This is a genomic window from Hydrogenophaga sp. (genome assembly GCF_026125785.1).
In the GTDB taxonomy this organism is placed as follows: Bacteria; Pseudomonadota; Gammaproteobacteria; order Burkholderiales; family Burkholderiaceae_C; genus Hydrogenophaga.
Genome location: NZ_JAHCKL010000014.1, coordinates 1 through 98635, shown reverse-complemented (window position 1 = coordinate 98635; position 98635 = coordinate 1). Strand labels below are relative to the sequence as shown.

General features: G+C 68.3%; 88 protein-coding genes and 1 pseudogene. 50 read left to right on the top strand and 39 right to left on the bottom strand.

The features are described 5' to 3' along the window. The 6 genes from KIT53_RS14010 to KIT53_RS13985 all read left to right on the top strand — a co-directional run. Positions 1–190: hypothetical protein (locus tag KIT53_RS14010; protein WP_297753446.1), on the top strand; the 190-nt coding region annotated here is incomplete at its 5' end. Between the two features lie 665 nt (positions 191–855). Next, positions 856–1692, top strand: coding sequence for an ABC transporter substrate-binding protein (locus tag KIT53_RS14005; RefSeq protein WP_297753444.1), 837 nt, complete (start codon positions 856–858; stop codon positions 1690–1692). A 9-nt stretch (positions 1693–1701) separates the two neighbouring features. Beyond that, positions 1702–2391 carry an ABC transporter permease gene (locus tag KIT53_RS14000; RefSeq protein ID WP_297753442.1) on the top strand — a complete coding sequence of 230 codons (690 nt, stop codon included), beginning with the start codon at positions 1702–1704 and terminating at the stop codon, positions 2389–2391. Between the two features lie 10 nt (positions 2392–2401). Further along, positions 2402–3115, top strand: a complete 714-nt coding sequence (locus KIT53_RS13995) for an ABC transporter permease subunit (RefSeq protein WP_297753440.1) — start codon at positions 2402–2404, stop codon at positions 3113–3115. A gap of 23 nt (positions 3116–3138) precedes the next feature. Beyond that, positions 3139–4284, top strand: a complete 1146-nt coding sequence (locus KIT53_RS13990) for a succinylglutamate desuccinylase/aspartoacylase family protein (protein ID WP_297753439.1) — start codon at positions 3139–3141, stop codon at positions 4282–4284. Between the two features lie 12 nt (positions 4285–4296). Continuing rightward, the gene (locus tag KIT53_RS13985; protein ID WP_297753438.1) at positions 4297–5106 is read left to right on the top strand and encodes an ATP-binding cassette domain-containing protein; all 810 of its coding nucleotides are present in this window, start codon (positions 4297–4299) and stop codon (positions 5104–5106) included. Here KIT53_RS13985 and KIT53_RS13980 read toward each other — a convergent pair. The 3 genes from KIT53_RS13980 to KIT53_RS13970 form a co-directional block, all read right to left on the bottom strand. Next, positions 5099–5959, bottom strand: coding sequence for a sugar phosphate isomerase/epimerase family protein (locus KIT53_RS13980; RefSeq protein WP_297753437.1), 861 nt, complete (start codon positions 5957–5959; stop codon positions 5099–5101). The genes KIT53_RS13985 and KIT53_RS13980 overlap by 8 nt on opposite strands. Continuing rightward, a complete protein-coding gene (locus tag KIT53_RS13975; RefSeq protein WP_297753436.1) occupies positions 5956–8472 on the bottom strand; it encodes a penicillin acylase family protein in 2517 nt (838 codons plus the stop codon). The genes KIT53_RS13980 and KIT53_RS13975 overlap by 4 nt, the downstream gene beginning before the upstream one ends. Before the next feature lie 63 nt (positions 8473–8535). After that, positions 8536–9486, bottom strand: coding sequence for an adenylate/guanylate cyclase domain-containing protein (locus KIT53_RS13970; protein WP_297753435.1), 951 nt, complete (start codon positions 9484–9486; stop codon positions 8536–8538). A 322-nt stretch (positions 9487–9808) separates the two neighbouring features. Between KIT53_RS13970 and KIT53_RS13965 the strand changes: the two genes are divergently transcribed. Then, positions 9809–10141 carry a hypothetical protein gene (locus KIT53_RS13965; protein WP_297753434.1) on the top strand — a complete coding sequence of 111 codons (333 nt, stop codon included), beginning with the start codon at positions 9809–9811 and terminating at the stop codon, positions 10139–10141. 24 nt (positions 10142–10165) lie between these two features. Here the strand turns inward: KIT53_RS13965 and KIT53_RS13960 are convergent, their stop codons facing one another. Both KIT53_RS13960 and tadA read right to left on the bottom strand, forming a co-directional pair. Further along, positions 10166–11101 carry an LD-carboxypeptidase gene (locus KIT53_RS13960; RefSeq protein WP_297753433.1) on the bottom strand — a complete coding sequence of 312 codons (936 nt, stop codon included), beginning with the start codon at positions 11099–11101 and terminating at the stop codon, positions 10166–10168. Positions 11102–11134: 33 nt separating this feature from the next. Further along, positions 11135–12523, bottom strand: coding sequence for a tRNA adenosine(34) deaminase TadA (tadA, locus tag KIT53_RS13955; RefSeq protein ID WP_297753432.1), 1389 nt, complete (start codon positions 12521–12523; stop codon positions 11135–11137). A 65-nt stretch (positions 12524–12588) separates the two neighbouring features. Between tadA and opgC (KIT53_RS13950) the strand changes: the two genes are divergently transcribed. Both opgC (KIT53_RS13950) and opgC (KIT53_RS13945) read left to right on the top strand, forming a co-directional pair. Continuing rightward, a complete protein-coding gene (opgC, locus tag KIT53_RS13950) occupies positions 12589–13725 on the top strand; it encodes an OpgC domain-containing protein (RefSeq protein ID WP_297753431.1) in 1137 nt (378 codons plus the stop codon). A 73-nt stretch (positions 13726–13798) separates the two neighbouring features. After that, positions 13799–14956, top strand: coding sequence for an OpgC domain-containing protein (opgC, locus tag KIT53_RS13945; RefSeq protein WP_297753430.1), 1158 nt, complete (start codon positions 13799–13801; stop codon positions 14954–14956). Here opgC (KIT53_RS13945) and KIT53_RS13940 read toward each other — a convergent pair. Both KIT53_RS13940 and KIT53_RS13935 read right to left on the bottom strand, forming a co-directional pair. Next, positions 14946–15683 carry an SGNH/GDSL hydrolase family protein gene (locus KIT53_RS13940; RefSeq protein WP_297753429.1) on the bottom strand — a complete coding sequence of 246 codons (738 nt, stop codon included), beginning with the start codon at positions 15681–15683 and terminating at the stop codon, positions 14946–14948. The two genes, opgC (KIT53_RS13945) and KIT53_RS13940, sit on opposite strands and share 11 nt — an antisense overlap. An 85-nt stretch (positions 15684–15768) precedes the next feature. After that, positions 15769–16395, bottom strand: coding sequence for an FMN-binding negative transcriptional regulator (locus tag KIT53_RS13935; RefSeq protein WP_297753428.1), 627 nt, complete (start codon positions 16393–16395; stop codon positions 15769–15771). A gap of 145 nt (positions 16396–16540) precedes the next feature. On the opposite strand from KIT53_RS13935, the gene KIT53_RS13930 reads away from it, so the two are divergent. The 5 genes from KIT53_RS13930 to KIT53_RS13910 all read left to right on the top strand — a co-directional run bounded on the left by KIT53_RS13930 (position 16541) and on the right by KIT53_RS13910 (position 24785). After that, a complete protein-coding gene (locus tag KIT53_RS13930) occupies positions 16541–19312 on the top strand; it encodes an HAD-IC family P-type ATPase (RefSeq protein ID WP_297753427.1) in 2772 nt (923 codons plus the stop codon). Between the two features lie 29 nt (positions 19313–19341). Then, positions 19342–20244, top strand: a complete 903-nt coding sequence (locus KIT53_RS13925; protein WP_297753426.1) for a universal stress protein — start codon at positions 19342–19344, stop codon at positions 20242–20244. Beyond that, a complete protein-coding gene (locus KIT53_RS13920; RefSeq protein WP_297753425.1) occupies positions 20241–21197 on the top strand; it encodes a bile acid:sodium symporter in 957 nt (318 codons plus the stop codon). The genes KIT53_RS13925 and KIT53_RS13920 overlap by 4 nt, the downstream gene beginning before the upstream one ends. Then, on the top strand, positions 21194–21619 hold the full coding sequence (locus KIT53_RS13915) for a SirB2 family protein (RefSeq protein ID WP_297753424.1): 426 nt from the start codon (positions 21194–21196) through the stop codon (positions 21617–21619). Before KIT53_RS13920 ends, KIT53_RS13915 begins: the two co-directional genes overlap by 4 nt. A gap of 157 nt (positions 21620–21776) precedes the next feature. Then, positions 21777–24785 (top strand): hypothetical protein, encoded by a 3009-nt coding sequence (locus tag KIT53_RS13910; RefSeq protein WP_297753423.1) that lies wholly within the window; start codon positions 21777–21779, stop codon positions 24783–24785. Between the two features lie 2 nt (positions 24786–24787). Here KIT53_RS13910 and KIT53_RS13905 read toward each other — a convergent pair whose 3' ends face one another. The 12 genes from KIT53_RS13905 to KIT53_RS13850 all read right to left on the bottom strand — a co-directional run bounded on the left by KIT53_RS13905 (position 24788) and on the right by KIT53_RS13850 (position 39827). Next, entirely contained in the window at positions 24788–26776 is a 1989-nt protein-coding gene (locus tag KIT53_RS13905) for an acyltransferase family protein (RefSeq protein ID WP_297753422.1), read from the bottom strand. 185 nt (positions 26777–26961) lie between these two features. Next, on the bottom strand, positions 26962–28398 hold the full coding sequence (locus tag KIT53_RS13900; protein WP_297753420.1) for a DHA2 family efflux MFS transporter permease subunit: 1437 nt from the start codon (positions 28396–28398) through the stop codon (positions 26962–26964). Then, on the bottom strand, positions 28395–29792 hold the full coding sequence (locus KIT53_RS13895; protein WP_297753418.1) for a phospholipase D-like domain-containing protein: 1398 nt from the start codon (positions 29790–29792) through the stop codon (positions 28395–28397). Before KIT53_RS13895 ends, KIT53_RS13900 begins: the two co-directional genes overlap by 4 nt. Beyond that, a complete protein-coding gene (locus KIT53_RS13890; RefSeq protein WP_297753462.1) occupies positions 29741–29926 on the bottom strand; it encodes a hypothetical protein in 186 nt (61 codons plus the stop codon). The genes KIT53_RS13895 and KIT53_RS13890 overlap by 52 nt, the downstream gene beginning before the upstream one ends. Positions 29927–30165: 239 nt before the next feature. Beyond that, a complete protein-coding gene (locus KIT53_RS13885; protein WP_297753416.1) occupies positions 30166–31119 on the bottom strand; it encodes an ABC transporter substrate-binding protein in 954 nt (317 codons plus the stop codon). A gap of 70 nt (positions 31120–31189) precedes the next feature. Further along, positions 31190–32227, bottom strand: a complete 1038-nt coding sequence (locus tag KIT53_RS13880) for an ABC transporter permease (RefSeq protein WP_297753414.1) — start codon at positions 32225–32227, stop codon at positions 31190–31192. Continuing rightward, positions 32208–33692 carry a sugar ABC transporter ATP-binding protein gene (locus KIT53_RS13875; protein WP_297753412.1) on the bottom strand — a complete coding sequence of 495 codons (1485 nt, stop codon included), beginning with the start codon at positions 33690–33692 and terminating at the stop codon, positions 32208–32210. Before KIT53_RS13875 ends, KIT53_RS13880 begins: the two co-directional genes overlap by 20 nt. 1 nt (position 33693) lies before the next feature. Further along, positions 33694–34866 carry a Gfo/Idh/MocA family oxidoreductase gene (locus tag KIT53_RS13870; RefSeq protein ID WP_297753410.1) on the bottom strand — a complete coding sequence of 391 codons (1173 nt, stop codon included), beginning with the start codon at positions 34864–34866 and terminating at the stop codon, positions 33694–33696. Then, entirely contained in the window at positions 34863–35933 is a 1071-nt protein-coding gene (locus KIT53_RS13865; RefSeq protein WP_297753408.1) for a sugar phosphate isomerase/epimerase, read from the bottom strand. The genes KIT53_RS13870 and KIT53_RS13865 overlap by 4 nt, the downstream gene beginning before the upstream one ends. A gap of 26 nt (positions 35934–35959) precedes the next feature. Further along, positions 35960–37312: a xylose isomerase gene (gene xylA, locus KIT53_RS13860; RefSeq protein WP_297753407.1), complete on the bottom strand. Its 1353-nt coding sequence runs from the start codon at positions 37310–37312 to the stop codon at positions 35960–35962. After that, the gene (xylB, locus tag KIT53_RS13855; RefSeq protein WP_297753405.1) at positions 37309–38781 is read right to left on the bottom strand and encodes a xylulokinase; all 1473 of its coding nucleotides are present in this window, start codon (positions 38779–38781) and stop codon (positions 37309–37311) included. The genes xylA and xylB overlap by 4 nt, the downstream gene beginning before the upstream one ends. Further along, on the bottom strand, positions 38778–39827 hold the full coding sequence (locus KIT53_RS13850; RefSeq protein ID WP_297753403.1) for a LacI family DNA-binding transcriptional regulator: 1050 nt from the start codon (positions 39825–39827) through the stop codon (positions 38778–38780). Before KIT53_RS13850 ends, xylB begins: the two co-directional genes overlap by 4 nt. Before the next feature lie 109 nt (positions 39828–39936). On the opposite strand from KIT53_RS13850, the gene KIT53_RS13845 reads away from it, so the two are divergent. Continuing rightward, positions 39937–40215 carry a hypothetical protein gene (locus tag KIT53_RS13845; protein ID WP_297753401.1) on the top strand — a complete coding sequence of 93 codons (279 nt, stop codon included), beginning with the start codon at positions 39937–39939 and terminating at the stop codon, positions 40213–40215. A gap of 13 nt (positions 40216–40228) precedes the next feature. Here the strand turns inward: KIT53_RS13845 and KIT53_RS13840 are convergent. Then, positions 40229–41370 (bottom strand): IS3 family transposase gene (locus KIT53_RS13840; protein WP_297753398.1). Its coding sequence is split into 2 segments (ribosomal slippage): positions 40229–41121 and positions 41121–41370, totalling 1143 coding nucleotides; the frame shifts between segments, so codons are not numbered across the junction. A 200-nt stretch (positions 41371–41570) separates the two neighbouring features. Here KIT53_RS13840 and KIT53_RS13835 point away from each other — a divergent pair. The 10 genes from KIT53_RS13835 to KIT53_RS13790 all read left to right on the top strand — a co-directional run bounded on the left by KIT53_RS13835 (position 41571) and on the right by KIT53_RS13790 (position 51197). Continuing rightward, entirely contained in the window at positions 41571–43322 is a 1752-nt protein-coding gene (locus tag KIT53_RS13835; protein WP_297753396.1) for a ShlB/FhaC/HecB family hemolysin secretion/activation protein, read from the top strand. A gap of 78 nt (positions 43323–43400) precedes the next feature. Continuing rightward, positions 43401–45068 (top strand): filamentous hemagglutinin N-terminal domain-containing protein, encoded by a 1668-nt coding sequence (locus KIT53_RS13830; protein ID WP_297753394.1) that lies wholly within the window; start codon positions 43401–43403, stop codon positions 45066–45068. Continuing rightward, positions 45059–45475 carry a hypothetical protein gene (locus KIT53_RS13825; RefSeq protein ID WP_297753392.1) on the top strand — a complete coding sequence of 139 codons (417 nt, stop codon included), beginning with the start codon at positions 45059–45061 and terminating at the stop codon, positions 45473–45475. Before KIT53_RS13830 ends, KIT53_RS13825 begins: the two co-directional genes overlap by 10 nt. Before the next feature lie 180 nt (positions 45476–45655). After that, entirely contained in the window at positions 45656–45790 is a 135-nt protein-coding gene (rpmH, locus tag KIT53_RS13820; protein WP_006299042.1) for a 50S ribosomal protein L34, read from the top strand. A 73-nt stretch (positions 45791–45863) separates the two neighbouring features. Beyond that, positions 45864–46289, top strand: coding sequence for a ribonuclease P protein component (locus tag KIT53_RS13815; RefSeq protein WP_297753460.1), 426 nt, complete (start codon positions 45864–45866; stop codon positions 46287–46289). Position 46290: 1 nt separating this feature from the next. Continuing rightward, positions 46291–46572, top strand: coding sequence for a membrane protein insertion efficiency factor YidD (yidD, locus tag KIT53_RS13810; protein ID WP_297753458.1), 282 nt, complete (start codon positions 46291–46293; stop codon positions 46570–46572). Then, complete coding sequence (gene yidC / locus KIT53_RS13805; RefSeq protein ID WP_297753390.1) at positions 46569–48284, top strand: membrane protein insertase YidC; 1716 nt, start codon at positions 46569–46571, stop codon at positions 48282–48284. Before yidD ends, yidC begins: the two co-directional genes overlap by 4 nt. Before the next feature lie 105 nt (positions 48285–48389). Continuing rightward, positions 48390–49799, top strand: coding sequence for a tRNA uridine-5-carboxymethylaminomethyl(34) synthesis GTPase MnmE (gene mnmE, locus KIT53_RS13800; protein ID WP_297753388.1), 1410 nt, complete (start codon positions 48390–48392; stop codon positions 49797–49799). Between the two features lie 107 nt (positions 49800–49906). Beyond that, positions 49907–50398, top strand: a complete 492-nt coding sequence (locus tag KIT53_RS13795) for a cyclic nucleotide-binding domain-containing protein (RefSeq protein ID WP_297753386.1) — start codon at positions 49907–49909, stop codon at positions 50396–50398. 94 nt (positions 50399–50492) lie between these two features. Further along, positions 50493–51197 carry a hypothetical protein gene (locus tag KIT53_RS13790; protein ID WP_297753384.1) on the top strand — a complete coding sequence of 235 codons (705 nt, stop codon included), beginning with the start codon at positions 50493–50495 and terminating at the stop codon, positions 51195–51197. 30 nt (positions 51198–51227) lie between these two features. On the opposite strand, the gene KIT53_RS13785 is transcribed toward KIT53_RS13790, so the two are convergent. Next, positions 51228–51773, bottom strand: coding sequence for an adenine phosphoribosyltransferase (locus tag KIT53_RS13785; RefSeq protein ID WP_297753456.1), 546 nt, complete (start codon positions 51771–51773; stop codon positions 51228–51230). A 217-nt stretch (positions 51774–51990) separates the two neighbouring features. Continuing rightward, positions 51991–53976 (bottom strand): cation:proton antiporter, encoded by a 1986-nt coding sequence (locus KIT53_RS13780; RefSeq protein ID WP_297753382.1) that lies wholly within the window; start codon positions 53974–53976, stop codon positions 51991–51993. Between the two features lie 53 nt (positions 53977–54029). Here KIT53_RS13780 and KIT53_RS13775 point away from each other — a divergent pair, with 53 nt between their 5' ends. From KIT53_RS13775 to KIT53_RS13760, 4 genes are all read left to right on the top strand, one after another. Continuing rightward, entirely contained in the window at positions 54030–55028 is a 999-nt protein-coding gene (locus KIT53_RS13775) for a KpsF/GutQ family sugar-phosphate isomerase (protein WP_297753380.1), read from the top strand. Further along, on the top strand, positions 55025–55570 hold the full coding sequence (locus KIT53_RS13770; protein ID WP_297753378.1) for an HAD hydrolase family protein: 546 nt from the start codon (positions 55025–55027) through the stop codon (positions 55568–55570). The genes KIT53_RS13775 and KIT53_RS13770 overlap by 4 nt, the downstream gene beginning before the upstream one ends. Continuing rightward, entirely contained in the window at positions 55567–56241 is a 675-nt protein-coding gene (lptC, locus tag KIT53_RS13765; RefSeq protein ID WP_297753376.1) for an LPS export ABC transporter periplasmic protein LptC, read from the top strand. The genes KIT53_RS13770 and lptC overlap by 4 nt, the downstream gene beginning before the upstream one ends. 183 nt (positions 56242–56424) lie before the next feature. Beyond that, positions 56425–57216 (top strand): SDR family oxidoreductase, encoded by a 792-nt coding sequence (locus KIT53_RS13760; RefSeq protein WP_297753374.1) that lies wholly within the window; start codon positions 56425–56427, stop codon positions 57214–57216. A gap of 69 nt (positions 57217–57285) precedes the next feature. On the opposite strand, the gene KIT53_RS13755 is transcribed toward KIT53_RS13760, so the two are convergent. Further along, positions 57286–57684: an RNA-binding protein gene (locus KIT53_RS13755; RefSeq protein ID WP_297753372.1), complete on the bottom strand. Its 399-nt coding sequence runs from the start codon at positions 57682–57684 to the stop codon at positions 57286–57288. Positions 57685–58073: 389 nt separating this feature from the next. Between KIT53_RS13755 and KIT53_RS13750 the strand changes: the two genes are divergently transcribed. After that, positions 58074–59264 carry a homoserine O-acetyltransferase gene (locus KIT53_RS13750; protein ID WP_297753370.1) on the top strand — a complete coding sequence of 397 codons (1191 nt, stop codon included), beginning with the start codon at positions 58074–58076 and terminating at the stop codon, positions 59262–59264. Further along, positions 59261–59842 (top strand): methionine biosynthesis protein MetW, encoded by a 582-nt coding sequence (metW, locus tag KIT53_RS13745; protein ID WP_297753368.1) that lies wholly within the window; start codon positions 59261–59263, stop codon positions 59840–59842. Before KIT53_RS13750 ends, metW begins: the two co-directional genes overlap by 4 nt. Here the strand turns inward: metW and KIT53_RS13740 are convergent. Further along, the gene (locus tag KIT53_RS13740) at positions 59834–60529 is read right to left on the bottom strand and encodes a transglutaminase family protein (protein WP_297753366.1); all 696 of its coding nucleotides are present in this window, start codon (positions 60527–60529) and stop codon (positions 59834–59836) included. The genes metW and KIT53_RS13740 overlap by 9 nt on opposite strands. Positions 60530–60734: 205 nt before the next feature. On the opposite strand from KIT53_RS13740, the gene KIT53_RS13735 reads away from it, so the two are divergent. The 5 genes from KIT53_RS13735 to KIT53_RS13715 all read left to right on the top strand — a co-directional run bounded on the left by KIT53_RS13735 (position 60735) and on the right by KIT53_RS13715 (position 67695). Continuing rightward, positions 60735–61265 carry a chemotaxis protein CheW gene (locus KIT53_RS13735; protein WP_297753364.1) on the top strand — a complete coding sequence of 177 codons (531 nt, stop codon included), beginning with the start codon at positions 60735–60737 and terminating at the stop codon, positions 61263–61265. 34 nt (positions 61266–61299) lie between these two features. Beyond that, positions 61300–63426, top strand: a complete 2127-nt coding sequence (locus tag KIT53_RS13730; protein WP_297753362.1) for a methyl-accepting chemotaxis protein — start codon at positions 61300–61302, stop codon at positions 63424–63426. Positions 63427–63491: 65 nt separating this feature from the next. Beyond that, positions 63492–65072, top strand: coding sequence for a methyl-accepting chemotaxis protein (locus KIT53_RS13725; protein ID WP_297753360.1), 1581 nt, complete (start codon positions 63492–63494; stop codon positions 65070–65072). Positions 65073–65191: 119 nt separating this feature from the next. After that, entirely contained in the window at positions 65192–66691 is a 1500-nt protein-coding gene (locus KIT53_RS13720) for a M20 family metallopeptidase (protein WP_297753358.1), read from the top strand. A 149-nt stretch (positions 66692–66840) separates the two neighbouring features. Next, a complete protein-coding gene (locus KIT53_RS13715) occupies positions 66841–67695 on the top strand; it encodes an alpha/beta hydrolase (protein WP_297753356.1) in 855 nt (284 codons plus the stop codon). A gap of 6 nt (positions 67696–67701) precedes the next feature. Here KIT53_RS13715 and KIT53_RS13710 read toward each other — a convergent pair whose 3' ends face one another. Together KIT53_RS13710 and KIT53_RS13705 are read right to left on the bottom strand one after the other, a co-directional pair. Continuing rightward, on the bottom strand, positions 67702–68196 hold the full coding sequence (locus tag KIT53_RS13710) for a YidB family protein (protein WP_297753354.1): 495 nt from the start codon (positions 68194–68196) through the stop codon (positions 67702–67704). A 31-nt stretch (positions 68197–68227) separates the two neighbouring features. Then, positions 68228–69403, bottom strand: coding sequence for an MFS transporter (locus tag KIT53_RS13705; protein ID WP_297753352.1), 1176 nt, complete (start codon positions 69401–69403; stop codon positions 68228–68230). 90 nt (positions 69404–69493) lie between these two features. Between KIT53_RS13705 and KIT53_RS13700 the strand changes: the two genes are divergently transcribed. After that, positions 69494–70192, top strand: coding sequence for an amino acid racemase (locus KIT53_RS13700; RefSeq protein WP_297753350.1), 699 nt, complete (start codon positions 69494–69496; stop codon positions 70190–70192). Positions 70193–70234: 42 nt separating this feature from the next. Here the strand turns inward: KIT53_RS13700 and KIT53_RS13695 are convergent, their stop codons facing one another. Beyond that, a complete protein-coding gene (locus tag KIT53_RS13695) occupies positions 70235–70966 on the bottom strand; it encodes a 16S rRNA (uracil(1498)-N(3))-methyltransferase (protein WP_297753348.1) in 732 nt (243 codons plus the stop codon). A gap of 2 nt (positions 70967–70968) precedes the next feature. After that, on the bottom strand, positions 70969–72060 hold the full coding sequence (locus tag KIT53_RS13690) for a phosphotransferase (RefSeq protein WP_297753346.1): 1092 nt from the start codon (positions 72058–72060) through the stop codon (positions 70969–70971). Positions 72061–72204: 144 nt separating this feature from the next. Here KIT53_RS13690 and KIT53_RS13685 point away from each other — a divergent pair, with 144 nt between their 5' ends. Genes KIT53_RS13685 through rsmA form a run of 3 tightly spaced genes read left to right on the top strand, consistent with a single transcriptional unit; the run spans position 72205 to position 76880 of the window. Continuing rightward, positions 72205–74682 (top strand): LPS-assembly protein LptD, encoded by a 2478-nt coding sequence (locus KIT53_RS13685; RefSeq protein WP_297753344.1) that lies wholly within the window; start codon positions 72205–72207, stop codon positions 74680–74682. Next, positions 74675–76072, top strand: a complete 1398-nt coding sequence (locus tag KIT53_RS13680) for a peptidylprolyl isomerase (RefSeq protein ID WP_297753342.1) — start codon at positions 74675–74677, stop codon at positions 76070–76072. The genes KIT53_RS13685 and KIT53_RS13680 overlap by 8 nt, the downstream gene beginning before the upstream one ends. Positions 76073–76106: 34 nt before the next feature. Beyond that, a complete protein-coding gene (gene rsmA / locus KIT53_RS13675; protein ID WP_297753341.1) occupies positions 76107–76880 on the top strand; it encodes a 16S rRNA (adenine(1518)-N(6)/adenine(1519)-N(6))-dimethyltransferase RsmA in 774 nt (257 codons plus the stop codon). 266 nt (positions 76881–77146) lie between these two features. Here rsmA and KIT53_RS13670 read toward each other — a convergent pair. The 5 genes and pseudogenes from KIT53_RS13670 to bfr form a co-directional block, all read right to left on the bottom strand. Beyond that, positions 77147–77542: pseudogene (locus KIT53_RS13670) on the bottom strand (barstar family protein); the annotation flags it as partial. 56 nt (positions 77543–77598) lie between these two features. Beyond that, the gene (locus KIT53_RS13665; protein ID WP_297753454.1) at positions 77599–77937 is read right to left on the bottom strand and encodes a ribonuclease domain-containing protein; all 339 of its coding nucleotides are present in this window, start codon (positions 77935–77937) and stop codon (positions 77599–77601) included. Positions 77938–78252: 315 nt separating this feature from the next. Continuing rightward, complete coding sequence (locus tag KIT53_RS13660; protein WP_297753337.1) at positions 78253–80580, bottom strand: NADP-dependent malic enzyme; 2328 nt, start codon at positions 80578–80580, stop codon at positions 78253–78255. Positions 80581–80805: 225 nt separating this feature from the next. Beyond that, positions 80806–81030 carry a (2Fe-2S)-binding protein gene (locus KIT53_RS13655; RefSeq protein WP_297753452.1) on the bottom strand — a complete coding sequence of 75 codons (225 nt, stop codon included), beginning with the start codon at positions 81028–81030 and terminating at the stop codon, positions 80806–80808. A gap of 106 nt (positions 81031–81136) precedes the next feature. Further along, complete coding sequence (gene bfr, locus KIT53_RS13650; RefSeq protein WP_297753335.1) at positions 81137–81613, bottom strand: bacterioferritin; 477 nt, start codon at positions 81611–81613, stop codon at positions 81137–81139. A 255-nt stretch (positions 81614–81868) separates the two neighbouring features. Here bfr and KIT53_RS13645 point away from each other — a divergent pair, with 255 nt between their 5' ends. Genes KIT53_RS13645 through KIT53_RS13605 form a run of 9 tightly spaced genes read left to right on the top strand, consistent with a single transcriptional unit; the run spans position 81869 to position 89865 of the window. Then, positions 81869–84097: a TonB-dependent hemoglobin/transferrin/lactoferrin family receptor gene (locus tag KIT53_RS13645; protein WP_297753333.1), complete on the top strand. Its 2229-nt coding sequence runs from the start codon at positions 81869–81871 to the stop codon at positions 84095–84097. Positions 84098–84127: 30 nt separating this feature from the next. Beyond that, positions 84128–84457: a hypothetical protein gene (locus tag KIT53_RS13640; protein ID WP_297753331.1), complete on the top strand. Its 330-nt coding sequence runs from the start codon at positions 84128–84130 to the stop codon at positions 84455–84457. Positions 84458–84517: 60 nt separating this feature from the next. Further along, the gene (locus KIT53_RS13635; RefSeq protein WP_297753329.1) at positions 84518–85606 is read left to right on the top strand and encodes a ChuX/HutX family heme-like substrate-binding protein; all 1089 of its coding nucleotides are present in this window, start codon (positions 84518–84520) and stop codon (positions 85604–85606) included. Then, entirely contained in the window at positions 85603–86004 is a 402-nt protein-coding gene (locus KIT53_RS13630; RefSeq protein ID WP_297753327.1) for a VOC family protein, read from the top strand. The genes KIT53_RS13635 and KIT53_RS13630 overlap by 4 nt, the downstream gene beginning before the upstream one ends. A gap of 26 nt (positions 86005–86030) precedes the next feature. Further along, complete coding sequence (locus KIT53_RS13625; protein WP_297753325.1) at positions 86031–86948, top strand: ABC transporter substrate-binding protein; 918 nt, start codon at positions 86031–86033, stop codon at positions 86946–86948. Continuing rightward, positions 86945–87415, top strand: coding sequence for a hypothetical protein (locus KIT53_RS13620; RefSeq protein ID WP_297753323.1), 471 nt, complete (start codon positions 86945–86947; stop codon positions 87413–87415). Before KIT53_RS13625 ends, KIT53_RS13620 begins: the two co-directional genes overlap by 4 nt. Then, on the top strand, positions 87412–88485 hold the full coding sequence (locus KIT53_RS13615; RefSeq protein ID WP_297753321.1) for an iron ABC transporter permease: 1074 nt from the start codon (positions 87412–87414) through the stop codon (positions 88483–88485). The genes KIT53_RS13620 and KIT53_RS13615 overlap by 4 nt, the downstream gene beginning before the upstream one ends. After that, positions 88482–89417, top strand: coding sequence for a heme ABC transporter ATP-binding protein (locus KIT53_RS13610; protein WP_297753319.1), 936 nt, complete (start codon positions 88482–88484; stop codon positions 89415–89417). The genes KIT53_RS13615 and KIT53_RS13610 overlap by 4 nt, the downstream gene beginning before the upstream one ends. Before the next feature lies 1 nt (position 89418). Continuing rightward, the gene (locus KIT53_RS13605; RefSeq protein WP_297753317.1) at positions 89419–89865 is read left to right on the top strand and encodes a hypothetical protein; all 447 of its coding nucleotides are present in this window, start codon (positions 89419–89421) and stop codon (positions 89863–89865) included. Positions 89866–89876: 11 nt separating this feature from the next. On the opposite strand, the gene KIT53_RS13600 is transcribed toward KIT53_RS13605, so the two are convergent. The 6 genes from KIT53_RS13600 to KIT53_RS13575 form a co-directional block, all read right to left on the bottom strand. Beyond that, positions 89877–90971: a DUF1513 domain-containing protein gene (locus KIT53_RS13600; protein WP_297753314.1), complete on the bottom strand. Its 1095-nt coding sequence runs from the start codon at positions 90969–90971 to the stop codon at positions 89877–89879. Beyond that, positions 90972–92057 carry an imelysin family protein gene (locus tag KIT53_RS13595; RefSeq protein ID WP_297753312.1) on the bottom strand — a complete coding sequence of 362 codons (1086 nt, stop codon included), beginning with the start codon at positions 92055–92057 and terminating at the stop codon, positions 90972–90974. Next, on the bottom strand, positions 92054–93508 hold the full coding sequence (locus tag KIT53_RS13590) for a di-heme oxidoredictase family protein (RefSeq protein ID WP_297753450.1): 1455 nt from the start codon (positions 93506–93508) through the stop codon (positions 92054–92056). Before KIT53_RS13590 ends, KIT53_RS13595 begins: the two co-directional genes overlap by 4 nt. A 91-nt stretch (positions 93509–93599) precedes the next feature. Continuing rightward, positions 93600–94781: an imelysin family protein gene (locus tag KIT53_RS13585; protein WP_297753310.1), complete on the bottom strand. Its 1182-nt coding sequence runs from the start codon at positions 94779–94781 to the stop codon at positions 93600–93602. A 142-nt stretch (positions 94782–94923) separates the two neighbouring features. Continuing rightward, positions 94924–96321 carry an aminopeptidase P N-terminal domain-containing protein gene (locus KIT53_RS13580; RefSeq protein ID WP_297753309.1) on the bottom strand — a complete coding sequence of 466 codons (1398 nt, stop codon included), beginning with the start codon at positions 96319–96321 and terminating at the stop codon, positions 94924–94926. 23 nt (positions 96322–96344) lie between these two features. Beyond that, positions 96345–97043, bottom strand: coding sequence for a nucleotidyltransferase family protein (locus tag KIT53_RS13575; RefSeq protein ID WP_297753448.1), 699 nt, complete (start codon positions 97041–97043; stop codon positions 96345–96347). A gap of 212 nt (positions 97044–97255) precedes the next feature. Between KIT53_RS13575 and KIT53_RS13570 the strand changes: the two genes are divergently transcribed. Next, positions 97256–98635 (top strand): transketolase (locus KIT53_RS13570; protein ID WP_297753307.1); only part of this gene is annotated, 1380 nt, incomplete at its 3' end.

The following is a 98635-nucleotide window of genomic DNA, read 5'->3' as shown; positions in this document are numbered from 1 at the left end:
GGCGATTGCCTCCTGGGAACAGACGCGTAGTGTTCTTGAGTTCTTTGAACTGGCGACACGAGAAGCTGAGAGCCTGCCGGAGGAGCAGCGACTGCAGGTTCTCGGACGACTCCAGGAAGCTCGGGCACTCATAGGCCCGGTAAACGCGCTGGAACAGCTCGCACTGTGGAAGTCCCCTCGGGAACGGTAGACCTGCGGCTGCAGGGTATGACCCCTGCGGCTGAACAAACGCAGGGAGCGCAGGTGACCTCGGGCAGGTAGCAGCCCTCCGGCTTTTATCGCGTTACATCATCGGAAATGATAATTTTCATTTCGCAAGATAAAGCGTGATAAGGGGTGGGTGTCCGCAGCGTCCCACCAAGCGCGCGCCCGGCGGCGGGGTTGCGGCGCGACCTGCAGCTCTGTTTTCGCCGCTCCCTCGGCCAAGACACGCAGCCCCGGGGAACTCGAGGCCTGGCTCAGCCTTGTCGAACCCCTCCTGCAATCAAGCGCACATTCAGAGCTGCTGGCCGTGGCGCGTCGCCAGAAAGCACGTCCACGCCCTCCCGAAATTTTGTTCTTATAAATCAACAACTTACGGCATCGATTTGGCCGTTGCAAGAAATAGCTTGCAAAACTGGTCCTCATTGCACGCCTAGACCAGCAAGCCCGAAATCATGGATAGCTAAGTGCTTGATTTATCGGACGGTCCGTTGGCAGGTTCAGAAAGTGCTTTCAATGGCGGTGTCTCCCAGGGAACTCATTCAGGGCAAACACTGCTGTACCGCTTCAGGCAGCTCGTTACCCTGCACCTACAATTCGGTCGCCTCTTCATTTCCTTTGGGCAGCCGTGTGGCAAGCCCGCGAAAGTCATCCATGAAACACTTCCTTTTTTCCCTGAGTCTGGTTGGTGCCGCAGCCCTGGTTGGTTGCGGCAAGTCTGAAGCCCCCGCGCCGGCAGCGGCCCCTGCGCCCGCTGCCGCACCCGCGCCGGCGCCCGCCGAAATGCCCGAGCTGAAGGTCGCGATCGACCCGACCTACGAGCCGTTCACCTTCAAGACCGCCGATGGCAAGCCCACCGGTTTCGACGTGGACATCGCCGAGGCGCTGTGCAGCGAGATCAAGCGCAAGTGCGTGTACGTCGAACAGGTCTGGGACAGCATGATTCCCGGCCTGCAAGCCAAGAAGTACGACGCGATCATCAGCTCGATGTCGATCACCGAGGAACGCCAGCAGGTGGTGGACTTCACGGACAAGTACTACTTCACGCCCAGCCGCATCGTGGTGAAAACCGGCACCGCGTACACCGATCCGGCGTCCCTCAAGGGCAAGAAGATCGGCGTGCTCAAGGGCAGCACGCAGGAAAAGTACGCCATGGGTGAACTCAAGCCCGCTGGCGTGAGCATCGTTCCTTACGAGGCCCAGGACCAGGTGTATCTGGACATCAAGTCCGGCCGTCTGGACGGCACGGTGGCCGATCAGGTGGAGGTCAACGGCGGCTTCCTGAGCAAGCCCGAGGGTGCGGGCTATGGCTTCGTCGGCCCGGTGCTGAACGAGGCCAAGTACTTTGGCACCGGCGTGGGCGTGGCGCTGCGCAAGGACGAAACCGCACTGAAGGACCAGTTGAACGCCGCCATCAAGGCCATCCGCGGCAATGGCGTCTACGAGACGGTGGCCAAGAAGTACTTCGACTTCGACGTGTACGGCAACTAAGCCGTTCCCGTGCTCTCCGGCTACTACGCGTCGATCCTGCAGGGCGCCCTCCTCACGGTGGGCGTCTCGCTGGCCGCGCTGCTGGTGGCCGTGCTGCTGGGTCTGCTGGGCGCCAGCGCGAAGCTCTCTGGCAGGCCCCTCCTGGTGGGCCTGGCCACCGTCTACACCACGCTGGTGCGGGGCGTCCCTGAACTGGTGCTGATGCTGCTGATCTTCTATGGCGGCACGATCGGCCTGAACCACTTGCTGGCGGCGGCGGGCAGCCGGTCTTCGGTGGACATCAACCCCTTCCTGGCGGGGATGCTCACCATCGGGTTCATCTATGGCGCCTACATGACGGAGACTTTCCGGGGCGCCATTCTCTCCATTCCGAAGGGCCAGATGGAGGCCGCCTGGGCCTTTGGCATGGGCCCGCTGCGCACTTTCATGCGCATCACGGCGCCGCAGATGGTGCGCTACGCCCTCCCCGGCTTCACCAACAACTGGCTGGTGCTGATCAAAGCGACCGCGCTGATCAGCCTGATCGGCCTGCAGGAGATGACCTACCTGGCCAAGCAGGCCAGCGCGGCCACGCGCGAGCCGTTCACCTACTTCCTGTTCGCGGCGGTCCTGTTCCTGATCTACACCTCTGTCTCGCTGTGGGTGCTGCGCTGGCTGGACCGGCGTTTCACTGCGGGCGTCAAGCGGGCCCGCGCCTGAGGTGGCCACGATGCGCTGGGACGTCATCTTCCAGGCCAAGAACCTCGCCATGTACGGTGAGGGATTGGTCACCACCCTGTGGCTGCTGCTGTCTTCCCTGGGTGTGGGTGCGGTGCTGGCCCTGTTGTTCGCGCTCGCGCTCACCAGTTCCATCGCTCCGCTGCGCTGGCTTGTCGGGGCCTATACCTATGTGATCCGCGGCACGCCGCTGCTGATCCAGCTCTACCTCATCTACTACGGGCTGGCGCAACTGGAGTGGATCCAGGCGCGCTGGAACGACGTCTGGCCCTGGACGCATTTCAAGGAGCCATTCTTCTGTGCCCTGCTGGCATTCAGCCTGAACACGGCGGGCTACACGGCGGAGATGATCGCGGGCGCGATCCGCGAAACGGCCCCTGGCGAAATCGAGGCGGCCCAGGCCATGGGCATGAGCCGAAGCCAGACCTTGCGGCGCATCGTGCTGCCCAGTGCACTGCGCCGCACTTTGCCGGCCTACAGCAACGAGGTGGTCATGATGCTGCATGCCACCAGCCTGGCGGCCACGGTGCCGGCGATGCTGGATGTGACCGCAGCCGCCAGCCGCATCTATTCCGACTACTATCTGCCGTTCGAGGCCTATATCTTCGCGGCGGCCATCTACCTCACCATCACGTTCAGCCTGGTGGGCCTGTTCAAGCTGGCCGAGCGCCGCTTCCTGGCCCATCTGGCCCCCAGGGCCCATTGAACCGACCCGTTGACGAACACGGCATGCAACGCACCGAACACCCCCTGCTCAGCCCGAGCCTGGGCAGCCAGAAGACCCTGGTGAGCCTGCAGTTCGGCTCGCCGCAGGCACGGCCCAAGGTGTATGTCCAGGCCAGTCTGCATGCCGAGGAACTGCCCGGCATGCTGGTGGCCCATCACCTGCGCGAGCACCTGGAGGCGGCCGAGAAGGCCGGCCGCCTGCGCGGCCAGGTGGTGCTGGTGCCGGCCGCCAACCCGGTCGGGCTGGGGCAGCGTCTCAACCACAAGCCCACCGGCCGTTTCGAATTCGACACCGCTCAGAACTTCAACCGCCACTACCCGGACCTGGCCGAGGCGGTGCAGGCGCAGGCGCTGCGAGACCTGGGGCCCGATGCCCAGGCGAATGTGAGCCTGGTGCGCCAATGGGTCGGCGACTGGCTGCGCGCCTGGCAACCGGCCAGCGAACTGGAGAGCCAGCGCCGCCACCTGATGCTGCTTGCACACGATGCCGACGTGGTGCTGGACCTGCACTGCGACGCGGAATCGGTGATGCACCTGTACAGCGAGCAGGCCTGCTGGCCACCGCTGGAGCCGCTGGCCCGGCTGCTGGGTTGCCAGGCGGTGCTGCTGGCGCGTGAATCGGGCGGCGGACCGTTCGATGAACGGCTTTCCGGCCTCTGGTGGCGCCTGGCCGAGGCCTTGCGGCAGGCGGGGCGCGATGCGCCGCTGCCGCAGGGCTGCGCCAGCACCACCGTGGAGTTGCGGGGCGAGGCCGAGGTCTCGCATGCCTTGGCCCGGCAGGATGCCCAGGCGGTGCTGGATTTTCTGGCCCATGCCGGTGTGCTCGGCACCGCATCTGGCGCCCTGCCTGCGCTGCCTGCCCTGCCCTGCGAGCCCACGCCGCTGGCGGGGTCGCAGACGCTGCGCTCGCCCCTGCCCGGCCTGCTGGTCTTCCTGGTCGCACCGGGCGAGCGTGTCGCGGTGGGCGATGTGGTGGCCGAGGTGATCGACCCCACGGCCACCGGGGCTGCGCGCGTGCACACCGTGCGCGCGGAGGTTGGCGGCGTGCTGTACGCCCGCGTGCGCGAGCGGTATGTGCATGCGGGTGGCGAGGTCGGCAAGATCGCTGGTGCCACCCCCTTCCGTTCCGGCGATCTGCTGGGTGCCTGAGACAAGAAACCTATGACCGCCGACACCACAACACCGTCCCCGAACACCCCGGCCCCTCGTCCGCTGCTGGAAGTCATCGACATCCACAAGCGTTTTGGCAGCAACGAAGTGCTCAAGGGGGTGTCGCTGCAGGCGCGCGCGGGCGACGTCATCAGCCTCATCGGCAGTTCCGGATCGGGCAAGAGCACGCTGCTGCGCTGCATCAACCTGCTGGAGCATCCCAACGCGGGGCGCATCGTGCTCGGCGGCGAAGAGTTGCAGCTCAAGGCCGACCGCCACGGTGAGTTGCGCGCGGTCCAGGCGGCGCAGCTCCAGCGCCTGCGCACCAAGCTGGCCATGGTGTTCCAGCACTTCAATCTGTGGGCGCACATGACGGTGCTGCAGAACATCATCGAGGCACCGGTGCACGTGCTCGGCGTGCCCAGGGAGCAGGCGGTGGCCACCGCGCGCCGTTACCTGGAGCGCGTGGGCCTGCGGGGCGTCGAAGACCGCTACCCCTCGCACATGAGCGGTGGTCAGCAGCAACGCGTGGCGATTGCGCGTGCGTTGGCGGTGGAGCCGGACGTGATGCTGTTCGACGAACCCACCAGCGCGCTGGACCCCGAACTGGTCGGCGAAGTGCTGCGGGTGATGAAGCTGCTGGCCGAGGAAGGCCGCACCATGGTGGTGGTCACGCACGAGATGGGCTTCGCGCGCGAGGTGTCCTCGCACCTGGTGTTCCTGCACCAGGGCTGCATCGAGGAACAAGGCGTGCCGCGCGAGGTGCTGGCCAACCCGCGCAGCGAGCGGTTGGCCCAGTTCCTCAAGGGCAACCTCAAGTAGCGCTCAGCAGTTCGCGCATGGCCGCGATGCTGTGGGCGATCGCCACGTCGGGATCGCCGCTGGCGGGGTCGAGGTAGTCGATCTCCAGCGCCAGCAGGCCGTCGTAGCCATGGCGGCGCAATTCACCGAACGCGCCGCGCAGGTCGATCAGGCCGGTGCCCAGCGGCACGCTGGGCCAGAAACCGAAATCGCGCGGACTGCCGCCACCGCGGCGCGCGGTGATGTCCTTGACGTGGGTGGCTCGCGCGAAGGGGGCGAGCTTGCGGATCGCCTCGCTGGGGTCCTCCAGCATGCGCAGGTTGTTCGCCGTGTCCAGACACACGCCCAGCCAGGGCGAGTCGAAAGCCTGGACCAGGTCCACCAGTTCGTCGGCCAGAAAGTCGATGTGGTTCTCGATCGCCAGCACCACGCCCCGCCGCTGCGCGTGCGCCACCGCGTCGTCCAGCAGGGGCATCAGGCGCGCCTTGTGCTCGCCCCAGTCGGCGATGCGGGTGCGGCGGCCACCGCAGCAGATGCGCATGACGGGCGCGCCCACGTCGGCGGCGATGTCGGTATGCCGCTTCAGGTCGGCCACCTCTTGGGGGGCGTTGCCGGAATGCAGGCCCGAGGGATGACCCCAGGCCCAGACGCAAGCCAGGCTCAGCGCCTCCAGTTCGCGGCGCATGGCGTCTATAGCGGCGGACGAGGTATCGGACACGAAGCAGGACTCGATGGACACCCCCGCCACGCCCAGGCCATGTGCGCGCCGCAGGAAGTCCGAGATGCTCATGCGCTGGCCGGGATCGCTTTCCAGGCCAGGGTAGATTTCACCGAAGTAGCGGTGGTAGCTGTAGGAGTCGATGGCAGGTGTCATGGTTTGGCCGCGCGCTCGGCGGGCAGGAGCTCAAGGCTGGAGGACCAGGTGGCGGGGTTCATGTTCAAGGCGCGGTACTGCACGCCCACCCAGGCGTCGCTCATGTCGCGGTAGCGGCTGGAAAACACGTTGCCGCTTTGGCCGGTCTGGTAGATGAAGCGGGAGTTGTCCAGGTCGGACAGGTCGTAGATGGCGCGCAGGCTGGCGGCGTGGCGGTTGGCGTAGGGCGCGTCCAGCTTGTCGAGGTGGTACTGACCCACGTTCACGGTGAAAGGGTCGCCGCCCGTGGACGTGCGCACCTCGAAGAAGCGCGCCAACGGCTTGACGTTGCTGAACGGCCGGTGAATGGAGATGGCGGGGTGCGCGTCGCCCCAGCGCCAGGCGGCCACGTCGCCGCCATGCACTTTCTGCAGCCGCTCCAGCGCATCGTCCAGCGCCGCCGTGCTCGCCGCGACGCAGCCACCGCTGCCACACCAGCTCGCGTCGTTGCGCTCCAGGATGCCCTCCACCGCGTTGCGGAACAGGCGCTTGCCGTACAGGGACTCAAAGCGCTCCTTGCCCAGGCGCGCACCGATGACCTGGCGGGTGAACGAATCGATCCAGGCGGAATAGATCAGGGGCGCGGCCCGGTCGGCGCGCATCTCGCCGTCGAAATCGCGCAAGGCTGCCTGGGCCGCGCCGGCCAGCGGGTGGGTCGACGGCGTTTTCTGCAGGAAAGGCAGCAGGCGCAGCGTGGCGGCCGAACGCTGGTCGCCGTGCATGGCCTGGAACGAGCCGACGCTGTGCCGGGGCGTGGCGGCCAGCAGCGCCTCGATGCGCTCCTGCCGGTAGGGCGGCGCCCAGTCCTGGGTCAGGAAAAACGGGTAGTCGGCACCATGGATGCGCTGGTTGGCGGTAGCGATCCAGCCGCGCGCGCCGTCGTCCTGCGGTGTGTCGGCGTAGGGCAGCCAGCCGGTCCAGTCGTAGCGGGCGTCCCAACCGGGCGCCGGTGCCACGCCCCTGATGTCGTTGTCCGGACCGCGCAGCGGCACCTTGCCGGCGGCCTTGTAGAAGATGCGCCCGCTGCGGTCGGCCATCACCACGTTCTGCATCGGCGCGTCGAAGTCCCGCAGGGCCGTGAGCAGTTCGTCCACCGAACGCACGCGGTTGGCGGCCAGCGTCGCCACCACGTTGCGGTTGTCCGGCTCCAGTGCCGTCCAGCGCAGGGACAGCACGAAGCGCTGGGTGTTCATCACCTGCGCGTGCAAGGCCTGCGCGTCGCTGAGCACCGGTCCGTGGCGGGTGCTGCGCACGGTGTGGCTCACATCGGCCTGGCCCTTGACCCGGATGGTCTCGACACGGGTGCTGAAGTCGGCCCAGGCGGGTTCGCTGCCCGGCGCCGGCACGCGGTATTGCGCCGGATTGGCCGGGTTGATCTGCTCCAGGTAGAGGTCCTGCACGTCTGGCCCGGTGTTGGTGAATCCCCAGGCCACCTCGGTGGTGCGGCCCAGCACCACAAAGGGCGTGCCCGGCAGCGTGGCGCCCATCACGTCCATGCCGGCGATGCCATCGGCCTCGGGGGCCTGCAGGCGCGCGAAGTACCAGATGGCCGGCGCGCTCAGGCCCAGGTGTGGGTCATTGGCGAGCAAAGGCTTGCCCGAAACCGTGCGCGTGCCAGCCACCACCCAGTTGTTCGAACCCTTGCCCTCCACGTTGCCCAGTTCCCGGGCCCAGTCCTGCAGGTCGCGGCCGATACGGGCGTAGATGCCCTCGCCGGCCAGTTCGGGGGGCAGCGCGCTGGTGCTCGTCCTGGGTCCTTCGCGGTAGACGCCCAGGCCTCGGTAGAGCGCGGCCAGGTCGGCTTTCGAGGCCGGGGCTTCTCCCGGGTACGGCGGGAACAGCTCCCACAGAGCCGGGGTGTCCAGCACCTGGAGCGCTGCCAGGCGCGCAAACTCGTTGCCCCAGTTGCCGCCCAGATCCAGCGCCATCATGATGGACCAGCCCACGCTGTCCAGCGGGTCCCAGTAGGTGCCGGCGCGCGCCGCTTCGGCAGGGTCCGTGCCCAGCACCACGAACTCCGGCGTGAGCGTGCGGTCGCCCTGGGCAAAGAAGGCGTTGATCCCGGCGCTGTAGGCCTGCAGCGCCGCCTGCGCATCGGACGGCAGGCGTGCGTACTGCGCGCGCGCCGCCTCGCGTATGCCCAGGGTGCGCATGAGCCGGTCGGTCTCCAGCGTCGCCGGGCCCAGCACTTCGGACAGCGTGCCCCGCATCACGCGGCGGTTGAACTCCAGTTGCCAGCCGCGCTCCTGCGCATGCACGTAGCCCAGCGCCATCCAGGCGTCCTGCGGCTTGCGGGCGAGGATGTGCGTGACGTCGCTGGCATCGCGCTTGACCTGCACGGGGGCCGACAGGCCGGAGAGCACCAGGCTGCCCGAGGTCTGCGGGAGGCTGCGCTGGACATAGAACGCCAGCAGCGCGACCAGCAACACCAACACGAAGCCCAGCAGGGCGGCAAGTCGTTTGATCCAGCGCACGGGAGTCTCCTTGTCGAGCCAGCCCGCCGGCGGGCCCCTCGTCTGTTGTCTTGGTCGGCTGCGTCAGTCGGTGTGGTGGATCAGCCCGCGGCCCAGCGTCATGGTGCCGTCCACCAGACGGAAGCTCACCGTGGGCGCACTGAAGTCGGTGAACGGCGCGCCCATGGCGATCTCGCCGTCGCTGTGCAGCAGGCACTCCTGGCGGCGCAGTGAAATGGCGTTGTCGCCACCCGCGAAGCGCACCCAGGTGCCGTAGCTGCTCACGTCTTCGAGCACGTAGTTGCCCGAGCGGATGTCGATGTTGGCGTGCATGCGCGAGACGCGCGGGTCGCTCACCACGAAATCCGCCTCCGGCACACGCCCGATCTTCACCGGCAGGTCGGTGATGTTGAACGCGTGCGTCGCATCCAGCCACACCAGTTCGATGCCCCCGAACACGGATTCGGACGACTTGTGCAACGCGTGCAGATCCGCCGGCAGCGTGAGGAACTCCGAGAGCATCTCCGGCTGCCATTCGACGCGAAACACCTCGCACGGCTCTACCCTGCCCTTGATGCGCATCGGCCCCAGGCTGCGGCTGCGCACACCGCTGCGCGGGTCGAGTTTGCGGATCACGGTGTCGGTGGCCATGATCTGCTCGGGGCCAGCCAGGTCGCTCAGGCGCGACGCCACGTTCACCGCATCGCCGAAGCAGTCGCCATCGACCACGACCACCTGGCCGCGTGCCATGCCGATCTGCATCATGAGTTTGAGACGGTTGGGCCATTGGGCCACGCGCTTGGCGTGCTCCTGCTGGATCTGCACCATCGCGTCGACCGCGTTGCGGTTGTTCGCGAAAGACAGCAGCACGCCGTCGCCCAGCATCTTGACCACCGTACCCCCGTTCTCCACGCCCATGGTGCCTATCCACTGCGTGAGCTTGGTGACGGCCTTGGTGGCGCGGTCGTTACCGAGTGTTTCAAACACGGACACGCTGCCGGTCAGGTCGACAAAAGCAATAGTCAGTTCGGCCATGGGAACAGGGGGAAAGGAGTGAATTACATCACACTACCCCCCGTATTAGAGAGCGCTCTCGGTGCACCACCCCCATCTGTGGGGTACTCAGTCGCGGCCGCGCAACCCCATCAAAGCAGGCCGGAGGGCCTCGTGCCTGCGACGCCTTCTTCATCCTTTGCATCAAAAGGTACTACACACCTCGCGCCAGTTCTCAAAAACCACCAGCAAACATTTGATTTATCTGTTGTTTTTCTATTTGAATGCAAAATATGTCATTGCGAGCCCATGGATACGAAAGGTATCCTGCAACCAATTTCTACAAAGTCGTTGAGGCCACTTCATGCGCTGGTTCAAACCCGGTATCCGTAACAGCATCTCCGCTTTGCTGGGACCCGACGCGCGCCGCGACTCCACCGAAGCACTGGAGCCCGTGCGCGAAGCCATGCTCGCCGTCCTGGGCGAAGAAGGTGCCAAGGCCAGCCCGCAACTGACCCGCAAGCTCAAGTACCTGCACGATGCCCACGCACTGTGGTTCGCGCGCGCCGAAATCGTGGCCGTGCTCAGCCAATTGCATGGCGAAGCCCTGGCGGTGCACCGGGTGCAAAGCCTCTCGCCCATGTTCCAGGGCCACGTGCCGCGCAGCCTGATCGACGCCTGCCGCCTGCGCCGCTGAACCCCGGGGCCGCGATGCGGCCCTTCAGTGGTGATGGTCGTGGTGGTGCACGTGTCCCCAGTAGAGCAACGCGTCGCGGCCTTCCACCAGCAGTTCCACCTCTCGCCCGACCGGCAGCAGCACCTTGGTCGGTACATGGCCGAACGGCAGGCCTGTGAACACGGGTGTGCGCGTCTGCGTGCGCAGCCAGTCCACCACCGTCTGCAGCTTGAAACCGCGGTCGTAGCCCGGCACGAGCTTGTACCGGTTGAAGGCCCCGAGCAGCACCGCCCTCTGCCGTCCCAGGATGCCGGCGTTCAGCAGTTGCGTGAGCTGCCGCTCGATGCGGTAGGGGTGCTCATTGGCGTCTTCCAGAAACAGGATGCCGCCCTCGACGACCGGCAGGTGGGGCGTGCCCACCAGCGCGCAGATCACGTTGAGGTTGCCGCCCCAGAGCGTGCCGCTGCCGACGCGCCAGGGCTTGTCACGCTGCGGGTCGCTCGCCGGCAGGCGCCAGCCCGCGCCTTCGCCCTGCCCTTGCAGCAGGTCGTCAAAGCAGGCCTCCATGATGTCGTCCGGCGCCTCGGCGCCAAAGTCCTCGCCCAGGGCCGGTCCGGCCCAGGTGGTGCTGCCGGTCCGCGCCAGCAGCGCCATCTGCAGCGCGGTGAAGTCGCTCAGGCCGACGAAATGCGTGCCCCGCTCGATGGCCTTGGCCATGGCCTTGAACGGCAACTGCCCCAGGATGCGCGTGAGGCCGTAGCCGCCGCGCGAGATCAACGCCACGTCGGCGCCGCTGGCCGCGGCGCGGGCGATGGCCGCCAGGCGGGTTTCGTCGTCGCCGGCGAAACGCATGTGGTGCTGCAACGCCGCTTCGTCCACCTCCACGTCATGTCCCAGCGCCTTGAGCCGGGCCAGGCCACGGCGGAAGGCGGCCTTGTCGCGCACCGCGCTGGAGGGGGAATAGATGTAGATATGGCTCATGGTGGCGGCAACGGCAAGCGCAAAAGGCGCTGATTATCCGGCGGGATGGAAATGCCGCACGGCGGCCCGCGCGATGTCCGCGCCGTGCTCCTGCACGAAGTGGCCCGCCTGCGGCAGCAGCAGCGGCGGCGGGCAGCCACGGATGCCGGCATGCAGCGCGCGCATCACGGGCTCGCCCAGCACGGGATCCTGCTGGCCTATGGCCATGAGGCTGCGGCCGGCCCACTGCTCACGCCAGAAGTCGCGCGCGCGGCGCGAGACGGCGGCGCCTTCGTCGTCGGCCAGCTCCGGCACCATGGGGGGAAAGGCGCGCAGCGCGGCGCGGTGGCCCCGGTCGGGGAACGGTGCGTTGTAGGCGGCGCACTCCGCCTCGCTCATCTGCGGGTTGCCGCGTGCGAACAGGCGCGCAACGTCGAAATCAGGCCGGCTGGCGCACATCTCGCGCCAGGCCAGAAAACCGGGCGAGAGCGGCGCGTCCCCACAAGCCAGCGTGGTGTTCATCACCAGCAGGCCGGCGTAGCGCGCCGGCGCCTCCATGGGCAGCGTGAGCCCGAGCAGGCCGCCCCAGTCCTGCACCACCAGCACGACCCGGCGCAGGTCCAGCCGCTCCACGAGCTCCAGCAGCACCTGGCGGTGCCAGAGGAAGTGGTGCGCGCTGTCCTTCTTGGGTTTGTCGCTGCGCCCAAAACCGATCAGGTCTGGCGCGACCACGCGGTCGCCCGCGCCCAGGAACACCGGGATCATGTGGCGGTAGAGGTAGCTCCATGCCGGGTTGCCGTGCAGGCACAGCCAGGTCAGCGACGCGTCGGCGGGTCCCTCGTCGAGGTGGTGCAGGCGCAGGCCCTGCAGCGCCGGCAGGTCGCTCAGGTAGCGCGGCGCCCAGGGGTAGCCGGGCAGGTCCTTGAAGCGGTCGTCCGGCGTGCGCAGGGCGTCATCGCGCAGCGGATGCGGGTTGCCGCCGCGCCGCTCCTTGAAGAAGTCCCTGAGCATCTCGGAGCAAGCCTCGGCCAGCACACCACCCCGCACCTCGGTCTGGTGGTTCAGGCGCGGCTGCGCAAAGAGGTCGAGCACCGAACCCGCCGCACCGGTCTTGGGGTCCGTGGCGCCGAACACCACGCGGGCCAGGCGCGCGTGCAGCATCGCCCCACTGCACATGGCACAGGGTTCGAGGGTCACGTAAAGCGTGCAGCCGTCGAGCCGGTAATTGCCGAGCGTCCGTGCCGCCTCGCGCAGCGCCACCACCTCGGCATGCGCGGTGGGGTCGTGGCTGCCGATGGGGTGGTTGCGGCCAGTGGCGATGACCTGCCCGTCACGCACCACCACGGCCCCCACAGGCACCTCGCCCGCCTCGGCGGCGGCATGGGCCTGCGCCAGCGCCAACTGCATGAAGTCTTCGTCGGACGGCGGCTGGGCTGGGCACATGGGGTCGAGTGTAGGCCACGGTCTCTGGCATGATCCCGGGTTCTCCTGGTTTTCCCTGATTGCCCATGCCCACTCGCCGCTGGGAGCTCGACGCCCTGCGCGGCCTGATGCTCGTCCTGATGACGCTGACCCACATGCCCACGAGGTTCTCGTTGCCCATGGGCCAGCCACTGGGCTTCGTGTCGGCGGCCGAGGGCTTTGTCTTCCTGTCGGCCTTCATGGCGGGCCGCGTCTATGGCCGCCGGGGCCGGCGCGACGGCTGGCCCGCCATGCAAGAGGCCTTCTTGCACCGCGCCGCGCGCCTCTACCTCTGCCAGCTCGGCCTGCTGCTGCTGGCCTTCACGCTGATCGCCTGGCTGGGGCAGCGCAACCACCAGGGCGGCGCCACCGGCCTGCTGGAATTCTTTTTCATCGACCCTTCGACGGCGGTAATCGGCGCCGCGCTGCTGCTGCACAACCCGCCTCTGCTGGACATCCTGCCCCTGTACATCGTGTTCATGCTGCTCAGCCCCTGGCTGCTGCGCCGGGGCCTGAGCGTGGGTTGGCGCGGCGTGCTCGGCATCAGCGGGCTGCTCTGGCTGGCCGAGCAATGGGGGCTGGGGCAGGCCTCGCATGGCGCCCTCGCCGCCTGGCTGGCGCTGCCCATCCCCTACAGCGAAACGGGGGCGTTCCATCTGCTGGCCTGGCAAGCGCTGTGGGTGGTCGGCCTGTGGCTGGGCGCGCGCGATGCCCCCCTGCCGCGCGTGCCCCTGTGGGTGCTGCTGCCGGCGGTGCTGTACGCCAGCGGCATGCTGTTGTGGCGCCACATGGTGGGCCAGGACCCCATGCCTGGCGTACCGGCGGTGGCGCTGCTGTTCGACAAATGGTCCCTGGGACCGTTGCGCATGCTCAATGTGGCCAGCCTTGCGGTCTTGCTGGTGGCAGCCGGCCCCTGGATCTCCCGCGCCTTGCCGCGCCCCGTGCCGCTGGAGCTGCTGGGCCGCCACAGCCTGGCGGTGTTCTGCGCCCACCTCGTCATCACCCTGCTCACCCTCGCCTTCTTCGGCTCGACCGAGGTGATCCGCCCCTGGCGCAGCGACGGGGTGCTGTTGCTGGGGGCATTCGCTGGTCTTTTTGCGGTGGCCCTGCTCGCCGAACGGCGAGGCCCAGTTGCAAAAGAATGTAGACCCGGGCCCTGGGCCGGGGCCCGGCGGGAACTTTAGGCCTCGCCCGGCGCCCCACCAGGGCGGGCGTTTTCCTTGGCGCCCGCCTCCGACCTGGATGGATGAAGGACCGATGAGCACGAGCGACCGTCGGTGGGAACTGGATGCGCTGCGCGGCCTGATGCTCGTGCTGATGACACTGACCCACCTGCCCACGAACCTGGCCGGCCCCACCGGACAGCCGCTGGGCTTCGTCTCGGCGGCCGAGGGCTTCGTGCTGCTCTCGGCCTACATGGCCGGCAAGGTCTATGCGGGCAAGGCCCGCAGGCAGGGCGACGCGACCATGACCACCGCCTTCCTGCTGCGTGCGCTCAAGCTCTACGCCTGCCAGATCGCGCTGCTGCTGTTCGCCTTCACCGTGATCGCCGGCATCGGCCTGCTGCTGCGCGAAGGCGCCGTCACCAGCCTGCTCGGCTTCTACCTGGAAAAGCCCACGCTGGCGCTGGTGGGTGCGGCGCTGCTGCTCTACAACCCGGCTCTGCTGGACATCCTGCCCATCTACATCCTGTTCATGCTGGCGAGCCCGCTGGTGCTGCTGCATGGCAACGCCCACGGCTGGCGAGGCGTACTCGCCCTCAGCCTGGCGGTGTGGTTCGGCGCCCAGTTCGGCCTGGGCCCGGCGGCCTATCACCTGGCCACCGGCTGGTTCGACATGCCGCTGCGCTACCGCGACATGGGGGCCTTCGAGACCCTGGCGTGGCAATTCCTGTGGGTGCTGGGCCTGTGGCTGGGCTCCCTGCACAGCCAGCCCGGCGCGGCACCCACGCGCTTCCCGCGCTGGATGGTCGCTGCCGCCCTGGCGCTGGCCCTGGTGGCCTTCGTCTGGCGGCACGGGGTGGGCCAGACACCGGTGCCCGGCCTCTCACCCGTCAACCTCATGTTCGACAAGTGGCACCTGGGTCCGCTGCGGCTGCTCAATGTGATGGCCTTGCTGGTGCTGGCGATGCACTTCGCGCCCTGGCTGCGGCGCGAGCTGCCCCGCTGGGGCGTGCTGGAAACCCTGGGACGGGCGGCGCTGCCGGTGTTCTGCGCGCACCTGGTGGTGGCGCTGCTGGCGCTGGCGCTGTTCGGCTCTGCGCAGCCGCAGCGACCCTGGTCTGTGGACCTGCTGATCCTGTTCGTGGGCTTCTACGCACTCTGGCTGGTGGCCCGGGTCACCCTGGCCCGCGAACGCCGCCACCACGCCCGGCCACCACGGGCACCGGTCCGCGTGGCGGCAGTCAGCCCTTGAGGTGCTGCGCGATCAGCTGCCGCCAGAGGCTGTAGCCCTGCGCATTGAGATGCAGGCGGTCGTCGGAAAACAGCTCGGGGCGCGGCTGGCCCTGGGCATCGATCATCAGCGAGAAGACATCGATGAAGTCCAGGCGAGGCTCGGTCTGGCTGTAGATCTCGATGCGCTCGTTGGCCTCGCGCACCGCCGGTATCAGGTGGGCGCGCAAGGGGCTGGGCTTGATGGAGACGAAGGCGATGCGGCTCTCGGGCAACGCGTCCTTGACGGCCTGCACAAAGGCAACGAAGCGTTCGGCCACCTGCTGCGGCGAGGCACCCTCGGCGATGTCGTTCTCTCCGGCGTACACCACCACCAGCCTGGGCTGGTAGGGCAGCACCAGCCGGTCCACCAGCTTCACGCAATCCAGCAGCTGCGACCCGCCGAACCCGCGCTTGATGACCACCGGCTGGTCGGCAAAGCTGGTCTCCAGGTCGTTCCACAGGCGGATGGAGGAACTGCCCACGAACACCACGCCACCCGGCGCAGGCGCGCGCAAGCGATCGGCCGCCGCGAAGGCATCCAGGCTGGGCTGCCAGCGCGGGTCCACGGCACTGGCGGCGGCCGGCGCCAGTGCGGCCACCTGTGTGGGCGCCTGCGTCTGGGCCTGCCCGGGCAGGGCCATGCCCGCGAGGGACAGGCAGACCCCCAGGCGGGTCAGGCGGCGCGGAAGAAAGCGGTTCGATGGCATGGGGCAGCGCAGGGAAGGCGGGCGAGGAAGTGGATCGCGACGGGCCGGGAGAAGTTCTGGAGCGCAGTGTAAAGACACCACCCGCTCAGGAGGCCTCGCCAAGCCCCAGGCGGCGCATCCAGCCGGCCAGCGCGCGTTCGTCGGCGTTGCCGCCGTCGTAAGCCGCCAGCATGGCGGCATGGGCTTCGGGCCGGTGCTGGTTGAGCTTGATCTTGCACTGCAGCGCGGTCACGCGGAACTCGAAGGCGGCAATGCCTTGCATGAGGCGCTGCTGGAAGTCCTCGTCCAGCGCGCGCCACTGCGCAGCGTAGGCTGGGTCGTGGTCATGGATGAGGTGCTTGAGCAGGCGGTCCTTGTCGCCGAAACCGCTGACCTCGCGCGCCTGCACGGTCGCGTGCACCGCCAGGTAGTTCCAGGTCGGCACGCGGGCCAGGTCGGGGTAGACGCGCGGCGTCATGTAGGCCTGTGGCCCGAGGAAGGTCACCACCGCCTGGGGACGGGCCCGCAGGTAGGCGGCATGCGGGTTGGGCCGCGCCACGTGGCCCAGCAGCACCAGCCCGCCACCCTCTTCCTCCAGCAGGTGCAGCGGCAGGTGGGTGACGAAGGGCACGCCCTCGTCGTCGTTGGAGATCAGGCTGGCAAAGGGATGCGAGCGCATGAGCTCGCGGGCCATGCCCGGGTCCTTGGCGGCGAATGAGGGCGGCAGGTACATAGAGAGAGTGGCCGGCAGTTGGCGTCACAGGGCAGTGTAGATGAGCACAAGCCCTACTTGATCTGTATCAAACGCAGCCCGATTCTTCAGCGGAGAGCGGCCTGCCAACCTTGAACCCGCTCCGGCCCTGTGGTCCTATCGGAACATGGCGCCCACCGACCCTTTCCCCTCTTCCGCTTCCTCCACCACCACACCCGACCGCACCCCAGCCGAGGCCTGGCACACCCTCACCGCCGACGAAGCGCTGCAGCGCCTGGCCACGACACGCCAGGGACTGGCCAGCAGCGAGGCCGGCAGGCGGCTCGGTCTGTACGGCCCCAATGAGCTGCCCGCGCCGCCACGCAAGCCGGCACTGCTGCGCTTTCTGCAGCAGTTCCAGAACGCGCTGATCCTGTTCCTGATCGCCGCCGCCGCGCTCGCGGCCGGGCTGGGTCATTGGGTCGACGCGGCGGTGATCGTGGGCGTGGTCACGGTCAACGCCATCGTGGGTTTCGTGCAGGAGGGCAAGGCCGAGGAAGCCCTGGGCGCGCTGCGCGCCATGCTCGCCCCGAGTGCGCACGTCCTGCGCGACGGCCAGCGCGACACGGTGCCGGTGGCCGCGCTGGTGCCCGGCGACGTGGTGCTGCTGGAGGCCGGCGACCGCGTGCCGGCCGACCTGCGGCTGCTGCGCGCCCGTGGCCTGCTCGTGGACGAGGCCATCCTCACCGGCGAATCGGTCACCAGCGTCAAGACCGGCGAGGCCGTGGCCAGGGACTGCGCGCTGGGCGACCGCGAGGGCATGGCCTATTCGGGCACCCTGGTCGCGGCGGGCCAGGGCCTGGGCCTGGTGGTGGCCACCGGCGTGCACACCGAGATCGGGCGCATCGGCAGCCTGCTGGGCGGCGTGCAGTCGCTGACCACGCCACTGCTGCGCCAGGTGAACCAGTTCGGCCAGCGCTTCACGGCGTTCTCCGTGGCGGTCGCGGCCGCGCTGTTTGCCTTTGCCGTTGGCCTGCGCGGCATGGACTGGGTGGACGCGCTGATGGTGGTGGTGGCCATCGCGGTCTCGCTGGTGCCGGAAGGCCTGCCCGCGGTCATCACGATCACATTGGCCATCGGCGTGCAGCGCATGGCTACGCGCCACGCCATCGTGCGGCGCCTGCCAGCGGTGGAAACCCTGGGCGCGACCACGGTGATCTGCTCCGACAAGACCGGCACGCTGACCCGCAATGAAATGACCGCCTGCCGCGTGGTCGCCGATGGGGTGACCCTGCCCGTGGGCGGATCGGGCTATGCCCCGGTGGGCCGCTTCGAGTTGCCTCCAGGCCAGCACGCCCTGCCCGCCCACGCGCGCCGCCTGGTCGAGGCCGGCCTGCTGTGCAACGACGCCCGGCTCCTGCCAGGCGCGCCGGGCGACTGGCGCGTGGACGGCGACCCCATGGAGGGTGCGTTGGTCGCCCTCGCAATGAAAGCTGGCCTGGACCCGGCTGCGCTGCGCGCCGGCCACCCGCGCGCGGACGAGATTCCCTTCGACGCCGCCCACCGTTTCATGGCCACCCTGCATCCTCGCGCCGACGGTGGCGCCGAGCTGTTCGTCAAGGGCGCGCCGGAACGTGTGCTGGCCATGAGCCACCACCAGATCGACGCGCATGGCGCGTTGCACCCGCTCGATGCCGGGTACTGGCAGCAGGCGATCGCCGATGCCGCCTCGGCGGGCGAACGCGTGCTGGGCTTCGCGGTGCGGCGCCTGGACGCCGTGCCGACCCAACTCGATTTCGACACCGTCGACGAGCTGGTGTTTCTGGGCGTGGTGGGTTTCATCGATCCGCCGCGCGCCGAGGCGATGGCCGCCGTCGCCGACTGCCACGGCGCGGGCATCGCGGTGAAGATGATCACCGGCGACCACGCGGCCACGGCCGCGGCCATCGCACGCCAGCTCGGCCTGTCCGCGGCGCCACGGGTGGCCACCGGCCAGGACGTGGACGCCGCTTCCGACCAGGACCTGCGCGCGCTGGCGCTGCGCACCCATGTGTTCGCCCGCACCAACCCGGAACACAAGCTGCGCGTGGTTCGCGCCCTGCAGGCCGAAGGCCAGGTGGTGGCCATGACCGGAGACGGTGTCAACGACGCGCCTTCGCTCAAGCAGGCCGACGTCGGCGTCGCCATGGGCCACAAGGGCACGGACGCCGCCCGCGAAGCGGCGCAGATCGTGCTGACCGACGACAACTTCGCCTCCATCGTAGCGGCGGTGCACGAAGGGCGCACGGTCTACGACAACATCCGCAAGGTGATCGCCTGGACCCTGCCCACCAACGGCGGCGAGGTGCTGGCCATCGTGGCCGCGCTGGTCTTCGGCCTCACGCTGCCCATGACGCCGCCACAGATTCTGTGGGTCAACATGATCCTCACCATCACCCTGGGCCTGGTGCTCGCCTTCGAGCCGGCCGAACCCGGCGTGATGCGCCGGCGCCCGCGCCAGCCCGGCGCGCCCCTGCTCTCGCCGTTCATGCTCTGGCGGGTGGTGTTCGTCTCCCTGCTCTTCACGGCGGGCGCCTTCGGCATCCTGGCCTGGGCGCATCACCGCGGCCATGGCACCGAGCTGGCGCGCACCCTGGTGGTCAACACGCTGTGCGTGCTGGAGATCTTCTACCTCTTCAACGTGCGCTACCTGCACATGCGCTCCTTCACCTGGCGCGGCGCGCGCGGAACGCCGGCCGTGTTGTGGGCCGTGGCCGCCGTGGTGCTGGCCCAGTTGGCCTTCACCTACCTGCCCTGGATGCAGGCCCTCTTCGACACCCGCGACGTGCCGCTGGTCGATGGCGTCATCGTCATCGCGATCGGTGTAGTCTCCATGCTGGTGCTCGAAACCGAGAAGGCGCTGCTGCGGCGCTGGGACGTGTTCGCCGAACTGCGGCCCGCGACCCCGGCCAGTGCCTGACCACCGCCACCCGCTGAAAGGATCTCCGCATGACCGCTCCCGCCCCGCCAACGCCAGCCGCCCTCCTGTTCGCCACCGACCTCAGCAGCCGCTGCGACCGGGCGCTGGACCGCGCCCTGCTCTGCGCCCGCCAGTGGCAGGCCCGGCTGGTGGCAATGACGGTGGTCGAGCCCGGTCCGCACTACCCCACCTCCGCCGCCGCCGCACTGGGCGGCGTGGCCGCGCAGGAGCGTGACATGGCCTTGCGCCACGCCGAGCAGCGCCTGCACGCCGATCTCGCCATCGAAGGTGAACTGCCGCTGTCCATCCGCATCGGCCAGGGCCCCGTCGCCGCCGCCATCCTGGAAGCCTGCAAGAGCGAGGGCGCCGGCCTCATCGTGACCGGCGTGGCCCGCAACGAAGCGCTCAGCCGCGTGGTGCTCGGCTCCACCGTGGACGACCTGGCGCGCCACGCCCCCGTGCCGCTGCTGGTGGTGCGCAACCGGGCGCGCGAAAGCTACCGGCAGGTGCTGGTGGCCAGTGACTTCTCGCCCGCCTCGGCCCTGGCGCTGCGCACCGCCGCCGCCCTCTTTCCGGACGCCGCCCTGACCCTCTTCCACGCTTTCGACAAACCCTATCCCGCGCTCGCCGGCATGGATCCGGCCGTGGCCCAGGCCGACGGGCGGCGCCAGGCCGAAGAAGAAGCCCGGCGCTTCCTGCACACCAGCGAACTGCCCGAGGCGGCGCGCGCGCGCGTGCGTCTGCTGCTCTCCTACGGCGACGCCAGCGTGCTGCTGCACGCGCACAGCCTGGCGCACCCTGGCGACCTGGTCGTGCTCGGCACCCAGCGCCGCCGAGGGCTGCTGGGCCTGCTGCTGGGCAGCGTGGCCCAGCGCATCCTGGAGCAGACCGAGAACGACGTGCTGCTGATCCCTCCCACGGCCACCGCATGACACGGCTGGCCCTGGAGCGCCACCAGGTCTGGCTCTACCTGGCCGCCATCGCGCTCGGCCTGGCCGCCGGCACGGCGCTGCCGTCGGTGGCACCTGCCCTGGAACACCTGCTCTGGCCCACCCTGGCGCTGCTCCTGTTCGCCACCTTTCTGCAGGTGCCGCTGCGGCACCTGCGCGAGGCGCTGAGCGACCGGCGCTTCGCCGCCGCCGTGCTGCTGGGCAATTTCGTGGCCGTGCCCCTGCTGGCGTGGGGCCTGGCCAGCCTGCTGCTGCCTGCCGGCGAACCCGCGCTGCGCCTGGGCGTGCTGCTGGTGTTGCTGGTCCCGTGCACCGACTGGTTCATCACCTTCAGCCAGCTCGGCGGCGGCAACGTGCCGCGCGCCGTGGCGGTGACCCCGCTCAACCTGGTGCTGCAACTGCTGCTCCTGCCGCTGTACCTGGCGCTGATGACCGACACCGGCGGCCTCGGTGCGTGGGAACCGGCCGGCCTCGTGCCGGCCACGCTGATCGTGCTGGTGCCGCTGGCCGCCGCCGCCGTGGCCGAACGCGGGATCGCCACCCATCCCCGCGCACAGGCCGCGCGCGAGGCCATGGCCTGGTGGCCGGTCCCGCTGCTGGCGGTGGTGGTGTTTCTCATCGCCGCCGCGCAGGTGGGCGCGGTGCGCGCCGCGCTGGCCGAACTCGCCACGGTGCTGCCGGTGTTCGTGCTCTACCTCGCCGGTGCCGCGCTGCTCGCCCGTGGCCTGGCCGGTGCGCTGAAGCTCCCGCGCGACCAGGGCCGCACCCTGGCCTTCAGCCTGGGCACGCGCAACTCCTTCGTCGTGCTGCCGCTCGCGCTCGCACTGCCCGCGGGCTGGGAGGTGGCGGCCATGGTCGTTGTCGCCCAGTCCCTGGTCGAGCTGTTCGGCATGGTGGTCTACGTTTGGGCGGTGCCCAAGGTGCTTTTCCGATGACGGACCTGCTCGCCGAACTCTATCCCTGGGTCAAGACCACGCACGTCGCACTGGCCTTGACCAGCGGCGGCCTGTTCGCGGGCCGAGGCATCGGCGTGCTGCTCGGCGCACAGACCCCCATGGCCGCGCCCGTGCGCCACCTGAGCCAGGCCATCGACAGCGCCCTGCTGCTCGCCGCCCTGCTGTTGCTGGCCACCCTGCAGCTCAACCCGTTCGCCACACCGTGGCTGCAGGCCAAGCTCATGCTGCTGCTGGCCTACATCGTCAGCGGCAGCTTCGCCCTGCGCCGCGCCCGCACCCGGGGCGGCAAGGCCATCGCCTTGGTGTTGGCGCTGGCCTGCTTCGGCACCATGGTGGCGGTGGCCGTCACCCACCGGCCGCCGTGGCCGGTCGCGTGGCTCCCTGCATACCCGGCTGCGTGAAGCAGGGGCCCCGAGGGCGCCGGCCGTCGTCGGATGCCCTCCATACCCGCTCGGAGACGGCATCCGGATGGCTGGTGCCATGTGCCGGCCGCGCCCGGTGCAGCGATCAAGAATGGCCCACATCCCTGTTGTTCACGTGTCCACGTAGGGGGTTTCCATGGGCAGTACACACGCCGCCACCGCACAGCGCCGCCCGATGCCATTGCCGCAGGACCAGGCCGATGCCCTGCACGACGGGTTGATTTCAGCCCTGGGAATGACAGAACCGCAGGCGCGCACCGATCGCCTGGAAAGCTTGTTGCGCGCAGACCCCACGCTGGCTGCGCGCATTGCATGCACGAATGAGCCCGCCGCGCTCAGGCAGCTGGCCTGCCGCGCCGTGCCCTACCTGGAACCCGATAGCCAGGCACAAACGGCCCGCGCGCTCCTGACGGAGCAGGCGGTGGCCGCCCTGCTGGCGGATCCGGACCTGAACGGCATCGTCGATGGGCTGGTCGCCGCGGTCCACCTGCATCCGCCCGATCGCCTCTCCGTGAGCGAGAGGTTCCTCCAGCCCCCGCATCCGGCCCGGGTGGCCCAGGAGGGATCTCCGAGTCAGATCGACATCTGCCTGTCGGCAATGATGGAACTCCCGCCGCCATCGCGTGACCCCGCCGTGCGCGCCCTGCTCTCCGACGACGCGGTCGCGCGCATCATGGACAGCAACAATGAGGGGCGGCGTCAGCGGCTGAGCGATGCCATCGGTCGACTGCCTCCTGCGCATCAGGCGGAGATCTCGCCGTGGCACCAGGCGCTGGCGACGCTGCACCACTGTGTCCGCGAGGGAGGCGCGCCCGAGTGGCGTGGAGCGCTCGCCACCATAGAGAGGTTGGGCTGGCATATGGGGCGGTTCACCCACGGCATGGGCCTGCTGATGCAACCGCAGGCATTGCGGGCCCTGAGCGGACGCCTGCAGCCTGATGACCCCGGCGCGGGTGCGCTGGTCAACGACCTTGCCCGGGCTGCCGCACAGCTGGACCCTGCGCGTTCGGCCGCCTGCCTGGAGGCCTTGTTCGACTCGACCCCTTCGGTACAACTGGCCGCGCGAACACCTCAGGGCGCCCTGCAGGTCGCCCGCCTCGCGGCGGCGGGCATGTCCGATGTCCAAGGCGGCTGGATCCTGGCTCATCTGGAGCGCACCCAGGCCGTGGAGCGCATCTGCCGGAGCGCTTCGGGGGATGAGCTGTTTGAGCTCGCCGAGGCCTTGTTGCGGCCCGGCACGCCCATGCACCCCAATCGCCAGTCGCCCCTGGTCTCCGTGCTGCAGACCCTGGTAACGCAAGCCTCGGAAGACAGGTTGTTCACGCTGATGTGCCATGCCGCAGATGTGCAACCGGAAGAGGCCCGGGCCGCGATTCGGCAGTCTCTCGTGCATCCAGACGCGATGGCCACGGTCGCAGCGGGTTCCAACCCCGCGGCGGTAGGCGAGTATGCGCACCTGCTCTCGCGAACAGGCCTCCGTGACCAGTTGCCAAGTCTGTGCACGCCGCATGCCTTGGAGGGCTTGCGGAATTCGCCGGATCCCCGGGCCCTGGCACACGTGGTGGCTGCCCTGGCATGGCCACCACTCTCGTCGCAAGAAGGCCGGATCTTGAGCGAGCTGTTGACGGCCGACGCAGTAGGGCGCGCGGCGCGGAGCGGCGATGCCGGGATCATCTCGGCCGTGGCCTTTGCGGTGCCGCTCATGGAAGAACCCGGGCGCACGAATGCCGCGCAAGCGCTGGCGGCCGAGGCACAGACCTGCCTGCACACGGTGGTGGTGCAGGGCAATGCCTTTGCCGCCCGCCATCTGTGGGCCCTGGCGCCCTGCCTGCCTGAAGCGGAACAGCCCGGCCACCGTGCGCGCTGCCTGTGGCCACCGGCGCTGGGCCTGATGGCCCAGGCAGCCGATGCCGGGACGGTGCGCGAACTGGTCACGGCGGCGAGCACCTGGCCTGACCCGTCACAGAGGTCCGCCATGATGGCGAGCCTCGTGTCCGAGCGCACGTTGAGCCTCGCGGCCCGGGAAGGCGATGCCGGGACGATCTTCGGACTGATGGCCGCGGTGAGCGCCTGGCCCGACCGGATAGGCAAGGCCACCCTGATGGGGCACCTCCTGTCCGAGCGCACCTTGCAGGTCGCCGTGCAGTCCGGCTCCTTGGAGCACGGCCACCAGACGATGGAAGCGGTGCGCTGGCTGGAAGGTCCCAGACGCGCCGAGGCCATGCATCGGCTGCTGGATCCCGCCCATTCCACGCTCGCGGCGCGCACGGCCGAACAGGGCGACACTCGGCAGCTCGCCCAGCTGATGTCCTCGACCCAGATCCTGGACCCCGCACGGCGACGCGAGGTATGGCAGGTGGCGATGACGCCGCGGGCGGCCGCGGAAATGGGCGCCCACGGCACGGCGGCCGAACTCGATGCTTTTCTGGGAGCGCTGATGGAACAACCGCCAGCGCGCAGGAGCGAACTGGGCGAAAGGGCACTGACCGACCGTGCTGTGGATGCGGTGCTGGCAAACGCGCAAGGCCCCTACCGCATGCTGTCCTCGGCGGCACGGCTCGCGGCGGCGGCAACCGCACTACCCGCGCCCCGGGGATCCCAGGTGGTGGAGCGCGTGCTGACGCCCACCGTAGCGCGCGGGCTGAGCCAGCAGGAACATGGCGCGCTCATCGCCCAGGCCGCGGCCGCCGCGCTGCTCATTCCACCCGGGCGTAGGCAAGTGGTGCTGCAGCAACTGCTGCAAGACCCGGCGCCCGATGCGCTGATGCGCAGCGGAACCACCCGCGAGATCGTTCAGGTTCTGGGCATGGCCGGGCACCTGCCCGAAGCCGATCGCGCCGGCTGGGTGCGCCCCTTCCTGGCCGACGAAGAAACCCTGCTCCGGCTGGCGAGCAACCCGCAGGGGCGAGAGGCCCTGGCACAGGGACTGCATGTCCTCGGCGAGCAGGAGCGGGACGCCGTGCGCGAAACCTTCGCGCGCCACGGCCTGCGCCCACCGGTACCGGGTCTCTGGCCACGCCACGCGGCGGCGGGCGGCGGTGCCCACTGGACCCAGTACATGGGCCAGGGGGGTGGCCACGGCACCGGGCCGGGCGGCCCGCAGCCACAGGGCGGGCGGGGCCACGGACAAGGCGGATTGGGTTAGCCCTATTTTTCCAGGTGGGGCTCCAACAGCGCCCGGGCCTGGAACAGGCTGCCGGCCATGGACAGGTGGTTGTCGTCGGCGTACAGCAGCGCGCCCGTGGCGTCGAACACCTGGCATTGCTCGCCGGGGCAGAACACGGCCAGGCTGTCCAGCACCGTCACGTTGCGCAGCGCGTCCATCTGCTGGCGGTACCCGGCCTGCCGCTGCAGCACCTCTGCCCGCGCCGGGCGGCAGTCGCGCGTATGCCGGCGAAGGGGCCGTGGGATGCAGGCTTCCGCCATGCTGGAGAGTTCCGGGTTCTCCGTCACGTAGAAGAGTTGCCGGCCGTCGCGCTGCAGCGCATCAACGGTCTTCTGCGCGCCCTGGCCGAACGCAGCGGCCGTCACGGTGCCGCGCGGCAAGGTGTCGCCCGGTCCGGCGGCGAGGTCGATGCCATCGAGGTAGATCGGCCCACGCGTGAAGATGAAGACTTGGCGCACGTCCTCGCGCGCTGAGAGGGTCTGCAAGATCTGCGCGGTTTGTTCGGAGCAGGCCGCGCGCTCTGTCTCGTTGGCGCCCACGGGGGTGTCGAGAAACGGCGGGCAGCCGCTGTTGGCCAGCAGCACCGTGTTCAGGCCCTGTGCCCGCGCCTCCCGGGCCAGGCCCGGGAAGGCGACGTGGGCATGGCTGTCGCCAATGAGTGCGACCGTGCGCGCACTCCCGGCGTCGTCAAACCGGCAGTAGTGGAACAGCGGGTCCGCCAGGCCGCTGTAGCGCCGGCAGGCATCGTCCTTCTCGGGGGTGCGCACCAGTTCCTGCTTGTTGTCCACGAAGTGGCGCGCCGCGTCCCGCGACGGCCAGCCATCCTGGCGGTGCGTGAGGTACCCGCCCAGGCCCACCAGCAGCATCAGGCCCAGCAGGCCCGCGGCCTTGGCCCGCCCGTGTCCGCCATGCCGCAAGGGCTGTTCGACCAGGCGGTAGGTCAGCCAGGCCAGCAGCAAGGACAGCGCGACCGCCGCCAGGCGCACCGCCAGGCTCGGCGTGCCGCTTTCCACAATGCGCGCAAAGGACAGCAGTGGCCAGTGCCACAGGTAGAGCGGAAAGCTGATCAGGCCCACGAACACCAGCACCGGGTGGGCCAGCACCTTGCGGTTGACCCAGGCCGCCGGCCCGGCCGCGATGAGCAGCACCGCGCCCAGCACCGGCACGGCGGCCCAGGCGCCCGGGAAACTCAGCCCCTTGGCGATGCGCCCGAAGCCATAGCACAGCAGCAGCAGGCCCAGCACCGCCATCACGTTGGCGCGCGTGCGGCGCGCCGCGTACGGCACCGCCGGGCGGTACAGCGCGGCCCAGGCCAGCAGGCTGCCGCTGAGCAGCTCCCAGAACCGCGTCTGCGGCGAATAGAAGGTGGCCATGGCGTCCTGCCGCACGCCCTTCATGTTCAAGGCGAAGGAGGCCGCGAAGGCCAGCACGATCAGCACCAGCGGCAGGTGCGGCCGGCTCGCGCGCCAGCGCCAGAGCAGCCACAACGCCAGCGGCCAGACGATGTAGAACTGCTCCTCGATCGCCAGGCTCCAGAGGTGCAGCAGCGGTTTGGTGTCGGCGGTGTTGTCGAAGTAGCCGACCTCGTTCCAGAGCACGAAGTTGGAGACGAAGCCCGCACCCGCGGCGATGTGCCGGCCGAGTTGGGCGTACTCGTCGGCCAGCAGCGCGAACCAGCCCAGGGCCCAGCTCGCCACCAGCACCAGCAGCAGCGCCGGAAAGATGCGGCGTATGCGCCGGGCGTAGAACTCGGTGAAGCTGAAGCTGCCGCGGTCCAGGTTCTCGAACAGGATGGTCGAGATCAGGAAGCCCGAGATGACGAAAAAGATGTCGACGCCGATGAACCCGCCGCGCAGCCAGGTCGGGAAGGCATGGAACACCACCACCGACAGCACGGCCACGGCGCGCAGGCCGTCGATGTCGGGGCGGTATTTCGGGTGGGAGAGACCGGTGGCGGGGTGGACGGACATGCGGCGGGAGCGTGACGGCGGGCGGGCCTGCGGGCATCCGGCAAGGCCGGTCCGGGCCTCGTTCGCGCACCCCCGCGCGGGCGGTCTCGCATCATACGCAATACCCCCACCCGTTCACTCCCAGTGTGCCTACGGACGGTGGCAACCATGTTGCAGTTGCAACATCGGCACAGGGAACGGCCGGCTCACTTGCCGAAGGAGGCTTCCGACGCGCCGTCCTGGCCACGGCTGACGGCCAGGCCGTCGTCGGCCCGCAGTTCCCGGAAAACCAGGGCGGAGAGGACCGTCAGCGCACCCAGCGCCAGAAAGGCCTGGTGAATGCCATGGATCAGCTCCGCGGGATTGCTGTGGAAACGGTCCGGGATGAAGAGCGCGGCCACCAGCGAGGCGGTGGCGACGCCAAAACTCATCGACATCTGTTGCAAGGTGCTGGAAATGGTGCTGGCCATGCTGGTGTCGCTGCCGGACACGTCGGCGTAGACCAGGGTGTTCATGCTGCTGTACTGCAGCGAGGAGCAGAAGCCAAACAGGAAGCCTTGCAGCAGGATCTGCCACACCGGCGTGCCCGGGCCGATGGTGGCAAAGAGCATGATCAGGCCGCCCATGAGCACGGTGTTCCACAGCAGCACGCGCCGGTAGCCCAGGCGGGCCAGGATGTGCGGCACGAATACCTTCAGGCTGATGGCCGCGATCGGCTGGGCGACGATCAGCAGCGCTGCCTGCACCGGCGTGTAGCCCATGCCCACCTGGTACAGCAGCGGCAGCAGGAACGGCATGCCGCCAGCACCCAGCCGCGTGATGAAGCTGCCGCCGACCGCCACGCGAAAGGTCCGTATGCGCAGCAGCACCAGCCTCAGCAAGGGCCGGGGCGTGCTCACCGCGTGGCGGCCGTAGGCGGCCAGCAGCGCCATGGAGAGGCCCAGGAGCGCGAGCATTTCCCGGCCGCTGAGCGTGTGCTCGCCAAAGACCTCCAGCACGTACGACAGCAGGGCAATGCCGCTGCTGAACTGCACCAGGCCGATCCAGTCGAGCGGGTCGCTGCGCTCGGTCCGGTAGTCCGGCAGATGCCGCCACACCATGTACAGGCCGACCAGGCCAATGGGGATGTTGACGAAAAAGATCGCGCGCCAGTGCAGGTAGTGCACGATGAAGCCGCCCGCCACCGGCCCGAGCATGGGCCCGATCAACGAGGGAATGGCCACGAAGCTCATGGCGCGCACCAGTTCCCCCTTGGGAAAGGTGCGCACCATGGTCAGGCGCCCGACCGGCACCATCATGGCCCCGCCCATCCCCTGGAGGATGCGACAGGCCACCAGGGTGTGGATGTCGGTGGCGATGCCGCACAGGAAGGAGCCCAGGGTGAACAGCGCGATGGCGGTGGCGAACACCCGGCGGGTGCCAAACCGGTCCGCCAGCCAGCCGCTGACCGGCACGAAAACGGCCACGCTCAAGGTGTAGCTGCTCAGCACGGCCTTCATGCTCAGGGGCTGCACCTGCAGCGCCGCAGCGATGGCCGGCACCGCCGTGTTCAGGATGGTGGTGTCCAGCGACTCCATGAAGAACGCCACCGCCACCAGCCAGGGCAGCAGGCGCCGCACGCGCTCGGAGGCGGGCTCCGTCACAACTGGAACCCCAGCCAGAGCAGCATGCCTTCCGCGAGATCGCGCGCCAGGCCGGGCGGCTTCGCGGCCCATGGGCGGGCGCGCTGGCGTTCGTGTTCGAACCAGTCGCCGAAGCGCCGGACGTCGTCCTGCCCGTGGAAGGCGCACATGAGTTCGTAGTTGAGCAGCAGGCTGCGGCTGTCCAGGTTGGCGGAGCCGGCCAGGGCCAGCACCTCGTCGAACACCGCCAGCTTGGCGTGCATCATGTCCTGCGTCATCCAGATGCGGCCGCCGGCCTGCGCCAGCGCGCGCAGGCCGCGCCCGCGCGCCAGATCGGACAGCCGGTGGTTGGAGCGCGCCGGCACCAGAAGGTCGACCACCACGCCACGCCGGGCGGCCAGGCTCAGTGCCATGAGCAGCGAAGGGTCTGGCACGAAGTACGGCGTGGCCAGTGCGATGCGCCCGCGCGCCCGGTAGGCCGCCATGACCAGCAGCGCCAGCACGGTGTCATCGGCCTGGTCCGGGCCGGACGCCACGAGCTGGGCGCCGCCTTGCGGTACCACGCGGACCGCGGGCTCGCCCAGGCCCGCCGGCGCGGCCTGGCCGCTGGCAAACGCCCAGTCGCGCGCGAACAGGTTGGCCGCCTGCTGCACGAGACCGGTGCCAACGTCGAAGCTCAGGTCCCGCCATGCCGGTTTTCCCGCTGCGCCCGTGAAGTACTCGGCCGCCAGATTGCGCCCACCGCACCACAGGCGCGCGGCCGGCAGCCCGGCGTCGGCGATCAGCATCTTGCGGTGGTTGCGCAGGTTGGTCCTTCCCTTGAGTGGTGAATGCAGCGGCGGCACGAAGCGCTGCACCTGACCACCCGCCGCGGTCAGTGGCGCCAGGCTGACGGGTCGTTGCATCAGGCTGCCCAGGCCGTCGAGCAGCAGCCGCACGCGCACACCCTGCCGGGCCTTGGCGGCCAGACGCGCCACCACCTCCGGGCCGGGCGTGTCGTTGCCCAGGATGAAGGTGCAGATGTCGATGCGCTCCTGCGCGCCCTCGATCACCCGGAACAGGGCATCGCGGGCCGCCTGCCCATCCGCATGAAGGTGCAGGTCTTCGCAGGTCGTGGGCGCAGGCTGGCCGAGCGCGAGGATGGTGTCGACCGCCCAGCGATCGGGCCGGTCCGCCCCCGCCGGCAGCGCGGCGCGGGCTCCCGAGGGCCGGGCCAGCTTGCGGGAGCCGAACACCAGGTAGGCCGGCAGGGCCAGGTAGGGCAGCAGCACGATGAACAGCATCCAGGCGATCGCCGAGGCTGGTGGCCGGCGCTGGTGCATGGCGTGCGAGCTGACCACGTAGACCAGCACGGCCAGCAGGGTCACCAGGCCATGGAGCGTGAGCCAGTGGGTCGCGTTCGTGGGTGGCAGCATGGGCCGCAGTATCCGGCCAAAAGCGGCTGAAGGGGCGGGCCTGGCGCGGCCCCCGGGGGTCGCGGTGCCTCCCAATGCCCGCCCACCCACATATGGCGGCCAGCGACCCAGTTCCAGTAGCCACCGATCCACACCTGCCCCGGGATCGGGGCGACCCCGATCACCTCCACCGGTGGGGGCGGGGGCGCCGCGTAGACCACCTCGCCGACGAAGCGCGGCGCCGGCGGCGCCACCACGCAACCCGCGAGGCCGCCCAGCAGCGAAGGATCGGGTATTCGTCAGCCACGGCTGGTACATGCAATGAAGGCCGCCGCGCGCCACCAGGAAACGCCCATGCCCGCCAGCGTGCATGGGCACGCCGGCGGCACCTGCTTCAGTAAGGCGAATCGGGGAAGTAGAACTTCGCCGCGTTCTCCTTGGTCACCAGCACCGAGGGAATGATGGTCGTGGCCGGCATGGGCTTGCCGGAGACACGCGCATCCGCCGTGAGTTTCATGGCGTCGGCGATCATGCTGGGCGAATAGGTCACATTGGCGGTCACGAGCTTGTCACCGTCCATGACCTTCTTGATGTAGTCCTTGGCGCCGGCACCGCCCAGCACGAGCTTGACGTCGGTGCGCTTGGCCTGCTCGATGGCACGCTGCACGCCCACGGCCATGTCGTCGTCCGACGCCCACACGGCATCGATCTGCTTGAAGCGCGTGAGGTAATCCTGCATCACCTTGAACGCGTCATCACGGTTCCAGTTGCCGTGCTTGGCATCGAGCACCTTGATGCCCGGGTGGGCCTTCATGACCTCATTGAAGGCATCCACGCGCTGGTTGTCGATCACGGTGGGAATACCGCGCAGGATGACCACGTTGCCCTTGCCTCCCATGGCCTTGGCCATGTACTCGCCGGACACCTTGCCAAAACCGGGGTTGTCGCCCGCCACGTAGGCGTTCTGCGCGGAAGGGTCCGTCAGGCCGCGATCGACCACCGTCACGAAGACGCCCTTGCCCTTGACCTGGGCGACCGGGCGCGTGAGCGGTGCCGACTCGAAAGGCAGGATCACCAGGGTGTCGATCTTGTTGACCGCCTGCAGATCCTGGATCTGGTTGGCCTGCTCCGAGGGGGAACTGGCGGTCTTCACGATCACCTTCACACCGGGGTGCTGTTTCTCGATCTCGTCCTTGGTGCGGTTGGCCCAGTACACCACCCCGCCCGTCCAGCCGTGGGTGGCCGCCGGCACCGACACGCCGATGACGGGCTTGTTCTGCGCGAAGGCCGGTGAGGCAAGAAGGCTGCCAAGGGCGAGAGCGGTCAGGGTGAATAGTCTGCGTTGCATGCTTGTCTCCAGGTAGGTTTGCGGGTCACAGGTGTCCGCGAGCGCCCCTGGGGCTGCCCCGCGGTTCGTCTCATCGACGCCCTCTTTGCAGGAAGGCCACGATGATGATCACGAACCCCTGCACCGCCGCGTTCAGGTACACGCTGATGATGCTGGTGAGGTTCAGGATGTTGCTGATGACGGAGAGCAGAACGGCACCGACGACGGTGCCGAAAATGCGCCCTCCTCCACCCTTGAGCGCGGTGCCGCCGACGATCACGGCGGCGATCGCCTCGAGTTCCCAGAGCAGGCCCGTGGTGGGTGAAGCCGAGCCCAGGCGCGGCACGTACAGCAGCGTGGCCACCGCCACGCAACCGCCCAGCAGCACGTAGGTCTGGACCTTGACCCGGTCCACCGCCACGGCGGAATACCGCGCCACCTGCTCGTTGGACCCGATGGCTTGCACATAGCGGCCATAGCGCGTGCGGTTGAGCAGGAAGCCCCCCAGCAGCGCGATGGCGGCGAACACCCAGATCGGGATCGGAATGCCCAGCCAACTGCCGTAGTAGACCGGGCTGTAGACGTCCACCAGCGCGCCATCGAGCGTGATCGCGCCGCCGTTGGCGAAGTAGGTGAGGTACGCCCGGAAGATGCCCAGCGTGCCCAGGGTGACGATGAAGGGTTCGATACGCCCCTTGGTGATGAGCAGCCCGTGCGCCAGGCCGAACACCGCTCCGAGCACCAGCGCCACCACGGCGCCCAGCAGCACGGCCAGCAGCGGCGAGCCCACCATGGGCGCGAGCTGGTTCATCACCAGGATGGTGCTGCCCGCGATCAACGCGGCCATGGACCCCACCGAGAGGTCGATGCCGCCGGAGATGATCACGAAGCTCATGCCGACGGCGATGATGCCGATGAAGGCGGTGCGCGTGAGCACGTTCATGCCGTTGTCCCAGGTCGCGAAATCCGGGTTCAGCAAGGTGCCCGCCAGGCACAGCAGCACCAGGCCGGCCAGCGGCCCGAAAGCGGAGAGGCGGCTGCCCCAGCTGACGCGGCGGCGCGGGGGCGGGCTCGCCGGTTCCGGCGTGTCGGCGACGGACGGCAGGGGACTAGTGGGTGCCGGTTGCATGGGCGATGAGCTCCTCTTCATTCAGGTGTTCGCCAGCCAGCGTGGTCTGCACCCGCCCCGAGCGCATGACCATCACGCGCTGGCACAGGCCGATGAGCTCGACCAGCTCGGACGAAATGACGACCACGCCGTGGCCTTGCGCGGCCAGCCGTGCGATCAGGAAATAGATGTCGCGCTTGGCACCCACATCCACGCCACGCGTGGGTTCGTCCAGCACCACCACGCGCGGGCCCGGTTGCAGCACCTTGGCAATGGCCAGCTTCTGCTGGTTGCCGCCCGAGAGCGCGCCGGCGCGGGCGTCCAGGCTGCCCGTCCGGATGCGGAACGCCTCCACCGCCTCCTGCAGCGCGGTGCGCTGCGAGGCCTTGTCCAGCCAGGGCCTGGCATGGCGGTCCAGGTCCATGAGCGTGAGGTTGTCCTGCAGGGAGAGATGAACGTGCAGGCCCCGTCCCTTGCGGTCTTCGCTGAGGTAGGTCAAGCCGGCCCTGGATGCGGCGCGCGGATCGGCGAAGGCCACCGATCGTCCCTGCAGCAGGACCTCGCCACCGCCACGCGGGCGCAGGCCCAGAAGCCCTTCGAACAGCTCCGTGCGTCCCGCCCCCACCAGCCCGGCAAAGCCCAGGATCTCGCCTGGATGGACGTCGAAGCTCACGCCCTCTGCCCAGCCCGGCACGCTCAGGCCGCGCACCGACAGCAGCGGCGCAGCCGCCGTCAGCGGCACCTTGGGCGGGAACATGTCGGTGAGTTCCCGGCCCACCATCAGGTTGGCCATGTCCTGCCGTGTGTGGCTCGCCGTGGGGCCTCGGGTCACGAAGCGGCCGTCGCGCATGACCACAATCTCATCGGTGATCTGCTCCACCTCGTCCAGCTTGTGCGAGATGTAGATGACGGTCACGCCGCGCTCTCGCAACTGCCGGATCAGCGCGAAGAGACGGTGCGTCTCTCCGGGCGTGAGCGTCGCGGTCGGTTCGTCCATGACCAGCAGACGCGCCTCGCGCGAAAGCGCACGGGCAATCTCCACCATCTGCTTCTCGGCCACGATGAGGTCGCGCGTGCGGGTATCCGGATCGATGTCCAGCCCCACGGCGTCCAGCGCGGCGCGGGCGGCGCGGCGCATGCCGGCGTCGTCCAGGCGCCAGCCACTTCCCCATTCGCGGCCCAGAAAGATGTTCTGCACCACGCTGAGGTCGTCGGCCAGGTTGAACTCCTGGTGGATCAGCACCACGCCCGCGGCCTCGGCCTCGCGCGAGTCGGCGAAGCGGCACGGCTGGCCATTGATGGCGAAGCCTCCCTGCCCGGCCTGTTCGTAGCCGCACAGAATCTTCATGAGCGTGGACTTTCCCGCGCCGTTTTCGCCCAGCAGGCCGTAGACGCGACCCGGCGCGAGCTCGAAGCTCACGCCGTGCAGCACCTGCACCGGTCCGAAGTGCTTGCAGACGCCGTCGAAACGCACGCTCAGGCTCATGTCAGACATCCACCCAGGTGGCGCCAGCCGCGGACGAGCGAACCGCCGCCTCGATGAAGGCCACGCCGTGCACACCGTCGTCGATGGTGGGGAAAAGCACCTCCGCGGGGGCTGGCCGGCCATCGCGAGCGGCATGAATGGCCTGCGCGATCTCGGTGTAGACGGTGGCAAACCCTTCCAGGTAGCCCTCGGGATGGCCCGAGGGCAGGCGCGTGACGCGGGCCGCGTCGGCATGGGCCGACCCGGTGCCGCGCGATACCGTGCGCGGCGCCTCGCCCAGCGGCGTGAAGCGCAGCTGGTTGGGGTGTTCCTGCTCCCATTCCAAGCCGGCCCGTGTGCCGTAGATGCGCAGGCGCAGCGCGTTTTCGTTGCCGGGCGCCACCTGGCTGGCCCACAACATGCCACGCGCGCCACTGGCGTAGCGCAGCATCACCTGCACGTTGTCGTTCAGTGCGCGGCCAGGCACGAACCGGCTGAGTTCGGCGCACAGCTGGGCAGGCTGCTGGCCGGTGACGAAGCCGGCCAACTGGTAGGCGTGCGTGCCGATGTCGCCCACACAACCACCCGCGCCCGAGCGCTGGGGATCGGTGCGCCAGGCGGCCTGCTTCTGGCCGGTGGACTCCAGCGGCTCGGACAGCCAGTCCTGCACATACTCCACCTGCACCAGGCGGACGTCTCCCAGCGCGCCGTCCTGCACCAGGCGCCGTGCATGGCGAACCATGGGGTAGCCGGAGTAGTTGTAGGTCACGGCGAACAGGCGGCCGCGCGACTGCGCGAGCGCGCGCAAGCGCTGCGCATCGGCGAGCGTGGTGGTGACCGGTTTGTCACAGATCACATGGATGCCGGCCTCCAGAAAGGCCTGCGCGGCGGGCGCGTGCTGGTCGTTGGGGGTCACGATGGCCACCGCCTCGATGCCGTCCGGCCGCGCGGCTTCTTCGCGGGCCATGGTCAGGTAGTCGGCGTAACCCCGCGCCAGCCCCAGCGCGGCGGCCGATCGCAGCGCCTTCTCGGGCGTGGACGACAGCGCGCCGGCCACCAGTTCGTAGTGGTCGTCCAGGCGGGCGGCGATACGGTGCACGGCACCGATGAAGGCCCCTTCACCGCCACCCACCATGCCCAGGCGGATGCGTCGGCGCGCACCGGCCGCCGCCGGGCTGCTCGCTTCGATGGTCATCGCGCGCCCTCCTGCAGGCCCAGCATGCGGCGCAGTTGCGCGGGGTCGGTGTCGCCGCCGGCGAAATCGTCGAAGGCCTTTTCGGTCACCCGGATGATGTGGTCCCGGATAAAGGCCGCCCCTTCTGCCGCGCCTGCCTCGGGGTGCTTGAGGCAGCACTCCCACTCCAGCACCGCCCAGCTGTCGTAGTTGTACTGGGCCATCTTCGAGAAGATGGCGCCGAAGTCCACCTGCCCGTCACCCAGCGAACGGAAGCGCCCCGCGCGCTGCACCCAGGGCTGGTAGCCCGAGTACACCCCCTGGCGCCCGGTCGGGCGAAACTCGGCGTCCTTGATGTGCAGGGCCTTGATGCGTTCGTGGTAGATGTCGATGAACTCCAGGTAGTCGAGCTGCTGCAGCAGAAAGTGCGAGGGGTCGTAGTTGATGCAGCAGCGGGGGTGGTTGTTCACACGCTCCAGGAACATCTCGAAGGTGGTGCCGTCAAACAGGTCTTCCCCGGGGTGGAGCTCGAAGCAGACGTGGCAGTCCGCGTCTTCGAAGGCATCGAAGATCGGCAGCCAGCGCCGGGCGAGTTCGTCGAAGGCGGTCTCTATCAACCCTGCGGGGCGCTGGGGCCACGGGTACAGAAAGGGCCAGGCCAGCGCGCCAGGAAAACTCACATTGCTCTTGAGCCCCAGGCGTTGCGAGGCCCGGGCGGACAGCTTCATCTGCTCCACCGCCCAGGCCTGGCGGGCCTTGGGGTTCTTGCGCACGGACTCGGGCGCGAAGCCGTCGAAGGCCTCGTCGTAAGCCGGGTGCACGGCCACCAGTTGGCCTTGCAGGTGGGTGCCGAGTTCGGTGATGGCCACGCCGTGCTCGCGCGCCACGCCAGCGACCTCGTCGCAGTAGGTCTGGGAGGCGGCGGCCTTCTCCAGGTCGAAGATGCGCTGGTCCCACGATGGGATCTGCACACCCTTGAAGCCCAGGCTGCCGGCCCATTTCGTGATCGACGCCCAGGAATCGAACGGCGCGGTATCGCTCGCGAACTGCGCCAGGTAGATGCCCGGGCCCTTGATGTTGGTGGCCATGTCTCGCTCCTTGTGTCGTGGGATGTTCAGAAGTAGCTGTTCACGAGGTGCTCCAGCCGCTCCTGCCGGGCCGAACGTGGCTGGGGCTCCAGGCCGCGCTTCTCGACCTCGCGCGCCAGGTCTTCCAGGGAGCGCTCGCCCCGCAGAATGGCGCGCCCGTCGTCGCTCTCCCAGCCTGCGTACCGGTCCTGCACGTGGCGCTGCAGCGCGCCGTCGGCCAGCATCTGCTCGGCCACCAGCAAGGCGCGCGCGCACAGGTCCATGGCCGTCGCATGGGCCCAGACCAGGTCATCCGGATCGATGGACTGGCGACGCAGCTTGGCGTCGAAATTCAGCCCCCCCTGTCCTATGCCTCCGGCCTTGAGCACCTCGTACATCGCCATCGCCACCTGCGGCAGGTTGTTGGGGAACTGGTCGGTGTCCCAGCCCAGCATCTCGTCACCGCGGTTCATGTCCAGCGAGCCGAAGATGCCCAGTGCGCCAGCCAGCGCGATCTCGTGCTCAAAAGTGTGGCCGGCCAGCAGGGCGTGGTTCTGCTCCAGGTTGACCTTGACCTCCTTCTCCAGGCCATGGGCCCTGAGGAAACCGTAGACCGTGCCCACGTCGTAGTCGTACTGGTGCTTGGTCGGCTCAGCGGGCTTGGGCTCGATCAGGATCTGGCCCTTGAAGCCGATCTTGTGCTTGTGCTCCACCACCAGGTTCAGGAAGCGGCCGAGCTGCGCCAGTTCGCGCTGCAGATCGGTGTTGAGCAGCGTTTCGTAGCCTTCGCGTCCGCCCCACAGCACATAGTTGGCACCGCCCAGCTCGTGCGTCAGCTCCAGCACGTTCTTCACCTGCGCGGCGGCGTAGGTGAAGACCTCGGGGTCCGGGTTGGTGGCGGCGCCCGCCATGTAGCGCCGGTTGGAGAACAGGTTGGCCGTGCCCCAGAGCAGGCGCACGCCGGTGTCCTGCATCTTGCGGGCGAACACGTCGCCGATGCGGCGCAGGTTGGCGTTGGACTCGGCCAGCGTGGCACCCTCGGGCGCGACATCGCGGTCGTGGAAGGTGAAGAACGGCGCGTCCAGCACGCGGAACAGCTCGAAGGCCACGTCCGCCTTGGCATGGGCCTGTGCCATCGGGTCGCCAGCGGCATGCCACGGCCGCTGGAAGCTCGGCTCGCCAAAAGGATCGGTGCCGCCCCAGCCGAAGCTGTGCCAGTAGCACACGGCAAAGCGCAACTGCTCGGCCATGCTCTTGCCCAGCACCAGGCGGTTCTTGTCGTAGTAGCGGTAGGCCAGAGGCTCCTGCGCGCTGGGCACATGGCCCGGGCCGCGGTAAGCCAACGCCGACGGGAAGCTGAAGTAGGCGGAGCGTTGTCCGCTGGCAAGGTCGTGTCTCATGCGGGTTCCGGTGTGGGTGAAGGAGAAGGCAGGTGCCGCAGGCGGCCATACAGGCGCTGCCACTGGTCGAACGCTTGGTCGTGGTGCCGCGCACGCCGCGCATCGGGCACGTAGGTGTGTTGGCGCGGCGGCTTGCCAAAGAGACGCGTGCCGTCGGCCGCCACCCGCGCCAGCCGCGCCGCGCCCAATGCGCAGCCATGCTGCGAACCAACGACCTGGTGCAGCGGCACGCCCAGCACGTCCGCGAGGATCTGGCTCCAGGTTCCCGAGCGCGCTCCACCGCCAATGAGGTCGGCTTGGGCCATGGTGGTGCCGGCGGCGGCCAGCGCCTCGCGCATGTCCCGAAAAGCGTAGGCCACCCCTTCCAGAAGCGCCCGCGTCATGTCGGCACGCCGGGTGCCGGCCGAAAGATGCACGAAGCCACCACGCAGCGCGGCGTCGTTGTGCGGCGTGCGTTCGCCGGACAGGTAGGGAGCGAACCAGCAGGCACCGTCACCGGTGGCGCTGGCATCGACCTCGTCCAGCAAGGCCGGCTCGCTGCAGGTGGTGACGGTGGACCACCACGACAGACTGGCCGCCGCCGAGAGCATCACCCCCATCTGGTGCCAGGTCTGCGGCAGCGCATGGCAGAAGGCGTGCACGGCGCGCTCGGGCGCTGGCGCGAAACCCGCCGTGGTGGCCCAGAGCACGCCAGATGTGCCCAGCGACACGAAGGCATCGCCAGGGGCCACGGCCCCCACGCCGACCGCTCCGGCCGCGTTGTCGCCCGCGCCACCGGCCACCAGGGGCGGTCGCTCGAACCCCCAGCGAGAGACCCAGTCCGCCCGCACATGGCCCGTGGGCTCGGTCCCTTCCACCAGGCGTGGCATATGCCGCTCGTCGAGACCGCAGGCGGCCAGCAGCGGTGCGCTCCAGGCGCGCGCGGCCACGTCCAGCCACAAGGTCCCTGACGCGTCGGACATGTCTTCCGCGCACTCGCCGCAAAGTTGCCAACGCAGCCAGGCCTTGGGCAGAAGCACCTTGGCCACCTGGGCGAACACCTCGGGTTCGTGCTCGCGCACCCACAACAGCTTGGGCGCGGTGAAACCGGGCATTGCGGGATTGCCGGCGCGTTGCCGAAGACCCAGCCCAGGAGCCTCCAGGGCGGCGCATTGCGCCTCGCTGCGGCCATCGTTCCAGAGAATGCAAGGCCGCAGGACGCGGTGGTCGGCCCCCAGCAGCGTGGCGCCGTGCATCTGCCCAGACAACCCGATGGCCCGCACCGCCGCCAGCAGGCGGGGATGCTCGGCCTTGAGCAGGTCCAGGCATTCGCAGGTGGCCCGCCACCAGTCCATCGGGTTCTGCTCGGACCAGCCCGGGTGCGGCCGGCTGACCGTCAGCAGCGCGCTCGCCACCGCCAACTGGCGATCGTCTTCCAGCAGCAGCGCCTTCACGCCTGAGGTACCGAGGTCGATGCCCAGGGTGATCACGGCAGGTTGTCCTTGAGGTAGATGTCGATGCGGATGCGCTCCTGGTCCGCATGCACCGGCTCGCGGGTCACGCGCGCCAGCGCCTGGCGCAGAGCCGAACGGATCTCGTGCCCGGCATCCTGGTTGATCACCGCATCCATGGTGCCGTCCAGCAGGTCCAGACGCGCGGCGGGCGTGAGCTCATGCCCCACGAACACCACCTCGCCCGCCCTGCCGCTGGCCTTGAGCGCGGCCGAGATCCCCTCATTGCCCGCGCCGATGCTGTAAATGCCACGCAACCGGGGGTGCGCCGCCAGCAGTTCGCGCGTGAGCGACTCGTTGAGCGCCGATGCGTCCTTGCCCTGCAGGCCCGGCAGCACCGTGAGATGAGCGAACTCCGCCGACATCACCTGGTTGAAGCCCAGGCTGCGCTCGGCATGGTCGCGCAAGGACAGGCTGCCGGCGATGACACCCACCTCACCCGGCTCGCGCCCGACAAAGCGGCCCAGCAGGCTCGCCGCCGTGCGCCCGGCCGCCACGTTGTCAATGCCCACGTAGGCATGGCGACGCGAACGCGGCACGTCCGACACCAGGGTGATGACACCGCAGCCGTGCTCGACCAGGCCATCGATGGCGTTCTGCGCCAGCGGATGGTCCAGCCCCATGATCACCGCCGTCTCGCACTGCCCCTGCAGCGAACGCACCATGGCCGCCAGACGCTGAGGCTCGAAGACATCGACCTCCAGGTTGTGCACGCTCACGCGGTGGTCCTGCAGCCAGACCTGGCTGGCCACCAGTTCCGCCCGCAACTGGGCCACGAAGGGGTTGCTGCCCGACGGGAAGACAAAGCACATGCGGTGCGTGCGCGTGCGCGACAGGCGCGCCGCCGCCGGGTCGGGACGGTAGTTCAGGCGCGCCACCGCCTCACGGACACGGGCGATGGATTTGGCGTGCACCCCGGCGCGGTTGTTGAGCACACGGTCCGCCGTGGCCAGGCTGACCTGCGCCTCACGCGCCACATCACTCAGCGTGGCGCGCGCGGCCGCGCTTTCTGGTTTCGCTGTCATGCCTTCATTTTGAGGTACGAACCTCAAAATGAAGGCTAGGGTTTACGCTCGGTCAAGAAAAATTGAAACTTCGAGAGGCAATTTTCCCCAACACATCAACAGAAAAAAGATGTTCGATCATCATTTTCATGAAGACGCGGCTGCTCATGGCCATGGTGCTGACGAGGGGATGACCAGCCTTCGCCCTCTTGGATCTTCAATGAACGCACCTATCTGGCCCAGCGACCTGCCGACGCCGGCCACCGCTGGCGAAACCAGCCGGCCAAGCTTTTTGGCCTCCTCTGCCAGCACCGAGTCATACGCAAAATCAGACGAAGTTCGTCGTGTTTGCGTACTGACCCTGTACCCGATTCAGTACCGCTCGGAAGTGGAGATTTCCGGCTCCTGACCCTGTACCCGATTCAGTACCGCTCGGAAGTGGAGATTTCCGGCTCCTCTGAGATCGTCGTTGCAGGCAGCTGCCTGCAACGACGGGCGAATTCGGTGGGCGTGGTCCAGTCCAACGACGAGTGGGGGCGACTCTCGTTGTAGTACTGACGCCAAGCTTCGATTTTGCCTCGTGCGTCGTCCAACGACATGAACCAGGTGGCATTGAGGCACTCCTGGCGCAGGCGCCCGTTGAAACTTTCCACATTGGCGTTGTCGGTCGGCTTACCCGGACGGCTGAAGTCGAGCTCGACACCCCGCTCGTAAGCCCACTTGTCCATAACCTTGGAGATGAACTCGCTGCCGTTGTCTGACTTGATGGTTCGTGGCATACCGCGCTCGTATGTGATGGCCGTGAGCACGCGCACGACATCCTCACCTTTGAGGCTTTGCCCTACATCGATGGCCAGGCACTCGCGCGTGAACAGATCGACCACCGTCAGCATGCGCAGCTTGCGTCCATCGAACAGCGCGTCGGCGACGAAGTCCATGCTCCATATCTCATTGATGGCGTGCGCGAGCTGTTTGGGCTGCCTGCGCTGTGCGGCCTTGTTGCGCCTTGGACGCTTCAGTCGCAGCGACAAGCCTTCCTCGCGGTACAGGCGATACACCCGTTTGACATTGTCCATATGGCCCTCCCGACGCAGCATCACATGCACACGGCGGTAGCCGTAGTGCACGCGCGTGTCGGTGATCTCCTTGATGCGCGCCTTCAATACGCTCTCGTCCTTGCGTTGGGAGACGTACAGATAGGTCGAGGCCGACATGCGCACGATGCGCAATGCCTGGCGCTGGCTGCACCCGAAGCGTTGCATGAGATCGGGCACCAACTCGCGTCGCTGGGAGGGCCTCAGAGCTTTTTTGCGACCACCGCCTGCAGCATGGCCTTGTCCAGACTCAGATCGGCCACGATCTGCTTGAGCTTGCGGTTCTCCTCCTCAAGCTGGCGCAGCCGCCTCAGCTCAGAAGGCCCAACCCCTCCGTAGCGCTTCTTCCACACATAGAACGTCGCATCGCTGATGCCCATCTTGCGACAGACCTCCTCGACACGGGTACCCAGCTCAGCTTGTTTGAGGGCAAATGCGATTTGCTCCTCGGTGAACTTGCTCTTCTTCACGACATGCTCCTGCCCACATAGGGCGTTCATCATGCCGGGTCTCTCTGTAACCGAACGGTTCGAAATCCTGGGACAGGGTCATGTCTTTCGTTCCCGCCCGTTTGCCCTGGGTGGCCCAATTTCTTGGTTCCACGCCCAGCGTGGTTGATGCCGCGCCCTCCCCCTCCATTCCTCTGTTCAAGAGCACGGGTGTAACTCCAATGAACCTCAAAACTGCAGATCTGACGGCCAAGGCCGTTCCTTCACTGGTCCTCGCACTCGCTGCCTGCGGCGCCTGGGCACAGGCCACCGCGCCCACCGGCGGCGAACTCTACCGGCAACTCCAGGGCAACCAGCCCGCCGTCGTGCCCGACAAGGGCGCCTCACCGGTTCCGCAGGCTGGCGCCGTCGACGAAAGCACCCCACGCCTGAGCAGCAACGGCCAGCGCCTGCCGGTGCGCGCCATCCGCTTCGAGGGCAACACCTCGATCTCCACCGAAGAACTCGCCAGCGTGATCCCGCCGCTGCCGCCCGAAGGCATCACCGCCGACGAACTCAACACCCTCGCGGACAAGGTCTCGCGCCACTACCGCATCCAGGGCTACCCTCTGGCCCGCGCGCTGCTCGCCGCGCAGACCAGCTCCGACGGCAGCGTCACCCTCACCATCGTCGAAGGCCGCTTCGGCCGCGTCGAGCTCGACGAATCGGGCACCCGCCTGCGCCCCGGCGTCGCCCAGCGCGTGCTCGACGCCAACCTGTGCGCCGCGGGCGCCCCATGCGAAGGGCAACCCATCACCGACAAAGGCCTGCAGCGTGCCACCCTGCTGCTCTCCGACCTCCCCGGCGTGCAGGCCGACGCCGCCTTTCGCCGCGGCACCACCTTCGGCACCGCGGACCTGGGCGTCAAGCTCACGCCCGGCCAGCGCTACGTGCTGCGCCTCGGTGCCGACAACTATGGCAGCCAGGTCACCGGCGAATGGCGCGGCTCGACCTCGCTCACCGTCAACGAACCCTTTGGCATCGGCGACCAGTTCGACGCCAGCCTCATCGGTTCGGGCAGCAAGCTCTGGAACGGCAGCGCCGCCTACAGCGCACTCGTGACCGGCTCGGGCCTGCGGGCCGGCCTCAGCGCCTCCCACACCCAGTACACGCTGGGCGACGTCTTCGCCGCGCTCGACGCGCACGGCACCGCCGACGTCGCCAGCGCCCAGCTCACCTACCCCCTGGTGCGCTCCCTGAACGCCAACCTCAGCCTCGGCCTGGCCTACAACCACAAACAGCTGCGCGACTACATCGGCATCTACGGCAGCCGCGCCACCGGCCAGATCGAGGGCACCGTCGTCTCCTTCCAGGGCGACTGGATCGACGGCCTCCTGGGCGGCGGCTACGGCAAGTTCTCGCTGTCCTTCACCAACGGCCGCCTCTCCGGCCTGGACACCATCTCGCGCGCCGCCGACCAGAACCCGCTCAACGGCTTGAAAACCGCTGGCGACTTCAGCAAGTTCAACTACCTGCTGGAACGCCAGCAGAACCTCGCCGGCGCATTCACGCTCTACGGCTCGGTCTCCGGCCAGTCGGCCAGCAAGAACCTGGCCAGCGCCGAACGCTACTACCTCGGCGGCCCCACCGGCGTGCGCGCCTACCCCATCGGCGAAGGCAGCGGAGACACCGGCACCGTGGCCACCCTCGAACTGCGCCACACCAGCCCGGCCCGCTTCGCCGGCAACAACGCCGTGCTCAGCTACGGCCTGTTCTACGACCACGGCTGGGTCCGCCGCAACCAGCGGCCCCTGGCCAGCGCCACCACCCCCAACCAGGACGACTTCGGCGGCGCTGGCCTGCGCGTCGGCCTGGGCAAGCCCGGCGCCTACAGCGTGGACCTCGTCTGGGCCCAGCAGACCGGCAGCCACCGCTCCCTGGTCGAACCCGGCAAGCGGGACCGCTTCTGGCTGCAGGCCGCCTTCCAGTACTGAGCCCTGCCTTTTTTCCGCCTTGCACGCCCTGCACGCAGCACCGCATCGCACCGTCACGTCCAACCGGTAGAGAACGCCATGACCCAATCTCAACGCACCCCCTCCAAGAACACGCAGATCCCCCTGCTCCTGCTGGCGGAAAACGCCCTGCGCGGCGCCGCATCCCTCTCGCAGGGTGAGCGCCGCCGCCAGGCCGCGCAGATGCGCCGGCGTGCGCGCCAGTTCCGGCAGGCCACCCTGGGCGGTGCGGTCATGATGGCCTTCTGCGGTGGCATGGCCCCCGCGCTGGCGCAGAACCTGCCCAGCGGCGGCAGCGTCGTGGTCGGCGCCGGCACCATCTCCGGCGGCACCGGCGCAGACAACACCCTCACCATCCAGCAGCACAGCGCCCGCCTCGGCATCGACTGGCAGACCTTCTCCATCGGCGCGGGCCACACCGTGCAGTTCCTGCAGCCCGGCGCCAGCGCGGTGGCCCTCAACCGCGTGATCGGCAACGACCCCTCGGCCATCTTCGGCGCGCTCAAGGCCAACGGCCAGGTCTTCCTCGTCAACCCCAACGGCGTGCTCTTCGGCGCCACCGCCACGGTGGACGCCGCCGGCCTCGTGGTCTCCACCAAGGGCATCAGCAACGCCGACTTCAGCGCCGGCAACTACCGCTTCAGCGGCCCTTCCCGTCCTGGCGCCACCATCGTCAACCAGGGCAACATCACCTCCACCGAAGGCGGCTACATCGCCCTGGTGGGCGACCAGCTCGTCAACGACAGCACCGGCCGCCTCAGCGCGGCGCGCGGCAAGGTCGTGCTCGCCGCGGGCGACACCATCGTGCTCACGCTCGACTCCGGCAGCCTCGTCACCGTCGCGGTCGACGGCGCCGTGCTCGACGCCCTGGTCGAGAACAAAGGCCTCAGCAGCATCACCAACCTCACCCAGACCGGCAACGGCAGCATCACCGGCAACCTGGTCTCCGCCGCCAACCGCGGCTACACAGGGACCAACATCACCCAGGAAGCGGCCGGCACCATCGGCCTGAACATTTCCAACAACGGCCTGGGCTCCAGCTACGTGCTCACCAACCTGGTGCAGAACGGCAGCGGCAGCATCGCGCTCACCAGCACCGGCGATGGCATCGTCGTCACCAACCTGACGCAGGACAGCACCGGCACCATCACCCTCAACGGCACCAGCACCCGGGCCAACCGCAGCGCCGCAGCGGCCATCCGCATCACCAACGGCCTGCAGACCGGCAACGGCGTGCTCAACCTGATCGCCAACGGGCCGACCGGTGCGCGCGGCTTCTCCGCCACCAACCTGACCCAGAGCGGCAACGGCACCATCACCGGCACCGCCTCTACCGGCTTCGGCATCTCCGCCCACAGCGTGGGCACGCTCACCCAGAGCGGCAACGGCAGCATCGTGCTGACCGGCAGCAGCGGCAGCACGTCGGAGGTGGACAACGCCATCGGCATCACCAACCTGACCCAGAACGGCACCGGCAGCGCCGTGCTCAACGGCCGCAACACCGGCTCCGGCTTTGGCGTGGTCGTCACCAACCTGGCGCAGAACGGCAACGGCAGCGTGGTGCTCAATGGCTCCAGCGACAGCGCCAACTTCAGCGTCTACGGCATTTTTCTCACCAACGGTCTGCAGACCGGCGGCGGCGTGCTCAACCTGACCGCCAACGCCTCGCTGAACGCACGCGTCATCGGCATGGGCACCACCAGCCGTACGCCCAGTACATGGAGGTGATCCGCCACTGCGACCTGTTCCTCAACCCGTTTCCGTTCGGCAACACGAACGGCATCGTGGACACGGTGTCGGCGGGCCTGATCGGCATCTGCCGAACCGGCCGGGAGGTGCACGAGCACATCGACGAGGGCCTGTTCCGCCGCCTGGGCCTGCCCGAGTGGACGATCGCGAATTCGACGGAGGCTTATGTCAACGCCGCGGTCCGCCTGATCGACGATCCGGTCGAACGCCTGGCCCTGCGCAAGGCCCTGCTGGCCCGCAACGGCGTGTCCACGCTGTTCGAAGGGCGGCCGGAGGTGTTTGGCGAAAAGCTGCTTGAGCTGGTTCGGGAGGGGGTCACGCAAACCGGCGAAGCCGAGGGCACGCCGGAGCTCTGGCACGAAACCCAACCCTCCGAACTCACCTGATCTGGACGAGTTCGAGAAAAGTTAGCGCAAACACACAATTGTGCTGCCGATCTACGGGCGGGCCCTGGCCTGCCCGTGCCCGCTGGCCCGGCTGGCGGGCACCCGGCAGCGCCAAGTGCTTGCCGCAATTGGGTTTTCTTTGCGATAATTGCGGGTTTCCCCGATTTCTACAGACCCATCATGAAACGCACTTACCAGCCTTCCAAGATCCGCCGCGCCCGCACCCATGGCTTCCTCGTGCGCATGAAAACCCGTGGTGGCCGCGCCGTGATCAACGCCCGCCGCGCCAAAGGCCGCAAGCGCCTGGCAGTCTGAGGCTGCTGCGCATGCTGTGCCGGCGCCGTTTCGCCCGGCTGCTGCTTTCTGCGGTTGCGGCGGACGCCAGGTGATCCAGCGGCTGCGGTCCCGGCAACAGTTCCAGGCCGTCATGGCGGGACCTCCCGTGGCCAGAACCCCCCATTTCGCTTTGCACCGTGCGGCCCTGTCCTGTGAACAGGGGGGGCGCGCCCTGTTTCCCGTGGCCGATGCCTGGCTGGGGGTGTTGCTGCCCAAGCGCTGGGCGCGCCGCGCGGTCACGCGCAATGCGATCCGCCGCCAGATCTATGAAGTGGCGCGGCACCGCGCCGACAGCCTGCCGCAGGCGGCCCTGGTGGTCCGGCTGCGCAGCACGTTCAACCGGGAGCAGTTCGTGAGCGCCACGTCGGTGGTGCTCAAGCGCGCGGTGCGCGCGGAACTGGAACAACTGCTGGGCCGGGTGGCCGTGCGGCCGGTGGCCGCCTCCAACGAAGCGGAGACGGGCGATGCGGCTGTCTGATGTGCCCCGTGGCCTGCTGGTGGGTCTGGTCAAGGCCTACCGGCTGTTGCTCAGTCCCTGGCTGGGCAATGGCTGCCGTTTCGAGCCCACCTGTTCCGTCTATGCCATCGGCGCTCTGGAGCGCCATGGTGCCCTGCAGGGCAGCTATCTCACGCTCAGGCGCCTTGCGCGTTGCCATCCTTGGTGCGAGGGTGGCCATGATCCGGTACCCGACTCGGCGCCGCGCGCCGCGCCGTTCTCCGGCCTGCTCTCTCCTTCCTGCGAAAAGAAGAATCGCTCATGAATGACATTCGTCGGTCCATCCTGTGGGTGGTGTTTGGCATGTCCATGGTCCTGATCTGGGACAAATGGCAGATCCACAACGGCCACGCGCCCACCTTCTTCCCCGGCTCTGCGCCCGCCAGTACGGCACCGGCCCAGCCCGGTCCGGCCGCAGTTACCGCCGACACCAGCCTGCCAGCGGCGGCGTCCACTGCCGCACCTGGGGGCTCCGCTCCTGCGTCCGAAGCACCGGGCGGCGCGCCCAGCGCGGTGGCGCAACGCCACGAGTTCAGCACCGATGTCTTCAAGCTGGTGTTCAACAGCGAAGGCGGCTCGCTGATCGAGGCACAACTGCTCAAGCATGCCGAAGCGACGCAGCAGAGCAAGGACCAGACGGTGCGTCCGTTCACCCTGCTCAACCAGGATGGCAACCATGTTTACGTGGCGCAGACGGGCTTGATTGGTGGTGGCTTCCCGACGCACAAGACGCCCATGACCCTGGTGGGTGGCAGCCCCAGCGCGCTGGCCGAAGGGCAAAACGAGTTGCAGGTGCGCTTCGAGTCGGCCGAGGTTGGCGGCGTCAAGCTGGTCAAGACCTACACGCTGCGCCGTGGCCACTACGACATCGGCGTGCGCCACGAGGTGCAGAACCTGAGCGGCCAGGCGGTGAACCCGCAGCTTTACGTGCAGTTGGTGCGCGACGGCAGCAAGCTCAGCAGCGAGACGCCGTTCTACTCGACCTTCACAGGCCCGGCGGTCTACACCACCGAGAAGAAGTACCAGAAGGTCGAGTTCGCCAACATCGAGAAGAACAAGGCGGAGTACATCAAGAACACCACCGATGGCTACGTTGCCATGGTGCAGCATTACTTTGCTTCGGCCTGGCTGCTGGGCGATGGCGTGGCGCGTGAGAACTTCGTGCGCCAGGTGGACAAGAACCTGTTCGCGGTGGGTGCGATCACCCGCCTACCGACGATCGAGCCTGGCCAGACGCAAACGCTGGAGTCGCGTCTGTTCGCCGGCCCGCAGGAGGAAAAGGTCCTTGAGACCATCGCCCCGGGGCTGGAGCTGGTGAAGGACTATGGCTGGCTGACCATTCTGGCCAAGCCGCTGTACTGGCTGCTGGAGAAGATCCACGGTTATGTGGGCAACTGGGGCTGGGCCATCGTGCTGCTGGTGGTGCTCATCAAGGCCGCGTTCTACTGGCTCAACGCCAGTGCGTACCGCAGCATGGCCAAGATGAAGAAGATCAATCCTCGCATCATGGAAATGCGCGAGCGCCTCAAGGGCAATCCGCAGCAGATGCAGCAGGAGATGATGAAGATCTACCGGGAGGAGAAGGTCAATCCACTGGGTGGCTGCTTCCCCATCCTGATCCAGATCCCGGTGTTCATCGCGCTGTACTGGGTGCTGCTGTCCAGCGTGGAAATGCGCAACGCGCCCTGGGCCTTGTGGATCTCCGACCTGTCTTCGCCGGACCCCTACTTCATCCTGCCGCTGGTGATGGCCGTCACCACCCTGATCCAGACCGCGCTGAACCCACTGCCGCCGGACCCGCTGCAGGCCAAGCTGATGTGGCTGATGCCGCTGATGTTCTCGGTGATGTTCTTCTTCTTCCCCTCCGGCCTGGTGCTCTACTGGATCACCAACAACGTGCTCACGATTGCCCAGCAGGCGGTGATCAACAAGAGCATGGGGGTGCCGTTGAAATTCAACATACCCAAATTCAGGTGACCGCCCGGGGCCGGCTGGCCGGCCCCCCGGTGTCACCGGGAGGGGTGGTGCTTCTTCCTTGCTCGGGCCTGCATTGCAGGCCCTTCTCTTTTAAGCTCGCCGCCTATGCTCGCTGCTTCCCGTGATGCCATCGTTGCCATCGCCACGGCGCCCGGTCGGGGTGGCGTGGGCATCGTCCGCGTTTCCGGGCGGGGGCTGGAGCCATTCGCACGGGCTTTGCTTGGGCGCGCGCTGCGGCCGCGTGAGGCAACCTACCTGCCGTTTCCCGATGCGGCAGCCCAGCCCATAGACCACGGCCTGGCGCTCTGGTTTCCCGGACCGCATTCCTACACCGGCGAGGACGTGCTGGAGCTGCAGGGCCACGGTGGGCCGGTGGTGCTGCAACTGCTGCTGGCGCGCTGCCTGGAGGTGGGGCGTGACGTGCTGCCGCTGCTGCGCCTGGCGCGCGCGGGCGAGTTCACCGAACGCGCCTTCATCAACGACAAGCTCGACCTGGCGCAGGCCGAGGCGGTGGCCGACCTGATCGATGCCAGCACCGAGGCGGCGGCGCGCAGTGCTTCACGCTCGCTGGCCGGCGTCTTCTCCGGGCATGTGCACGGCCTGCGCGACGCGCTGGTGAACCTGCGCATGCTGGTCGAAGCCACGCTGGACTTTCCCGAAGAAGAGATCGACTTTCTGCAGAAGGCCGATGCGGCGGGCCAGCTCCAGCGCCTGCGCCAGACGCTGGCCCAGGTGCTGCAGCAGGCGCGCCAGGGCGCCCTGCTGCGCGACGGTCTTCAGGTGGTGATCGCGGGCCAGCCCAATGCCGGCAAGAGCTCGCTGCTCAATGCGCTGGCGGGGGCGGAGCTGGCCATCGTCACACCGGTGGCGGGCACCACGCGGGACGTGGTTCAGCAGACCATACAGATCGAAGGCGTGCCGCTGCACGTGATCGATACCGCGGGCCTGCGCGACAGCCCCGATGTGGACGAGGTCGAGAGGATCGGTATCGCCCGCGCCTGGGCGCGCATCCAGGCGGCGGACGCGGTGTTGTTCGTGCACGACCTGACCCGCAGCGCCGAGGCGACCTACCGGGCGGCCGATGCGGCCATCGCCAGCGAACTGGCCCGCACGTTGCCTGGCTCGGTGCCTTTGCTGCACGTGTGGAACAAGATGGACCAGGTTGACCAAGCCACCCTGGATGCGGCGCTCGGGCAGGCCGGTGGCCTGGCGCTGTCGGCGCGGCAGGGCACCGGGCTGGACGCTTTGCGCCAGCGCTTGCTGGCACTGGTTGGTTGGCAGCAGACCGGTGGCGATGGGCTGTTCATGGCGCGAGAACGCCATTTGCAAGCCTTGCGCCGCGTGGACGGCCACTTCGCGGCAGCCGACACCCTTCTGCGAGGGCGCGGCGAACATCTGGACCTGCTGGCCGAAGAACTCCGTCTGGCGCAGCACGCTCTGGGCGAGATCACCGGCGAGTTCACCGCCGATGACCTGTTGGGCGAGATCTTTTCGCGTTTTTGCATCGGCAAGTGAACCCGGCCCTGCCGTTCACGGCGCTCTGCGCACCGCCCGGAGCGCAACTGTAAGCAGGGGTAATGGGTGCCTTGCGCGCAAGGAGGCGACACGGTTAACGTGGCCGCATGAACGCCCAGCTTCCCGCCTCCGTGCGCTTCGACATTCAAGGCCTGGCCCACGCCATGCGCCTGAGCAGTGCGCTGGATGCCGTTCCCCTGACCCTCAACGACAGCCAGTGGCCCTTGCTGGCGAACTACCTGCAGCCCGTGGCCCTGCAGCAGGGTCAGGTGCTGATCGAGCAGGGTGTGAAAGATCGGACGGTCTACTTTGTCGAGAGCGGCACGCTCACCGTGCACTACGAAGACTCTCGCGAGCGCGTGCGCATCGCCATGGTGGGCGCGGGCTCGCTGTTGGGTGAGGGGGCGTTCTTCAGCCACCTGCCGCGCGGCGCCACGGTGCATGCGGGCAGCGACTGCCGCCTGTGGTGCCTCACGCCGCTGCGCTTTCGCGAACTCTCCGCGCGCCATCCCGAGATCGCGCTGGATCTCACCGTGGCCATGTCGGCGGTGCTGGCCCGCCGCATGTACAACCGGCCCAAGCGGGTCGCGGTGACCTGAGCCAACACATGGGCGATGCACGGTGGACCAACAGCGCCTCTTCACGCCCGCTTATCAACCTTTTCCGCACCCACCGTCGGCGCACACTCTGTACATGTCCTTGATGAGCTGGTGGCACGCCAGGAAACCCACCGCAACCGGCAAAGGCGCCTTCGTGCGGGCGCGCCACAAATTCAGCCAGACCACGTTGCCCCTGATCTCGCCCCGCCGGGGCCGGCGCATCCTGCGGCGTGAGCAGCTCTTCTCGGTGGTGCGCGAATCGCTTATCCGCGCGGGCGTGCTGTCCACCAGTTACCAGTTCAAGGTGCTCACCCTGGATGCCACCGGCGATACCTTCCTGGTGCTGGTCGACCTCGCGCTGCCGGCGCAGGCCATGCCCGACGAGTACCTGCTGGAGATCGAACGCTGGGTCCAGCAGAGCGCGAAGACGCGGCACGACATGGACATCCGCTCGGTCTACTGGCGGCGCAAGGCGGTGCATGACCAGGTGGGCATGGCGCTCAAGGCGGCCGTGACCGCGCAGACCCGTCGCGAGGCCGCCATCACGTCGCCTGCTCCGGTGGCGCCAGTCTCCCGGCCCATGCCGGTGCCCAGCCCTACGGCCATTCCCAGGCCGGACATCCGCGAATCGCGGGAACCCGCGCAGGCGGTCGCGCCGGATGAGGTAGAGGCCTTCCGCCGCGCGCTGCAGAACGTGCCGTCGGGCGACCGTCCGGCCACCACCGAGGCGCGGGCGCCCGAGCCCGAGTCCCACAGCGATTTCGCTGCGCTGAGCGAAACCCAGTACGGCAAGCTCTGACGCGCCGGGCGCGTGCGCTGGCAGGCCGGCTCAATGGCCGGCGAAGTCCAGCAGTGTGAACAGGGCCAGACCCGAGGCGCGCAGTTTGTCCGAACCACCGAGTTCAGGCAGGTCCACGATGGCGGCGCCTTCCATGACCTGCGCGCCCAGCTTCTCCAGCAGGCGCCGGCCGGCCATCATGGTGCCGCCGGTGGCGATCAGGTCGTCGATCAGCACCACCCGGTCGCCGCTGCGCACCGCATCGGTGTGCAGTTCCACGGTGGCGCTGCCGTACTCCAGTTCGTAGGTCTCCTCAACCGTCGCATAGGGCAGCTTGCCCTTCTTGCGGATGGGGACGAAACCCACGCCGAGCTCGTAGGCCAGCACGGAACCAATGATGAAGCCGCGTGCGTCGAGGCCCGCCACCACGTTGGGCCGCAGCGCGGGGTCCATGTAGCGGTGCACGAAGGTGTCGATCAGGACGCGGAACACCTTGGGGTCCTGCAGCAGAGGCGTGATGTCACGGAACTGCACGCCCGGTGCGGGCCAGTCTGGCACGGTGCGGATGTGGGATTTCAGGTAGTCGGAGGTGTCCATGGCGGCGCGGGGTTGGGGAGCGGCCATTATCCCCATGGGTCCGGGCGGCGCAAAAAAAAAAACCCCGGCGCTGGGCGCCGGGGCCAGGGACCATGGCGACCCTGTTCAGGCCATGGGGTGGACTCACAGTTTCATTGTGGGATGCCACGCGGCCCGCGCCGTCGCGCGTCCGGCGTATGGTGGCCGTGGGCCGACGGGTGACAGGGCGGCCGATGTCTCAGCCCGAGAGCAGCTTCTCTTCGGCCAGCGCCAGCGCGGGCGCCTTGCCGCTGATGACCACCGAATCGCCACCTTCCAGCGCCGGATCGTCCTGCAGGGACTGGGCGCGCCCGTTGGCGCGGCGCAGGCTCACCACGCGCACGCCGATGGCGTGCAGCGCCAGCGAGTCCAGGGTGCGTCCCACGTTGCGTCCGCCAGCGGGCAGTGTGACGGTGGACAGGCGCTCGTGGTCGATCTCGTCGACGCCGTCGTCGTCGGCACCGTGGAAATAACCGCGCAGCAGGCTGTAGCGCGCGTCGCGTTGCTCCTGCACCAGGCGGATGACGCGCCGCATGGGCACGCCCACCAGCGCCAGCGCATGGCTGGCGAGCATCAGGCTGGCTTCGATGGCCTCGGGCACGACCTCGGTCGCACCCGCCGATCGCAGCTTCTCCAGGTCCATGTCGTCCACGGTGCGCACCACGACCGGTACCTGGGGCGCCTGTTCGTGCGTGTGGTGCAGCACCTTGAGCGCACTGGCCGTGTCCAGGTAGGTCACCGCCACCGCGCTGGCGCGGTGCAGGCCGGCCGCCAGCAGCGCCTGCAGGCGCGCCGCGTCGCCGAACACCACCGAATGCCCGGCCGCCGCAGCCTGGCGCACACGGTCCGGGTCCAGGTCCAGCGCCATGTAGGGAATGCCTTCGGCCTCCAGCAGCCGGGCCAGGTTCTGGCCGCAGCGTCCGTAGCCACAGATGATCACATGCTTGTCGGCGTTGATCGCACGGCGCGCGATGCTGGTCATCTGCACCGACTGCATCAGCCAGTCGCTGCCGACGAGCCGCGTCACGATGGTGTTGGCGTACAGAATGACGATCGGCGTGAGCAGCATGGAGATGACCATGCTGGCCAGGATGGGGTTGAACAGCGCCGGCGGCACCAACTGGTTCTTGCCCGCCAGCGTGAGCAGCACCAGCCCGAACTCACCGGCCTGCGCCAGGTACAGGCCGGTGCGCAGTGCCACTCCGGTGGGTGCGCCGAAGGCACGCGTGAGGCCTGTGATCAATGCGATCTTGAAGCCGACGGAGACCGACAGCAGCAGCAACACCAGGGGCCAGCGCTCGAGCACCAGACGCCAGTCCAGCATCATGCCGATGGTGATGAAGAACAGGCCCAGCAGCACATCGTGGAAAGGCCGGATGTCGGTCTCCACCTGGTGTTTGAACTCGGTCTCGGCGATGAGCATGCCCGCCACGAAAGCGCCCAGCGCAAGCGACAGGCCCGCGTGCTCGGTCAGCCAGGCCAGGCCCAGCGTGATCAGCAACAGGTTGAGCATGAACAGCTCGTCGCTCTTGCGGCGCGCCACCAGCGTGAGCCACCAGCGCATGATCCGCTGGCCGCCAGTGAGCAGCAGGCCCAGCAGCAGCGCGGCCTTGAGCGTGGCCCAGCCCAGCGCGATCAGCAGGTCTTCCGGGTCGGCGGCCAGCGCCGGGATGAGCACCAGCAGCGGCACCACCGCCAGATCCTGGAACAGCAGCACGCCCAGGACGCGCTTGCCGTGTTCGGATTCCAGCTCCAGGCGCTCGGCCACCATCTTGATCACGATGGCCGTGCTGCTCATGGCCATCACGCCGCCCAGCGCCAGCGCCGTCTGCCAGCGCACGTTCCACCACACCGGCAACAGCAGCGTCAGCGCCAGCGAGGCCGCGGTCGTCAGCAGGATGGTCAGCACCACCTGGGCCATGCCCAACCCGAACACGTGCCTGCGCATGGCCCGCAGCTTGGGCAGGCTGAACTCCAGCCCGATCACGAACATCAGGAACACCACCCCGAACTCCGCGAGGTAGCGCACCCCGCCGGACTCCTGGGCCAGGGCCAAGGCATTCGGTCCGATCACCACGCCCACCGCCAGGTAGCCCAGGATGGGCGGCATGCGCAGCGATCGGCAGATCACCACGCCCAGCACCGCCGCCAACAGGTAGAGCAGTGCGATGTCGAGCGAGTTCATGGTGATGCGATGGTAATGGCAGGCCGGCCCGGGCGGCGGCGATAATCGGCCGCATGGCCTTGCCCGACACTCTCGACCCCGCCCGCATCCAGGCCCTGGCCAGGGACACCCTGGGCATCGAGGCGCAGGCCGTCGGCGCGCTGGCGCAGCGGGTGGACGCCTCCTTCGTGCAGGCGGTCGAGCGCATGCTGCGGGTGTCCGGGCGCGTGGTCGTCATGGGCATGGGCAAGAGCGGCCACATCGGCCGCAAGATCGCCGCCACCCTGGCCTCCACCGGTACACCCGCCCAGTTCGTTCATCCGGCCGAGGCCAGCCACGGGGATCTCGGCATGGTGACCCAGGCCGACCTCGTGCTGGCCATCAGCAACAGCGGCGAAAGCGAAGAACTCACCGCCATCCTGCCGCTCATCAAGCGCATGGGCGTGCCCCTGGTGGCGCTCACCGGGCGGCCCGACTCCACGCTGGGCCGGCATGCCGACGTGACACTGGACACCTCGGTGGAGAAAGAAGCCTGCCCGCACAACCTGGCGCCCACCGCCAGCACCACCGCGCAACTGGCCCTGGGCGATGCACTGGCCGTGGCCCTGCTCGACGCCCGAGGCTTCAAGGCCGACGACTTTGCGCGCTCCCACCCTGGCGGTTCGCTGGGCCGCAAGCTGCTGACCCACGTGCGCGACGTGATGCGCGGTGCCCAGGACACGCCCCGTGTCGGTCCCGACACCGGCCTCATGGATCTCATGCGCGAGATCAGCGCCAAGGGCCTGGGCCTGAGCGCCGTCGTCGACGGGCAGGAGCGTGTGCTCGGCGTCTTCACCGATGGCGACCTGCGCCGCCTGATCGAAAAGACCGGCAGCGGCACCGACCTGCGCACGCTGCGCGCCAGCGATGTCATGCACCCCAGGCCGCGCACCATTGCGGCCGATGCGCTCGCGGTGGAGGCCGCTGGCCTGATGGAAGCCAACCGCATCACCAGCCTGCTGGTGGTCGATGACGCGGGGCGCCTGTTGGGCGCGCTCAACAGCAACGACCTCATGCGGGCCAAGGTGATATGACACCGGTGCTGCAGTTTCCGCCCGAGCTGCTGCTGCGCGCCCAGCCGGTGCGCGTGGCCTTTTTCGACGTCGATGGCGTCCTGACCGACGGCGGCTTGTACTTCACCGAAGGCGGCGAGACCCTCAAGCGCTTTCACACGCTCGACGGCCATGGCCTCAAGCTGCTGCAGCGCGCCGGCATCATGCCCGCGGTGGTCAGCGGCCGCGACTCGGCTGCGCTGCGCCGGCGTCTGGCCGCCTTGGGCGTGACCCACCTGCGCCTGGGCACCGAAGACAAGGCACCCGCCGCGCAGGCCATCCTGGACGAACTGGGCCTGGATTGGCCAGCCGCCGCCGCCATGGGCGACGACTGGCCCGACCTGCCGCTGCTGCGCCGTGCCGCCCTGGCCTGCGCACCGGCCACCGCACATGAAGAGGTGCTGGCCATCGCGCACTTCGTACCGCGTCGCGCGCCCGGTGCCGGCGCGGTGCGCGAATTCTGTGACCTGCTGCTGGTGGCCAGCGGTGCCTACGCGGCCGAGCTGGAGGCGGCGGCAAGGTGAGCACGGGCGATCCGCTGGACTTCTTCGCCGACATCGACACCACCGCCACGGTGCCGCAGAAGCCGCGCCGCAAGCGCCAGTGGCTCGACCGGCTCTCCATTTACCTGCCCGTGCTGCTCATGGGCCTGCTCGCGCTGGCGTCGTACTGGTTGCTGCGCGCCACACCGGCCACCGACGTGGCTGAGTCAGTCACCCGGCCCGTGAGCACCGAACCCGACTATTTCATGCGGCGCTTCTCCGTCAAGGTGTTCGACGCCGGCGGCAGCCTCAAGACCAGCGTGATCGGCACCGAGGCGAGGCACTTTCCCGCCACCGACATGGTCGAGATCGACGACGGCCGTATCCGCCACATCGGTGACACAGGACTGCCCACGCTGGCCAGCGCCAGGCTCATCACCTCCAACGGCGACAACACCGAGTTCACCCTGCGCGGCAACGCCGTCGTCGTGCGCGAAGCCGGCGTCAACGCCAACGGCGAAACGGTGCCCAGGCTCGAGTTCCGAGGAGAGTTCCTGCACATCTACACCGAGCCCGAACGGGTGGTGTCGGACCAGCCCGTCACCTTGTTGCGTGGCAGCGACCGCCTGCAGGCCGACAACCTCGACTACCGCGGCGACGAACGCGTCGCGAACTTCAAGGGTCGGGTGAAGATGCGGTTGGAGGCGAGGTGAAGTGAAGAGGCACCCCCCTGCGCCGCTGCGCGGCTTCCCCCCTCCGTGGCGCGCCTTCGGCGCTTCGAGGGGGGACGATGCCTTGGGCCGGCGGCGGAGCCGGACCCTCGGCATCTCTGGGCTTGCACGCTTCGCTTCGCTCGCTGGGGTGGTGCTGGTTGCTGTCCAACGGGAGAAGTGCGTATGAATGCGTCCACGCGGCCTCTGGTTTTCATCACCGGTGCCTCCAGTGGCATCGGGCAGGCGCTGGCGGCGCGTTTTGCGCGCGGCGGCTTTCGGTTGGCCCTGGTGGCTCGGCGGGTGGCGGAGATGCAGGCCTGGGCGGATGCCCAGGGTTTCGATGCCGCGCAGTGCCAGGTCTATGGCGCCGACGTGGCTGACATCGACAGCATCGTGGCTGCTGGCCAGGCCTGCATCGCTGCGCAGGGTCTGCCCGACGTGGTGATCGCGAACGCGGGCGTGAGCATCGGCATGGACACGGGCGAGCGCGAAGACATTGACGTCATGGCCCGCACGCTGGCCACCAACAACATCGGCATGGCGGCCACCTTCCATCCCTTCGTGCAGGGCATGAGCGCGCGGGGCAGCGGCGCTCTGGTCGGCATCGCCAGCGTGGCCGCGATCCGGGGCCTGCCCGGTCATGGCGCTTACTGCGCCAGCAAGGCGGCGGTGGTGGCGTATTGCGAGAGCCTGCGGGGCGAGTTGCGCAGCAGCGGTGTTGCCGTGGTCACCTTGCTGCCGGGCTATGTGGATACGCCGCTGACGCGGCAGAACCGCTACGCCATGCCCTTCCTGCTGACGGCGGAAACCTTTGCCGACCGGGCGTTCGACGCCATCCGCTCGGGCACCAGCTACCGTGTGATTCCCTGGCAGATGGGGGTGGTGGCCAAGCTGCTGCGGCTGTTGCCCAATGCCTGGTTCGACCGCATCCTCGCGGGTCGGCCGCGCAAGCACCGGCAATCCGAACGCGCATGAAAAAAGCCCTGCGGCAGCGCCGCAGGGCTTTGTGTTCAGACCGGCTGCGAGCCGGACTGGCGGGTGCGCTCAGTAACCGCCGCGGCCACCGCCGCCATCACGGCGACCACCGCCGTAGGGGCTGCGGAAACCGCCTTCGCCACCACCGCCGCCACCAAAGCCGCCGCCACCGCTGCGGCCACCGCCGAAGCCGCCGCCACCGCTGCGCGGAGGACGGGGTTCCATCGGACGGGCTTCGTTGACCACCAGGCTGCGGCCGCCCAGAGACTGGCCGTTCATGCCTTCAATGGCCGACTGTGCCTCGGCATCGCTGCCCATTTCCACGAAGCCGAAGCCCTTGGAGCGGCCGGTGTCTCGTTCCATCATCACCTTGGCGCTGTTCACGGCGCCGAAGGCGCCAAACGCCTGCTGCAGGTCTTCGTCGCGCACGCTGTAAGGCAGGTTGCCGACGTACAGTTTGTTGCCCATGGTTGGGACTCCTAATAACACTGAGAAAAATAGCGATGGAGCCCCGTTAGCACTCAATTACCTGTAGCGCGCGAAACCGACCGATCACTTGACAAAGCGAGTCTCTACGGTACTCGCCGAAGCATTATGCGCTGAATGCGGCACAAACAATAACAATTTTTCAGGATGTGCAAGGCCTGCGCGGCGGCGATGCGTGCTTACAACAGCGTTTCGGGCTCAGGGCGGCGCGCCATGGCTCGGCGCTTGCCTCTATACTTGCCGCCAGCAGCGCCGATTTGTTCCGATTGCGGGCGCTTTAGAAATGCCGCTAAAGGGGAGATTCCCGGTCTCGCTCTTTGGCGCCACCGGGATTTTTCTTGGGTGCCTGGCCGCCCGTTGCGGAATTTGCCTTGATCGTCACACCCCAAACGTTCTCTTTCACCGAGCCATTGCGCCTGCAAAGCGGCGCTGTGCTGCCCAGCTATGAGCTCACGGTGGAGACCTACGGCACGCTCAACGCCGAGCGCACCAATGCGGTGCTGGTCTGCCACGCCCTCAACGCCTCCCACCATGTGGCGGGCTGGTACGCGGATGCCGGTGGACAGACCATCGCGCGCAGCGAGGGGTGGTGGAACAACATGATCGGCCCGGGCAAGCCGGTGGATACCGACCGTTGGTTCGTCATTGGTGTGAACAACCTGGGGTCCTGCTTCGGTTCGACGGGCCCCACCCACATCAACCCCGCCACTGGGGAGCCGTGGGGCGCGGATTTTCCGGTCGTCACGGTGGAAGACTGGGTGAATGCCCAGGCCCGTTTGCTCGATGCCATGGGCATCGACACCCTGGCGGCCGTGATGGGCGGCAGCCTGGGGGGCATGCAGACGCTGTCCTGGACGCTGCAGTATCCCGAGCGGGTTCGCCATGCGGTGGTGGTCGCCAGCGCACCCAACCTGACGGCGGAGAACATCGCCTTCAACGAGGTGGCTCGCCGCGCCATCGTGACGGATCCGGATTTCCATGGCGGCCACTACCTGCGCCACGGTACCCTGCCCCGGCGCGGGCTGCGCATCGCCCGCATGATCGGCCACATCACCTACCTCAGTGACGATGTCATGAACGAGAAGTTCGGACGCATGCTGCGGCCGCGGGATGCCGAGGCCCTGCTGGACGATGGGGCTTCCGTTGCCGGCACCACCGCCGAGGGGAGCTACCGCTACAGCACGCAGGACATCGAGTTCCAGATCGAGAGCTACCTGCGCTACCAGGGCGACAAGTTCAGCGAGTACTTCGACGCCAACACCTACCTGCTGATCACGCGCGCGCTGGATTATTTCGACCCTGCGCGCTCCTACGAGGGGCGGCTGAGCGCGGCGCTGGCGCGCGCGCGCGCCAGGTTCCTGCTGGTGAGCTTCACCACCGACTGGCGTTTTTCGCCTGCACGCAGCCGCGAGATGGTCAAGGCGCTGTTGGAAAACGGGCGTGCCGTGAGCTACTGCGAGATCGATGCGCCCCATGGCCACGACGCCTTCCTGCTCGACGACCCACGCTACCACGCGGCGGTGCGCAGCTACTTCGAGCACACGGTCGGGGGGGCGGCATGAGCGAGCGCCATGTGCTGGAGCCGATCGCGCGCCTGGTGCCGCCGGGTTCGCGTGTGCTGGACCTGGGCTGCGGCGACGGCGCCTTGCTGGCCCATCTGCAGGCCACGCGTGCCTGCACGGGATACGGCGTGGAGATCGACGATGCCAAGGTGCAGGCTTGCCTGCAGCGCGGCGTGAATGTGTTGCAGCTCAACCTCGAGGATGGCCTGACCATGTTCGAGGACAAGGCCTTCGACGTGGTGCTGCAGATCGATACGCTGCAGCATCTGCGCAATGCCGAGACCATGTTGAGGGAGACGGCCCGCGTGGGTCGGCTGGGCGTGGTGGCCTTCCCCAACTTTGCGCACTGGCCCAACCGTCTGCAGGTGCTGCGCGGCCGCATGCCCGTGACCAAGCGATTGCCCTACGAGTGGTACGACACGCCCAATATCCGTGTGGGCACGCATGCGGACTTCGAGGTGCTGGCGCGGCGCAATGGCCTCTCCATCGAGGACAGCTTCGGTTTGCACGAAGGGCGGGAGATCCACCGCTGGCCCAACCTGCTGGCCAGCACGGCGGTGTTCCGCTTTTCAAGCTGAGCGAGAGGCCTCGCGCTCGGCGTCGGCGGCGAAATCGCCCTCGACGTTCTCCATGGCCGTGGGCAGGTCGGGGTAGATCTGCCGGAAGGCGTCTCTCAGGGGTTGCAGCGGCAGATCGTCGAAGGCGCCGCGTTCGCGCACGTACTCCATGTGCTGGCGGCCTTCGCGGTCGTAGGGGTGGTAGAGCGAGTCCGACCTGCCGTCGAAGTCCAGGGGCAGCAGCCCGAACTTTTCGCACAACTCGATATTGAAGGCCGGCGTGGCCTTGCGCCATTGGCCATCCAGCCAGATCGAGGTGTAGCCATGCCAGGCAAATACATCGGTGCCCATGGTCTGGCGCAACCGCTCGGTGGAGAGGTGGTTGCGCACGTCGGCGAAACCCAGGCGGGCGGGAATGCCACTCGCGCGGCAGGCGGCCGCCAGCAGAACGGCCTTGGGCACGCACCACCCAAAGGCCTGGGCCAGTGTGGCGCTGGCCGACATGCCTTGCGCCGAGAGGTCGATGCGGTAGGGGTCGTAGCGCACGCGGTCCCGCACCGCCAGGTAGAGCGAGATGGCCTGCTCCCGAGGGGTTTCCCCCTGGGCATGGGTGCGCGCGAAGGCCTGTACCTCGGGGTGGTCGCTGTCGATGCAGGGCGTGCTGGCCAGGTGCTGTGGCCCCGGCCCGGGGTCGTCTCGCTCGTTCATGGACCCAAGGTAGCAGACGTGCCCGCTGCGGGCGTCGCCTGTGGGACAAATCCCCTCCCCGGCGGCGGGCGCGGATGAGTACTTTGGTTTCGACCGCCTGTCGTCCGGGGGTAATGGCCAGGGTTTGTCCGGTTTTTTCCGCCTTCAGGCGCGGACGGGCCCGCCGATATTCCGGGCATCAACCCGAACTTCGAGGACCGATTCCATGGACATGCGCCCCACCCCATCCCCTGCCGCCCGCATCGAGGGCACGCGCGCCGCCGCCGCGGGCCAGAAGGCCAACGCGGAATTCCTGACCTTCCGCCTTGGGGGCGAGGAGTACGGCATCGACATCCTGCGCGTGCAGGAGATCCGCTCCTACGAGGAGCCCACGCGCATCGCCAATGCGCCCGCGTTCATCAAGGGGGTCGTCAACCTGCGCGGCGTGATCGTGCCGGTGGTCGATCTGCGCATCAAGCTGGGTTGCGACAAGGTCGAGTACAACGGGTTCACCGTGGTGATCGTGCTCAACGTGCGCGGCCGCGTGGTGGGTGCCGTGGTCGACTCGGTGTCCGATGTGCTTGAGCTCGCCGGCGACCTGATCAAGCCCGCGCCGGAGATGAACACCAATGTCGACACCAGCTTCATCACCGGCATCGCCAGCGTGAGCGAACGCATGCTCATCCTGATGGACATCGAAGCGCTGATGTCCAGCCAGGATATGGGCCTGATGGACAGCACCCAGGTTCTCCAGTAAGCCGGACAGGCCCCAGCCCTTGCCGGAGAACCCGATGTCAAATACCGTTTCCCAGGCCACGCGCTCCGTGGCGCGGCGGGTGTCGTTGCTGTCCGTGGCACTGCTTACCGGCGTGCTGGTGCTCATCAGCGGCGCCATGGCCGTGGTGGCCGAAGGGCTTTCGCGTGACCGGCTGGTCCAGTGGGCCGGGGACAAGGCGCTGGCCGTGGCCGACTCGGCCGACGCTTTCGACGCCACCGCCCGGTTGATGACCGATCGTGCGTACCGGCCCTTCCGCCAGAAATTCGCCGAGAAGTTCGAGCTCGATGCGTCGGCCGGCATGCTCAAGAGCTGGGGCATGCTGCTCAATGGCGATTTCTCCGAGGTCGATACCTTCCAGCGCACCAGCGGTGGCGTGGCCACCATCTTCATGCGCAAGGGCGACGACTTCGAGCGTGTGAGCACCTCGCTGAAAAAAGAGAATGGGGAACGGGCTGTCGGCACGCTGCTGGCGCGCAACCACCCGGCCTACCCGCTGATGCTGGAGGGCAAGACCTACACCGGACGCGCCGCGCTGTTCGGCAAGCCGTACATGACCCACTACGAGGCGGTGCGCGACGAGGCGGGCAAAGTGGTCGGCCTGCTGTTCATCGGCTTTGACATGAGCGACTTCCAGGCCTCGCTGGACCGGCTGGTTGGCGATGCCCGCTTCTTCGAGACCGGCGGCACTTACATCATCGATCCGCGCGCGAGCAATGCCGAAGCGGTGTTCGTGTCGCATCCGACCGCGGCCGGCAAGAAGGTGCTGGAGGTCAATCCGGATGCCGATGCCATGCTCACCCACCTGCGCGAGGCCCCCGAGGGATTCGTGCGCCACGCCGCGCCGCTGTTCAGCGCCACCATCCAGGCGCCCTGGCTGGTGAAGCGCCAGTCGGACGCGGGCGGCTGGTGGGTGATCGCCGAGGTGTCGGACGACGAAGCCATGGCTTCGTACTGGCGCACCATGTATGCCTTCTGGGCTCTGCTGGCGGTTGCCACCGCGCTGCTCGGCCTGGGGCTCTATGTGCTGGTGCGCCGCAACGTGAGCCAGCCTCTGGCCGAACTGACGTCGGCCGTGACCACGGTGGCGCAGGGTGACCTCAGCCGCGATTTCCGCAGCCAGCGGCAGGATGAGATCGGTCGTCTGGTGCGCGAGGTCGAAGCCATGCGCCAGCGCTTCCTGGCCATGATGCGGCACCTTCGCAGCGCGACGGACAGCATCAACACGGCGTCGGCGGAGATCGCGACGGGCAACCAGGACCTGAGCGCGCGCACGGAGCAGGCGGCGAGCAGCCTGCAGGAGACGGCGGCGAGCATGGAGCAGCTCACGAGCACGGTGCGCCAGAGCGCGGACGCGGCGCGCCAGGCGAACCAGCTGGCGGCCAGCGCGGCGCAGATTGCGGTGCGCGGGGGCGAGGTGGTGGGCCAGGTGGTCACGACGATGGACGAGATCAACCACAGCAGCAAGAAGATCAGCGACATCATCGGCGTGATCGACGGGATTGCCTTCCAGACGAACATCCTGGCGCTGAACGCGGCGGTGGAAGCTGCGCGGGCGGGGGAGCAGGGGCGGGGCTTTGCGGTGGTGGCTGGCGAGGTGAGGAACCTGGCGCAGCGCAGCGCGCAGGCGGCCAAGGAGATCAAGGGGCTGATCGGCGCGAGCGTGGACAAGGTGGAGACGGGCTCGAGGCTGGTGGCCGATGCGGGTCAGACGATGAGCGAGATCGTGGGCTCGGTGCAGAGGGTGAGCGACATCATCGGGGAGATCACGGCGGCGGCGGGCGAGCAGAGCGACGGGATCGGCCAGGTGAACGTGGCGGTGACGCAGCTGGACCAGATGACGCAGCAGAACGCGGCGCTGGTGGAGGAGAGCGCGGCGGCCGCCGAAAGCCTCAAGGACCAGGCCAGCCGCCTGGCGCAGGTGGTGCAGGTCTTCCGGCTGGATGGCCAGGCGCTGACGGCGTCGGTGCCGCGGGCCACGCCCGCTCCTGCCGCAGTTCGCGCTGCCGCACCCAGGCCGGCACCGGCGGCCGAACCGCCTGCACCCAGGCGACCCGCACCGCAGATGAAGCAGGCGCCCGTGGCGGTGGCTGCCCATAGCGCAACCACGTCCCGCGACGAGGGCGACTGGGAAAGTTTCTGACGCGCCCAGCGTCACGACCGGCGGCAGTTCCCTGCCGCCGATTTCATTCCATATCCGGAAATGCCATGCAAAAGTTGATGCGCCAGTTTTCCATTCGAACCCGCATGTTGGGTGCCATCGGTGTCGTGCTTGCCCTGTTCGTGCTCGTCGGCGGCGCCGGTCTCTGGGGGATGGCACAGCTCAATACCCTCAGTGGCAAGTTCGTCGACAACGCCTTTCAGGAATCGCTGGTGCTCTCGCGCCTGCAGACGGCGCTGGGGGATATGGGCCGTTTCGAGAAGGACATGATCATCGGCTACGAGAAGCCGGAGGTGGTGGAGAAGGCCAAGGCCCGCTGGCAGCTGGCTCGCGACATGGCTCGCCAGCAGATGGACCAGATGCTCCATGGCGAAGCCGACGCCGACAACGCCCTGGTGCAGGAGATGAAGACGCAGATAGACCGCTACTCGGCCATGGTCGAACCGGTGAGCCTGCAGCTGTCCACCGGCGGTTACGACACGGCGACTGTGGCCAACCGCGTGCTGGCGCGCGCGCATGAACAGTACGACGGCCTGCTGCAGAACCTGCAACGCGTGGAAGGCGCGCTGGTGGCGGAGGCGGAACAACTGCAGCAGGAAGCCACACAGACGCGCGACTTCACATTGCTGCTCTTCGGACTGGCCGTGCTGGTCGCGGCGGTGGTCGTGGTGCCCAGTACCTTGCTCAACATGCAGAGCATCTGCCGACCGGTGGAACAGGCGCGTGGTCTGGCCAGCGCGATCGCGGCGGGGGATCTCACCCAGCCCGTGCGTGCCGAAGGGCGCGACGAACTCTCCACGCTGATGCGTGCGCTGGGCGACATGCAGGCGTCGCTCGCGGGTATCGTGGGGCAGGTGCGCAACGCCACCGACAGCATCGGCACCGCGAGTTCGCAGATCGCCAGTGGCAACCAGGACCTGAGCGCGCGCACGGAGCAGGCGGCTAGCAGCCTGCAGGAGACCGCATCCAGCATGGAGCAACTCACGAGCACGGTGCGCCAGAGCGCGGACGCGGCGCGTCAGGCGTCGCAGATGGCTTCGGTCAATGCCGAGGTGGCCGCGCGCGGCGGGCAGGTGGTGGGGCAGGTGGTGACCACCATGGAAGAGATCAACCGCAGCAGCCAGAAGATCGGCGACATCATTGGCGTGATCGACGGGATTGCGTTCCAGACCAACATCCTGGCGCTCAACGCGGCGGTGGAGGCCGCGCGTGCGGGCGAGCAGGGCCGGGGCTTCGCGGTGGTGGCGGGCGAGGTGCGCAGCCTGGCGCAGCGCAGCGCGCAGGCGGCCAAGGAGATCAAGGGCCTGATCGAGGTCAGCGTGGGCAAGGTGGAGGACGGGACACGCCTGGTGGCGCAGGCCGGCAGCACCATCGGCGAGATCGTGGTCAACGCGGAGAAGGTGTCGGCCTTCATCGCCGACATCACGACCGCCGCCACTGAGCAGTCGCAGGGCATTGGCCAGGTCAATACCGCGGTGAGCCATCTCGACCAGATGACGCAGCAGAACGCGGCGCTGGTGGAGGAGAGCGCCGCCGCCGCCGACAGCCTCAAGGACCAGGCGCTGCGCCTGTCCGATGTGGTGCGGGTGTTCCGCCTGGCGCATGGGAGCGGCGCCACACCCGCGTAAACACCTGTTTCCGTGCGCAAGGCATCACGCCACAACGGGGCGCGCCTGCCTATACTAGTTTCCGTGCCTACCCAGGCGTTGTGCACCCGCCTTCGCCCACGCTTCCGGAGACGTCCGCCATGAATGCCCGCCTGCCCCAGACCGCGATCGATCCGATGGCCCTGCAGTCCTACGTGGATGCCCGCTGGTCGGACGCCATCGTGCCTGAGCTGGTGAAGTACATCGAGGTGCCGGCCAAATCACCGGCTTTCGACGCCGACTGGGCCGCGCACGGCCTTCTGGAGCGGGTGCTGCAGAGCGCGGCCGACTGGGTTCGCGCGCAGAAGGTCGACGGCCTGACGCTGGAGATCGTCCGGTTGCAGGATGCGCAGGGCCGGCCGCGCACGCCGGTGCTGTTCTTCGAAGTGCCTGCCAGCGCGGGTCGCGACGGCACGCCCGCACCCGATTCGGGCAAGACCGTGCTGATGTACGGCCATCTGGACAAGCAGCCCGAGTTCACCGGGTGGCGCAGCGACCTGGGGCCGTGGATTCCCAAGATCGACGACGGCAAGCTCTACGGCCGTGGCGGAGCCGACGACGGCTATGCCGTGTACGCCAGCATCGCGGCGCTGCAGGCGCTCAAGAGCCAGGGCGCAGCCCATCCTCGCATCGTCGGCCTGATCGAGACCTGCGAGGAAAGCGGCTCCGGCGACCTGTTGCCCTATGTCGACGCGCTGCGCGCGCGCCTGGGCGACGTGGGCCTGGTGATCTGCCTGGACAGTGGTGCCGGCAACTACGACCAGCTCTGGCTCACCACCAGTCTGCGCGGCATGGCCAGCGGCGTGCTCAAGGTGGAGATCCTCACCGAGGGCATCCACTCGGGCGACGCATCGGGGCTGGTGCCATCGAGCTTTCGCATCATGCGCCAGGTGCTGGACCGTCTGGAGGACAGTGCCACCGGTCGCCTGCTGCCTGCCAGCTTCCATTGCGAGGTGCCGGCCGAGCGCCTGGCCCAGGCCCGCGCCACGGCGGCCATTCTGGGCGACGAGCTGTTCAAGCGCTTCCCCTGGGCGCACCACGATTGCGGTGGCGCCACCGTGTTCGCGCTGCCGACCACGACCGACCCGGTCGAGGCCTTGCTCAACCGCACCTGGCGGCCCACGCTGTCCGTCACCGGTGCCGATGGCTTTCCCGAGCTGCGCAACGCCGGCAACGTGCTGCGTCCCTACACCGCCTTCAAGCTCAGCCTGCGCCTGCCGCCGCTGGTGGACGCGCCCTCTGCGGTGCAGGAGCTCAAGACCCTGCTGGAAGACAACGCGCCCTACCAGGCGCGCGTGACTTTCGAAGGCGAAGGCGCGGCCAGCGGCTGGAACGCGCCGGCGACCGAACCCTGGTTCGAGCAGGCGCTGCAGACGGCTTCGCAGGCGCATTTCAATGGTGCTGGCTGCGGCACCATCGGCCAGGGAGGCACCATCCCACTGATGAACATGCTCAGCCAGGGATTCCCTTCGGCACAGATGATGGTCTGTGGCGTGCTGGGACCCAAGAGCAACGCGCATGGGCCGAACGAATTCCTGCACCTGGACTACGCCAGGCGCCTGACCGCCACGGTGGCGCAGGTCATCGCCCGCATGCCCTGACATGACGCACCCCCTGCGCCGTTTCGCATCTGCTGCCTCTCTGGCCTTGGGCTGGAAGGGGCGCCCGCCAGCCAGCCGGCGAAGCCGGTTCCGTGGCGCGGCTGGTGGCACCTCTGCGGTGGGCCAGTTGTCAGCGATGGGCCTTTGAGATGTCCGAGACCACCCAGGCCCCCTTCACGCTGCGCGACGGCCTGAACCTGGCGTTGTACGACTGGCCGCTGCCCATGCGCTGGCGTCCGCGCGCGGTGATTCTCATCGTCCACGGTCTGGGCGAACATGCCTGGCGTTATGACCCGGTGGCGCACCGCCTCAATGAGTGGGGCTTCTGCGTGCGCTCCTACGACCAGCGGGGCCACGGCGAATCTGGCGGTGCGCGCGGCGTGCTGCCGGACGACGACGCGCTGCTGGACGACCTGGCCGAGGTGGTGGAAGACACGCGCAGCCACATTGCCGAGCCGTGGTCGTGTCCACTCATCCTGCTGGGCCACAGCATGGGCGGCCTGCTGGCGGCCACCTTCGTGCAGCGCGGCATGGCGCCGGTGGATGGGCTGGTGCTGTCGTCGCCCGCGCTGGACCCGGGCCTTGGCTGGGCACAGCAGAAGCTGATCGACTTGCTCTACCGCTTTGCGCCCAACCTCGCGGTGTCCAACGGACTCAACGCCAGCAAGATCTCGCACAGCGCGGCCACCGTGGAGGCCTACAAGAAGGACCCCATGGTGCACGACCGCATCAGCGCGCGGCTGGCGCAGTTCATCGCCAGCAACGGGCCCCGTGTGATTGCCGCGGCCCGGCGCTGGCAGGTGCCCACGTTGCTGATGTATGCGGGCGACGACCACCTGGTCAGCCCGCAAGGCAGCCGCGCCTTCGCGGCCGCCGCGCCATCCGACAAGGTGCACGTGCAGGCCTTCGAGGGCCTGTACCACGAGATCTTCAACGAAGCCGATCCCTCGGCCGTCTTTGGCACGCTCAAGGCCTGGCTCGACGTGCACGCCCCCGCAGGGTGAGCGCTTTCAGCGCCGGCCTTGAAGCAGGCCGCCGAGTGCTCCCATGAGGTCGCCGGCGTTGCCGGTGGCGCCGCCACCACCGAGCAGACCGCCCAGTGCGCCGAGGCCGTTGTCCTCGGGCATGCGGCCTTGTGGGGTGAGCTGGTCGATCAGGCCGGGCAGCAGGTCGGCCAGCGTGCCCGATGCCTGCTGTGGGCTGCTGCCGAGCTGTCTGGCCACCATGTCCAGCAGTTCGGGGCCGAGCGCGCCGCCCAGCTGCTCTCCAGAGACCGGCTGGTTCGCGCCGGTGCCTATCCAGGACTGCACCGCATCACCCAGGCCGCCCGATTGCAACCGCGCGAGGACGCCCTGCAGGCCGCCAGCGTTGTTGAGCAGGGTGCCCAGCAAGGCAACGAGCATCTGCGGATCCAGGCCGCCGGGGGTGTTCGTGGTGTTCTGTCCTTGCGGCGCGCCGAGCCCGGCCTGTGCCGCCGCGCCAATGAGTGAATCCAGCAGTCCCATGGGATGTCCTTTTTTGAAATGCAGGAGAGAGTCAGCCGGCATTGTGTGACTCGCGGCGCAGCCAGGCAAGCCAGACCAGGGCCATTCCGGTGAGGGCCACGGGGACCAGTGAGCCCAGGTTGAGCCATTGCCAGCCGCGCGTGGTCACCAGGGCGCCGGAGGCGAACGAGGTCAGCGCCATGGTGGCGAAGACGAAGAAATTGATGGCGGCCTGCGCGCGGTCCTTCTCCTCGGGCCGCCAGGCCTGCAGCGAGAGCGTGGTGCTGCCGGTGAACAGGAAGTTCCAGCCCACGCCGAGCAGGAAGAGCGCGATGAGGAACTGGTGCAGGTCCACGCCGGTGAGCGCGATCGCGATGCACGCGGCGTTGAGCGCCACGCCCACGCCCATGATGGGCAGCACGCCAAAGCGCCGGATGAGGTGGCCGGTGAAGAAGCCCGGCGCGAACATGCCGATCACATGCCATTCCAGCACCAGGGCGGCGTCCTCGAAAGGAAAGCCGCAGACCTGCATGGCCAGTGGCGTGGCCGCCATCAGCAGATTCATCACCCCGTAGCCCAGCGCGGCACCCGCTGCGGCCACGATGAACACCGGCTGGCGCATGATCTCGCGCAGAGGCCGCCCGGGGTTGGCGTGGGCCGACTTGGGCGGTAGGGGCGGAAAGGCCATGAGCGCGATCACGGCCATGGACACCAGCGCGACCACCGCCAGCGCAAGGTAGGCGCCCGCGAACGGCACCTCCAGCCAGTTCCTGGTGCGTGTGGCCAGGTTGGGGCCTATCACCGCGCCCGCCAAGCCACCTGCCAGCACCAGCGACACGGCCTTCTCGCGGAAGGCCGGCGCGCTGAGTTCGGCGGCCGCGAAGCGGTAGAGCTGGCCGTTGGCGCTGTAGTAGCCGGCGACCACGGTGGCCACCACCAGCAACCAGAAATCCCTTTCCATCACCGCCCAGGCGCAGAGCAGGGCCGAGGCCAGAGCGACCAGCAGGCCGATCTGGAACGAGATCTGGCGGCCGAACCGGCTCTGGGTGCGTGCCACCAGCGGGGTGGACAGCGCACCCCCCACGACATAACCCATGACCGGCAGTGTGGCCATCCAGCCCAGGGGCGCCAGCGAGAGTCCGACCAACCCATTGATGGCGATGAAGACCACGTTGTTGGTCAGGAACAGGCCTTGCGCGGTGGCCAACAGCCAGAGGTTCTTATTCATAAGTCTATGGTTATACACGAGGCGGGCTGCGCATACGGGCCGTCGGCGCGGCGCTACAGTGGCTGGCCCTGCCACGCTACCCTTCTCTCCATGACTCTTCACATTGGCATCGTAGGCTGCTCGGCCGAGGGGGCCGCGCTGTGCTACCGCACCCTTTGCACACAAGCCCCGCAGCAGCTCGGACCGCACGCACACCCGGAGATTTCGCTGCATAGCCATTCGCTGGCGGATTACGTCCATGCCCTGGAGCGCGGCGACCTGGACGGTGTGGCTGCGCTCATGCTGTCCTCTGCGCGCAAGTTGGCCGCGGCGGGCGCGGATTTCCTGATCTGCCCGGACAACACCATCCACCAGGCTTTTGGCCGGGTCCAGGCGGAATCGCCGCTGCCCTGGCTGCACATTGCGCAGGTGGTGGCGCAGGAGGCGGTCCGTCGCGGCCATCGGCGCCTGGGGATCACCGGTACGCGCTGGCTGGTGGACAGCGAGGTCTATCCCGAGGCGCTGGCCGCACACGGCGTGCAGGCCGTGCGGCCGGCGGTGGCGGACCGCGACGACATCGGCCGCATCATCATGGAAGAGTTGGTCTGCGGGGTGTTCAAGCCCGAGAGCGTGGCCCGGTTCCAGGCGGTCTTCGGGCGTCTGCGCGACGCAGGCTGCGATGCCATCGTGCTGGGGTGCACCGAGATTCCGCTCATCATGAGCGATGCCAACTCGCCGCTGCCGACGCTGGATTCGACGCGTCTGCTTGCGCGCGCCGCACTCGCGCGGGCGGTGAGCGCAGGCATGTGATGAAGGCGCTGCGGCGCGTGGACCTCACCGCAGGACCGCCGCTCAGCCACCCACCGATTGCATGAGCGCAGCCAGGGCCGCCGTCTCCGAGCGCAGCACCCGCGCGCCCAAGGTCACCGGCAAGAACCCGGCCTGGCGTGCGAGTTGGTCTTCGGCGGCGCTCAGGCCACCTTCCGGTCCGCCGAGGAACCACACCGGCGCGTCTGTGGGAACCGTGGCAAGTACCTGGCTCAGCGGCTGTGTGCCCTCGGCCAGCGAAAGCAGGCAGCGCACGCCGCTGGGCGCCGGTGCCGGCAGACCTCGCAGCCAGGGGGTGAGCTCCTGCACCGCATGGATGTCGGGTACGCGGTTGCCACCACATTGCTCACAGGCCGCGATCGCCACCGAGCGCCAGTGCGCCTGCTTTTTTTCCGCACGCTCGCCAGACAAGCGCAGCACGCTGTGCGCCGTGTGCAGCGGCTGCACGCTGGCCACGCCCAGTTCGGTGGCTTTCTCCACCAGCCAGTCCATGCGTTCGTTGGCGGGCATGCCCAGCGCCAGGTGCACGGGTCGCCGGGGTTCGCGCTCGGTGGCATGGTGCGCACCGACCTGTACCTCCACATCGCTGCGGCCCATGCGGGAGATGGTCGCATCCCATTCGCCTCCGGTGCCCTGGAACAGGGTGACGGCATGGCCTGGCTGCAGCCGCAGCACCTGCGCGTGGCGCGCGGCAACCGCCGGCAGTGCCAGCACCTGCCCCGACACGAGGGGCACGGGGCAGTGCAGCCTCGGCATGCTCAGACCCTGCCGAAGGCGAAGCCCGAAGCCGCCTGCAGGCCCTCGACCTCGTCGATAAGCCTCAGCAGCGGCGCCAGTTCGCGGTAGCGGTGCGCGGTGTGGCGGATGTAGTTGATGAAGCGCGGGGCATCCGCCAGGTACTTGGGCTTGCCGTCGCGCAGTGTCAAGCGCGCAAAGATGCCGGCTACCTTGAGGTGGCGCTGCAGTCCCATCCACTCGACCGCGCGGTAGAAGGCACCGAAGTCCGCGTGCCAGTCCTCGAAGTCCATCAGCCCGGCGGCGCGGGCCTTCTCCCAGTAGCGCACGGTCACATCGATCACGAAATCCTCTTCCCAGCTCAGGAAAGCATCGCGCATGAGACTGGCGACGTCGTAGGTGATGGGACCGTGCACCGCGTCCTGGAAGTCCAGCACACCGAGTTGCTGTGCCGGGGTGGCGCCGGGGCGCGTGGGCAGCATCAGGTTGCGTGGCATGAAGTCCCGGTGCACGTAGACCTGTGGCGCGGCCAGGTTGCGCGCGACGATGGTGTCGAAGGTCCGGGCGAGCACCTGGGCGTGGTTCTCGTTGAGTGGGAGGCCTTTGTGTTTCTGGAGGTACCAGTCCGGAAACAGTTGCAACTCGCGGCGCAGGAGTGCGTCGTCGTAAGGGGGCAGGACACCGGGGCGCGACGCGAGCTGCCACGCCAGCAGTGCGTCAAGCGCCTGCATGTAGCGCGCATGGTTGGCCTGCGCGTCCGAGGTGTCCATGCCTTCGAGCAGGGTCTGGCCACCCAGGTCGCTCAGCAGCATGAAGCCCTGGGGCTCATCCCAGTCCAGCACTTCGGGGACCAGCAAGCCGGCATCGCGCATCAGCGAGGCGACCTGCACGAATGGCTTGCAGTTCTCGCGTTCGGGCGGCGCGTCCATCACGATCAGGCTGCCCGCCGTGCGGGTGTCCAGGCGCAGGTAGCGGCGGAAGCTGGCGTCGGCGGACGCTGCCCGCAAGGACGGCGGCAGCAGCCCGAAACGTGCTTCCAGCGGCGACAGCCAGGCATGGAAGGCGGCTTCGCGCGCGGCGTCGGGCCACGTGACGGGAGAGGTGGGCTGGGGCATGGCGGGCGAGGAATGCACACCGTACGCGGAACGGTCGGGCGGTGCGACGGTCAGTGGATAATGCCCGCTGATTCTACAAACCCGCGTCCTGCAACGACCGGCTCTCGCGCACAGCGGGCTTGCTGGTCTCCGCCGACTTTTCCCTTGAACCGCCGTACCGATCCGCCGCGCTCCGGCTCCCCTGATGCAGGCGGACCGCTCGCTCCCTTTCCCGCCGCACCGGTAGCACGTGGTGTGCGGGCCTGGCTGTCCGTGCTGGCGACGGGTTTGCTGGTCGCGCCCGGCTGGGCGCTCGCGCAGTCAGGCGATGGCGACGAAACGCCGGTGGAGCCGGGCGCGCGTCTCAAGTCCAGCCGCATGCTGGAGGAGAGCCTGCCGGAGGAGGCGCTGCGTGAAGCCCCGGTCTTCATCTCCGGTGACCGCATCGAGGGCAAGACCGACGGCGTCACCGCCGTGGAGGGGTCTGCCGAGCTGCGGCGCCACAACATCGTGATCAAGGGTGACCGGCTGCAGCTCGATCAGCCGACCAACGATGCACGCGCCACCGGCAATGTGCTCATCAACCGCAATGGCGAGCGGTTCCAGGGGCCGGACGTGCAGATCAACCTGGATACGTACGAAGGCACGTTCACCCAGCCCACGTTCGAACTGCTGAAGAACAACGGCAAAGGGGATGCCAGCCGCCTGGAGTTCCTGGGCAAGGACCGCACCGATGCCTACGATGCACGCTATTCCACCTGCCCGCGCACGCCAGGAGCCGACTGGATGCCTGCCTGGCTGGTGCGCGCTTCGCGCATCGAGTTCGACAACGTGGAGGAGATCGGCAAGGCCACCAACGGCGTGCTGGAATTCCAGGGCGTGCCCATCCTGGGTTCGCCCTATTTCACGTTTCCTCTGACCGATGCGCGCAAGTCGGGCCTGCTGCCGCCCACGCTCAACCTGGACAACATCAGCGGACTCGAACTGACGGTTCCCTACTACCTCAACATCGCGCCCAATCTCGACGCTACCCTCTATCCCACGTTCATGAGCAAGCGGGGCATCGACCTGGGCGGCGAGCTGCGCTACCTGCAGCCGACCTACAGCGGCCAGATCCGGGGCGCCTACATGCCCTCGGACCAGTTGCGCGACGCAGACCGCTGGGGCTACAGCTACCAGCACAACCAGAACCTCACTGGCACGGGGTTGGCGCTTGGTGCGTCGTCGAGCCTTTACGTCAACCTCAATAGGGTGAGTGACGACGATTACTGGCGCGATTTCCCGCGTGCCACCACGTCCCTGACCACCCGCCTGCTGGCCAACGACGTCGTCGCGAGCTGGGGCTATGGACCCTGGTCCATGAGTGCGGGCGCCTACACCTGGCAGACGCTGCAGGACGTGGACGCACCCATTACGCCTCCCTATGACCGCCTGCCCATGCTGACGCTGCGCTATGGACGCAGCGATGCCAGGCTGGGGGGCCTGGGTGGCTGGGACTGGTCCATATCCAACGAACTGACACGTTTCCACTCCAATCCGTTGCTGACGAGTCAGACCAATGGCACGCGCGCCATGATGGTGGCGGAGATCAGCCGTCGCTGGCTTGCACCCGGGTGGTTTGTCAAACCCCGAGCGCAGTTGCACAGCACGTACTACAGTTTTGACAGCCCGCTGTCCAATGGCGCGCGCAGCGCCACCCGCGTGTTGCCGACTTTCAGCCTGGACAGCGGCTTGGTGTTCGAGCGCGACGCCAGCTATCTGGGGCGCAATTTCGTGCAGACGCTGGAGCCGCGAGCCTTCTTCACCTGGACACCCTACCGGGACCAGAGCCTGCTGCCCAACTACGACTCGGGGCTTAACGACTTCAACTTGGCATCGATCTTTTCGGAGAACGTGTTCGGTGGCAACGACCGTATCTCCGATACCCGGGCCCTGACGCTGGGCGTGAGTTCGCGCCTGCTGGACCCAGGGACCGGCGCCGAGATGTTGCGCGTCGGGGTGGCTCAGCGCTATCTGTTCAGAGACCAGAACGTCTACCTGCCGCGCGCAAGCGGTCAACCCGGTGGCGATCCTGTCAAGGAACGGCTCAGCGACATCCTGGTGGCCACACGCGTACAGTGGAGTCCCTCCTGGGCGCTGGACACCAACGTGCAGTTCAACCCCAGCAGCCGCGAGTCTGTGCGTACGACCTTGGGTGGACGCTACACGCCGGGCCCCTACCGCGTTTTCAGCGCGGCTTACCGGTTGCTTCGCGGCAGCAGCGAGCAGTTCGACATCGGCTGGCAATGGCCGCTCAACGATCTCTGGGGTGAGTCCGCGCGCGACCGCGTGCCTGGCGGCGGCCTGGGCGCGGGGCAATGGTACAGCGTAGGCCGCGTCAACTACAGCGTGCCCGACAAGAAGGTGGTCGATCTGGTGGCCGGCTTCGAGTACGACGCCGGCTGCTGGCTGGGGCGCATCGTGGTCGAGCGCCTCCAGCGCAGCGGTGCCAGCGCCAACCAGCGTATCCTGTTCCAGCTGGAGTTCTCGGGCTTCTCGCGCCTGGGCTCCAACCCACTGCGCACGCTCAAGGAAAATGTGCCGCGTTACCAGTACCTGCGCGAAGAAATCAACCCGCCAAGCCGGTTCCAACAATATGACTGACCGCTTCCCATTCCGCGCTTGCGCGGCGCTCGGACTGGCCGCCCTGGCCGCTTTGATGTGGGCCGTTTCGGCCCAGGCCCAAGGCCTGCGCCCCTCCGGCCAGCTCAACCTGTCGCGCGTCCCCGTGTCCCCGACGCCGTCCGCTCCCACCGCCCAGGGGACGGCCGACTACATCGTTGCACTGGTGAACTCCGAGCCCGTGACCAACAACGAAGTGCGGCAGCGTCTGGTGCGCGTGGAGCAGCAGATCGCCCAGCAAGGCGGCGCCATGCCAACGCGCGACCAACTTGCGCGCCAGGTGCTTGAGCAGATCATCAACGAACGCATCCAGGTCCAGCAGGCCACCGAACTGGGCGTCACGGTCAGCGAGGCCGACGTCACACAGGCGGAAAACTCGATCGCCGCCCAGAACCAGCTCACCCCGGAGCAGTTCCGCCGCCGCCTCGCCGAGGAAGGCATGGACATCAACCGTCTGCGCAACGACCTGCGCAACCAGATCCTGCTGCAGCGCGTGCGAGAGCGCCAGGTCGACTCGCGCGTGCGTGTGACCGAGGCCGACATCGACGACTACCTCCGTGAACAGCAGGGCAGCAACGACCTGGCGAGCCTGGAACTCAACCTCGCGCACATCCTGCTCATCGTGCCCGAAGGCGCCAGCCCCGAGCGCGTCAAGGAGTTGCAGGACAAGGCCCAGGGACTGGCCGATCGTGCCCGGGCCGGCGCGGATTTCGGGCAGCTCGCGCGCGAGTTCTCGGACGCGCCTGAACGCGTCAATGGAGGGCAGTTCGGTTTGCGGGCAGCGTCGCGGCTGCCGTCGCTCTTCGTTGACAGCACGCGTGCGCTGGGCGTGGGCGCCATCGCGGGTCCGCTGCGCAGCCCCGCGGGCTTTCACCTGCTCAAGGTGCTCGACAAGCGACAGGCCGGTCTGCCCGACGTGAACATCACCCAGACGCGGGCCCGCCACATCCTGCTGCGCCCCGACAGCCGTCTGAGCCAGAGTGAGGCGATCGCGCGCCTGAGTACCTGGCGCGAGCAGCTTGCCAGCGGGCAGGCAAGCTTCGAAACACTGGCGCGTGAGCACAGCCAGGATGGCTCGGCCAGCCAAGGCGGCGATCTGGGCTGGGCCAGCCCCGGGCAATTCGTGCCCGAGTTCGAACAGGCCATGAACGGCCTTCAGCCCGGCCAGGTGTCGCAGCCGCTGGTTTCGCGTTTCGGCGTGCACCTGATCAAGGTGGAGGAGCGTCGGCAGGCGCAGCTCTCCTCGCGCGAGCAGCGCGAAATCGTCCGTGGCCTGGTGCGTGACAAGAAGACCGACGAGGCGCTGCGGGCCTGGGCGCAAGACGTGCGCGGCCGCGCCTTCGTCGAATACCGCGAGCCACCACAGTTGTAAGCCCGGGCGGCGCGCCTGGTACGGCTCTCTCGCCATGAAGCACATCGCACGCAAGCGTTTCGGTCAGCACTTCCTGACCGACAGCGCCATCATCGACGCCATCGTGCGCGGTATCGGGCCGCAGCCCGATGACGCCATGGTGGAAATCGGCCCCGGGCTTGCTGCGCTCACCCAGCCCCTGGTGGAGCGCCTGGGCCGTCTCACCGTGGTCGAACTCGACCGCGATCTCGCACAGCGCCTGCGCGGCCACGGTCAGCTCAATGTCATCGAGGCGGATGTGCTCAAGGTGGACTTCACCGCACTGGCCCAATCCATGAAGGCGGCCGGCACCGGCGGCTTGAGGGTCGTTGGCAACCTCCCCTACAACATCTCCACGCCCATCCTTTTTCACCTGCTCGACCACGTGAGCGTGGTGCGCGACCAGCACTTCATGCTGCAGAAGGAAGTCATCGACCGGATGGTGGCGCAGCCTGCGAGTGCCGACTATGGTCGTCTCTCGGTCATGCTGCAGTGGCGCTACGCCATGGAGAACATCCTGTTCGTGCCGCCGCAAAGTTTTGATCCCCCTCCACGCGTGGACAGCGCCATCGTGCGCATGGTCCCGGTCGAGGATCCGCCGAAGATCGATGCCGCGCACTACGGCCAGCTCGTCCAGACCGCGTTCAGCCAGCGCCGCAAGATCTTGCGCAACACGCTCGGTCGCTGGCTCGAAGAGCGGAACTATGCTGGTGACTTCGACCTGCAACGTCGGGCGGAAGAAGTACCCGTGAACGACTACATCCAGCTGGCCCAGAACACGCAGGCATGAAAAAGCCCCGACATCTGTCGGGGCTCATTCCGTGGGCATCGAGGATCTGGCCTCGCCGGCTCTCAGATGCCGCCCCTGGAAGGGGTGACCCGCCGCCGCAGGTGCGCGGCGCGGGCGGATCAAGCCGCTGCCAGCCAGTACCCGGCGTTGAACGGGCTGCTCATGCGCAGCGCCATCGGGCTCACGTCCAGGATCTTGTCCGTGGGCATGGGCTCGTCGCTCTGCACCTCGATGTCTTCCTCTCCCTTGGGCGCACGCGCAACGGAGAAGGAATAGAAGCAGCGGAACGGGATTTTCCGGTCCGACCAGTAATCGGCGGCATCGCGGAAGATATCCAGCAGTTGCTCGCGCGCTTCCTTGTCGAACTTGGCGTGCGCGGGAATGTGCTCCAGCACCACGATGAAACCGGTTTGCGGCCCCGACTTGTGGACCATGTCGGTCATGCAGTCGTAGAGCGCATCGAAGTTCTTGCCGAAGTGCGACGGCAGGGTGTACTGCGCTGCGATCAGTTCCAGCACATCCTGCTTGCTCTGGGCCTTGGCCAGGTTGGCGTAGAGGAAGTGGTGCCCCAGGTGTTCGGCCGCGGCCTGCAAGTCTTTCACGCCATGGGCGCGAATCGACTGAACGATATTGGGTCGTACGTTACGAAGTGGCGTGTCCATCTCCGCGTCTCTTTCTCTCAAGTCAAAGTTGAAAAACCATCCACACCATCGAGAACCTACTGCACCACGAGGCGGAAACTGCCGTAGTGGTCCTCGGTGTAATAACACGCTTCAGGCCAGCGGGGTTTGAACCCACCGCACACGATCCGCCGCGCTCCCCTGTGGCTCAGCCCCGGGGTGGGCACGGTATATTCCCGGTAGTACCCATGCTTCTGGCCCGGCAGCAGGCGTTCGCGATTGCCGAACACCGTGCCGTCCTTTTCGTAGCGGAAGGGACCACCCTGCCGGATCAGGTCCATCACCGCCTGGCCTTGCACTGGCAGGCTGGCAACCGGCATGGGTGCCGACACCACAGCCGGAGCCATCACGTCGGGTGAGCGGGCTTGCACCACCATGGTGCCCAGCGAAGCCAGCAATGTGGCCGCGAAGGCCACCGCAGCGACGACCTTGATGCTCCCGATGCGAGTCCGGATCTGCTGCAGACCCATGAGATTCCCCTGCTTCTGGTGCGATCAGCCCGCCGTGGGAAAGGTCGGAAAAGAATACCAAGGCATTCTTTTGCGGCCTGTCTCGGGGCGGGTTAACCCTGAAATCCAAGCGCGCTAGTGTGCCTGACGCGGCCCCAAATTGCAAGGGCTTGCGCAATGAGAGGGCAATGGCAGGCGGCGGAAGATGTGAGCAAAAGTTAGCGCTTGCTGTTGCAGGAGTCTTTAGCGAGAAACGTTGGCGTCGGCCACGGTGAGTGCTGTCATGTTGACGATGCGGCGGACCGTCGCGCTCGGCGTGAGGATGTGGACCGGCTGCGCGGCACCCAGCAGCACCGGTCCGACGGCGATGTTGCCGCCCGCGGCCGTCTTGAGCAGGTTGTAGGCGATGTTGGCCGCGTCGATATTGGGCAGTACCAGCAGGTTCGCCGCCCCCTTGAGGGTCGAATGAGGCATCAGCGCCTGGCGCGCGGCGGCGTCCAGTGCCACATCTCCGTGCATTTCACCGTCCACCTCCAGCCAGGGTGCCTGTTCCCGCAACAGGGCCAACGTCCGGCGCATCTTGACGGCGGAGGGTTCTTCGCTGGATCCGAAGTTGGAGTGCGACAGCAGCGCGGCCTTGGGCTGCAGGCCGAAACGCAGCATCTCCTCGGCGGCCATCACGGTGATCTCGCACAGTTCCTCGGGTGTGGGGTCGTAGTTCACGTGCGTGTCGACCAGAAAGACCTGGCGACCGGGGAGCATGAGGCCGTTCATGCACGCATAAATGCGCACGTCCTGGGCGGTGCTGGGGCTGCCGCCTTCGCGTTTGCCGATGACCTGGTCGATGTACTTCAGATGGGTGTGCGTCGTGCCCCAGGTGCCGCAGATCAGCCCATCGACCTCGCCCTTGTGCAACAGCATGGAGCCGATCAGCGTGAGCCGGCGACGCATCTCGATCTTGGCGAGTTGGGCGGTCACTCCCTTGCGCTCGGTCATGCGGTGGTAGGTCTGCCAGAAGTCGCGGTAACGGAAGTCCTGCTCGACATTGACGACGTCGTAGTCAAGCTCCTCGCGCAGGCGCAGGCCGAACTTCTCGATGCGTTGCGCGATGATGGTCGGCCGCCCGATCAACGTCGGGCGCGCGAGACCTTCGTCGACCACGATCTGGCACGCGCGCAGAACGCGCTCTTCCTCGCCCTCCGCATAGGCCACGCGCTTGCGTTCGGCCTGCTTGGCGGCGGCGAAGATGGGCTTCATGATCGTGCCCGATGCGAACACGAAGCTCTGCAGCTTCTCGCGGTAGGCGGCCATGTCCGTGACCGGGCGCAGTGCCACGCCGCTGTCGGCCGCGGCCTGCGCCACTGCGGGCGCGATCTTGATCATCAGGCGCGGGTCGAAGGGCTTGGGGATCAGGTATTCGGGGCCGAACGCCAGCTTCTCGCCCGCATAGGCCGCGGCGACCACTTCGCTTTGCTCGGCTTGCGCCAGCTCGGCGATGGCGTGCACCGCGGCGATCTCCATTTCATCCGTGATGGTCGAGGCGCCGGCATCCAGCGCGCCGCGGAAGATGTAGGGGAAGCACAGGACGTTGTTGACCTGGTTGGGGTAGTCCGTGCGCCCGGTGGCCATGATGGCGTCGTTGCGCACCTGCTTCACTTCTTCGGGCGTGATCTCCGGGTTCGGGTTGGCCAGCGCCAGGATCAGCGGGTTGGCCGCCATCGTCTTCACCATGTCTGGCTTGAGCACGCCACCGGCGGACAGGCCGAGGAAGATGTCGGCGCCGGCGATCACCTCGGCCAGGGTTCGCTGATCGGTCTTCTGCGCGAACTGGATCTTGTCCTCATCCATGAGTTCGGTGCGGCCTTCATAGACCACGCCGGCGAGATCGGTCACCCAGATGTTCTCGCGCGGGATGCCCAGCTTGACCAGCAGGCCCAGGCAGGCCAGGGCGGCGGCGCCCGCGCCCGAGGTCACGAGCTTGATGTCGCGCGGGTCCTTCTTCACCACCTTGAGACCGTTGAGCACGGCCGCACCGACCACGATGGCGGTGCCGTGCTGGTCGTCGTGGAAGACTGGGATCTTCATGCGCTCGCGCAGCTTGCGCTCCACATAGAAACAGTCCGGCGCCTTAATGTCTTCGAGGTTGATGCCACCGAAGGTCGGTTCCAGCGAGGCAATGATCTCGACCAGCTTGTCGGGGTTCTTCTCGTTGATTTCGATGTCGAACACATCGATGCCCGAGAACTTCTTGAACAGCACGCCCTTGCCTTCCATCACCGGCTTGGCGGCCAGCGGGCCGATATCGCCGAGGCCCAGCACCGCGGTGCCATTGGTGATCACCGCCACGAGGTTGCCTCGGCTGGTGTACTTGAAGGCATTGACCGGGTCGGCCACGATTTCTTCGCAGGGGGCGGCGACACCGGGCGAGTAGGCCAGCGCGAGGTCGCGCTGGTTGGTGAGCTGTTTGGTGGCGGCGATCGCCACTTTGCCCGGGGTGGGGAACTCGTGGTATTCGAGGGCGGCTCGGCGCAGCTCGGCGCGTTTGTTGTCGGGGCTGTTGTCCTTGCTCATGCTCGTGTCTCCGGCGAGGGCTATCTTGCTATGCGGAAAGTAATCGCACATTCTAAAGCGGCGATCGGGAAAACCCTAGTGCGCATGGCGACACCAGACGTCGCGATGCCTTTGACTTTTTGGGCGGCAATGCCCGGCGCGGTCGCGCGATCAGGCGCTTGCGCAGTATGCGCCCGCCGATGGCGAGGAGAGATGCGGGGATTCCGCAGAGGGGCGGAAGAGGTTTCAGGCCGAGGCGGCCTGGGCGGGCAGCTTGGCCGGGTGCAGCTGGATGTGAGCCACTGCCTGGTGGGATGTGCATTCCGACCAGAGTGCACGGGCGCCCGACTCGCACTGGCCGCATTGCGTGGCCACGCCGAGTTCAAGCTGGATATCGTCGAACGCCATGCCCGAGCGCGCGCACCGTGCGATGGTGTGGTCACTGACGCGATGGCAAACGCAAACGATCATGGAGCAGGCGGGCGGCGAAAGTTGAAACGCCTGCAAATGATAATTGATCGTATTCATGGCGCCAAATAAACCCCGCGCGCGGCGGGGTCTTGGCCTGTTCCGGGCGTCAGCTGGCCGAGCCCATCTGGCTTTGCAGGTAGTTGGGCAGCCCGACCTTCTCGATCAACTCGATCTGCGTCTCGAGGAAATCGATGTGTTCCTCGGTGTCTTCCAGGATGCCTTGCAGCAGGTCGCGCGAGACGAAGTCGCGGATCGATTCCAGGTAGGCCATGCCTTCCTTGACGGTCTTCTGCGCGCCCTGTTCCAGCGCCAGATCGCTGCGCAGCAGCTCGGGCACGTTCTCGGCGATGTTGAGTTTGCCCAGGTCCTGCAGGTTGGGCAGGCCGTCGAGCATGAAGATGCGGTCCATCAGCTTGTCGGCGTGCTTCATTTCGCCGATCGACTCGCTGTATTCCTTGGCGGCCAGTTTGTCCAGCCCCCAGTGCTTGAGCATGCGGTAGTGGACGAAGTACTGGTTGATGGCGGTCAGCTCGTTCTTGAGCTGGGCCTGCAGATGGCCAATGGCCTTGGTGTCACCCTTCATGGGAACTCCTTTCGATGTTGTTCTGGAAAAGAGCCCGCATTGTGCGCGCTGCGTCAACGCGGTCTGCCCTTGAGACGCATTCAAAACCTGCATCAAGTTTGCAAATGAGAATCGTTCGTATATGATGCGGCTTTCGCCAGCCAGCGCCCGGTGCTGTTGAGCCCGGGCCGCGACGCCAGCCGATTCCATCAACCCTCGGATTCAGGTGACGTCGTGACTTCCTCCTGCCTCGGTCCGCGCCATGACTTGGCGCGCATGCAAACTTCCCCACTCTCCCGGTTTCGCCTTTCCGGCTTTTCTCTGGCCATGTTGATGGCCGGACCCGTGCTGGCGCAGAGCGCCCCTGTCCCGGCGCCCGTGGTGGCGCAGGCCAGCGTTCCAGTGCTGCGCGAGGTGGTGGTCAGCGGCTCGCGCAGCGAGCGCGAACTTGACGAAGTGCCCGCCAGTGTCGATGTGCTCACGGGCGAGGACCTCGATCCTGCCCGTGTGGGCGACATCCGCGAACTGGTGCGCAATGTGCCCAACGTCAGCGTGCGGCGCGCGCCCCAACGTTTCGGGGCTGTCAACGGTTCGACCGGACGGGACGGCAACGCCGGCTTCAACATCCGGGGCCTGGAGGGCAACCGCGTGCTGCTCACGGTGGACGGCATCCGCGTGCCGCGCGAACTCTCCAGCGGCGTGTTCGGCTCGGCCGCGTTCGGACGCGACTACTACGACCTCGGCCTGATCTCCCGCGTGGAGATCCTGCGCGGCGCGAGCTCGGCGCTCTACGGTTCGGACGGGCTGGCGGGCATGGTGGCGATGTTCACGACGGAGCCCAAGGACCTGCTCAAGCCCGGTCAGACCCTGGGTGGGCGCGTAGGTCTGCGCGCGGACACCGAGGATGGCAGCCGTGGCGTGGGCGTGACGCTGGCGGGTGCGCCGAGCGAGACGCTGCAGTGGCTGGGCAGCGTGCAGGTGGGGCGTGCCAAGGAGCTGGACAACCAGGGGGAGAACTTCGCGCTGAACAGCAACCGTACGGCGCCGAATCCGCAGAAGGACAAGGGCGTCTCGCTGCTGGGCAAGGTGGTGCTCACCCCTGGCGGCGGCCAGCGCCACACGCTGACGCTGGAGCACGTGGACAAGCGCAGCGAGGTCGAGGCCTACAGCGGCCGCTCGACCACGGCGACCGGCACGCTGGACCTGGACGGCACCACCGACATGCAGCGCACGCGCCTGAGCTGGGACGGGCGCTTCCGCGTCGACGGCTCGGCCTGGGCAGACGAACTCCGGGCCACCGTGGGTTACCAGGAGGCCGATTCGCAGGAGGTGTCGACGGAGTTGCGCACCGCCACGCCGAACAACCGCTCGCGCGACGTGACCTACACCGAGAAGCTCTGGCAGGCGGTGCTCCAGGCGGAAAAGGCGCGCTCGCTGGGCGCGGACTGGGGCCAGAAACTGGTCTATGGCGTGGACGTGTCGGTCTCGCGCATGGACAACCTGGTCACCGGCGTCACCCCGCCGGCCTACGAAACCTACCCGCTCAAGCGTTTCCCGCCCACCCGCGAGACCAACACGGCGCTGTTCGTGCAGAGCGAGTTCGCCACCGACCGCTGGAGCGTGATTCCGGCGCTGCGCTACGACCGCTTTGACCTGAAGGCGGCAGCCGACCCGCTGTACCCGTTGCAGCCCGCGAGCCTGAAGGACTCGGCCCTGTCGCCCAAGCTGGGCCTGATCTTCCGCCCGGGGGACGAACTCAGCCTGTTCGCGAACCTGGCTGCGGGCTTCAAGGCGCCCAGCTCGCTGCAGCTCAACAACTTCTTCCAGAACACCGCGGCCAGCTACCGCACCATCCCCAACCCGAATCTCAAGCCCGAGACCAGCCGCACGCTGGAACTGGGCGCGCGCGACACCACGGGGCCGGTGCAGTGGGAAGCGGCGGTCTTCTCGGGCCGCTACAAGGACTTCATCGAGGAACTGGTGGTGGTGGGCGGCCAGGCCGGCAACCCCGCCAACCCGCTGACCTACCAGGCGGTCAACAAAAGCCAGGTGCGCCTGAGCGGCTTCGAGCTCAAGGGCAAGTTGGCACTGGGCAAGGCGACCGACCTGCGCTTGGCCTATGGCCAGACGAAGGGCCGGGACACCACCGCGGGCGTGCCTTTGAACTCCGTCAATCCGGCGCGGCTGGTGCTCGGCGTGGACCACCGCGTGGGCGACTGGAAGTTCGGCGCCTCGGTCAACCATGTGGCGAAGAAGTCCACCGGCGACATCGACTACACCAGTGCGCCCAACCAGTTCGCCACGCCGGCCTACACCACGCTGGACCTGCGGGCCAGCTGGCAGCTGCGCCCTGGCATGAAGATCAGCGCCGCACTGAACAACGTGACCGACCGCAAGTACTGGGAATGGACCAATGTGCGTGGCCTGGCCGCCAGCTCGACGGTGCTGGACGCGTACACCGCGCCAGGCCGCAGCGTGGCCGTCGCGCTGGTGGCCGACTTCTAGTTTCAGCATCTGCAAAGCCCGGGAGCCGCCATGCCAGCCGATTCGCGCAACCCAGACATGCTGTCGGACGAGGAGTACACGCTGCCCAGCGTGGAGGCCTTGTTGGCCGGCACGCTGGCGCTCATGACCGGCTATGCCCAGAGCGCGCAGGCCTGCCCTCACCGTGCGCTCATGGCCGGCAAGCTGGTGTCCAACCTGTTGCGCCTGGCGGCGCACCCGCAGCTCTCACCGCCCATGCAGGCCATGCTGGGCAACCTGGGCACGCGCTGGCAGATCGAACTGGAAAACGCCCACACCGCCGCGCTGGCGCCCACGCCGCCCAGCAGCCTGTGGCATGCGCCACCGGTGAGCGTGCAGTGACGGTCTCGCCCATCACGTTTCGAACACACCTCTCTTTCCTATCCCACCAAGGACATGACCATGAACACCTCCCTCCAGGACATCCGGACCGCTTTCCAGAACCAGCGTGAGCGCGGCCTGCGCGCGCGCGAAGCCGCCGAGGCGCTGGGCATGGGGGAGGGTGCGGCCATGGCGGCGCACTGCGGCGCGAGCGGAGGTCCCCTGCGTGCGTTGCCCCTCAAGCCGGACTGGCTGGGCTTGCTGCAGTCGCTGCAGGTGTGTGGACCGCTGATGGCGCTCACGCGCAACGACGCGGTGGTGCACGAGAAGACCGGCATCTACCAGAAGGTGTCTGCCAATGGCCACGTGGGCCTGGCCCTGGGCGAGGACATCGACCTTCGCCTGTTCTTCAACCAGTGGCATGCCGGCTTCGCGGTGTTCGAAGCCCTGAAGTCGCAGCCCGGCGAAGAGGCGCCGCCCAGCCTGCAGTTTTTTGACCGCCATGGCGCTGCCGTGCACAAGATCTTCGTGCGCGAGCAGACCGACCTGGCGGCCTGGCGGCAGGTCGTCGCGCGTTTCGAAGAGCCGGCGCGCGAGACGGTGTTCGAGCCACCCGAGGCGGTTCGCGCGCCCGCGCCCGTGGCGCAGGACGTGGACGCCGAGGCCTTCGCTGCCGCATGGGAGGCGATGACCGACACGCACCAGTTCTTCGGCCTGCTCAAGCGGTTTGGTCTGGAGCGCCAGCAGGGCTTTCGCCTGGTCGAAGGGCGCTACGCGCACCGGGTCGTCAACGCGGCGGTGCGCGAGCTGCTGGTGGAGGCCGCGTTCGACGGCACGCCCGTCATGGTCTTTGTCGGCAGTCCGGGCTGCATTCAGATCCACACCGGCCCGGTCAAGCGCGTCGAGCCCATGGAGGTGCATGGCAAGACCTGGCTCAACGTGCTGGACCCGGGCTTCAACCTCCACCTGCGCGAGGACCTGATTCAGGAGGTGTGGGTGGTCGAGAAGCCCACCAGCGACGGCGTGGTCACCTCGGTCGAGGCGTTCGACGCGCATGGGGGACTGATGGCCATGTTCTTCGGCGCGCGCAAGCCTGGGCAGGCCGAGCTGGACGCCTGGCGGCAGATCGTCGCGCACCTGCCGGCGGCCGGGCAGCCGGTGGCGGCATGAGCACGCTGGCGAGCGTGGAGCTCAAGGCCTTCGTGCCCGCGAAGGACTTCGCCACCGCCTTGCGTTTTTATGCCGACCTCGGCTTCACCCAGCGCTCGCAGGGCGGCGGCGTCGCGTACTTCAGTCTGGAGGACGGCTGCCCCTTCCTGCTGCAGGACTTCTACGAGCAGGCACTGGCCGAGAACCTCGTCATGCACCTGCTGGTCGAGGACGTACAGGCCTGGCACGCGCATGTGGTGGCGCGCGGGCTGGCCGATCGCTACCCGGGCGTGCGCGTCACGCCCGTGGTGGCGCAGCCCTGGGGCATCACCGAGTTCGTGGTGATCGACCCCAGTGGCGTGTGCTGGCACATCGGGCAGAACACGCCGGGCTTCGAGCCGGTGGGCCGCCTGCCCTGACAACCATGAATTTCCGGAACCGATCCATGAAACCCACACCATCCACCTCTTCCGGGGGCCTTGCGCGCAGAAGTGCGCTGCACCGGCTTGCACGCACCGCTCTGGCCGGGTCGGCGGTGGTCGGCATCGGCTGGCCCGCGCTGGCGCAGACGCGCCCCGCGCCCCGGCTGGTCACCGTTGGCGGCGGCATCACCGAGGTGGTGTATGCGCTGGGCGCGCAGGACCAGTTGGTGGGCACCGACACCACCAGCCTGTACCCGGCCGCCGCGCAGGCCACGCCCAAGGTGGGCTACATGCGCCAGCTTTCGGCCGAAGGCCTGCTCGCGCTGCGGCCCGACGCCCTGATCGCGGGCTCCGATGCGGGGCCACCGGTGGTGCTGGACCAGTTGCGCAGCGCTGGCGTGCGCGTGGAACTGGTGGTTTCCGACCACAGCTGGGATGAGGTGCGCCGCAAGGTGGCCGCCGTTGGCCGCGCGGCAGGACGCGAGGCGGGGGCACGCGAACTGCAGGCCCGTCTCGATGCGCGATGGCAGTCCGTGCTGGCACGGGTGCAGTCGTCGGGCAAGGTGGGTCCGCGCGTGCTGTTCGTGCTCTCCCACAGCGGCAGCCCCATGGTGGCCGGTGAGCAGACTGCGGCCGACGCCCTCATCCGCTTCATGGGCGCGCGCAACGCGCTGGGCGGCTTCAAGGGCTACCGGCCGATGACCGCCGAGGCCATGGCGCAGGCGGCGCCGGACGTGATCCTGACCACCACGCAAGGGCTGGAAGCCGTGGGTGGAGAGGCCAAGTTCTGGCAGCGCCCCGAACTCGCGCTCACACCGGCCTGGCGGGAGCGCGCCTCGCAGAAGACGTTGGTGCACCTGGACGCGCTGGAGCTCCTGGGCTTCGGGCCGCGCCTACCCGATGTCATCGAGCGCCTGCACGAGCGCATGGTGCGGGCATGAACGTCCTGCTTGCACAAGGCGGCATCGGGTCTGTGGCCAACGTGCACACGCCCGATCTCGCGCGCGCGGTGGCCGACTATGCGCGCGGCCTCGACTTCCGGTGCCAGCAGATGGTGCGGGGCGTTTACGCGCGCCTGGTCCACGGGCCGCTGTGCGTGCAACTCTGGGCCTGCGGCGCCCGACCCGCGCGCTGGGAAAAACCCACGGCCGCCGAGGCCGCTCCCTTCGAGCCGGCCCGGTTGCGCGTCGAACTGCGAGGCCTGCACGCGCTGCACGCCAGCCTGCTGAGGGCTGCGGCGGCGCCCGCGCAGCGGCTGGGGGCCGCGCCCATCTGGCAGCCCTGGGGTGCCTGGGAAACCACGCTCACCGACATCGATGGCAATGTGCTTCACCTGATCGACCGCGCGCCTGGGTCGCCAGCCAGGGCGGCCACCCCACACGCGCCGCGCGCGGAGGTGGGCCGATGAGCGCCACCGACACGGCCATGCCGTGGAACCCGCGCCGCTGGACGGCGGGACAGGTGCCAGGTCCGACGCTGCTGGGGGCCCTGTCGGTGCTGTTGCTGGTCACCTTGCTCTGGGCCGCCGGTCAGGGAGCCTACAGCCTGCCGCTGAGCGATCTGCCGGCCGTGCTGTTCGGCGGCAGCGCAGGCAGCGGTGCCGAGCTGGTGTTCTTCAACATCCGCCTGCCGCGCCTGGTGCTGGGCCTGGCGGCTGGAGCCGGCCTCGGGCTGGCCGGCGCGCTCATGCAGGGTTTGTTCCGCAACCCGCTGGCCGATCCTGGGTTGATCGGCGTGAGCAGCGGCGCGGCACTGGCGGCTGGTTTCACCATCGTGCTGGGCAACCTCTGGTTTCCCGACCTGCCGCGCTCGCTGGGCAGCTGGACGCTGGTGCTGATGGCCTTTGGCGGCGGTCTCGCGGTCACCGTGTTGATCTACCTGCTTTCGCGCGGTGAGGGGGGTACGCGCGTGGGCCTGATGCTGCTGGCCGGCATCGCGGTCAATGCGCTGGCCGGTGCCGGCCTGGGCCTGTTGAACTTCCTGGCCACCGACGAACAGCTGCGCAACCTGCAGTTCTGGCTGCTGGGCAGCCTGGGCGGCGCGCGCTGGAGCGCGGTGGCGCTGGTGGGGCTGATCACGCTGCTGGCCGGCGCCATCGGCCTGCGGCTGGCGCGCGCGCTCAATGCGCTGGCGCTGGGCGAGGCGCAGGCCGTGCTGCTCGGCGTGCCGATCGAGCGCGTCAAGCGCATCGCCATCGTGGCGACCGCGCTCGCCGTCGGGGCGGTGACCGCGACCACCGGCATCATCGGTTTCATCGGTCTGGTGGCGCCGCACATGGTGAGGCTGGTGGCCGGCCCCGACCATCGCTGGGTGCTGCCCGGCTCGGCGCTGCTGGGCGCGGTCATGGTCATCGCCGCCGACGCCGTGGCGCGCACCATCCTGCAACCGGCTGAACTGCCCCTGGGCGTGCTGACGGCCGCGGTCGGGGTGCCCTTCTTCCTGCTGCTTCTGCGCAGTGCGCACGGGAGGCGGCTGTGAACGCGCGCCTGCTGGACGCCGATTGGCGCAGTGCCTGCGGAGCGCTACCCGGTGGCGAACGTCCACTCTGGTTGGACGACGACGACGATGGGATGCCGCGGCACGAACCTCGGGGCAACGATGGCCTGAGCGCCAGTGGCGTGTGCGTGCGGGTGGGCGCCAGTACCTTGTTGCGGGGCGTGGACTTGCACCTCGCGCCAGGAGAGGTCGGTGCCATCCTGGGCCCCAATGGCGCGGGCAAGTCCACCCTGCTCTCGGTGCTGGCCGGCCTGCGCGCCTGCCACGAAGGCGAGGTGCGCCTGAACGGGCAGGCCGTCACGCCAGCGGCGGCGCCGCAGTTCGCGCGGCACCGCGCGGTGTTGCCGCAGGAGACCGCGGTGGCGTTCGATTTCCGCGTGCAGGACGTGGTGGAGCTCGGGCGCTACCCGCACCTGCGCCAGCCATCGCGCCACGAGGCCGCCATCGTGCAGGCCGCGATGCAGGCCACCGGGGTGGCGGCCATGGCGATGCGCAACGTGGCCAGCCTGAGCGGTGGCGAGCGCGCCCGCGTGCAGCTCGCGCGCGTCATGGCGCAGATCTGGGAAGCCGGCGCCGACGGCGCGCCGCGCTGGCTGTTGCTGGACGAACCGACCGCCGCGCTCGACCTGCGCCACCAGCACGAGACCTTGCGCACCGTGCAGGCTTGGGCGCGCGGACAGGGCGTGGGCGTGCTCGCCGTGCTGCACGACCCCAACCTGGCGCTGCGCTACGCGGACCGGGTCTGGGTGCTCGACGGCGGCGAAGTGCGTGCCGCTGGCCGCCCGGCGCGCGTGCTGCACCCCGACCTGCTGCGGCGTGTCTGGCAGGTGCAGGCCAGCACCGTGCGCGCGGCCGATGGCGTGGCGCAGTTGCTCATCGCGGCGGATGTTCCACCCGTTTCAGAGAGGTCCTGACATGACACCCAGCAACCCCCGGCTCCTGGTTCGCCACGACGGCACCACCGCACAGGAACTTGCTCAGGAGCACGGCGTGCTCACGCGGCAGATGGCCGGGCTGCAGCGCCGGGTGGGCGAGCAGATGCGCGCGCAGGCCTTGCAGGTGCTGGCATTGCAGGAGGAGGTGCTGAACCTGCGTGCCCAACTGGTCGTGGCCCGTACCTGCATGCTGTGGGGCCTGGGTCTGGCCGGCGTGGCCAGGCCTCTCGTGCGCCGTGGCCGCGCGGCGGTGCAGGCGCAGGCCGCGCAGGACATGGCCGAGGCCAGCGCGGTGATCTGCCAGACCGGCTGCGTGGGCCACGCCCACCCCTGGCTGGAGGGAGATGGACAGTGCCGGCGCACCGGTGCGGCCTGTGCGCAGCTGACCGCCGGCGCCGAAGCCGATGACGCGGGGCAGGCGCGGTGAACAACGGCCTGTTAAAGCGCCACCCAGTGGTTGTCGAACTGCACGGACGCGCCACCAGCGCGGGCCGGCCTGCCTTCGGGTGCGCACCACACCCCTTCGCTGCCGCTGGCCCACCAGTGCCCACGGCCGGCGGCCAGGGCGTAGGCCTGGGCATGCGCCAGCGTGCCTGAGCAACGGGCGCCGGTGTCGAACAGGGCCAGTCCGTCGGCGCGCGGACAGCTCACTACGAAGCCGCCACCGGGCAGCGCGCAGATGTCCCCGCCATAGCCGTGCATTGCTGGCTGTGCTTGGGCGGGCCGCAGCTGCAGGCCGTCCCACGCCGCGAACACCGGGGCTTGTTGGCGGGCTTGGGCGTCGGGGTGCTCGGCCTGCAATGCGATGCCCACGGTGCGCGATACCGGGTCCCAGGCCAGGTGCCGCACGCTCAGGTACGGGTCCTGCAGGCGCCATTGGCCCAGCAGGCGGCCGTCGCGCGGGTCCAGCGCCACCAGCGAAGCGTCCATGCGGTCCAACTGGCGTTTGCTGCGGCCGGTCTCGGGCAGTGTGGGAATGCCGCCGTTGGCCACGATCAGGCTGCCGGTGGGGATGTCGCCCACGCGCTCGGGCAACACCATGAGCGCATGCGGGTCCATGCCGTGCGTCGGCCATTCCGCGCGCTTCTCCAGCGAGCGGACATCGCGCGTGGCGAGCCGGCCTTGCGCGGTGTCCAGGTCGGTCTCGGTGGTCCACAAGACAGAAGCATCCTCGCTCGCCACCACATGGCCATTGAAGCGGCGGTCGTCCTCGATCCAGTGCCATTGCGCCTGCCCGCTGGCCGGGTGCCAGCGCAGCAGCCAATCGCCGGGGCGCCGCGCGGCGGCCAGCACGCTGCCACCGCGCTCGACCAGCAGGCCGTGCGCGCGCGTGGGTACATCGAGTTCGCTCTGCACCGACCAGCGCGCGGTCTTCACCTCGATCACACCGATGCGTTGCCCGTCTGCTGCCTGCCAGGCCGCCAGCAGGCGCGCGGCAGGCGCAGCACCCCAGGCGGGCGCGAAGCCCACCGCCGCCATGGCCAGCAGCCATTGGCGGCGCGAAACGACCGTTGGCTCGGCGGGGTCCGTCACTCAGTCCCCATCGGCATCCGAAAACCCCAGTGGCACGTCCAGCGCGGCCGCGACCTCGTTCTGGTACAGCACCGTGAGCGCCTTCATGGACTTGGCGACCGCCAGCAGTTCGCGCTCGCTGGAGCGAGGCGTCAAACGGTCCATGCCGGCGCCGACCTGGTCCAGCGCCTGGCCCCAGCGCTGGGCGAGCGCCAGGTGGCCTCGCCCTAGGAGCAGGGCTTCCAGAGGGATCAGGGCTGTCCCGCCCGCAGGCGGGTTGGCGCCAGGCCGCAGGCGAGCCTGCGTCTGCAGGCTTTGCCACTGCGCGCGCCAGTCGCGCAGGCTGCTCTCGCGGTCCAGGCGCGCGAACGGCGCCGGCCTGGCCATGTTGCCGGTGGTGCGCTGCGTGGTGAGGGGCTTTTCGATGTGCGCCCAGCGCAGGCGCTCAAAGCCTGCCAGCCACTGGTTCACCCACTCGGCCAGCGCGGCGGTGGTGGTCTCGGGTTCATCGTCCCATTCCTTGGTGGCCCATTGGCCGAGTTCGGCGTCCAGCGCCTGTGCTTCAGCGGCAATGTCTTGCGCCACCAGCTCGCCGTACCGGCATGCCGGCGCGGTGGGGCGCTCCTTGGACCACCGCTCCAGCAGCAGCTCGAAAGCCGGGAAGCCCTTGGCCGGTGTGCCCACGCGCTCCATGTCGGCCAGCGTGGCCGGCGCCTTGTCCATCGAGCGGCGCAGCAGGTCCGGGCGCGCGGGCCAGAAATCGATCTGGCGCTGCGATCGGCGAGTGACCATGGGCCCCACGGCGGGGGTAGACAGCGTCTCCCAGCCCAGAAGCGCCGCCAGCCATTGCGCGCGCAGGTCTTCCAGGGAGGCCTGGCCCTGGCAGAACCGCGCTGCGGTCTCGGCCAGGCCGTCCGCCTGCGCCTTGAAGGCCTGGGCCAGTGGCGGCAGGCGGTGGGTGTAGATGCCTTGCAGGGCCTGTTCGGCCGAGTAGTAAGGGGCCGCTACGGTGGGGCCCGGGCTTTGCGCAGCGGCGATGCCAGCCAGTGCCAGGCCCAGCAGCGCCGCCAACGCGGCGCGTTGCAGCCGCTTGCGTGTGCGTGTCATAGCGACTCCACGAATTTCACCAGCGCCTGGCGGTCCGCGCGGTTCATCTTCAACACCTGTTCCCTGGCGGGCCGCGCCTCGCCACCATGCCACAGGATGGCCTCGAGCACGCCGTTGGCACGCCCGTCGTGCATCAGGCGCGTGTGGCCGTTCACGTCCTTGATCAGGCCTATGCCCCACAGCGGCGGCGTCTTCCACTGGCTGCCGCTGGCCAGGAAGTCGGGCCGGCCGTCGGCGAGGTCGGGGCCCATGTCGTGCAGCAGCAAGTCGGTGTAGGGCCAGATCCGCTGGCCCTTCAACGCCGGGCTGGTGAAGCGGGGGAACGGTCCCTCGGCCGTCACGTAGCTGGGCCGGTGGCAGGCGGCGCACTGGGCCTGCGCGAACAGGGCCTGGCCGCGCAGCACCTGTGCGTCGTTCACGTTGCGCCGTGCCGCTGGGGCCAGCGTGGCCTGGTAGAAGATCACCTGGCCCAAGGTGTCATCGTCGATCTCGGGCCGGCTGGCGTCGGCGCTGGCGGCCGGTACCAGGCCGTCGCGGCCGCTGGTCCGGCCGCCGCCATGCGGTGCAGCCAGGCAGTCCTTCTGCGCCGGCGTGCAGGTTTCCTGCGGAAAGACGCTGGAGGTGATGCCGATGTCACCGTGGAACGCGCCCGCTGTCTGGTGCGCGATGGTTGCCACGTTGGCCTTCCAGCCGAAGCGGCCGATGCGCTCCTCCTGTGCGAAGACATCCCATACGCGGTTGGGCTGGCCTTTGACCAGGCCGGGCGCGGCGGCCTGCTCGCGGGCGTTGCGCAGGATCTCGGCCTCGGGAATCGCCTCCAGCAGGCCGATGCCCGCGATCTGCGGTGCGATGCGCGGGCTGACCATGGCCCCCGGGGCCAGCGGGCCATAGGCCAGGTCGGTCAGTGTGTACAGCGGCTTTTGCAGCGTGTAGCGCGTGCCATCGGCGAAGCGGCCGTGGATGGGCTGCTGGCGAATCTCCACACGGCCCTCGGGCCTGACGCCCTGGATGGCGGCGTTGTTGAACTGGTCGCCATACACCGGGTCGGGCCGCACGCCGGCCCTGGGGTCGGGCGTGCCGGCCACCGACAGGCGCATGAGCAGCGCCACGGTCGGCTCCGGGTCGGGCCCGAGCGTGCGCTGCCATGCGGGCGGCTCACCCCGGCCGTCCATCACGTGGCAGCCGGCGCACGCCCGCGCGATGAAATGCGGCCCGAGGCCATCGCGCGCGGTGGTCGAGGCGGGCGCCTCGACCCAGTTGCGCTTGAAAAAAGAGTTGCCGATCACGAAGCGCGTGCGCCCCGGATCGTCCAGGTTGGCCAACGGGAACGAGAACGCGTTCTTGCCGGTGGCGTAGACGGTGGTGGCGCCACCGGTCTTTTCGCCCAGCGGGTCGGGTGCCTCGTCGGCTTGCAGAACGAGGGCGGCCGAACCGATGAGCAGGGCCCCCATGGCTGACGCGGTGCGCGCGGCTTTGGGAAAGAGCGACATGATGGAAACGCCTATTGGGGACGTGCGGCGCCGCGCAGCGGCGTGCCGTGTGTCACGGTTCCACCAAGGTCAGTTTGGCGATGCCCACCGCACCAGCCGACTCGACCAGCAGCTTGGACTGTTCGACCAGGCTGGCCACTGTTTTCTCGATCACCGGCCGGCCAGCCGCGCCCTTGGCGATGGCGCGGTCGAACGGGGCCGGAATGGCCTCGGCCGACTGCACGGAGAGCGCGATCTGCGCAGTCGTCTTCTCGGCCAGGTCGGCCTTTTTCGCGGCCACGAGGTCGCGCACGCCGGGGCCCTGCAGCGCGCTGCCGTCGCGTTTTCTGTACTGGCCCAGCCACACGTTCTGGATGCCCTTCGCGTTGTTGACGATGTCACGGTGCGTGTTGTCCGAGAAGCAGGAGTGCTCGTCCTCCTGGTCCTGCGAATTCAGGGCCACCTCCATGCGTTCGCCGGAGAGTTCACCGCGCGAGAGCGAGCCCAGGCCGACGATGATCTTGCGCACCGACTCCTTGCCGCCTTTCTCGAAGCGGGCGCGGTAGTTCTTCTGGCCCGGCGCCCAGGATTTGGCGAGAAAGCCCAGGTCATCGACCAGCAACTCGGTGGCCACCGTCAGAAACTGGCGGCGCCGATCGGCGTTGGGGGTCTTGCCATCGAGGTAGTCCTCGAACGAACGGTTGCCCGGGCCGGTCTCGCTCAGGTCCTGGCCCCAGAGCAGGAATTCGATGGCGTGCCAGCCAGCGCTGATGTTTTCCTCGCCGCCGCGTTCATTGAACTTGGCCAGGTTGGCCTTGGTGATCTTGAACTTGGTGTTGGCGATCAGCCCCGACTGGGGCTTGCCCTGCACGTAGTCCACATAGGACTCGTCCAGCGGCCAGGCGTTGATCTGGCCTTCGGGGCCCTTGTCGTCGTCGATCGGGCCGCCGTAGAAGCGGAACGCTTCCGTCTGGCCGTAGAACTCGCGCGCGGCCAGCCAGGCCTTGCGCGCGGCGGCCAGACCATCGGCCGAGGGCGCGGCGACGAAGGCCTTGATGGCCCCTTGCATGTCCTGCGCGGCGGACAGGGTGTCGCTGTAGCTGGCGTAGACCAGGGCGGCGTAGTGGCCAGCGACGCTGGCGTAGGTGGCTGGAGCGGTGGCGGCCGCGGCAGGGTTGGAGGGCTGGGTCTGTGCCTGGGCGTGCGGCAGCGCCAGGGTGGCCGCCAGGGCCAGGACGGAGAGGGTGGTTTTCATGCTGCGGGCCGGGAGGTTGGGTGAACAGGGGCCGGCACAGGGTGGCCGGAGGCCCCAGTTTAAATGAGAACCATTCCCAATCAATGACCCGTTGACGGCCGGCGAACATGCGCCTTGACCCAGATCAAGGCGCGGCCATGCCTCAGCCGCGCATCAAGGCTTCGATCTCGTCGGCCTTCACCGGCACGTCGCGCGTGATCAGTTCGCAGCCGGTGGCTGTGACGATGGCGTCGTCCTCGATGCGGATACCGATGTTCCAGAACGCCTCGGGTACGCCCTCGGCCGGCCGCACATAGAGGCCGGGCTCGATCGTGAGCACCATGCCCGGGCGCAGGATGCGGCTGGGCCGGTCCTTGATGATCTCGCCGCTGAGCGGGTCCTTGCGCTCGCTGACGGTGCCGACCTCGGCGGGCTCCACATAGCTGCCGCAGTCGTGCACGTCCATGCCCAGCCAGTGCCCGGTGCGGTGCATGTAGAACTGAAAATAGGACCGGTTGGCGATCACGTCCTGTGCGTGGCCGACCTTGTTGGCGTCGAGCAGGCCCACGTCCAGCAGGCCCTGCGCGAGCACCGCGACGGTCGCGTCGTGCGGATCGACGAAGCGCGCGCCGGCCCGCGTGGCCGCCACGGCGGCGTCCTGGCTGGCCAGCACCAGTTCGTACAGCGTGCGCTGCGGGCCGGTGAAGCGGCCGTTGGCCGGAAAGGTGCGCGTGATGTCGCTGGCGTAGCCGTCGAGTTCGCAGCCGGCGTCGATCAGCACCAGTTCGCCGTTGCGGATGGGCGCGGCGTCGGCGCGGTAGTGCAGCACGCAGGCGTTGGCGCCGGCGGCGACGATGCTGCCGTAGGCCGGGTACTGCGAGCCCTGCTCGCGGAAGGCGTGCAGCAGTTCGGCGTCCAGGTGGTACTCGCGCACGTCCTGGCCCGCGCGCAGCATGGCCGCGCTGCGCTGCATGGCGCGGATGTGTGCCTGGGCGCTGATGCGCGAGGCGCGGCGCATGATGGCCTGCTCGTGCGCGTCCTTGACCAGGCGCATCTCGTCGAGCACGCCGCAGAGGTCGCGCTGCGATTCGGGGCACAGCGCGCCGTAGCGCACGCGGGCGCGCACCGGCTGCAGCCAGCCATTGATGCGGCTTTCCAACCCGTCGTGGGTGGCGAACGGGTACCAGACGGTGCGGCGGTTTTCCAGCAGGCGCGGCAGGCGCTGGGCCAGTTCGGCCACGGAGAAGGCTTCGTCCACGCCCAGCACCGCCGGTGCGGCTTCGGGGCCGAGCCGGATGCCGTCCCAGATTTCCCGCTCCAGGTCCTTGGGTTGGCAGAACAGGGTGGTGGCACCTTCCGCGCTGATCACCAGCCAGGCGTTGGGTTCGGTGAAGCCGGTGAGGTAGTAGAAATAACTGTCGTGCCGGTAGAGAAAGTCCGAATCGCGGTTGCGTGCCCGCTCTGGCGCGGTGGGCACGATGGCGATGCCGCCGGGACCCAGCGCGGCGGCGACACGGGCGCGGCGTTCCGCGTAGATCTGGGTGTGGGTGCTGGCGTCCATGTCTGACATTCTCCAGGTTGTGTTCAGCGGTTGAGTTCCTCGAGCCGTTCGGGCGTGCCGACATCGGTCCAGGGGCCGGTGTACAGCTCGGCGCTCACGCGGCCCGCGTCCATGGCACGGCGCAACAGCGGCGCCAGGGGTTCCGCGGTGCCTTGAGGGTTGCCTGGCACGACCTCGCACCACGGTGCTTCGAACAATTCGCGCCGGTACAGGCCGATGGTGCTGTAGGTGAGGCGCTCGCCGGCCTGGTTGAGCGCCAGTCCTTCGGCGCTCAGGCCAAAGTCGCCGCGCGGGTTGTGCGGCGGGTTGGGCACCAGCCAGATGTGCGCCAGGCGGCCACTGCCCAGGAAACGGGCCACGGCCTCCTGCGTGAACACGAAGCCGGGCGCGTACACGTCGCCGGCCAGCACCCAGAAAGCGTCGCCCAGCAGCGGCAAGGCGCGTGCGATGCCACCGGCGGTTTCCAGCGCATAGCCAAAATCCAGGCCCTCGCGCGAGACGCTGAGCTGTGCCTGCGGATGGCTGGCCTGCCATTGCTCGCAGAAGGTGTCGATCTGCTCGCCCAGCCAGGCGGAATTGACCACCAGCCGGGTGAAGCCACCGGCGTGCAGGGCTTCCATGGGCCACTGCAGCAGGGGCTTGCCGCGCACCGGCAGCAAGGGCTTGGGGTGGGCGTCGGTGAGCGGGCGCATGCGCATACCGCGTCCAGCGGCGAGGATCATGGCGGCAATGGACGGGGCGGCGGGGTGTTGGGTCATGGGGCACGCGGCGACCGACCGGCGAGTGGGGGGCGGTGCGCGTCGAAGAATTATGGGGGCGGCTGTGGGAAGTCGCACGGTCGGGCCCAGACGACCATGTCGGTCTGACCGATAAAATCCGGGGTTTTGCGCCGCCGCGCCGTCTCCCTTCCCTTCTCCTCACATCCCCCAGACCCATGTCCGACGCAGCCAGCACCTCCTCCCGCACCGCTTCCGCCGCCTCGGCCGTGACGCCCCAGGTCCAGGCCAACGCCATCCGCGCACTGGCCATGGACGCTGTCCAGCAGGCCAATTCCGGCCACCCGGGCGCGCCCATGGGCATGGCCGACATGGCCGTGGCGCTCTGGGGCCGCCACCTGCGCCACAACCCGGTCCATCCGCAGTGGGCCAACCGCGACCGTTTCGTGCTTTCCAACGGCCACGGTTCCATGCTGATCTACGCGCTGCTGCACCTCACCGGCTACGACCTGCCGATGGGCGAGTTGCGCAACTTCCGCCAACTGCACAGCAAGACCGCCGGCCACCCCGAGGTCGGTATCACGCCCGGCGTGGAGACCACCACCGGGCCGCTGGGCCAGGGCGTCACCAACGCAGTGGGCATGGCGCTGGCCGAGAAGCTGCTGGCGGCCGAGTTCAACCGGCCCGGCCACACCATCGTCGATCACCACACCTATGTGTTCCTGGGCGATGGCTGCCTGATGGAAGGCATCAGCCACGAAGCCTGCGCACTGGCCGGTGCCTGGAAGCTCAACAAGCTGGTGGCCCTGTACGACGACAACGGCATTTCCATCGACGGCCAGGTCACGCCCTGGTTCATCGACAACACCGCGCTGCGCTTCGCGGCCTACGGCTGGAACGTGATCGGCCCGATCGACGGCCACGACGTGGACGCCGTCGACCGCGCTATCCGCGAGGCCAAGAACAGCGCCGACGCTCCCACGCTGATCCTGTGCAAGACCCACATCGGCAAGGGCAGCCCGAACCGCGCCAACACCGCCAAGGCCCACGGTGAGCCCCTGGGCGCGGAGGAAATCGCCCTCACCCGCGCCGCGCTGGGCTGGAGCCACGCGCCCTTCGAAATTCCGCAGGACGTCTACGCGGCCTGGGACGCCAAGGCCGCCGGCAAGACCGCCGAGGCTGGCTGGAACGATGCTTTCGCCGCCTACAAAGCCGCCTTCCCCGAGCTGGCGCGCGAATTCACCCGCCGCATGAAAGGCGAATTGCCGAAAAACTTTGCCCAGGTGGCGGTGGACACCGCCGTGGCCGCGCACACCAAGGCCGAGACCGTGGCCAGCCGCAAGGCCAGCCAGCTTGCGCTGGAAGCCTTCACCGCCGCGCTGCCCGAGCTGCTCGGCGGCAGCGCCGACCTCACCGGCTCCAACCTCACCAACACCAAGTCCACGCCGGCGCTGCGCTTCAACCTGGCTGGCGACGTGCTCAAGGACGAGCAGGGCCGTGGCGGGCGCCACATCAACTACGGCGTGCGCGAATTCGGCATGGCGGCCATCATGAATGGGGTGGCGCTGCATGGCGGTTTCATCCCTTATGGCGGCACT

Bases quoted from the DNA above. Each gene is read 5' to 3' on its own strand.
- KIT53_RS13690 (WP_297753346.1), bottom strand. From the start codon at position 72,060: ATGCCCCAGCCCACCTCTCCCGTCACGTGGCCCGACGCCGCGCGCGAA.
- KIT53_RS13585 (WP_297753310.1), bottom strand. From the start codon at position 94,781: ATGAAAACCACCCTCTCCGTCCTGGCCCTGGCGGCCACCCTGGCGCTG.
- KIT53_RS13885 (WP_297753416.1), bottom strand. From the start codon at position 31,119: ATGCAACGCAGACTATTCACCCTGACCGCTCTCGCCCTTGGCAGCCTT.
- KIT53_RS13915 (WP_297753424.1), top strand. From the start codon at position 21,194: ATGACGGACCTGCTCGCCGAACTCTATCCCTGGGTCAAGACCACGCAC.
- KIT53_RS13735 (WP_297753364.1), top strand. From the start codon at position 60,735: ATGGACATGCGCCCCACCCCATCCCCTGCCGCCCGCATCGAGGGCACG.
- KIT53_RS13895 (WP_297753418.1), bottom strand. From the start codon at position 29,792: ATGCTGCCACCCACGAACGCGACCCACTGGCTCACGCTCCATGGCCTG.
- KIT53_RS13630 (WP_297753327.1), top strand. From the start codon at position 85,603: ATGAGCACGCTGGCGAGCGTGGAGCTCAAGGCCTTCGTGCCCGCGAAG.
- KIT53_RS13595 (WP_297753312.1), bottom strand. From the start codon at position 92,057: ATGACACGCACACGCAAGCGGCTGCAACGCGCCGCGTTGGCGGCGCTG.
- tadA (WP_297753432.1), bottom strand. From the start codon at position 12,523: ATGTGCCCAGCCCAGCCGCCGTCCGACGAAGACTTCATGCAGTTGGCG.
- KIT53_RS13710 (WP_297753354.1), bottom strand. From the start codon at position 68,196: ATGGGACTGCTGGATTCACTCATTGGCGCGGCGGCACAGGCCGGGCTC.
- KIT53_RS13990 (WP_297753439.1), top strand. From the start codon at position 3,139: ATGCAACGCACCGAACACCCCCTGCTCAGCCCGAGCCTGGGCAGCCAG.
- KIT53_RS13930 (WP_297753427.1), top strand. From the start codon at position 16,541: ATGGCGCCCACCGACCCTTTCCCCTCTTCCGCTTCCTCCACCACCACA.
- bfr (WP_297753335.1), bottom strand. From the start codon at position 81,613: ATGAAGGGTGACACCAAGGCCATTGGCCATCTGCAGGCCCAGCTCAAG.
- KIT53_RS13615 (WP_297753321.1), top strand. From the start codon at position 87,412: ATGAGCGCCACCGACACGGCCATGCCGTGGAACCCGCGCCGCTGGACG.
- rsmA (WP_297753341.1), top strand. From the start codon at position 76,107: ATGAAGCACATCGCACGCAAGCGTTTCGGTCAGCACTTCCTGACCGAC.
- KIT53_RS13655 (WP_297753452.1), bottom strand. From the start codon at position 81,030: ATGATCGTTTGCGTTTGCCATCGCGTCAGTGACCACACCATCGCACGG.
- KIT53_RS13875 (WP_297753412.1), bottom strand. From the start codon at position 33,692: ATGAGCCTGAGCGTGCGTTTCGACGGCGTCTGCAAGCACTTCGGACCG.
- opgC (WP_297753431.1), top strand. From the start codon at position 12,589: ATGCCCACTCGCCGCTGGGAGCTCGACGCCCTGCGCGGCCTGATGCTC.
- KIT53_RS13970 (WP_297753435.1), bottom strand. From the start codon at position 9,486: ATGGCCGAACTGACTATTGCTTTTGTCGACCTGACCGGCAGCGTGTCC.
- KIT53_RS13910 (WP_297753423.1), top strand. From the start codon at position 21,777: ATGGGCAGTACACACGCCGCCACCGCACAGCGCCGCCCGATGCCATTG.
- KIT53_RS13695 (WP_297753348.1), bottom strand. From the start codon at position 70,966: ATGCCGAGGCTGCACTGCCCCGTGCCCCTCGTGTCGGGGCAGGTGCTG.
- KIT53_RS13775 (WP_297753380.1), top strand. From the start codon at position 54,030: ATGGCCTTGCCCGACACTCTCGACCCCGCCCGCATCCAGGCCCTGGCC.
- KIT53_RS13925 (WP_297753426.1), top strand. From the start codon at position 19,342: ATGACCGCTCCCGCCCCGCCAACGCCAGCCGCCCTCCTGTTCGCCACC.
- KIT53_RS13740 (WP_297753366.1), bottom strand. From the start codon at position 60,529: ATGAACGAGCGAGACGACCCCGGGCCGGGGCCACAGCACCTGGCCAGC.
- KIT53_RS13705 (WP_297753352.1), bottom strand. From the start codon at position 69,403: ATGAATAAGAACCTCTGGCTGTTGGCCACCGCGCAAGGCCTGTTCCTG.
- KIT53_RS13920 (WP_297753425.1), top strand. From the start codon at position 20,241: ATGACACGGCTGGCCCTGGAGCGCCACCAGGTCTGGCTCTACCTGGCC.
- KIT53_RS13605 (WP_297753317.1), top strand. From the start codon at position 89,419: ATGACACCCAGCAACCCCCGGCTCCTGGTTCGCCACGACGGCACCACC.
- KIT53_RS13730 (WP_297753362.1), top strand. From the start codon at position 61,300: ATGTCAAATACCGTTTCCCAGGCCACGCGCTCCGTGGCGCGGCGGGTG.
- KIT53_RS13700 (WP_297753350.1), top strand. From the start codon at position 69,494: ATGACTCTTCACATTGGCATCGTAGGCTGCTCGGCCGAGGGGGCCGCG.
- KIT53_RS13865 (WP_297753408.1), bottom strand. From the start codon at position 35,933: ATGGCCACCAACATCAAGGGCCCGGGCATCTACCTGGCGCAGTTCGCG.
- rpmH (WP_006299042.1), top strand. From the start codon at position 45,656: ATGAAACGCACTTACCAGCCTTCCAAGATCCGCCGCGCCCGCACCCAT.
- KIT53_RS13620 (WP_297753323.1), top strand. From the start codon at position 86,945: ATGAACGTCCTGCTTGCACAAGGCGGCATCGGGTCTGTGGCCAACGTG.
- KIT53_RS13935 (WP_297753428.1), bottom strand. From the start codon at position 16,395: ATGTACCTGCCGCCCTCATTCGCCGCCAAGGACCCGGGCATGGCCCGC.
- KIT53_RS13575 (WP_297753448.1), bottom strand. From the start codon at position 97,043: ATGATCCTCGCCGCTGGACGCGGTATGCGCATGCGCCCGCTCACCGAC.
- KIT53_RS13960 (WP_297753433.1), bottom strand. From the start codon at position 11,101: ATGAGCCATATCTACATCTATTCCCCCTCCAGCGCGGTGCGCGACAAG.
- xylA (WP_297753407.1), bottom strand. From the start codon at position 37,312: ATGAGACACGACCTTGCCAGCGGACAACGCTCCGCCTACTTCAGCTTC.
- KIT53_RS13995 (WP_297753440.1), top strand. From the start codon at position 2,402: ATGCGCTGGGACGTCATCTTCCAGGCCAAGAACCTCGCCATGTACGGT.
- KIT53_RS13790 (WP_297753384.1), top strand. From the start codon at position 50,493: ATGTCCTTGATGAGCTGGTGGCACGCCAGGAAACCCACCGCAACCGGC.
- opgC (WP_297753430.1), top strand. From the start codon at position 13,799: ATGAGCACGAGCGACCGTCGGTGGGAACTGGATGCGCTGCGCGGCCTG.
- KIT53_RS13830 (WP_297753394.1), top strand. From the start codon at position 43,401: ATGACCCAATCTCAACGCACCCCCTCCAAGAACACGCAGATCCCCCTG.
- KIT53_RS13660 (WP_297753337.1), bottom strand. From the start codon at position 80,580: ATGAGCAAGGACAACAGCCCCGACAACAAACGCGCCGAGCTGCGCCGA.
- KIT53_RS13680 (WP_297753342.1), top strand. From the start codon at position 74,675: ATGACTGACCGCTTCCCATTCCGCGCTTGCGCGGCGCTCGGACTGGCC.
- KIT53_RS13985 (WP_297753438.1), top strand. From the start codon at position 4,297: ATGACCGCCGACACCACAACACCGTCCCCGAACACCCCGGCCCCTCGT.
- KIT53_RS13965 (WP_297753434.1), top strand. From the start codon at position 9,809: ATGCGCTGGTTCAAACCCGGTATCCGTAACAGCATCTCCGCTTTGCTG.
- KIT53_RS13715 (WP_297753356.1), top strand. From the start codon at position 66,841: ATGTCCGAGACCACCCAGGCCCCCTTCACGCTGCGCGACGGCCTGAAC.
- KIT53_RS13755 (WP_297753372.1), bottom strand. From the start codon at position 57,684: ATGGGCAACAAACTGTACGTCGGCAACCTGCCTTACAGCGTGCGCGAC.
- KIT53_RS13645 (WP_297753333.1), top strand. From the start codon at position 81,869: ATGCAAACTTCCCCACTCTCCCGGTTTCGCCTTTCCGGCTTTTCTCTG.
- KIT53_RS13980 (WP_297753437.1), bottom strand. From the start codon at position 5,959: ATGACACCTGCCATCGACTCCTACAGCTACCACCGCTACTTCGGTGAA.
- metW (WP_297753368.1), top strand. From the start codon at position 59,261: ATGAGCGAGCGCCATGTGCTGGAGCCGATCGCGCGCCTGGTGCCGCCG.
- KIT53_RS13760 (WP_297753374.1), top strand. From the start codon at position 56,425: ATGAATGCGTCCACGCGGCCTCTGGTTTTCATCACCGGTGCCTCCAGT.
- mnmE (WP_297753388.1), top strand. From the start codon at position 48,390: ATGCTCGCTGCTTCCCGTGATGCCATCGTTGCCATCGCCACGGCGCCC.
- yidC (WP_297753390.1), top strand. From the start codon at position 46,569: ATGAATGACATTCGTCGGTCCATCCTGTGGGTGGTGTTTGGCATGTCC.
- KIT53_RS13785 (WP_297753456.1), bottom strand. From the start codon at position 51,773: ATGGACACCTCCGACTACCTGAAATCCCACATCCGCACCGTGCCAGAC.
- KIT53_RS13640 (WP_297753331.1), top strand. From the start codon at position 84,128: ATGCCAGCCGATTCGCGCAACCCAGACATGCTGTCGGACGAGGAGTAC.
- KIT53_RS14005 (WP_297753444.1), top strand. From the start codon at position 856: ATGAAACACTTCCTTTTTTCCCTGAGTCTGGTTGGTGCCGCAGCCCTG.
- KIT53_RS13870 (WP_297753410.1), bottom strand. From the start codon at position 34,866: ATGACCATCGAAGCGAGCAGCCCGGCGGCGGCCGGTGCGCGCCGACGC.
- KIT53_RS13845 (WP_297753401.1), top strand. From the start codon at position 39,937: ATGTTCGATCATCATTTTCATGAAGACGCGGCTGCTCATGGCCATGGT.
- KIT53_RS13635 (WP_297753329.1), top strand. From the start codon at position 84,518: ATGAACACCTCCCTCCAGGACATCCGGACCGCTTTCCAGAACCAGCGT.
- KIT53_RS13665 (WP_297753454.1), bottom strand. From the start codon at position 77,937: ATGGTGGTGCAAGCCCGCTCACCCGACGTGATGGCTCCGGCTGTGGTG.
- KIT53_RS13905 (WP_297753422.1), bottom strand. From the start codon at position 26,776: ATGTCCGTCCACCCCGCCACCGGTCTCTCCCACCCGAAATACCGCCCC.
- KIT53_RS13880 (WP_297753414.1), bottom strand. From the start codon at position 32,227: ATGCAACCGGCACCCACTAGTCCCCTGCCGTCCGTCGCCGACACGCCG.
- KIT53_RS13795 (WP_297753386.1), top strand. From the start codon at position 49,907: ATGAACGCCCAGCTTCCCGCCTCCGTGCGCTTCGACATTCAAGGCCTG.
- KIT53_RS13835 (WP_297753396.1), top strand. From the start codon at position 41,571: ATGAACCTCAAAACTGCAGATCTGACGGCCAAGGCCGTTCCTTCACTG.
- KIT53_RS13770 (WP_297753378.1), top strand. From the start codon at position 55,025: ATGACACCGGTGCTGCAGTTTCCGCCCGAGCTGCTGCTGCGCGCCCAG.
- KIT53_RS13725 (WP_297753360.1), top strand. From the start codon at position 63,492: ATGCAAAAGTTGATGCGCCAGTTTTCCATTCGAACCCGCATGTTGGGT.
- KIT53_RS13625 (WP_297753325.1), top strand. From the start codon at position 86,031: ATGAAACCCACACCATCCACCTCTTCCGGGGGCCTTGCGCGCAGAAGT.
- KIT53_RS13720 (WP_297753358.1), top strand. From the start codon at position 65,192: ATGAATGCCCGCCTGCCCCAGACCGCGATCGATCCGATGGCCCTGCAG.
- KIT53_RS13780 (WP_297753382.1), bottom strand. From the start codon at position 53,976: ATGAACTCGCTCGACATCGCACTGCTCTACCTGTTGGCGGCGGTGCTG.
- KIT53_RS13590 (WP_297753450.1), bottom strand. From the start codon at position 93,508: ATGGGGGCCCTGCTCATCGGTTCGGCCGCCCTCGTTCTGCAAGCCGAC.
- KIT53_RS13850 (WP_297753403.1), bottom strand. From the start codon at position 39,827: ATGACAGCGAAACCAGAAAGCGCGGCCGCGCGCGCCACGCTGAGTGAT.
- KIT53_RS13940 (WP_297753429.1), bottom strand. From the start codon at position 15,683: ATGCCATCGAACCGCTTTCTTCCGCGCCGCCTGACCCGCCTGGGGGTC.
- KIT53_RS13825 (WP_297753392.1), top strand. From the start codon at position 45,059: ATGGAGGTGATCCGCCACTGCGACCTGTTCCTCAACCCGTTTCCGTTC.
- KIT53_RS13580 (WP_297753309.1), bottom strand. From the start codon at position 96,321: ATGGACGCCAGCACCCACACCCAGATCTACGCGGAACGCCGCGCCCGT.